Source organism: Sphingopyxis sp. sgz302558 (assembly GCF_057220455.1).
In genome coordinates, this window is record NZ_JBXPUZ010000002.1 from 192,990 (window position 1) to 301,976 (window position 108,987).

A 108,987-nucleotide genomic window follows, 5' to 3' on the forward strand; every position below is an offset into this window, starting at 1 on the left:
CGCCGGGTTCGGCGTGCGTCACGGTGGTGATGATTTCCAGCGTCTGCTTGGCCCCGCCAATCTGCGCGCAGCCCAGCGTGAAATCCGCGCCCTCGTGCAAGGTTACGTCCAGCTCGACCCGCCCATAATCGCCGCCGCTGTTCAGCACATAAAGCGCCGCCGCTGCGCCCTTGCCAATGCTCAGCTGCATCTGCACCACGCCGCCCGTATCCTGCACGATGGCGCGCTCAAACTTGCCGCCAGCCGGCACGATCACCGCTTCGGGCGCAGGCAGCGGCCAGGAGCGCGCCAGCGCCTCCAAATTGCTGTAGCGCCAAGCCTCGTCACGGCGGGTCGGCAGCGCTGTCATTTCGGTCCTCCCGCTGCGCGCCTTTCCGCGAGCGCAGCAATGCCATCATTGCGCGTTTCGAACAGGCACGCACCGATGCTGTTGTTTATCGGCTTCATGAGCGTCTCGCGCGCCGCCTTGTCCTTGTTTTCTTCAAAAATGGCCCTGATTTCGGCAGCGCGGGGTGCTGCGCATTTCAGCAATGCGTCGCACCCGATCTGGTCGATCAATTTGTCGCCGGTCGACCGCTTGGTTGTGCAAACAAACTTGCCCTTGCGCTCCTTGAAATTACCACGCCAGCTTTTCAGCTTCTGCGCGATCACCACAATCTCGGGGTCTTCGTTGGCAATGGTTGGTGGCGCTGCCGCAGGCCCCTGCACCAACCAGAAAAGAGCAGCGAGCATCGTCAAGCCGCCACCCCGGCATAGCCATGCTCTTCCAGCTCCAGCGCCAGTTCGGGCCCGCCGGTCCGCGTGATGCGCCCGGCTTCCAGCACATGGACAAAATCGGGCCGCACATAATCGAGCAGTCGCTGGTAATGGGTGATCAGCAGCACCGCCTTGTCGGGCCGCCGCATGATGCGGTTGATGCCGTCGCCGACCACGCGCAGCGCGTCGATATCGAGGCCGCTGTCGGTTTCATCGAGGATCGCGAGCGCGGGGTCGATAATGCCCATCTGCACCATCTCGTTGCGCTTCTTTTCGCCGCCCGAAAAGCCGACATTCACCGGGCGCTTGAGCATCTCCATGTCCATGCCCATCGCATCGGCCTGCGCGCGCGCGATTTTCAGGAATTCGCCGCCCGACAGCGGCTCCTGCCCACGCGCCTTGCGCTGCGCATTCAGCGCCTCGCGCAGAAATTGGACGTTCGACACGCCGGGGATTTCGACGGGATATTGGAAACCGAGAAACAGCCCGGCGGCGGCGCGTTCGTGGGGGTCGAGCGAGAGCAGGTCCACTTCGGTTCCCCGGCGAAAGCCGGGGCCCAGCGCGGCAACTTCCGCGCTATCCGCCACTGGACCCCGACTTGCGTCGGGGAGCGGGGGCGTGAAGGTCACCGAACCCTCGGTCACTTCATACCCCGGCCGCCCGCCCAGCACATAGGATAGCGTCGATTTCCCCGCCCCATTGGGCCCCATAATCGCATGAATCTCGCCCGCGCCCACGGACAGCGTGAGGCCCTTGAGGATCGGCTTGTCGGCAACGGTGGCGTGGAGGTTATTGATTTCGAGCATTTTTAAGCCAATTCCGGGTCAATTGAGCCGTGCTGTGCTAGCGCGCGGCGATATTCTGGTATCTGCATAAAGGCCTTGTGAATTGCCTTTGGGTCTACGCCGTCAATAGCTGCCATGTGGACAAACTGGCGCATCAGCATGTTCAACTTCTCTTCGAGCGGAGCTTCGTAGAAGTCAGCATTACAAGCGCCCCAGGTGCTTGAATATCGGTCATCATCTTCATGGCCCCATCGTATTACATCGACTGCCGGTAGCTTGTCGGTTTCGTCTGGGTTCCAGTTTATTTGCACTTCCGCGAGCGGAAATTCGTACTCTCGATCCATCACCCCACGCTCCCCTCAAGGCTGATCCCCAGCAACTTCTGCGCCTCCACCGCAAATTCCATCGGCAGTTGCTGGAGCACTTCCTTGGCAAAGCCGTTGACGATCAGCGCCACGGCTTCCTCGGCGTTCAGCCCGCGTTGCATCGTGTAAAACAGCTGGTCGTCGCTGATCTTGCTTGTCGTCGCCTCATGCTCGATCTGCGCCGACGGGTTGCGCACTTCGATATAGGGCACCGTGTGCGCGCCGCAGTCCGACCCCAACAGCAGCGAATCGCACTGGGTGAAATTGCGTACCCCCTCCGCATTGGGCGCCACGCGCACCAGCCCGCGGTACGTATTGTTCGAACGCCCCGCGCTGATGCCCTTCGACACAATGGTTGATCGCGTGCGCTTGCCATTGTGGATCATCTTGGTGCCGGTGTCGGCCTGCTGGTAATTGTTGGTCACCGCTACCGAATAAAATTCGCCGACGCTGTCATCGCCGTTGAGCACGCAGCTGGGATATTTCCATGTCACCGCGCTGCCCGTTTCGACCTGCGTCCAGCTCACCTTGCTGCGCGCGCCCTGGCACAGCGCGCGTTTGGTCACGAAATTATAGATGCCGCCCAGGCCCTCGGCATTGCCGGGGTACCAGTTTTGCACCGTCGAATATTTGATCTCGGCATCGTCCAAGGCGACCAGTTCGACCACGGCGGCGTGGAGCTGGTTTTCATCGCGCATCGGCGCGGTGCAGCCTTCGAGATAGCTGACATAGCTGCCCTTGTCGGCGACGATCAACGTGCGTTCGAACTGCCCCGTATTTTCGGCATTGATGCGGAAATAGGTCGACAGCTCCATCGGGCAGCGCACGCCTTCGGGGATGTAAACAAAGGTCCCGTCCGAAAAGACCGCGCAATTGAGCGTGGCAAAATAATTGTCGTGCATCGGCACGACCTTGCCCAGCCATTTGCGGACCAGATCGGGATATTCCTTGATCGCTTCCGAAATGCTGCGGAAAATCACGCCAGCACGTTCCAGCTCGGCGCGGAAGGTGGTCGCCACGCTGACGCTGTCAAACACCGCATCGACCGCCACCTTGCGCGCGCCCTCGACGCCCGCGAGCACTTTCTGCTCCTCGATGGGAATGCCCAGCTTTTCATAAACGCGCAGGATTTCGGGATCGACCTCGTCCAGCGACCCCAGCTTGGGTTTCGCCTTGGGCGCCGCGTAATAATAGGCGTCCTGATAATCGATCGGCGGCACGTTCAGCTTGGCCCAATCGGGCGGCGTCATCGTCTGCCACATCCGGAACGCTTTCAGCCGCCAGTCGAGCATCCATTCGGGCTCGTCCTTCTTGGCCGAAATGAAGCGGACCGTATCCTCGGTCAGGCCCTTGGGCGCGAAGTCGGTCTCGATATCGCTGGCCCAGCCATGCTCATAATCGGCGACCTTGGCGGCGGCCTCATGCGCGGCGGCGTCCTTGATCGGGGTGTCGGTCATGCGCTGATCCTCCCCTCCCGCTTGCGGGAGGGGTCGGGGGTGGGCCTGTCGGGCATGAGCACTGGCCCACCCCAAACCCCTCCCGCAAGCGGGAGGGGCTTTATCAAACTACTCAAACTAACCCCCCCCAGCGCCCCGCGCACCGCGCCATTGACTGCGCCCCAATGCGGCTGAACGCGGCAATTGCCCTCCAGCGCGCAATCGTGCCGCGCCTCGTCGACACAGGCGGTCATGGCAATCGGTCCTTCGACCGCCTCGATAATGTCAGCCAGCGAAATCGCCGCTGCCGGCCGCGCCAGACGAATGCCGCCGCCGGTGCCGCGGGTCGATGTCATCAGGCCCGCGCGCGTCAGCAGGCTCACCAGTTTTTGCGCCGTCGGCAACGGAACACCGGTTTCTTCGGCCAGCGTCCCCGCATTAACCTTGGTCCCGCCGCAATGGCGGGCGGCGGCGCTCATCAGCACCACGGCATAATCGGCAAGCTGCGACAGGCGCATGTTTTTCCTTGGTTTTGCGACTCACTGGCCAATCAGACCAATTTCATCCGATTAGATAGGCGAAGCGGTGGTTGGGTGCAAGCGATCGAAAAATCCTCCTTGTGACTGCGAAGCAGTCATGGGGAGGTGGCCCCGCAGGCGTCGGAGGGGCAGCACCTCTCGACATTAAAATGGTTTCACGCAGAGGGCGCAGAGGAAGCAGAGACCGCAAAGAGATTGTGCTTTCCGGGAAAGCCGCTTGCGGTTGCGACTTCGTGGTTGCCGCAGCGACCGAAATGAAGGCGGCCTCCCGGCCGCAAACCAAAATCTCTGCGGTCTCTGCTTCCTCTGCGTTCTCGGCGTGAACCCAAAAAACCCTCCCCGTGGCGGCTTCGCCGTCACAGTGAAGATTTCACGTATCCGTAATCAACGGACTCACCTGGCCGCGCAGCCGGTTGCGGCCCTCGGTGGTGGCGGTGGTATAGGCGCTGGGCTTCGCCAGCTGTCCCGGCGTCACCCCGGCAAAGCGCTTAACTTCGCGGATCAGGTGCGACTGGTCGTAAAAGGCCTCGGCCAGCGCCGCGTCGTCCAGTTTCACGCCGCGCGCCAGCGCCGACGCCGCGCGCAGCGCGCGATATTTGCGCGCCAGCATCTTGGGTGACACGCCGTAAAAGCGCTTGGTCATCCGCTCGACCGAGCGCGCCGACATGCCCGTCGCGGCGATCAGGTCCTCGATTTGTGGCGACAGATTGGCCATCAGCCACTGGTCCACCGTGCGGGTGAACCACAATGGCGCGGGATCGCCGCGGCGCATCATTTCGCGCGCCAGTTTCTGCAGCATGCCAAGCCGCACCAAATCGCAATCCGCATCGGCAATCGCCTGCGCCACTTCGTAAATCCAGTCGCCGAACACTTCGTGCGCGGGCAGCGCGCGATCGGTAAACTTGTCGGCTTCCGGCCCCATCAGCGTCGCCCAGCCGCCCGGCATAAATCCCATACCGCACACATACACCGGACCATGACAGACGGCGCGCACCGGCGCAGTCGTCGGGCCGATGATGGTCGCGCCCCACGCCTCGCATACCAGTCCATTGGCGAAATGATATTCGCCCGGGCTGTTGTTCAGCCGCAGGCGGAACTGCGGCCGGTCGGCACGCTCCAGCTCGTCAAAATGCGCAACTGGCAAATCTGCGAAGTAAAGGGTCGAAATCAGCTCGGCCAGATCGGCGTCCGGCAGAAAATAACGGATGGGTTGCCCCAGTTGTTCGCTCATCGTCGTTGCCCGTCGACGCCCCATAGCGTGGCGACAGCCATAAGCATCTGCCGAACAAAGAAAAGGCAAAAAGACACCCGGCAGGGGAATCCCCCGCCGGGCGCTGGAGGGTGGAAGGTTCCACACCGTCCAACGGTCTGGTCCCCCCCGGGTCGCAGGGGGCGAATGTCACGGTCCGGTTGATTCGCCATAGGACAGAAACGACAGAAACGCGTTTCATGATGAAATGCTTCAAATTGAAGCGGACGGGGTGGGGGAGGTTAATGCTGTCGCTTCCGTCGTCATTGCGAGCGCAGCGAAGCAATCCAGAGGGGCTTGTCACAACCCTGGATTGCTTCGCTACGCTCGCAATGACGCTCTATTATTGAGCCACGGCAGCCCTAAATCCCGTCATTCCTGCGCCTTGATCCACGCCTCGACGCGCCGGTCGAGCACCGCCAGCGGCATCGGCCCGCCGGTCAGCACCACATCGTGAAATCCGCGCCAATCGAATTTCTTGCCCAGCCTGTCCATCGCGCGCTGGCGCAATTCCATGATTTTCAGCTTGCCGACGGTATAGGCCGTCGCCTGCCCCGGATAGACGATATAGCGCTCGATCGCCTTCACAATATCGCCCTCGGGGTTGGGCGTGTTGTCCTTCAGATACTGGATCGCCTTCTCGCGGCTCCAGCGCTTGTCGTGGATGCCGGTATCGACCACCAGCCGGCACGCGCGCCACAGTTCCATCCCCAGCCGTCCGAAATCGCTATAGGGGTCGGTGTAAAAGCCCATGTCCTTGCCCAGTTCCTCGGTATAAAGGCCCCAGCCTTCGGTATAGGCGGTGAAGCCGGCAAAGCGGCGGAACGGCGGCACATCTTTCAGTTCGGTCTGCACCGCGCGCTGCAAATGGTGGCCCGGCACGCCTTCATGATAGGCCAGCGCCTCCAGCTCGGTTTTGGGCATGTCGCGCAGATTATACAGGTTGACGTAATACACGCCGGGCCGCGAACCATCGGGCGCGGGCGACTGGTAAAAGGCCTTGCCCGCCGATTTCTCGCGGAACGCCTCGACCGCCTTGATGCTCAGCGGCGATTTGGGCAGCACGCCGAAATATTCGGGCAGCTTTGCCTGCATCGCCGCCATTCGTGCTTCGGCCTCGGCGATATAATCCTCGCGGCTGGTGTGATAGAATTTGGGGTCGGTGCGGACGTAGGTGAAAAATTCCTGCAACGTCCCCTTGAACCCGACCTTGGTCATGATCGCGCGCATCTCGCCGTGGATGCGCTTCACTTCCGACAGCCCCAGATCGTGGATCTGGCCCGCGGTCATGTCGGTGGTGGTATAGCTCGCCAGCAACGCGCGATAATAATTTGCCCCGTCGGGCAGCCGCCACACCCCGTCGTCGGTCGGCGCGGCGGCCATCTGTCGCTCCATCTCGGCGCGCAAGCGGCGATAGGCAGGCGCAGCGCTCTCGCTCCACGCTTTTACTGCGGCCATGTTCAGCGCCTGCCGCCGTTCGGCGGTAACTTCCAGCTTGGCGATCTTGCCGCGGAAATCGTCGAGCAAAGTCTGTCCCGACAATTGCATGTCGCGGCCCGACCGCGACAGATTGTCGATGTCGCTGATAACATAGGGATAGACCCATTTCGGCGGCTGGATACCGGCGGCGAAGCGCTTGGCGCTCTCGGCGGTCAGCGCGTCGATCTGCGGCCCCAGCCCGCCGAGCCTGCTGATATAGGCCTCGGCCTCGGCCTCATTGGCCACGCGGTGGATGTTGATCAGGAACGCGGGCAGACCGCTATGCGCGCCGTTCATCTGGTCAAAAATATAATCGTGATTGCGATAGGCGAACAGCGACGCCGACCGCTTGGCAATGTCGTCGAACAGCTGGACCGACAGCTGCTCATCGGGCGACAGGCCGGCAGGATCAAAGCTGGTCCGCATGGCCGACGCAGTCGCCTGCAGCAATTTTTCGCGCGCCACTTCGGCCTCGTCGCCGATGCTATCCCATCGCCCATAATCATCGTCGCGCACCCCGCGATAGGATTTGGACTGCGGCGACATGGACAGTTGCGCGGCGTCATAGGCGTTGAAAAAGGCAGCGAGTCCAATACCTTGCGCTGGTGCAGCGGGGGCAGGGGCGGCGCTCTCCGGTGCGCGTTGCTGCGCCGCACAGGCGGCGAGCGCCAGGGCCAGGGTGGATACGGTGATCAGGCGCAGGGGCGACATATATCTCTCCATCTTTCGGTCGCCGTCAGGCTTGCCATAGCCCCTTGGCTGGCGCAATGGCCGCCCATGACGCTGCTCGCCACGCTCGCCGATACTATGTTCGCGCTCGCCCGCCCCATGGTCCACGCCAGCGATGCCGAAGCCGCGCACAGCCTGACCATCACAGCGCTCGAACGCTTGCCGCGTGCACGCTGCGCGACAACTTCGCCAACTTTGGCCACGACGCTGGCGGGCATCGCATTTCCGAACCCCATCGGCCTCGCTCCCGGGTTCGATAAGGATGCGCGCGTGCCCCACGTCATGCCCCACTTCGGCTTCGGCTTTGTCGAGGTCGGTACGCTCACCCCGCTGCCGCAAGACGGGAACCCGCGTCCGCGCGTGTTTCGGTTGACCAAAGACCGGGCGGTCATAAACCGATTGGGCTTCAACAACGGCGGACAGGATGCCGCGATCCGGCGTCTCGCCGCCTTCCACCGCACCGCGCCCGCCGTGCCGCTGGGCATCAACATCGGCGCGAACAAGGACAGCGCGGATCGCATCGCTGACTATGCGCGCGGCATGGCGGCGATGGCCCCGCTTGCCGACTATATCACCGTCAATATCTCTTCGCCCAACACACCGGGCCTGCGCGCGCTACAGGATAAAGGCGCGCTCGAAGCCCTGCTTGAAGCGGTCCGCGCGGCTGCAACAGTGCCCAAACCCATTTTCCTGAAAGTCGCACCCGATCTCGTGCCCGCAGACATCGACGATATTGTTGCGGTCGCCATCGACCGCAAACTGGATGCGCTGATCGTCAGCAACACCACAATCACCCGTCCGCCGCTCACCGACGCGCAGGCAGCGGAAACCGGCGGCCTGTCTGGCGCACCCCTACGCGATCTGGCGCAGCAGCGGCTGGTCGATTTCCGCCGGGCCAGCGGCGGGGCGATTCCGCTGATCGGTGTTGGCGGCATCGCCAGCGCCGACGACGCCTGGACACGCATTCGTGCCGGCGCTTCGCTGGTCCAACTCTATTCGGCGCTGGTGTTCGAAGGGCCGGGACTGGCGGGCCGCATCGCGCGCGGGCTGGAAGCATTAGCGAGGCGCGATGGATTCTTGCGCGTGGCCGATGCGGTTGGGGTCGATGGCTGACGGGGTTGCGCTGCCCGCCGCAGCGCGCCAAGGTTGCACGATGACAAAGAAACTCTTCGCGCTCGTCGCGGCGGTCCTGCTCGCCGTCCCACAATTCGCCATCGCCCAAGGCGTCACCAGCAGCGCCGATCCGCGGGCCACGCTGGCGGGCAAGGAAATCCTGACCAAGGGTGGCACCGCAGCCGATGCTGCCATTGCGATGATGCTGGTGTTGACCCTTGTCGAACCGCAGTCCAGCGGCGTCGGCGGCGGTGGTTTTCTAGTCCATCACGACGCGGCCACCAACAAGATCGCCACCATCGACGGTCGCGAAACCGCTCCCGCCGCCGCAACACCCGATCGATTCCTCGGCCCCGACGGTAAGCCGCGCGGCTTCATCGACATCGTGCCCGGTGGGCTTTCGGTGGGCGTCCCCGGCAACCTCCGCCTTGCCGAACTAGCGCACAAACAATGGGGCAAGCTTGCTTGGGCCGATTTGTTTGCGCCCGCTATCCGCCTCGCGGACGAGGGGTTTGAGGTCACGCCCGCGTTGCAGACCTGGCTGATCCGCTTCGAGCCGCTGTGGAAGGATTTTCCCGCCGCGCGCTCGCTATACTATATCGACGGAAAACCCGCTCCCGTCGGCGCGCGCATCCGCAACCCGGCCTATGCTGCGCTATTGCGCGACGTGGCCAAACGGGGACCCGCAGCCTTCTACACCGGGGTCAATGCCCGCGCGATCAGCGACGCGGTGGCGAAAGCCGCGCGCAATCCAGCGGTGCTGACCGCATCGGACCTTACCAGCTATCAGGCCAAGCCGCGTGACGCGGTCTGCACCACTTACCGCGTCTATCGGGTTTGCGGCATGGGTCCGCCCTCGTCCGGCGCGACGACGGTGTTCGGCATCCTTGGCATGCTCGAGGGCTTTGACATGAAGGCGATGGGCAAGGACAGTCCGATGAGCTGGCACTTGCTCGCGGAGGCGATGCAGCTCGCCTATGCCGACCGCGAAACCTACCTCGGCGATGCCGATTTCGTCGACGTGCCGGTGAAGGGCCTGCTCGACAAAGCCTATCTCGCGGGCCGCGCGCAAGCGATTTCTCCCTTCGGCGGGGCAGGGGCCTACACCCCCGGCACGCCCCCCGGTGCGCCCGCGCGCACCCGATCGGGCCCAGTCGCGGAAAGCGGCACCACCCACTTCGTCGCCACCGATAAATATGGCAATGTCGCCAGCTACACCTCGACCATCGAAAGCGTGTTCGGCAGCCATCTGATCGCCAATGGCTATTTCCTCAACAACGAACTCACCGATTTCGATCACAGCCCGGTCAACGCACGCGATGGCGCACCGGCCGCCAACCGCGTGGCACCTGGCAAGCGCCCATTGTCCTCCATGTCGCCGACCATCGTTTACGGCCCCGACGGCAAAGTCATCCTCGCGGTCGGCTCGGCGGGGGGCAAGCGCATCATCATGCACGTCACAAAGACACTGATCGGCGTACTCGATTGGGGACTGTCGGCGGAGGAGGCGATCAAATTGCCCAACCTCTATTTCGGCCGCGGCGGCGTGCTGATCGAAGATAGCGCTACGGGCAAGGCACTCGCGGAAAAGATGAAGCCCTTTGGCTACAGCGTCACTCCTACCGACCTCGGCTCGAAACTTAACGCTGCTGAACGGGTTGGCGACGCATGGCGCGGTGCCGCCGATCCTCGCGGCCCCGGCAGTTCGGCAGTCGACGACGCCCCACCGCAAGGATAGGGTCGATCAGACAATAGTCACCATAGTGCTGAGCTTGTCGAAGCACGTGTCAAAAGCGTAGACACCGGCTTGTTCGAGTGCCACGCCCTTCGACAGGATCAGGGCTACGGTGTAGTAAAATTGCTGCCCGGGAGAGCAGAAAAATATGAAACTCACCAACCCACACCTCGATCAGTTTCCCAGTCTGGTCGCGATGTTTTTCGATCGCGCGGAAAAGGGCGGCGAGTCTCCCTTTCTGTGGCGCAAGTCTGACCGCGTCTGGCAGCCCTTAAGCTGGCGGCAGGTCGCCAATCAGGTCGCCGCGCTCGCCCATAATTTGCGCGAACTGGGGCTGAAGGACGGCGACCGGGTGGTCCTTGTCAGCGAAAACCGCCCAGAATGGTGCATTGCGGATCTTGGCATCATGGCCGCGGGATGCGTTACCGTGCCGACCTATACCACCAACACCGAACGCGATCACCAGCACATTCTGGACAACAGCGGCGCTCGCGCCGTCATCGTGTCGACCGCCAAACTGGCACGCAGCCTGATGCCCGCCGTCACCCGCTCGGACGCAAGCATCGTCATCACGATGGAAAGCCTTCGCGTCGGCCAGCAGGGCGATGTCGCGGTGCACGACTGGGCCCCGCTCGTTACCGGCGGCGCGGCATGGCTCGATACGGCGGTGGCGCGCGGCAAAGCGATGCAACGCAGCGATCTAGCCTGCCTGATCTACACCAGCGGCACTGGCGGCGCGCCGCGCGGTGTAATGCAGCACCACGGTGCCATCCTCCACAATGCAGCAGGCGCAGCTGAAGTGCTGGTCAATGATTTCGGTATCGGTGATGAAGAGGCGTTCCTGTCCTTTCTACCGCTCAGCCACGCCTATGAACATTCGGGTGGCCAGTTCCTGCCCATCATGGTCGGCGCGCAAATTTATTACAGCGAGGGCCTCGAAAAGCTCGTCTCGAACATCGAAGAGACGCGTCCGACCATCATGGTGGTGGTCCCGCGTCTGTTCGAAGTCATCCGCGCGCGCATGATCAAGAGCGTTGAGAAACAGGGCAAGCTCGCCAACTTCATGCTGAAACAGGCGATGCGCGTCGGCGCCAAGGATTACGATCGCCGCATGGGGCTGCTCGACCGCCCGCTCGACAAATTGCTTGACCGCATGTTCCGCCCCAAAATCCAGCAGAAATTCGGCGGGCGGCTGAAGGCGCTGGTCTCTGGCGGCGCGCCGCTAAACCCCGATATCGGCGTCTTTTTCCACTCGATCGGCATGACCCTGCTGCAAGGCTATGGCCAGACCGAGGCAGGTCCGGTGATCAGCTGCAACCGCCCTAGCGTGGGCATCAAGATGGACACCGTCGGCCCGCCGCTGATGAACACCGAGGTGCGCATCGCCGACGACGGCGAGATATTGGTGCGCGGCGAACTCGTCATGCACGGCTATTGGCGCAACGAAGCCGAAAGCGCGCGCGTGCTCATCCCTGATCCTGCCGAACCCGCCAAGGGCCCATGGCTGCATACGGGTGACATCGGCCATATTGACGAAGCCGGGCGCATCGTCATCACCGACCGCAAAAAGGACCTGATCGTCAACGACAAGGGCGACAATGTCTCGCCGCAGCGGGTTGAGGGCATGCTCACGCTCCAACCCGAAATTTTGCAGGCGATGGTTTATGGCGACAAGCGCCCGCACCTGGTCGGTATCATCATGCCCGATCCCGAATGGATGAACGAATGGGCCGAGGCCAATGGGCTTCCGCATGATTATGCGCTGCTGCGTGAACATGACAAGTTCCGCACTGCCGTTCGCGCTGCAGTCGACCGCGTTAACGAACAATTGTCGGTCATTGAAAAGGTGCGCAAATTCGACTTCGCCGACGAAGCCTTCACTATCGAAAATGAACAGATGACCCCGTCAATGAAAATTCGCCGCCACGTGCTGCGCGAGGTTTATGGCGCACGGATTGCAGCGCTTTATGGGGCGGGGTGAAAGATACAGCCAAACTGTCGTCGTCCCGGATTTGATCCAGGACAACAAGCCACGATTCGCGCGTTGTCCCGGATTAAGTCCGGGACGACGAGAGCGTTGCTAACCTACCGCCCCGCCTCGGCTGCCTTCCGGTACGGCACAAATTCGCCAAACACACAGGTCGGCCCGCGGATGCCGCTGGTCCGGTCGACCAGATGGAAGAAATCGCCCTTGCAGGTGCCAGTACCGTAGCTGCGAATGACCATGATGTCATTGTCGCGCGCCAGCCCGGGGCAACTGCCCTTCAGCTGGTTGCGGTACACCAGATTGCCTGACGCGCGGTAGAGCAGGATGTCGTCCGACACGCGGATCGTCTGGTAACTACGGCTGTTGGCGTTCAGGCAGTTGACCGGCGCGCCCGCCACTTTGCCCGCCAGCTGTTTGTCAAGAATTTCCATCTGCTTGGGCGTCAGCGCCTCGGCGCGGGGTTCGGCCGATCCGCCGCTGGGGGCGCACCCGGCCAACAGCGCTGCGGTGGTCGCGCTCCCAATTGCGGTCAAAAATCTTCGCGTCATGACCCATCTCCTGTGCTGTGCGCCCAGTCTGCGTGCGCTATGCTGAACCGGTGCTGAAGCCCGCCTAGGCCGCATCCTTTAGTGCGCGAATTTCGCCCAGCCGTTCGGCGGTCGCCGCGCGCAAAAACGGGTTGGTCGCTCGTTCGGCACCGATGCTGGTCGGCACCGTCGCCTCCCCACGTGACCGCATCGCCTCCACCTCGGCCAGCCGCGCTGCCAGCGCGCCATTGTCTGGCTCGACCGTCACAGCAAAGCGTGCGTTCGACAGCGTATATTCGTGTGCGCAATAGACGCGTGTATCGTCCGGCAGCGCGCCCAGCGCCTGCATATTGGCGAACATCTGCTCCGCCGTGCCTTCGAACAGACGGCCACAGCCCATTGCGAACATGGTGTCGCCGACAAAGATCGCGGCATCATCGGCGAAATGATAAGCGATATGCCCCGCAGTGTGCGCTGGTACGTCCCACACTTGCGCCGCAACACTGCCTAGCATCACCGTGTCGCCGCCCGCGACCAGCCGTTCCAGCGACGGAATTCTCGCGGCTTCGGCGACGGGCCCAGTGATAGTGCAGCTGGTTGCCGCCTTGATCGCCGCGTTGCCGCCGGTGTGGTCGGGGTGCCAATGGGTGTTCCAGATATCGCTGATCGTCCACCCGCGCGCCGCCGCAGCGTCCAGCACCGGTTCGGCTACAGCCGGATCGACCACCGCCGTCGCGCCGCTGACCGGTTCGTGCACCAGCCAGACATAATTGTCGCTCAGCACCGGAATGCGGACGATTTCAAGCGCCATCGCTGTCCTCCGTCGGAGCTGGCCCCGACTGTTCCCACAGCTCGATCTTGATGCCGTCGCAGTCGACGATCCAGGCGAATTTGCCATATTCCTCAGCCTGCTCGCCCAAAATCTCAATCCCTTCGCCGCGCAATTTGGCGACCATCGCATCGCAATCATCGACGCGCAGATTGATCATGAAGGCGGCGGTGCTGGGGGCAAAATAGTCGCTGTCCTGTCCAAAGGGCGACAGGACCGAATAGGGATCCTCCTGCGCCTCGCCCGACCAGGCCAGATTCGCCCCCCATGGCCCGCCAATGCCCAGATAGCGTTGATACCAGGCCTGCGTCGCCTTCGGGTCCGCTACCTTATAGAATATCCCGCCCAGTCCAGTAATCTTCGCCATTGCTACCACGCGCCCGTATTGGGCATGGACACCCAGGGTTCTTGCGGCGGCAATTGGCCGTCCTGCAACAGCTCGACCGAAATACCGTTGGGCGATCGTACGAACGCCATATGCCCATCGCGCGGTGGGCGGTTTATGGTGATTCCTGCGTCCATCAGCCGCTGGCACGTGTCGTAGATGTTCTCGACGCGGTAGGCGAGGTGGCCAAAATTACGCCCACCGGTGTAGGCCTCAGGTGCGCCGCCGTCGGCGGGTGGCCAGTTATAGGTCAGCTCTACCTCCGCCACGCCTTCCTGCCCCGGGCAAGCGAGAAAAATAAGCGTGTAGCGCCCCGCTTGGCTGTCGAACCGCCGCACTTCTTCAAGCCCGATGAGATTGAAAAAGCGCACCGTCGCATCGGGATCGCTGACGCGGATCATGCTGTGCAGATATTTGGCCATGGGCTGGAGTATAGTGCCCTGCGGCGCAAATTAAACCCGTCATTGCGAGCACAGCGAAGCAATCCAAGGTGGTTTACGCTGGCCCTAGATTGGGTCGCTGCGCTCGCAATGACAACTAGATTCTGAGCGCCTGCCCCTCATAATTCTCGAACATCGCCACGACCGCATCCGGCACGGGCGTCGATGGCCCGCGCGCCTCGCTGACATGCACCGATACTTCCATGCCGGTGGCACGCAGGTCATCGCGGCCGGCGCCATGCAGCTCGAACAGAAATGTCATCGAGCTGCGCCCGATACGGCTGCACCGCACGCAAATGTCGATTTCCTCGTCGAGCAGGATCGGGGCTTTGTAATCCACCTCGGCGCGCGCGACATGGAATTCGGCGTGCTTCTGCTCGCCATCATACATGCCGACCGCGCGCCAATATTCGGTGATGCCGATGTCGAAATATTCCAGGTAACGGCTGTTGAACACCACCGCCTGCGCATCAATCTCGGCATAGCGGACGCGCTTTTTCTGGCTGAATTTGAAATCGGCGCGCGGCATATTGGTCCCCTGAAAACTGGTCAGCGACCCATGCCAGCCACGGTTGCCAGCAGCAAGCCTATGTCGGCATCGCGCGACAGCCGGTGATCGCCGTCCTTGATCAACGTCACCGTCACCGTATCGCTGGCCAGCGCCGCCGCCAGCTGCAACGCAATGTCCCACGGCACATCATCGTCGCGCTGGCCATGGAGCAAGTGGACGGGGCAGGCGAGGGGGATGGGCGCACCATCCAGCAACCGGTTTGCCTCCCCCGACTGCCACAGCGCGCGCGTGGTAACATAGGGCTGGTCGCCATAGGGGGTGTCCTGTAACAGCACCCCTTCGGTCTGGATGATCGCCTTTTGGGCATCGGTGAAGCCCCAGTCGGTAAAATCGGGCGCGGCGGCGATGCCGACTAGCCCCGCCAGCCGTTCGGACGACAGCACCAGCGCGGCGAGCAGCATCACCCATCCGCCCATCGAACTGCCGACCAGCACTACCGGCCCCACCACGCGCGCCGCAATCAAATCCAGCACATCGTCGCGCCAGTCGATCAATGTCTGGTCGCCAAAGCGCCCTGCCGACAATCCGCACCCGGCATAATCGAACAGCAAGCACGCCTGACCGCGCGCGGCGCAATCCGCCATCAGCGCCTGTGCCTTGCTGCCTGCCATGTCGGACATATATCCGGGCAGGAACACCACCGTCGGCGTGCTTCCAAGCAAGTGATGATAGGCGAGCGCCGGGCGGTCGGGGCGGGGGTGCAAACTGGGCGGGGGCGCGGTCATGAGCCCCGTTTGTCATTGCTTTGTTGTGCCCGCAATGTCGGCATTGATCAATCGCGCAGGAAAATCTCTTCGATCCGCAAACCAAACACGTCGGCAATGCGAAACGCCAGCGGGAGCGAGGGGTCATATTTGCCCGTTTCTATGGCGTTGACCGATTGCCGCGACACGCCCAGCGCCTCGGCCAATTGTTGCTGGTTCCAGCCGCGTTCGGCGCGCAGGACCTTCAGACGGCTTTTCATGCCCGCCACCGTGCGAGGACACCGCCAAATCCCAGCATCGCCAGCCAGATTGCGCCAACCCATTGCGGGCCGCTCGCCACCACCCCGAACACATTCAAAAACTGCCACACGGTGACGATGGTCAGCGTCAGCGCGGTGGCCCACAAAGTCTGCTTGGCGAACAACAGCCGCTGATACTCATCATCGCATTCGACCAACAGCCGGAAAATGGCCCAGAAAACGGCGATGATGGGCAGCGCTGATACCAGCGCCAATCCAGTGAGCAGCACCGGACCATGCTCCGCTCCATTGCGTGCGAGGCTTAGGCAGCCAATCAACGCCCCGATATAGGCCGACATGGCTCCGGCGATCCGGAACATATAGCGTTGCATATACGGCGGCATCTTCTGCGCTTGGTCCATGTCACTTCTCCTGTGTGCATGGGGCTATGACCATCGGCTACCAATGCTGATGGAAAGGTCCCCAATCCAAATGTCAAACGACCCTTACAAATGGCACGATCATTTGTCAAGCGACCTTTCCAAAAAGGTGATGATCCTTGTCTTGCGTGCCGCTGCGCGCCCGCCCCCTTGCTCCGCTGCGCCTGCACTGGCAAAGGAGCGCTCGCGCAATTCCGTGCCTGAAAGCTGTGTAATTCCCATGTCCGACATGATCCGCGTTACCCTTCCCGATGGCTCAGCCCGTGAAGTCGCGCGCGGGACTACCCCGGCGGACATCGCCGCCGCCATCGGCCCGGGCCTCGCCAAGGCGGCGCTTGCCGCGCGTGTCGATGGCGAGGTGCGCGACATCATGCGTCCGCTGGAAAGCGACACCAACCTCGCGCTGATCACCGCAAAGGACGAGGCCGACGCGCTCGAACTCGCACGCCACGATTTCGCACACATTATGGCCGAGGCGGTGCAACGGCTTTTCCCCGGCACGCAGATCACCTTTGGCCCGGCGACGGCGGATGGTTTTTACTACGACTTCGCGCCCACAGCCGATCACGGCCCCTTCCGCGACGAAGAGCTGCCGCTGATCGAGGAGGAAATGCGCCGCATCATCGCCGCCGACAAGCCGCTGCGCCGCGAGGTCATGGCGCGCGACGATCTAATCGCGCGCTGGCGGGCTGATGGCGAGACGTTCAAAGCCGAATGGGCCGCCGAATTGCCAGAGGGCGAAGAACTTAGCGTTTACTGGTCAGGTGATGACTGGATGGACATGTGCCGCGGCCCGCACCTGGCCTCGACCGGCAAGCTCGACCCGCAAGCGTTCAAGTTGACGCGCGTCTCGGGCGCTTATTGGCGGGGGGATCAGAAAAATGCGCAACTTTCGCGCATTTATGGCACCGCATGGCTGAATAAGAGACAACTCGACGCCCACCTCCTCCGCCTTGAGGAGGCCGCCAAGCGCGACCATCGGCGGCTGGGGCAGGAGTTGGACCTGTTCCACCTGCAGTCCGAAGCACAGGGCAGCGTGTTCTGGCACCCCAAGGGCTATGTCATCTATCGCGCGCTTGAGGATTATATGCGCCGGGCAATCAAGGCGGCGGGCTATGACGAGATCAAGACGCCGCAGCTGATGGACGTGCGCCAGTGGGAGCAATCGGGCCATTGGGGCAAATATGCCGAGAATATGTTCGCGGTGCCCGACATCGTGCCGGATGGCGAAGGCGCGCCGACGGTGGCCGCCGATGCCGACTGGATGGCGATGAAGCCAATGAACTGCCCGGCGCACATCATGGTGTTCCGCCAAGGCATCAAATCCTATCGCGATCTGCCGCTGCGCTTCTACGAAAATGGCTGCTGTCACCGTAACGAGGCGCATGGCGCGCTGCACGGCATCATGCGCGTGCGGCAGTTCACGCAAGACGACGCGCATATCTTCTGCCGCGAAGATCAGATCGTCGACGAGGTGCGCGCCTTCTGCGCGCTGGTCGACCGCATCTACAGGGATTTCGGCTTCAGTTATGCGATCAAGCTGGCACTGCGCCCCGAAAAGCGCTTCGGCAGCGATGCCGACTGGGACAAGGCGGAGAGCGAGCTGCGCGACGCGGTAACGGCCGCCGGTCTCGCCACGCCCGAATTCGGCTGGGAGGAGCTGCCCGGCGAAGGCGCTTTCTATGCGCCCAAGCTCGAATGGCATCTGACCGACGCGATCGGCCGCACCTGGCAGGTCGGCACGCTGCAGTCAGACCGGGTGCTGCCCGAACGACTCGACGCCAGCTATGTCGGGGAGGATGGCGCGCGCCATCGCCCGGTGATGCTGCACCGCGCGATCTTCGGCACCTATGAACGTTTTATCGGCATTCTCATCGAGGAATATGCCGGGCGCTTCCCGATGTGGCTCGCGCCGGTGCAGGCAGTAGTGGCGACGATCACGTCGGATGCTGATGGTTATGCCCAAGACGTGTTTAGGCAGCTGGAAGCTACCGGAATCCGCGCGGAAGCCGATCTGCGCAACGAGAAGATCAATTTCAAAGTGCGCGAACATAGCCTCGCCAAAGTCCCGCAACTGCTGGTGGTCGGCAAGCGCGAGGCCGAAGAGCGGACCGTGGCGCTGCGCACTCTGGGCCAAGAGGGGCAGCGGGTCATGCCGCTGGACGAAGCCATCGCGATGCTGACGGCGGAGGCGACACCTCCCGATCTCAGGGCCTAACGGGTGCGTGCACTCATCGTCGCGTCGCTGGGCATCAACATCGCGGTGCTGGTGCCGGTTTGCTTCAGCTTGCTTGCTAAGTCGGACTGGACGCTGGCGGCCTATGGTGCGGACAGCCCCGCGCGCGGGATCCTGTTGTCCATCTATCTCGCTATATTGGTGGCGTCGGCAGGCCTTCTGTTCAAACCCGTGCCGACGATGGTCGCGGCGCTGTTGATGGTGCAGGTGCTGTACAAGCTGACGACGCCTATCACCGTTGGTACGCTTAGCAATCCGGTCGTTATCAGCAATCTTGCCATCGCCGCCTTTCATTGCCTGACACTGGCCGCAATTTGGAATGGCCGACAGGCTTAACCTACTCAGAGGAGCTGTTCATGAGGTTCAAGACCTTCGTTTTCTCCCTTGCTGCAACGGTAGCCCTGTCGGGCTGCGATGCCGCCAAGGACGTCGGTGCTGGCGTTGAAAAGGAAATGGCCAAGGCCGAAGCCGAGGCCAGCCGCACGCCTGCGCAACGCTGCCAATGACAGGATGCATGGCGGTATGGGCAGCAGCATTGATGCCGACCCTGACGTTGCCTTCATGCAGGGAATGATTCCACACCATCAAGGCGCAGTCGACATGGCGCGCGTGGTGCTGGAGCATGGCAAGGACCCCGAAGTCCGCGCGCTCGCCGAAATGGTGATCAAGGCGCAGGAGGCGGAAATCAAGCAGATGCAGGCTTGGCTCGCCAAACGCGGCGCACAGCCAGCCGCCGCACCGGACATGCCGGTGGCGAGCGACGGGGTCGACCACAGCAAGATGGGGCATTGAGGGTCAGGCAATACCGGCTGACGAGGTTGATGTATTTTGAGGATTACCATTTTGTTCAGAGGACCAGCGCTTGAACGATGGCCATGAGCCTGCCCGGTTTGCCGGGTCGAGCGTAGAGTCTGCGTCCCCGCGCCGTCGTAGGCTGTGGAATCTCGTTCCTCTCATTCTGCTTGTCGGCATAGCATTGTTGGCGCTCGGCTATCACAATGCGACCCGCGACCCAGTCATTCGGACAGCGACCGTCGCGTTCGCCGACTGGCCGACAGGTACGCCGCCGCTCAGGGTGCTGCACATCTCAGACATCCATGTCGCCGGACCCGACATGCCGCCTGAGCGGCTAGAGCGAATAGTTGCCAAGTTTAACCGATTACACCCTGACCTCGTGACCATTGGCGGCGATTTGGTCAGCGAAAAGCGAATGGCCACCCACATCTATGCGCCCGACGAAGTCGTTGCACCATTGGGAGCCCTGCGTGCGCGCTTAGGAGTGGTAGTGGCGCTAGGTAATCACGATCACTGGTATGCGCCCGCCAAATTGCGGGCTGGGCTCGAACGGCGCGGCATAACCGTGCTCGCAAATGAGGCAGTGCGGCGCGGGCCACTGATCATCGGCGGCGTAGATGATGATTATTCGGGCAATGACGATGTGCCCAAGACATTTAACGCGATGGGCGCCTTGGGCCCCGGGCCACGGATATTGGTTACGCACAGCCCAGATATTGTGCCTGAACTGCCACATCCTGTCGGCGCAACACTGGCCGGACATACGCACTGCGGGCAAATCCGACTGCCGCTTATCGGAGCCTTCACATACATTTCCCGCTATGGTGACCGTTATGCTTGTGGCGTGATCAAGGATCCCAATGGCCCGGTGGTGGTCGGTGCGGGTCTTGGCACCAGTATCTTGCCGTTGCGTTATGGGACGCCACCCGATGTCTGGCTAATCACTTTTCGCAAGGCGCAATGAACGAGCTCTTGCGACTGCTGGCTGAGACAACGGGTTTAACGCCCTCTGCACTCGCGCTCGCCACCGCCATGACTTTTGGCGCGGCGGTCATTCGCGGGCTGACAGGATTTGGGTTGGCAATCATTCTGGTGCCGCTGCTGGGCTTGCTGATTGCCCCGGCGCAGGCGGTGGTGCTGTGCATATTACTGCAATTGCTGGTTGGCCCCGTTGGGTTGCCACGTATCCTGCGCGATTCGCACCGCCCCAGCGCGCTAGGCATATCCGCTGCGGCGCTGGTCACAACCCCACTGGGAATTGCGGCGCTCACCGCATTGTCGACGGATGGAGCGCGTTTGCTAATCGCATTGATCGCGCTTGGGGCCTTCGTCCTCATCCTTTTGCCACAGCACCCCGACGGCCACCGCCCGGGCTGGCTGGCCATTGGCGTGACGGGTGCCTTATCAGGTCTGCTCAATGGCTTTGCCGCGATGCCGGGGCCGCCCGTGGTGCCCTTTTATCTGCGACAGGCGCTGATGCCGCAGGCCGCCCGCGCTTCGATGATGCTGGTATTCTTTGCGACGGCGGTTGCGGGCACCGTCGCGGCATGGTGTGCAGGCTTGATCTACGGCCGGTTGTTCTTGCTCGCGCTGCTGCTGTTGGTTCCATTGCTGGCGGGCAATTTGCTGGGCGGATTGGCCTTTGGGAGAGTACCCGAACACTGGTGGCGCAGCATCGTCGGGCTGGTGCTGGCGCTCGCCGGGATTGGCGCAGTGGCGCGGCTGCTCGCCTGAAGCAGGGCTTGCGCGGCGTCCAATCGCTCGGCTAAAGCGCCGCACCGCAGATTTTCGGGGCAAAGGATTGGAGTTGAGCGACGGTTTGGCCAACAACAAGGGCATGGTGCGGGTAGGACGACCGGTGCCCGACGCCGGGGGGCGCAGTCGCTTTGGCCTGTCCGGCGTTTCCCAAAGCTATGACCCGCGCACCGTGGCGATCCGTCCCGACCTTGCCGACATTGCTGTCGCCGGCCAGCATTTTGCCCCGCACTATGCCGCACCGATGATGCGCAGCGTGCGCGTTGCAACGCCGCTGCGCTCGACCAGTGCAGGCGATGGGGAGACGCTGGGCGAGCTGCTGCCGGGCGAGGGTTTCGCATTGCTGGACGTGACCGGCGGGGTGGCGTGGGGCTATCGCTTGAACGACCATCTGGTCGGCTATTGCCCAGCTGCCGCACTCGGCTCGCCGATTGCGCCAACGCACCGTGTCGCTACCGCCGATGCGCCAATCCTTGCCTCAGCGGACGACAATGCCAGCCACGTCACCAGCTTTCCCGCTGGTGCGCTGGTGATGGGCAGCGCGTCTGGGGAATGGCTTGAGACACCGCACGGCTGGATGCGCCTCGCCGATCTGGAAGAACTCGCGGCGACAGGTGGCGCGGGCTGACACCATGCCATTTAGCCTGTTCATCGATGGTGCAGCGGGCACGACGGGCCTCGAAATCGCCGAACGACTTGCGGGGCGCAGCGAGTTTGCGCTGCTGCATCTGGATGATATCGACCGCAAGGATGCGGCAAAACGCCGTGATGCGCTCAATGCCGCTGATTTCGTCATCCTATGCTTGCCGGACGATGCGGCGCGCGAGGCGGCGGCGATGGTATCAAATCCCACGACGCGGATCATTGATGCATCGAGCGCGCACCGTGTCGCAGCAGGCTGGACCTATGGCTTTCCGGAACTGTCGGCGGCGCAGCGCGAAGCGATTGCAAATGCGCCGAGGGTTTCCAACCCCGGCTGCTATCCCACCGGCTTTCTGGCGCTGGTCGCGCCACTCGTTGCAGCGGGACTGCTCGATAGTGCGGCGCCGCTCACTTGCAATGCTGTGTCGGGCTATTCGGGCGGGGGCAAGGCGTTGATCGCGCGGTTTCGGGCGGACCCTGCGCTCGGTTTTCGCAGCTATGCACTTGGGCTCGACCACAAACATTTGCCCGAGATGCAGGCTTATGCACAGCTGAGGCAGCCCCCGGTGTTTGCGCCTGCGGTGGTACCGGTTCTGCGCGGAATGATCGTGGAAATTCCGCTCGTTGCTGGCTTTGCTGATGCTGATGCCGTGCGCGCCTGCCTGATCGGCCATTATGCCGGGAGCGCGGTAATTGTCCAAGGTTCAGCTGAGGACGGCGAGCTATTGCTGCGCGACGATGTGCCCGGCTGGGACGGGCTGGAATGGTTCTTGTTTTGCGGCGCGGGCGGGCAGATGCGCCTTGCTGCACGCCTCGACAATCTGGGCAAGGGCGCCAGCGGGGCATGCGTGCAGAACCTAAACCTGATGGCCGGATTGCCGGAAACAGCTGGCCTTCGGCTTTAGTGCACGGTGTCGAGCGCGGCATCGATCGACAAATAGGTGATCAGCCTCTCAATCTGGCGCCAACGTGCGAAGTGGATGTGGTTGCCCAACAGCCGGAACTGCTCCGCGCGCGCAGCGGCGGCAAAGCTGGCTTCGTCGCCGTGCTGGGCGATTAACAGGGTGGCATCGGTGACCGCACTGCGATCGGTAATCATGGGTGTGTGCAGCATGTCTGGTCCTGTGCTGGCGGCAGAGCAGCCGCAATAGCTGACACGCGTCAAAGGGGTGTTCCCGAACAGGCTGAATAATCTGGTAAGCATGTTGCGCCGCTTCGCTGGTCCGCCCTTTTCATGGCGCGGTTGGCCGTGTAGATGACGGCCATGCGCAAATTCCTCAAATATACCGCCATCCTGCTCGCCGTGCTGATAGTTGCGGGAGGGGCGGGTTTTTATTTCCTGTCGCGGCCCGATGTGGCGCGATTTTCGACCGCCGAGTTATCGGGGCGGGTGCCGGTCATGGCGAGCGTGCGGCCGGAGAGTTTCCCCACGATCCGCGTTCCGGAGGTCGTAGGTTTTGCAGCGGGTGCCGCTCCACGCGCGGCGAAGGGACTGGCGGTGACACGCTTTGCTGAAGGGCTCGACAATCCGCGCACCGTGCTGCCGCTGCCCAATGGCGACGTGCTGGTCGCCGAAAGCCAAAGCCCGCCGCGCAAGGACGGGGGAATTGAGGGCGCGGTAATGAAGCGGTTGATGTCGCAGGCCGGGGCGGGTGGCGCTTCGGCGAACCGCATCACCTTGCTGCGCGATGCTGATGGCGACGGTAAGGCCGAGGTTAAGCGGCCCTATATCACCGGGCTCAATTCGCCCTATGGCATGGCGCTGGTCGGCGACACGCTGTACGTTGCCAACACGGACGCGCTGCTTGCTTTTCCTTATGTCGCGGGTGCTGACAGTATCACCGCGAAGCCGCGCAAGTTGGCCGAGCTGCCTGCGGCGGGGACCAATCGCCATTGGACCAAGAGCCTGATCGCTTCGCCCGACGGCCAGCGGCTGTATGTCGGCGTCGGCGCCGACAGCAATATAGCCGAAAAGGGCATGGCGCGCGAGGTGAAGCGCGCGGCAATTCTGGAGTTCACCATCGCCAATGGCAAGTCGCGCATTTATGGCGCGGGTCTTCGTAATCCGGTCGGCATGGGGTTCCACCCTGTTGAAGCGACGCTGTGGACCGTGGTCAACGAGCGCGACATGCTGGGCAGCGATCTGGTACCCGACTATCTGGCCGAGGTTGAGTTTGGCGATTTCTTTGGCTGGCCCTGGTATTATTGGGGCGGCTTCGTCGATGGCCGTGTCGCCCCCGATGCGGAGGATCGGCGGCAATATGTGAAGCGCCCCGACTATGGTTTGGGAGCGCATGTCGCCCCGTTGGGGATGAGCTTCGCACGCGGGCCGACGCTCGGCGAACGCTTTGCCAATGGTGCGTTCATTGCGCTGCACGGATCGTGGAACCGGGTACCGGTGTCAGGCTATAGCGTTGTGTTCGTGCCCTTTTCGGCCAACGGTAAGCCGGGTGACGCTTTGCCCATCACGGTGCTCGATGGCTTTGTGGGCAAGGGCGAGGAACAGGTGTTCGGCCGCCCCGCCGATGCCCAGGTTGCGGCCGATGGCTCGCTGATCGTTGCCGATGATGGCGCGGATATCATCTGGCGGGTGACGAAGGCGGGCTAACCCGCCGCCCGTCAAACCCGCATCGGCATCAGGACATAGAGCGCCGCGCTTTTTTCGCCTTCGCGGATCAATGTCGGGGCATTGGCATCGGCGAGGTGGAGTTCGACCAGGTCGCCATCGACCTGACCCAAAATATCGCCCAGATATTTCGCGTTGAAGCCGATTTCCATGCCATCGGCGCCATAGTCGCCCGCCAGTTCCTCGGCAGCAGTCCCGTTTTCGGGGCTGGTCACGGACAGGGTGACGCGGTCTTTGTCGAGCGTCATCTTGACCGCGCGGGTCTTTTCCGATGCGATGGTCGACACGCGGTCGACCGCCTGCGCAAAGCCCTTGGGATCGACCTTCAAGAGCTTGTCATTCGCGGTCGGGATCACGCGGCTGTAATCGGGGAAGGTGCCGTCGATCAGCTTTGACGTCAGGATCGCGTTGCCGACGGTGAAGCGGATCTTGGTCGGCGACAGGCTGATTTCGACATTGCCCTCGGCCTCGTCGAGCAGCTTGCGGATCTCGCCGACGCATTTGCGCGGGACGATGACATCGGGCATCGCGCTGGCACCCGCGGGCTGCGCCACGGTGACGCGCGCGAGGCGGTGGCCATCGGTCGCGGCGGCCTTGAGCACCGGGCCTGACGCATCCTCTGCGACGTGCAGGAAAATGCCATTCAGGTAATAGCGCGTTTCCTCGGTCGAAATCGCAAAGCGCGTCTTGTCGATAATCTGGATCAGCGTCGCCACCGGCAGCTCAAAGCTGGTCGGCAGGTCGCCCTCGGCAATTACCGGGAAATCGTCGCGCGGCAGGGTGGGCAGGTTGAAGTTGGAGCGTCCGGCCTTCACCTGCATCTTGCCTTCGGCGGCGTTCAGGCTGACTTCGCTGCCTTCGGGCAACTTGCGCGCAATTTCGAACAGGGTGTGCGCCGACACGGTGGTGGTGCCCGGCGTTTCGACCTTGGCGGCGATGGTTTCGACGACTTGCAGGTCAAGGTCGGTCGCCATCAGCCGCAGGCTGCCGTCGGGTGACGCCTCGATCAGCACGTTCGACAGGATGGGGATGGTGTTGCGGCGTTCGACCACCGACTGGACATGGCCCAGGCTTTTCAACAACACCGCCCGTTCGATGGTCGCTTTCATGTGACGCTTTTACCCTTTTGCTTTGTTCTGGCCCCTGTCCGGCGGCGGACGAAGCGATGCCCGCCGAGTCCGGCCCCGAGAAAGTTGTGACATTCCTTACCGCAGCATCGGCACAGCGCAACCCTTGCAATGCCGCGTGGTTGCGGGAAAGGAGGGGCATGGCCCGATTGCGCGTCCTTACCCTCACTATCGCCGCGCTGGTGGCCGCGCCCGCACTGGGACAAGGCGCGCGCACGGCGCTCGGCATTTTCGAAAGCTGGGGGGCGTTCCGCGATCCCAAGACGGCGCGCTGTTATGCCATCGCCGCGCCCGAGGCGAGCGCGGGGCGCGGACAGGTGCGCGGTTATGCCAGTGTTGGCTTCTGGCCCAAATCGCGGATCCGCCAGCAACTCTATATCCGCCTGACGCGCGAACGCGGCGCGGGCACCGAGCTGCGCCTGACCGTAGGCGAGCGGCGCTTTGTGCTGACCGGTAACGGCGTGCATGGCTGGGCGCAGGATGCGCGCATGGACGCGGCGATTGTCGCGGCAATGCGCGGCGGCACGACCATGGTCGCGGAGAGCCGCGATGCCGCAGGGAACCGCATCGCCGACCGCTACGCGCTGCACGGCGCGGCGACGGCGATTGATGCGGCGGCGCTGGGGTGCGTGGGAATGCGGTGAAGCCCCAAAGGTCACGAAGTTCACGCTACGTCCCCCCTTGGTTGCACCATCGCCGCCCCTCCGTCATCGCTGCGCGATGCCACCTCCCCATCGCAAGTCGATGGGGAGGATAAGGATGCACCATCGGCCTCTTCCTCCCCAATGACTTGCATTGGGGAGGTGGCGCGAAGCGACGGAGGGGCGGCGATGGTGCCGGGCAGAGGAACGGCAGAAAACTGCGCAACTTCACACACTATTGCAGGCGCCGTCGTGCGCCTAAAGCAACAAAAGATACCGTCGGCTTCAGCGAATCTGTATCCTTTGTCGCTTTTGTGAAGCTGCGGCGGGCGGGCAGATTGGGCGTGGAGGGCAGGGTGACGGCGCATCCGCCAATGCTGCGCAGATTCGGGGCGTGTAGGACAGCGAAAAATGGACTCACGCTAAGGCGCTAAGGCGCGAAGGGTTTTGCACGAGGTGATTGACTTTTCTGCGATGTGTATTATACACACAAAATGAAAAGCGCCGATCTGATCCGCGAACTGGAACGAGCGGGGTGGCGACTGGACCGGGTGCGTGGGTCACATCATATCTTTGTCCATCCCGAACGTGGGGGACATGTGACCGTGCCGCATCCGAAGAAGGATTTGGGTAAAGGCCTAATCGGCGCCATCCGCAAACAGGCCGGGCTGACAAAATGAAATTGGCGAGGTGATGATGCGCTATCCCATTGCAATCGAAATTGGCGACGAGGCCACGGCGTTCGGCATTGTCGTGCCTAACCTGCCCGGCTGTTTCTCGGCGGGCGATACGCTCGACGAGGCGATGGCGGGGGCGGAGGAGGCGGCTGCCGCGTGGATCGACGCGACGCTGGATGCGGGCGGCGCGGTGCCGCCGCCGTCGAGCCTAGAGGCGGTGCGTGCCAATCCCGATTTTGCGGGATGGAGCTTTGGGGTGATCACCATCGACCCCGCGCTGATGGATGATACGGTCGAACGGGTAAACATCACCCTGCCGCGCCGCGTGCTGATGCGGCTGGACGCGCTGGCGAAAGCGGCAGGGGAAAGCCGGTCGGGGTTTATCGCGCAATTGACGCTGGAAGAGCCGAAGCGGGCGGCGTGACTCGTCGGGTGATCTTAATTGGTATGCTGATAGCTGTCGGAGCAATCGGGCTCCGTATCGCGACAAAATCAGATCCGCCAGCAGAGCGTCTTCCGAGAGGCGTGGACACCGCATATGAACTGTCCATAACGCGATTTTCCCACGGCGAGGGGCTCACTTGTCCTCCGTTTCGCCTCGATATGAAATTTGACCGTGATCCTGACCTTGTCCGCACCGTATTCACTGCGGAACAAGGCGAAGACATTCAAGTCGTACAAACGCCGACAACCGTATTTGTTTTCTATAAATCATTGGTATTGCATGATTTTGGTGGTTGGGTTGAGGATGGTCGCGACGCTAAACCTCTGCTTTGCAATTCAGATATACCAGTATGCGCTGCCGAAATGCGGCGGTTGGCTGCAGCACGCCTGCAAGGACATCGGATTTGCGAGCCGGAGAAACGATGGTGACGTAAGCTTGAAGGCTAGCGGAGCCAGTCAGTGCCAAGCCCATTTACTTCACTTGCCCCCGCTTCCCATTTCCCCCCAACCCCCCTATATCGCCGCCCATCATGCAAATCCCCGGCCATATTGACCCTGTCCCCACCGGGACCGTGCCCGTCCGCGCTGACGGGCGCATCGATCTGGTGGGCCTTTCGCGCGATGCTATTCGCGCGGCGCTCGAGACGGCCGGGCTGGATGCCAAGGCGGCGAAGCTGCGCGCCAAGCAGATCTGGCACTGGATCTATCATCGCGGCGTCACCGACTTTGCGGCGATGACCGACATTGCCAAGGACATGCGGCCGTGGCTTGCGACACGCTTTGCCATTGGCCGCCCGCGTGTCGTGACCGCGCAATTGTCGGAGGATGGCACGCGCAAGTGGCTGCTCGCGACCGAGGACGACCAGGAATTTGAAATGGTGTTCATCCCCGATGCTGATCGGGGGACGCTGTGCGTGTCGAGCCAAGTGGGGTGCACGCTGAATTGTCGTTTCTGTCACACCGGCACGATGCGGCTGGTGCGCAACCTGACGCCCGGCGAAATTGTCGGGCAGGTGATGCTGGCGCGCGATGCGCTCGGCGAATGGCCCAAAGGGACGATGGCCAGCCACGCCGACGAGGCCGACGAGGATGACGAGGCGGGGCATTATACCGCCGACGGGCGCATGCTGACCAACATTGTGATGATGGGGATGGGCGAGCCGCTGTATAATTTTGACGGGGTCAAAGGTGCGCTGAAAATTGTGATGGACGGCGATGGCCTCGCCCTGTCGAAGCGGCGGATTACGCTGAGCACATCGGGCGTGGTGCCGATGATGGCGCGCGCGGGCGAGGAGATTGGCGTCAATCTGGCGGTGTCGCTGCACGCCGTGACCAAGGAAGTGCGCGACGAGATTGTGCCGATCAACCGCAAATATGGCATCGAGGAGCTGCTGCAGGCGTGCGCCGATTATCCCGGTGCGAACAATGCGCGGCGCATCACGTTCGAATATGTGATGCTGAAGGACAAGAATGACAGCGACGAGGATGCGCGCGAGCTGGTGCGGCTGATCAAGGCCTATAATCTGCCTGCCAAGGTCAATCTGATCCCGTTCAACCCCTGGCCGGGGTCGATTTACGAATGTTCGACGCCCGAACGCATCCGCGCGTTCAGCAATCTGATTTTCAAGGCAGGTATCAGCGCGCCGATCCGCACCCCGCGCGGGCGCGACATTATGGCGGCGTGCGGCCAGCTGAAATCCGCGGCGAAGAAAATGAGCCGGGCGGAGCTGGATAGGTTGGCCGAGGAAAAGCAGGAGGCTTTGGGTTGAGCGTTGAGCTTGCCCACGCACTTTATGTTTCTGCGCGAGCTCACGCTTTGTCTTCGGCGCTGCTGTTCGAAGCGGCCCACAATGCTGCCGTTCGGGACGGCATGGCTGACCCCAATCATTTTGCTTTCAATGGCACTTTCTCGCTCTCGACATTCTACCTGATCGGCTTGGGTTTGGAGTTGTATTTCAAATCGGCAATCTTGCTACTCGATCCGTCCACGGACAGAAAATTTGTGAGCAACGTAATTCGCCATGACCTTTCGGCTGGGTTGCAAGCCGCAAAGGATAGGGGTTTCAATAGCAAATCACCGAATCTGGATGAAATCGTTCGTCTAATTAGCGAACCATATCTCGAACACAACTTTAGGTATGAGCGTCCGGATCGCATGCCTCTCCCTGACATCAATCAAGTTATCGAAATGTTTGCAGTGTTGGACGATGAGTTTCGAGCAATGTTTGGTGATGACTGATTAGAATGTATCCTTTTTAGGCAACCGTTCCGCTACCAACGGCACTATCCCTTTGGCCATCACCGTCACGCCGTCGGCGGTCGGGTGGATGCCGTCGGGCAGCATCAATTTGGGCTGGTCGAGCACGCCTTCCAAAATGAAGGGATAAAGTGCGGCATCATAGCGTTTGGCCAGATCGGTAAAAATGCTGTTGAAAGCCTTGCCATAATCGGCACCCAGATTTGGGGCGGCGAGCATGCCGGTGAGCACGACCGGAATGTCGCGGCGTTTAAGTTCGTCCATCATTGCGGTCAGGTTGGCGCGCGTTTCGGCGGCGCCGATGCCGCGCAGCATGTCGTTGCCGCCAAGGCCAAGCACCACGAGCGCGGGCTTGGTCGGTGCATTATCGAGGACGAAAGCCAGGCGCGCGCGGCCCGCCGCGGTCGTGTCGCCCGAAACACCGGCGTTTTGCACGCGCGCCGGGCTGCCCGCCGCGACGAGCGCGGCCTGCAGTTGCGGGGCGAGCCCTTCGGTCGGGCCGAGCTGGTAACCGGCATAAAGGCTGTCGCCAAACGCAATCACCAGCGGCGCATCGGCGGGCACCGGCGCAACCGCCGCTGTGCTCGCGCGTTCTTTCGTCGATTCGGGCGGGGCCTCTGCCGAACCGCAGGCCGCCAATGCTTGGCAAAGGACGAGCGCCGCCCCATATCGCAGCCACGGGCGCGTTCGCGTCTGTTCCGTCATTTCGAAGGACTCTCCCTTTCGTGCACAAGCCAGTGAAGAACGCCATGGATATGGCGATTGCGGCGCAGAATGTCACCCTTACGCTGGGCAGCGATGATGCGCCGGTGGATATTTTGCGCGGCGTTGATTTGCATGTCACACCGGGGACGTCAGTGGCGCTGCTCGGCCCATCGGGGTCGGGGAAGTCGAGCCTGATGGCGGTGCTCGCCGGACTGGAGCGCGCGAGTGGCGGCGAGGTACGCGTCGCGGGCCTGGATTTCGGGACGATGAGCGAGGACGAGCTGGCGCGTGCGCGGCGCGGGCGGATTGGCATCGTGCTCCAAGCCTTTCACCTGCTGCCGACGATGACCGCGCTGGAAAATGTGGCGGTGCCGCTGGAACTGGCAGGACATCCCGCTGCTTTTGCGATGGCGAAAGAAGAATTGACCGCGGTGGGGCTGGGTCACCGGCTGCACCATTATCCCACGCAATTATCGGGCGGCGAGCAGCAGCGCGTGGCGATTGCGCGCGCGACCGCGCCCGGACCGCAGATTTTGTTTGCTGACGAGCCGACCGGCAACCTCGACGGGGCGACCGGGCATGCGATTATCGAGCTGTTGTTCCAGCGCCGCGCGGCGACAGGGGCGACATTGTTGATCATCACCCATGACCCAGAGTTGGCCGGGCTGTGCGACCGTATCGTCACCATGCGCGACGGGCTGGTGGTGGAGGGCGCGGCTTGAGCGCCGCCACGCCGCGCTGGTCAATGCTGTGGCGGATTGCGCGCCGCGACCTGGCGCCGCGCATCCGCGGGCTGCGGCTCCTGCTCGTCTGCCTGTTTCTGGGCGTGGCGACGCTGGCGGCGATTGGCAGTTTGACGGCGGGGATCACCGGCGAGCTGGAGCGGCGCGGACAGGTGATCCTGGGCGGCGACATTGAATTCGGGCTGGCGCAGCGCATGGCGAGCGATGTCGAGAAAGCGGCGATGGCGCGCGAAGGGCGCTTGTCGGAAACGGTGCGGATGCGCGCGATGGCGATTGCGCCGTCGGGCGACAGCTTGCTGGGTGAACTGAAAGCCGTTGATGGCGCCTATCCACTCTATGGCAAGGTGATGCTGGCGAGCGGTGCAGCGGCGGCAACGCCCGCGCCGGGGACAATCTGGATCGGTAGCGATCTGGCCAACCGGCTTGATCTTAAGCGCGGCGGGACGGTGCGCTTTGGCGAGCGCAGCTTTACTATTGCCGATGTGCTGGTCGAGGAACCCGACCGGCTGGGCGAAGGCTTTACGCTGGGGCCGGTGGCAATCATTGCCATGGGCGACTTGGCGTCGACCCAGCTGATCCAGCCGGGCAGCATGTTCGAGGCGAAGTACCGGTTGCGCACTGCGCCGACGGCCTCGCTTAATGCGGTGCGCGACAGGATTGAAACCGCGCAGCCCGATGCGGGGTGGGAAATTACCGACCGCTCAAACGGCGCGCCGGGGACGCGGCGCTTTATCGAGCGCATGGGCCAGTTTCTGGCGCTGGTCGGGCTTGCCGCGCTGGTGATCGCCGGGATTGGCGTGGGCAATGGCGTCGCCTCCTATCTGGCGGGCAAGCGGCAGGGGCTGGCAACGCTGAAGGTGCTGGGTGCCGACAGCGGCACAGTGATGCGCATTTATGGCATCCAGATTTTGGTGGTGGCGGCGCTGGGCATCGGCGCGGGGTTGATCGTTGGGTCACTGTTACCCCCAGTGATCGGCTGGATTGCGGGGCCGGTGCTGCCGGTGCAGCCGGGGTTCCGCCTCTATCCACTGCCGCTCGCCGTGGCGGCGGCCTATGGCTTGCTGATCGCGGCGGCGTTTGCGTTGCCGCCGCTCGCCGCGAGCCGGCGGGTGCCGGCAGCGGGCATGTATCGCAGCGGCGTGGAAGCCGCGCGGCGGCCCGAATGGCGGGTGCTGGTTGCGGTCGGCGCCGCGCTGGCGGCGGTGATTGCCTTGGCGGTTGGAACAGCACGCGAGCCGTTGTTTGCAGCGGGCTTTGTCGGCGCAACGGCAGGGTTGCTGCTGATCCTGACGCTGCTCGCACAGGGGATTGCGCGCGGGGCAGCAAAATTGCCGCGTCCCAAGGCACCGCTGCTGCGCCTGGCGCTTGCCAATCTGCACCGCCCGGGCAGCGCGACGGCGGCGCTGGTGGTGGCGCTGGGGCTGGGGCTGACCCTGTTCGTGACGCTCGCCGCGATTCAGACAAGCATCACGGCCGAAATTGCCAAAACGGTGCCCAAGCGGGCGCCGAGCTTTTTCGCGCTCGACATTCCGCGCGACCGCGAGGCGGAGTTTCGCGGCATCGTTGCCCGCGCTGCGCCGCAGGGCGAGATCAACGCCATCCCGTCGCTGCGCGGAACCGTCACCGAATTTCGCGGCCAGCGCGTCGCCGAGCTCGAGACTTTGCCTGAGGGCGCGTGGGTGCTGCGCGGCGACCGCGGGATTACTTACAGCGCGGCCAAGCCCGAAGGCAGCGTCGTGACCAAGGGCGCATGGTGGGCGGCGGACTATGCCGGGCCGCCGCTGGTGAGCGTCGAGGAAGAGGTGGCGGGGACGCTGGGCCTGGATATCGGCGACACGCTGTCGGTCAATGTGCTGGGGGTCGAGGTGCAGGCCAAGGTCGCCTCGCTACGCCGCGTTGAATGGGACAATTTCGGGCTGAACTATGTGCTCGTTTTCTCGCCGGGCAGCTTTGCCGCCGCGCCGCACAATATGGTCGCAACGCTCACCGTACCGCCCGCCGCTGAGGATGTGCTGGCACGCGAGCTTCCGCGCGCTTTCCCGTCGGCTTCGCTGATCGCGGTGCGCGATGTGATCGGGCAGGTAACGACGCTGTTGGGGCAAATGGGGCGCGCGATTGGCGCCGCGGCGAGCATCGCCATCTTGGCGGGGATCGCCGTGCTGATCGGCGCGATTGCCGCAAGCCGCGAACGCCGCATGTACGACAGCGTGATCCTGAAACTGCTCGGCGCCACGCGGCGCCAGATTTTGGCGGCGCAGGCGCTGGAATATGCGCTGCTGGCGATGGTGCTGGCGGCGCTGTCGCTGGGCGTGGGGCTGCTTGCCGCGCGCTATGTGGTGGTCGAGATCTTCGATTTTGCCTTTGCGCCCGATCCCCTGACGGTTGGCATAGCGCTGCTCGGCGGGGCGGGGCTGGCGTTTGTGATCGGCATGGTGGGGAGTTTGCCGTTATTGGCGGCAAGACCGGCAGCGGCGCTGCGGGGTCTCTAAAACGCCATCCCTTGAAGGGGAGGGCGTTAGAGGGCCTTGCGCCCATAGCGCTCCCGCAGCACCGCCCATGCCGCCCTCAGCCCCAGCGCGTCGCCGCCCTTGGCGCGCCCCGGTTTCGCCGTGGGCCGCCAAGCGAAGGTGTCGAAATGCGCCCATTGCCCTTTGGCGGGTGCGAACATTTTGAGGAACAGCGCCGCCGTCACTGACCCGGCAAAGGGCGAATTGCCGCTGTTGTTGATGTCGGCAATATCCGATTTCAGCATGTCGCCATAGGCATCCCACAGCGGCATACGCCACAACGGGTCGTCGATCGCCTTACCCGCCCCGAGCAGCGCGTCGGCCAGCGCATCGTCATTGGCGAACAGCGCAGGCAGATCGGGGCCGAGCGCGACGCGCGCCGCGCCGGTCAGCGTCGCGAAGTCGATGGTGAGTTCGGGCGATTCCTCCTCGGCCTTGGTCAGCGCGTCGGCAAGGACGAGGCGGCCTTCGGCGTCGGTATTGCCAATTTCGACGGTCAGCCCCTTGCGGCTTTTGATAATGTCGCCGGGGCGGAAGGCGTTGCCACTGATGGCGTTTTCGACCGCCGGAACAAGGCAATGGAGCCGGACCGGTAGCCCCGCCGCCATGATCAGTTCGGCGAGCGCCAGCGCATGCGCCGCGCCGCCCATATCCTTTTTCATCAACAGCATGCCCGCCGCCGGTTTGATGTCGAGCCCGCCGCTGTCGAAACATACGCCCTTGCCGACGATTGCGAGGCGCGGGTGGTCGTCTTTGCCCCAATGCAGTTCGATCAGGCGCGGCGCGTGGATTTTGTCAGCGGCGCGGCCGACGGCGTGGATGAGGGGGAAGCCCTCGGCAAGCGCGTCGCTCTTGGTCACGGTCAGTTTGGCGTGATGGGCTTTGGCGATGCGGGCGGCCTCGGACTCGAGCGCGGCCGGCCCCATGTCGGCGGCGGGCGTGTTGACCATGTCGCGCACCAGCATCACTGCGCGTGCTTCGGCCAGTACCGGCGCGATGGCGGCGACATCGCTGGTCAGCAGCACACGGTCCCCGCGGGGTTCCTTTTCAGCCTTGTAGCGGGTGAAGCGATATTGGCCGGTGACCCAGCCGAACAGCGCCTTCCCAGGATCGCCCTCGGCAAGGCGGTAGGTGCCTTCGGGGAGGCGTTCGGCAAGCGTGGCAAGACCCCAGCTGGTCAATGTGGTGCCATTGCCGAGGCCGCTGACGACCGCCCAATCATCGGGATTGTCGGCGGGCAGGATCGCATAGGCAAAGGCCGTGGGTTTATAGTTTGCGGCAGCAAGCGCCGCGCGCTCGCGCGGGGTGCGTGCTTTCAGCCAGTCGTCATATCCCGCCTCGCCGACGAGGTGGATGGTGCGCGCACTCTGGCCCTTGTCGGGCTGGATCAGGGTGGAATAATCGGTCATGGCGATGGTGTTAGGGCGGGGAGCGGCAGGGGTGAAGCGTTAAATCCTCTCTTCGTCATCCCGGACTTGCTCCGGGATAACAGACCGCCGTCGCGCGTCATCCCGGAGCAAGTCCGGGATGGCGAAGCGAGGGAGCGGTGCGTTATTCCGCCGCCTCGAGCTGCGCCTCGGCTTTGACCCCCGTCGCCTTGTTGAATTTCAGCACGCCATCGTCCACCGGCCCTTCGCGCATGATGACGCGGTCTTTCAGATAATCCTGATTGAGCCGCCACGGCGCCACGGTGCCGTTGCGCGGCTGGCTGGCAAGCGCGCGTTGGATATAGCCTGAGGAGAAATCGAAGGTGGGCTCTTCATCGATGCTGCCCGGCGCCAGCACCGGGTTGGCGATGTCGGCACCGACGCTGTCCATATGGTTGAGCAGGCGGCATATATAGGCCGAGACCACATCGGCCTTCAGCGTCCAGCTGGCATTCAAATAGCCGAACACCGCTGCGAGGTTGGGGATGTTCGAATACATGCAGCCTTTATAGAAGAAATGCTGGTTCCAAACGACGGGCTGACCATCGACGGTGAAAGCGACCTTGCCACCGGTGACGAGCTGCAGGCCGGTCGCAGTGATGATGACGTCGGCATCGAGATGCTTGCCTGATTTCAGTTGGATGCCGGTCGCGTCAAAGCGTTCGATATGGTCGGTGACGACGCTGGCCTTGCCGCTGGTAATGGCGATGCACAGGTCGTTGTCGGGGACGAGGCACAGCCGCTGTTCCCACGGATTATAGGGCGGGGTGAAGGCGACTGGATCATATTTGTCGCCCAGTTCGCGCTTCAATGTGTTGGTGAGTTTCTCGGCCACCTTGGCGGGCTTTTTGCGCGCCATTTTGAAGCCGAAGTTCTGCAGCCGCACATTTTTGAAGCGCGTGATGCGATAGGCCCATTCGTCGGGCATGATACGGCGCAGAAAATTGGCCATTTTGTCTTCGGCCGGGCGCAGGAACATCCAAGTCGGCGTGCGCTGGAGCATGGTAACATGCGCCGCCGCCTTGCCATCGGGGGCGAGCGCCATTGACGGGACGATGGTGACCGCGGTCGCGCCCGAGCCGATGACGACGACGCGTTTGCCGCTGTAATTATAATCCTTGGGCCAGAATTGCGGGTGGATGATGTCGCCCTTGAATTCTTCCCGCCCGGGAAAGCCCGGGTCATAACCCGCGTCATAATCATAATAGCCTGACCCCATATAGAGGAAGCGAGCGGTGGTGGTGGACTGCGTCCCGGCGCTGTCGGCCAGCGTGACCGTCCAGCGCGCGGTGCCGCTGTCCCAGTCGGCGGCGATGACCTTGCGGTTGAAGCTAATACGGTCGCGCAGACCGCGTTCGTCGACGATCTTGTTCAGATATTTGAGGATCGAGGGGCCATCGGCGATGGCCTTTTGCTCGCGCCAGGGTTCGAAGATGTAGCCAAGCGTATGCATGTCGCTGTCCGAGCGGATGCCGGGATAGCGGAACAGGTCCCAGGTGCCGCCCAGATTGGCGCGCTGTTCGACCAGCGCAAAGCTTTTCTGCGGGCAGTCGCGCTGCATATGCACCGCCATGCCTATCCCTGAAATGCCCGCGCCGACAATCAGCACGTCGACGTCCACTGCGGCGGCGGCGCTGCCGCGCGGCAGGCTGCCGGTTGCCATGTCCATCATCCGACTCCTCGTTTCCCTTGCGGCCGAAGATTACTGACAACGTTGCAAATAGCAACCGGTGTTGGGCCTAGGGCATAGGGACCGACGAGCGACGCCGTGATCGGCCAAAAGGGGCCCGCCCCTGCGGGGTTGCCGCTGGAGGTTCCCCGGACTGCGTCAGGCTGCTTGGACGGACATCCGGTCCGCCCAGCACAGCCTTTCTTGCCGAGGAACCTCCGGCGGCAATCATGACACCTCAATCCCATCAGGACAGACTCTAGCGCTGCGGCCGATAGACCACGTTGGCCGCACCAACCATCCGCACCGGCATGTAAAGGCCGTTGCCATAGGCAGTGATCTGGCCGGTTGCGATGCGGTCGATGCGGGTGCGGATATAGAAGGCTCCTTCCTGCCGCTCTTCGGTGGCGCGGCGGATCTTGCCTTCCAATTCCGTAAGGTCCTTGGTCAGATTCTGGGTCAACGCCTCGGCAATTATCGGTGCAAAGCTGTCGCGCTGCGCGATGGATAGCAGCAGGTCGCCGGTAATCGCATCGGTATCGCCGCTGACCTGCACGTCGCCGAAGCGCACCACCGCCGATCCCGCTTCGGTGAGCGGTTTGGCGGTCAGCCAAACCCTGCCGCGCGTTGGCTCGCCGCTGCGGGCGCGAGCGCAGGCGGAAAGATCGATGCCCACCGCAACCCGATTACCGGGCGTGCCATAAGCGGTGACCTTGTCGAACGTCACATCAACTGCACCAATGGCGGGCAGGTCGAACGGACGCGCCGAGCGCTTGACCAGCGCGCGCAAGATGATGGGCTCAAGCTGGGCGTAGTCGGCGATCACCGGCACGCGCACGTCGAACTGCGGTACCGGCTGTTCACGCACCAGATCGGGCAACGGGGTGGGCGCGGTTGGTTCGGGCCGGCCCGATACGAAGGTTTCGCTGACCGCCTCAACCCCTAGGTTGAGGGTGATCCGCTGGTTGCGGATGGAATAGCCGCCATAAAGGATGCGCTGCGGCGTCAAACGCAACCACACCGGGGGATTTTCGCGGTTGAGCGACAGGACGGTGAAGGCCTGCCGCCATATGTCACCCGCCTGCGCGCGGATGTTGAGGCCGCTGATTTCGGCGCTGACCTGGCGTTCGATGTTGCGCACCACCGGCGCAAGCGCGCGGTCGGCTTCGTCGGTGAAAGTCACGCGGCGGCCCAGAAAATCGATGCCCGGCGCCTTGGTCCAGCCATAGCTGATGCGCGCAGTGCCGCTGGTGCGCCAGTCGGGGGTCAGGTCGATGCGCACGCGCGCGCGCACCATAGCAGCGGCGGTTGCGGTTTCGCCCTCGAACACCCGGTCAGCATCGCGCGCCTTGACGGTGGCGGTTAGCGGCATGTCGATCACGATGTCGCGTCCCTCGCCGCGCAGCCGCAGCGGGCCGCGCGTCACCTGGCCGACGATGGTGCAGGCAATCGGCGGGGTGACGTTCACCCGTTCACCAAAAACCTTGACCGCTTGTGGCTTCACGCAGGCGCGCTCGCGCCGGTTGATGGTCCATAAGGTGCGCGGCACCGATCGTTCCAGTGCGCGTTTTAGCGGCGCGATATCGGCAGCGATGGGAACGGCGATCAGCGATGTTTGCGATGGATTGGGCGCCTTGTCGGTGGCGCGCGGCGGGGCCGGCGTGTCGGCTTGCTGCCGGGTACATGCGGCGACCAGCAGGACGCCCGCCAGTGCCGCCTTCAGGATCGCTGCCTTACGCAAAAGCCTTTTCCCCCTGGTGGGCTGGGTAGCAGCAAGGCGCGTTGGCGGAAAGCGGTCAAGGCGCGATTTTCGGGCAATTTTTCAGCGCCGTCTGGACCAGTTGCAGTTCGGATCGGTCGGGGCCGCCGATTTGCAGCTGGCCGCCGACGATGGGCCTGCTGACGAGCAGTTCGGAAATGACGCGCCCTGCGCCGCGAAGGGCCAGGGCATGGCCCACTTGCCCGCTGGTCAGCTGCGCCAGTTCTGCGGCCTTGGCTGGGTCAAGTGTGATGATCAGAAACTCATCAGCGGTGTATAAATCGACCATCAGGTCGGACCGCACGGGGCCAACCCCGCACAGCGGCATGGTGCCAAACCACACCCCTCCGCGCATCGGGGCAAGGGTGCCGCCGAGCTTGGCCGTCAGCGCGGCGAGGTGCAATTCAGCGGCGGAAGCGAGCACTGCCGCGCCGCCGCTGCGGTCACAGTCTCCGCTTGGCGCTGCCACCGGCAACATCGAGAGCGCCTCTGGTCCCCATACGCCATTGGCCTCGCGGCGCAGGGCGATCATCCGGCGGTCCAGCCCTGCAAGGCGCTGCAGCGTCATGACGCCGCCATTGCCAACGCAGCCCGAGACCGAGGCGAGCGCGGCCTCTGCATCGGCGAAGGCGGCAAGCAGATCGGCCGGCATTGATGCGGGGATCGACGGCACTGGGGGTGCGGCCGGGGGCACTGCTGGCTGTGCCGTTTGCACTGCCAATATCGCGAGAAAATGACCAAACATGCGCCGCCAACTAGCGCAAAGGGTTTAAGCACCCCTCAACGCGGGCACGCCGAACAGATCATGTTCATCTGCATCCTCGATACAGACATCGATGATATCGCCAGGCTGTAGCGCTGCCGCGACATCGCGCAGATAGACATGGCCGTCGATTTCGGGCGCATCGGCCTGTGAGCGGCCCGTCGCGCCGATGCTGCCGTCGTCATCGGCTTCACCCACTTCGTCGACGATGACGGGCAAAGTGCGGCCGATCTTGGCGGCGAGCTTGGCGGCGCTGATCGCGGCGGTTTTGGCCATGATGCGCTGGTAGCGTTCTTCCTTCACTTCCTCGGGCACCGGATCGGGCAGGGCATTGGCCTGCGCGCCCGCAACGGGCTCGAAGCGGAAGGCACCGACGCGGTCGAGCTGCGCTTCGTCGAGCCAATCGAGCAGATATTGAAAATCATCCTCGGTCTCGCCGGGAAAACCGACCACGAAGCTGGAGCGCACCGCAATGTCCGGCGCGATGGCACGCCAGTTTTTGAGCCGCTCGAGCACCTTGGCCTCGTTCGCCGGGCGCTTCATGGCTTTGAGCACTTTGGGGCTGGCGTGCTGGAACGGGATGTCGAGATAGGGGGTGAGCAGCCCTTCGGCCATCAGCGGGATGACCGCGTCGACATGCGGATAGGGATAGACATAGTGGAGCCGCACCCAGGGCGCGCGGCCCTCGCTGGTGCGCAGCTGGCCAAGCTCGCGCGCAAGGTCGGTCATATGCGCGCGGACTGTGCGGTCCTTCCATTGGCGTTCGTCGTGCCGTGTATCGACGCCATACGCGGATGTATCCTGGCTGATGACCAGCAATTCCTTCGTCCCTGCCGCGACCAGCTTCTCGGCCTCGCGAAGCACGGCGTCGATGCGGCGGCTGACCAGTTTGCCGCGCAAATCAGGGATAATGCAAAAGGCGCAGCTGTGGTTGCAGCCTTCGGAAATCTTCAAATAGCTGTAATGACGCGGGGTGAGTTTGAGGCCGCCCTCATCAAGGCCGGGGACAAGATCGACGAACGGCCCCTGCGTCGGCGGTGCCGCGTCGTGCACCGCGCTCACCACATCTTCATATTGGTGCGCGCCGGTTATGGCGAGAACGCCGGGGAAGCGCGCGCGGATGACGTCGGCTTCCTTGCCCATGCAGCCGGTGACGATCACGCGGCCATTCTCCGCCATCGCCTCGCCGATGGCTTCGAGACTTTCTTCCTTGGCGCTGTCGAGGAAGCCGCAGGTGTTGACCAGCACGACATCGGCGCCGGCATAGTCTGCGCTCATGGCATAGCCATCGGCGCGGAGTTTGGTGAGGATACGCTCGCTGTCGACCAGCGCCTTGGGACAGCCGAGCGAGACCATGCCGACTTTCGGCTGGGCGGGAAGGGTGGTGACGGACATGATGCGCGGGCGCATAGGCGAAAAGCAGTGGATTGTCACGCGGCGCGCGCGGGCGCATGCTGCACAAGCCGATTTCGGCCAGGGAGAGCTGAAGCATGTTCTGGGATAACTGGCTGACGATCATCGCCGCTGCGGCGGTGGGCTTTTTCGTGGGCGGGCTGTGGTATGGGCCGATCATGGGCAAGGCGTGGATGGCCGAGCATGGCTTTACCGAGGAGGAACTGGCCAAGGGCAATATGGTCCGGATTTACGGCACCACCTTTGTGCTCAGCCTGATCTCGGCCTTTTTCCTTGGGCACCTGCTAGCCCATTTTGATCCAAAGCCGGTGCAGACGATGATGATTTCAACCGGCATCGCGCTGGGCTTCATCATCCCCGCCCTTGGTACCAATTACCTGTTCAGCCGGGCGAGCTTGAAGCTGTTCCTGATCGATGCGGGCTATTGGCTGCTGTTCTACGCGGCGATGGGCGGGGTTTTTGTGGTGCTGGGCTAATCCGCCTCGCAGCCTTCGCAGCGGATGACTTCGACGACCGTGTCGCCCGCCTGCAGGCACTGTGCCTCGGGTTCCCAGAAGCCAAAGGGTTTCCCGCCGCGATAGATGCGCATGCCGCGGCCGCCGCTGGTCAGTTGGTCGAGGCTTTTGCCGATCTCGTCAGCGCGGACGGGCCTTTCGTTCAATTGCACCTTGCCGGTGACCGAAGCGAGGTCGGCCATATAATCGGCGATATGTGCGCCTTCGGCCGAGCCCGCCAGCAGCAGGCCCGTGAAGCTGACCGGGTTGATGACATTGTTGGCGCCGGCCTGGCGCGCGAGCAGTTCATTGTCCTGCTGGCGGATGACGACGCTGATCGGCACCTGCGGGGCGAGGTGGCGGACGGTGAGGACAATGAGGATGCTGGCATCATCGCGGCCCGCCGACACCAGCACCGCGCGGGCCGAGGCAATGCGCACATCCACCAATGTTTCGTCAATCGTCGCGTCGCCCTGCAGCACGCTGCAACCCATTTCTTCCGCCACCGCGATGCGCGCGGCGCTGGGTTCGATCACGACGATACAACCGGGGTCGGTGCCGCGCGCGATCAATTCCTTGACGGCCTCGGCGCCGCTGACGCCAAAGCCAAGGACGACGATGTGGTCGGTAAGCTGTTCCTGAATGCGGGCCATGCGCCATTTTTCCCATGAGCGTTTGATGACGAAGCTGTAAGCCGTGCCGACGAAAATGAAGATGACGGCGACGCGGATCGGCGTGACAATAACCGCTTCGATCAGCCGCGACCGGTCTGTTACTGGTACAATATCGCCAAAGCCGGTGGTCGTCACCGAAATCATCGTGAAATAGACGACATCGAGGAAGCTGACATGGCCGTCGAGCTGATCCTTGAGCCCGGCGCGGTCGAGCCAGTGGATCAGAATGACAAACCCAATCAGCGCCAGCGCGAGACCGAGCCGCCCCGACACGTCCGCCCATACCGGCACTTTGTTGGCGCGGCGCAGTGGCTGGAACGGGCGGGGATGGCGGACGGGCATTGCCCTGCTGTTAGAACAAGGTGCGCAGCGATGCCAGCGAGGTGTCGTGGGTTAAGTCGAGTTGTAGCGGCGTGACCGAGATGTAACCGTCGGCAATGGCTTCAAGGTCGGTATCGTGACCCGGCGTTTGTTCGATGCCGTGCAATCCAAACCAGAAGTAGCGGTAGCCGCGCGGGTCAGTGCCCTCGACAATGCTGCCGCGCGAATAATCGTGAAAACCCTGGCGGCAGACGCGGATGCCCTGCACCGCTTCGGGCGCCAACGCGGGGAAATTGATGTTGATGACGGTGCGCGGCGCTTGCTCCATCGCGACCAGCGGGGCGAGCACGCGCGGCCCCCAGTCTTCGGCGGCGGCGAAGGGGACGGTGTCTCCCATGCCCTCGCGCGCGTAAACCTGGCTCAGCGCAATCGACTTGATGCCCGCGAGCGCGCCTTCGATGGCCGCCGAAACGGTGCCTGAATAGGTCACATCATCGCCGAGGTTCGCGCCGCGATTGACACCCGAGAGGATGAGGTCGGGCTTGGCGGGCATCAGCTTGCCGATGGCCATCATGACGGCATCGGTGGGCGTGCCCGATACCGACCAGCGGCGCTCGCTGTGCTGGCGCACACGCACCGGGCGCGACAGGGTCAGGCTGTGCCCAGCACCCGATTGCTCCTCGGCCGGGGCGCAGACCCAGATGTCGTCGGACAGGGTGCGCGCGATGCGTTCGAGGATTTCGAGGCCGGGGGCGTGGTAACCGTCGTCGTTGGTGAGGAGGATGCGCATTATTTCGGGGGCTCCAATCGGGACACCCCGCCCATATAGGGCAGCAAGGCATCGGGCACCGTGACACTGCCATCGGCCTGCTGATAGTTTTCGATGATGGCAACCAGCGTGCGGCCTACCGCAAGCCCCGAGCCGTTCAGCGTGTGCACAAAGCGCGTGCCCTTTTCGCCTTCGGGCCGGTAGCGCGCATCCATCCGACGCGCCTGGTAATCGCCGCAGTTGGAACAGCTCGAAATTTCGCGGTAGGCATTTTGGCCGGGCAGCCAGACTTCAAGGTCATAGGTTTTGCGTGCGGTCGCGCCCATGTCGCCCGTGCACAGCAGCATCTTGCGATAAGGCAAGTTCAGCCCTTGGAGGATGGCTTCGGCGCAGGCGACCATGCGTTCATGTTCGGCGGCGCTGGCGTCGGGCGTGGTGATGGAGACCAGCTCAACTTTCTCAAACTGGTGCTGGCGAATGAGGCCGCGCGTGTCGCGCCCCGCCGCGCCGGCCTCAGACCGGAAACAGGGGGTGAGCGCGGTCAGGCGCAAGGGCAGCGCGGCGGCGTCCAGAATCTGATCGCGCGCGCTGTTGGTCAGCGACACTTCGGACGTGGGGATGAGCCAGCGGCCATCGGTGGTTTGGAAGCTGTCCTCGCCGAATTTGGGCAGCTGGCCGGTACCGAACATCGCCTCTTCGCGCACCATGAAGGGCGTGGCGCATTCCGTATAGCCGTGCGCGCCCGTTTGCACGTCGAGCATATATTGGCCAAGCGCGCGGTTGAGGCGGGCCATCGCGCCGCGCAAGAAAGTGAAACGCGCACCCGACAGCTTGGCCCCGGTTTCAAAGTCCATGCCCAGCGCGGGGCCGATGTCGGCGTGCTCGCGCGGCGTGAAATCGAAATCGCGTGGCGTGCCCCAGCGGGTCAGCTCGATATTGTCTTTTTCGTCCGCACCCTCAGGCACATCGTCGGCAGGCAGGTTTGGCAGCGCTGCCATGCTGTCGATCAGCGCCGCACGCGCGTCGCGTTCGGCGGCCTCGAGCGCGACCATGCGGTCTTTGATGTCGGCGACCTCGGCCTTCATGGCTTCGGCTGCGGCCTTGTCGCCCTTGGCCATCGCCGCGCCGATGCCCTTTGACACTTCGTTACGCCGCGCCTGCGCGCCTTGGAGATCGGTGGTAAGTTCGCGCAGCAGGCTGTCCATCGCGACGATGGTGTCGGCCACGGCGGCATGGCCGCGGCGGGCGAGGGCGGCGTCGAAAGCGGCTGGATTGTCGCGGATCAGGCGGATGTCGTGCATGGCAGCGGCCTATGACGTGCGCGCCCGTATGGCGCAAGCGGTGCCCACAAAAAATGGGCCGGGGAAGGTCGCGCCCCCGGCCCATTTCCTTGGCCAGCGGGAGTTGCCCTCCCGTCCGTCCAGTGGATTGCTTTATTCGGCGTCGCGGGTGATCGCGGCTCCGTCTTTCATTGCGAGGCGGCGGCGCGCCACAAGCGCGACAGCGGCAGCCCCGAACAGCAGCATCATTGGCGGCGCAGGGACCTCCGTTGGCGGCGGCGGCGGCGGCGGCGGTGGCGGCGGCGGTGGCGGCGGCGGTGGCGGCGGCGGAGGAGGTGGAGGCAGTTCTCCGCCAGATGAAGACGATGACGAAGACGACGATGAGCTGGATGACGATGACGACGACGATGACGAGGAGGACGAACTCGACGAACTGGATGACGTGGAGCTGCTGACATTGCCCGACGAGGTGCTTACGCCGCCGGTTGATGTCGATACACCGCCCGTTGAGGTGGACACGCCGCCCGTTGACGTCGAAACGCCCCCGGTGGAAGTGGAAACGCCTCCGGTCGACGTGGTCGACGTCGAGCTTATCCCGCCTGTCGAGGTTGATACGCCGCCCGAGGTTGAGCTGCTGGTCGAGCTGACACCGCCCGTCGTCGAGCTGATGCCACCCGATGAGGTCGAGGTCGATCCACCCGACGTTGACGTTGAGCCGCCGGAGGTGGAGGTCGATACGCCGCCGGTGGTGGTGGACGTCGAGGTGACGACCACGCTGCCGCCGCTGCTGCCCGAGCTGCCGCCGAAGAAACCGCCGAAAAAGCCGCCGCCGAAGCCGCCACCGAAGCCGCCGCCAATAACCGTCACGCCGCTGCCGCCGGAGCTGCCGCCGTCCCAGCGGCCCTGTGGGAAGGGGGCATATGGGATAGGGGGCAGCGGGATCGTCTGGGTGGTGACGGTGGTGCCGCCTTGCGTCACGACGCGGCGCGTAGTGACGACGCGTTTGACGCGCTTCACCCGCTTCGGCGTGTAGGCCGCGTGGCGCGTGCGATATTTCTTACCCGGCTTGGCCTTTTGCACATGGGCAGCGGCGGGCACGTCGCTGACATGCATTGCACCGCCACCGACCAGCGCACCACCGCAAGTGCAGGCGCACAGTTTCGCAAGGGCCATTCGAACGGACATCGATTCTCTCTTCCTGTTGCGCGCCGCCGCAGGTGATGCCGACGGGCCGCTGCCAACAGGACGGAGAGATGCGGAAGGGGCAATCGCGTTAACCTTGATTGCCTGTCCCGAAACCGGCCCGCCCGCGCCAAATCAACCCACGCGCCGATTTCTGTGTCGTTATGGAACGGATTTGCCGGAGTTTTGCGCCAAATGGTTAATTTGTCGCCATCGCGCAGCCCGCCTTGTGCGGCCCGATTGCCCTCGCTATAGGCGCGGCACCCCAGCGGTCCGGCGCGGCTTTGCGCCGGAAGAATGCGGAAAGGATGCCGGACTCGTCATGCCGTCCAATCTAGGCGATTTAGGTGCCGATGCGCTGACCGAAGCGCGCAATGCCATCCAGTCCGATTACCTGCCGAGCGATGACGAGCCGTTCATGAACGAGCGGCAGCAGGAATATTTCCGCGGTCTGCTCAACGCCTGGAAAAAGTCGATTCTGTCGGAGAGCGAGTCGACGCTGGCCCATTTGCAGGACGGTCCGCTGCGCGAGCCGGACCTCGCCGACCGCGCCTCGAGCGAAACCGACTGGGCGATCGAATTGCGCACCCGCGACCGGCAGCGCAAGCTGATCGCCAAAATCGATGCCGCGCTGCGCCGCATCGACGAGGGCGAATATGGCTATTGCGTCGTGACCGGCGAGCCGATCAGCCTGGCCCGGCTGCAGGCGCGGCCGATCGCGACGATGACGCTGGAGGCGCAGGAGCGTCACGAGCGCAACGAGCGCATCTCGCGCGACGATTGACCCTGCGTCTTGCACCGGCGGGTGCCCGAATTAACGATTGCAAATCCGCGCGTCCCGAAGTGGGAAGCCCATTTTGCAGGGCTTGACCGGCAGCTGAGCCAGCGCGATGGGCTGGCGATTATGGAACAGTACCACAAGCCCGATACGACCAAGAACCGCCTTGCCGAAGATATTCTCGGCTTTGGGGAAATGAGCGCGCGCGGTGCCGACCGCGATAGCCTGTTTATGTTGAGCGACATCAGCGTGGCGGGCTGGCCAGCGCCGGTTTCGGCGCGGGTTCGCAACCTATCTGCTGGCGGCATGCTGGTCGAATTGCCGCAACAGATTGCCCAAGGATTGGTGGTTCGGGCGACATTGCCCAACATTGGTGAAGTGGCCGGCCGCTGCGTCTGGTCAGGTGAAGGACGCTATGGTCTGGCGTTCGATCATGCGATTGATCCGAAAGCAGTGCGGCGGCGCAGCACCGCCAATCACGAATTGCCGCCAACATTGTTGGGCCAGCCGCGCCGCACCCCGAAGATTCGCCCGACATTGCGCCCGATCTAGGCCGGGCGCACGCCCAGGCGCGTCAATGCGCCTGCGTGAGTTCCTCTTTTACGCGCAGTTTCCGCTTTTTGAGTGTCGCGAGCAGGCTGCCGTCAGGTGCCGGACGCCGTTCTTCGGCGTGGATGCGGGCATCCAGTTCGGCATGGCGCGATTTCAGGGTTTCCACATGGGCTGAAGCCATTGGCGTATCTCCTTCGCTACGACTCGAGACAAGAGGGGGAATAAATCATGCCTGCGAAGAATTGTCGTGCGATGAATCACGATTTCGGACGAAGCGCCCTAGGGGCGGGACGCATGTAATGGGTGCTGACCTTGGGTTGCGGACGGGCCGTGCCCATGCCAAGGATGCGCGGTGACCAAGGACGAGATTCAACAGCGGCTAGAGCTGGTGCGCATCGAGCACCGCGACCTGGACCACGCCATTGCCGCGCTGGCGGAATCGCCGATCCCCGATCAATTGCAACTTGCCCGGTTCAAGAAACGCAAGCTGCGCCTGCGCGATGAAATTGCCTGGCTGGAAGACAAATTGATTCCCGACATTATCGCTTGACCTGCTGGCAAGCCGCTGGTTCTGACCCGAACAGGCACAGGTTTTGCGGCATATGGTTAGCGCGGTTGCGGGCGGTGGATGGGCATGGCACCCGCAGCATCATGGCCGATCTGGATCATCCGCGCAGCGCATCCACCTCGCTTTACCGGGCACAGGTCGAAAGCCTGTATGTCGATGCCATGGTGCTGGCAGACGAGGCCTATGCCGCGCTGGCCGGTGGTCGCGGTGACAGCGACCAAGCGGTCGGCGCAGCTGACCGGATCGCATTAGCCTGCGAATCACTCAAGACGACCACGCGGTTGATGCATGTGATTGCCTGGCTGTTGCACCAGCGCGCGCTGATCGCGGGCGAGCCGGGGGCGAGCGACAAAGACAGTGCAGCGCAGCTGGGCGAGGCCCTGGAAGCCGATGCCGCGCTTTGTCGTCGCTTTGATCCGCTGGTGCAGCGGATTGTAAGCGATAGCGAGCGGCTGTTTGCGCGCGTCAAACGGCTGGATGGCGAATGGCGCGCCACGCGCAATGTGGCCCCGGTGCAGGCGCTGCTCGGCGAATTGCAGGCGCGGCTCTAGCCGAGCCATTCTACCCAAGCACCATGCGCATGGGCATGGCCCAAGACGCGCGGGGCGCCGTCACCCGGCCAATGCCTGACCGTTAATTCGTGCAAAAAGGTCGCGCGGTTGGTTTCCAGCATCTGCCAAGCCAGCGGGCGGTCGGTGCTCGCACGGGCCCCTGCCGCCTCGATCATGGCGGTGATGGCGGCGCGGCGCGCGTCGCCCAGATATTGCCAAACAATACTGTGCTGGATCACGCGGGTGACCCCGGCCTGCTGCGGTCGCGCCAGCCGTGCCGCGACCCAATCTGCGGCGTCGGCGGCGACAACGTCTGGCCTGCGTTCGCCTGCCAGCGCGATGGCGGCATCCATCCGCGCCAGCCGTTCCGGCGCGTCGGGCCAGACATAGGCCTTGATGCGCAGCGCCTGGGCTGGGTCGCCGAGGTCAGCAGGATTTATGTCGCATCCGGCGATTTCGGTAATGTCCACTCTGGCCGATGGCGGCGGCGGGCCGCGCCATTCCGGGCGAATTTGCATCGGCGATGCAGGTGGTCCGGCGATCGTGCCGCCAAGGTCAAAATGGTAGCGTTCCATCATGGTATTGATGCCCGCGCTCGCGCCGACCTCGCTTATCTCGACGCGCGTGCCCCCGCGCGAAGCCAGCCACAACAGGCCGGCCATCAGGCTGGCCGAGCGCCCCGCTTCGTTTGTCTGCGGCGGGCCGTCGAACCAGGGCAGCAGCGCAGCGTCATGATCGGCAACGACGGCAGCGACGAGTGCGTCAACCGCTGGTTGGTCGTGGACCGACCCCGCATAGAGGGGCGCAAGCCGCCCTTCAGCCCCCGATAAGCACAGGTAATGCAGCCCGCCGGCAAAGCGCAGCGGCATTGCATCTTCGAGCGGCAGGCCGGGCCATTCGCGGATGCGCCGCCCTACCGCACTGTTTCCCTGCATCAAGGGGAGCATCGCGCGGACGACGCTGGCGGTAATCGGCGCGCCATGATGGGTGCAGTGTTGCGCCTGAAATTCGATCCCGGCCGCGACGCGCCCGTCTTCCATCGCGTGGTTGGCATTGCCGTCCATGTCCTTGCCCTTTCGCGCGCGCATCCCTAAGTCGCAGCGCTTATGGCCGAACCGTTGATCTTTGCCATCCCCAAGGGGCGGATATTGGACGAGGCGCTGCCGTTGCTGGCGGCGGCGGGGATCACGCCTGCGCCCGATTTTTTCGACAAGGCCAGCCGGGCGCTGGTGTTTCCCACGAGCCAGCCGCATGTCAGCCTGATCCGTGTCCGCGCTTTTGACGTCGCCACGTTCGTCGCCCATGGCGCGGCGCACCTGGGCATCGTCGGTTCCGACGCAATCGACGAATTTGGCTATACCGAGCTTTATGCGCCTGTGGACCTGAACATTGGCCATTGCCGCCTGTCGGTTGCCGCGCCCTCGGGAACCAATCTGCCGGGCGCTGGTGCCAGCCATGTCCGCGTTGCCACCAAATATCCTGCCAGCACGCGCCGCTGGTTCGCTGCGCGCGGGGTTCAGGCCGAATGCATCAAATTGAATGGCGCGATGGAAATTGCACCGTCGCTGGGGCTGGCCAGCCATATTGTTGATCTGGTGTCATCAGGTGCAACGCTGCGCGAGAATGGTTTGCAGGAATTGGCGGTCATGAGCCAGGTTTCGGCGCGGTTGGTGGTGAACCGCGCTGCATTCAAGCTGCGTCCGGATGACGTGCCGCCGTTGGTGGCCGCTTTTCGCGATGCTGTAGGACAGACCCATGCCGCAATGGCTTGACGCGTCCGACCCCGATTTCGGCACGGCTTTCGACGCGCTCGTTGGCGCGCGTCGCGAGAGCGATGCCGATGTGTCGCGCGACGTTGCGGCCATCATTGCCGACGTGCGCGCACGCGGCGATGCGGCGGTGGCCGAACTGACGCTGCGGTTCGATCGCGTCGATCTGGACGGCTTGGGCTGGCGCATCGGCACTGCCGAATGTGTTGCGGCTTATGCCGCGCTCGATCGCGATTTGCGCGCTGCGCTCGATTTGGCTGCCAATCGTATTGCCGATTTCCACGCCAAGCAGCGCCCGACCGACAGCGAAGCGACCGACGCCAGCGGCGCGCGGCTGGGCAGTCGCTGGCGCGCGGTCGATGCGGCGGGGATCTACGTGCCCGGCGGGCGCGCCGCCTATCCCTCGTCGGTCCTGATGAACGCCATTCCCGCCAAGGTGGCGGGGGTCGAGCGGCTGGTGATGGTCACCCCGACACCCAATGGTGAGGTTAACCCGCTGGTATTGGCCGCAGCGCATCTGGCGCGGGTTGATGAGGTATGGCGGATCGGCGGGGCGCAAGCGGTGGCCGCGCTGGCGCTCGGGACCCGCAGTATCGCTCCGGTTGATGTCATCACCGGCCCCGGCAATGCCTGGGTTGCCGAAGCCAAGCGCCAGCTGTTCGGCGTGGTTGGCATCGATATGGTCGCCGGGCCAAGCGAGATTGTGGTGGTCGCCGATGCCGACAATGATCCGCAATTCATCGCTGCCGACTTGCTGAGCCAGGCCGAGCATGACCCGACCAGCCAATCGATCCTGTTCACCGACAACGCCGATTTTGCCCGCGCGGTATGGGCGGCGGTGGACGCCACGATTCCGACGCTTGGTACCGCCGCGGTCGCCGAAGCGAGTTGGCGCGATCATGGGGCAATTGTGATTGTGCCAACCTTGGCCGAAGCAATCCCGTTGTGCGACCGGCTGGCACCCGAACATCTGCAGCTGGCGGTCGATGCCGATGTGGCCGAGGCGCTGTTCGCCAGGGTGCGGCATGCCGGGTCTGTGTTTCTGGGGCGCCATACGCCCGAGGCGATTGGCGATTATGTCGCTGGGCCGAACCATGTGCTGCCAACCGGGCGGCGCGCGCGCTTTTCATCCGGCCTTTCGGTGCTGGATTTCATGAAGCGCACCAGTTTTCTGGCGCTCGACGAAGCCGCTTTGGCAGCGATTGGCCCGGCGGCGGTGGCGCTTGCCGGTGCCGAAGGGCTGCCCGCGCACGCCCTGTCTGTATCCCAAAGGTTGAAGTAATGTCCAAGACCCAGGCCCGCTCTGCTGCCCGGCTCGCCGCCGTGCAGGCGCTCTACCAGCACGAGATGGAAGGGACGCCGCTGCCCAAGCTGCTGACAGAATTCCATCACCATCGGCTGGGCGCGGAAATTGAGGATGCGCAATATGCCAAAGCGGATGGCACCTTTTTTGACGATGTGGTGAAGGGCACGCTGGCGCGCGCGGATGAAATTGATGCTGCCATCACAGCGCGGCTGGCCGACGGCTGGACGCTCGACCGGCTCGACAAAGCGATGAAGGCGATTTTGCGTGCGGGAACCTATGAATTGATCGCGCGCGCCGACGTGCCGCGCGGTGCGGTGGTCAATGAATATGTCGATGTCGCCAAAGCCTTTTTCGACGCGCGCGAGGCGGGGTTTGTGAACGGCCTGCTTGACGCGATCGGTGGCGCGGTGCGCGCGGGTTAAGCGCGCGTTCATCGGCAAATGTCACTCTTTCGGAACCAATGGTCCGGGGAGATATGACCATGAAATCAGCGCGCTTAGCCTTTGCGATTGCCACGACGATGCTGGCCGTGCCGGCTGCTGGACAATCCTCCCCCAGTTTCCTTGACGGCGATTATTGGTCGCGCCAGTCGCTGTCGCTCGATCAGGAAAAAGTGCGCGGCCTGCTGGAAAATGGCAAGGTCGAGGCGGCTCTGGCGCGCCTTGCACCCATGGCCGAGCGCGGCGATGCGTGGGCACAGGCCGTGTTGGGGGCGGAACTGTACAAACGCGGGGATGCGCGTGCGCTCTATTGGATTGAGGCGGCGGCAACGCAGGGCCATGCGCCGTCTGCCCTGTTCATGGGCGTAGCCTATGCGACCGGTCAGGGCTTTGACCGCGATCCGGCAATTGCCAAAGGTTGGCTGTTGCTGGCGGCGCGGCGCGGGGACCGGGTGGTGATCCGCGATGCCCATCGCATCATGCGTCAGCTGGACAAAATCAGCTGATCAGCGCGCTGACGGGCGCCGATCCAAAAATAGCAGCGGAATATCGACACGCTCGGCCCAAGCGGTTTCATTGTGCGCGGTGCCGGTAAAGGCACGCGCTTCGTAATTGGGCCAGCGCCACCCGCGCGCCGCCATCATGGCATCAAATGCCTCGGCATAGGGTGGGTAAAATTCGTCGAGCGTCGCCGTCCCATGGTCGCGGTAGAGGCGGTGGACCTTGGGATCGAGCTTGGCGGTGGCGAGCCATTTGGCAAAGGCGTCGGCGACAGCCTGCGCAGCAGCAGCGCGCTCGCCCTCTGGAATGTCGGGATTGGCCAGCGGCAGGTGCATCGACACCGCCGCTGCTTGCCCGAACACATCGGGATATTCGCCCATGGCATAGAGCGACATCAGTCCGCCCATCGAGCTGCCCATGACCGAGGTGTTGGCGCGGTCGCTCAGCGTACGAAAACGGCCATCGACCCATTGTTTGAGTTCGCCGGTCAGGAATTTGAGGTATTTGTCGCCCAGCAATGTTTGGGCGCCCTTTTCAGGGCCGAGATCGATACCGCGCACGCGCTGCTGAAACGCGGGCGGCAGATGCACGAGCAGCTTTTCGGGAAATAAAGTGGCATAGCGCGCCTTAGGGCTGGCGATGCCGACGATAATGTGGCTGCGCAATTGTCCGGCGGCGGCCATGCGGCTGACCGCCTCGTCCATCTGCCATTCCTGCCCGTAACCGGCAAGCGCCTTGTCGAACAGATTTTGGCCGTCGTGCATATAGATAACGGGAAAGCTCTTTGTGGCGTCGCGATCATATTCGGCGGGCAGCCAGACCCAGATGGTGAGCGGGTCGATATGCTTTGATGGGAAATCGGGGACGGTGGTGACGCGCCCGGCAGCGACGCTGACTGGCTGTGCGGTTTGGGCGATCGCGGGTGGGGTGAGGAAGAGCAACGCACTCAGCACCGCCAAAATTCTGGACATAAATTCCCCCGCAAAAAACACCGAAGTGCTGAGCTTGTCGAAGCACGCGGCGCATCATCAAACCGTTGTGAAGGGCTGCGCCGCGCCCTTCGACAAGCTCAGGGCTACGGTTTTTCTTCGCCAGCGGCAAGCGAGGCGATAAAGGGAGATCATGAACGAGGACGCCTTTATCGCGCGATTGCGTGCCTTCGCCAGCCATCCCGCTGCGCGCGGCCTGATGGACGACGCGGCAGTGCTGGAGGTCGGTGGGCAGGGGCTGGTGCTGACACACGACATCCTGGTCGAGGGGGTTCATTTTCTGGGTGATGATGCGCCCGAGAGCGTGGCTTGGAAGCTGGTCGCGGTGAATATGTCGGATCTTGCCGCCAAGGGCGCGACGCCGATTGGTGTGTTGATGGGCGCGGGGCTGGCGCGCGGGGGCGCTTGGGATACGGCTTTTGCCGAAGGGCTGGACGAAGCGCTTCGCCATTTTGGCTCGCCCTTGCTGGGCGGCGACACGGTGGCGATGCCGCCGGGCGGGCCGGTGACGCTGGGGCTGACCGCGATCGGCCTGGCTCCAGCGGGCGGCGCACCGTCGCGCAGCGGCGCGCGGCCGGGCGATGAGCTGTGGGTCAGTGGCAGCATTGGCGATGCCGGGCTGGGGCTGTTGATGCGGCAGGGTAAGCTGAGCGGCGGGCTGGGCAGCCTGGCCTATGCCTACACCCACCCGCAGCCCAATCTGGCGTTGGGGCAGGCACTGGCTCCGTTGGTGAGTGCGATGGCCGATGTGTCCGACGGGCTGTTGATCGATGCCCAGCGCATTGCTGCGGCGAGCGGAGTGATGGTGGAACTAGCGCTGGATACCGTGCCGCTGTCGGATGGGTGGCGCATGGTGCGCGGCGAGGGGGTAAATGACCGAATCGCGGCGGCGACGATGGGCGATGACTATCAGCTGCTGTTTTCTGCGCCTCCAGGGCAGGCAGAGGCGGTGCTGGCTGCGGGTTTGCTGTGCGGAGGGGAGTTGGTGCGCATCGGGCGCTGTGTGGCGGGGGCCGGGCTGCGGTTGGCGTTTGATGGGACGGCTGTGCCGTTGCCCGAGCGATTGGGGTACCGTCATTAAAACCGTCATTGCGAGGAGCGAAGCGACGAAGCAATCCAGAGCGGCCCGAAACCAACTTTGGCACTGTGTTGCTCTGGATTGCTTCGCTGCACTCGCAATGACGGAATCTGTCTTCAAAACCCGCGCGAAAAGCGGGGTTGCCCTTGTCACACTTTGCCACCATAAGCGCGGCCGCACTGGGTCTCTCGCAACATCGCGGCCTGTTTCGTCGGCGTCACTCGCCGGGTTGGGGACAGGATTGCGCGAAAGGGCGCGGGCGGACCCGTCCAAGGGGAAGGAAGTTTTTTCATGAATCTGGTTTTGATCGCTTTGGCGTGCGGCCTGATCGCCGTGCTCTATGGGATCGTTACCAGCCGTCAGGTGCTGAGCGCCTCGGCTGGTAACGCAAAAATGCAGGAAATCGCCGCCGCCATTCAGGAAGGCGCGTCGGCCTATCTCGGCCGCCAATACCGCACCATCGCCATCGTCGGCGTTGTCGTTGCGGTGCTGGTTGGCCTGTTCCTCGACATCATTCCGGCAATCGGCTTTGTGATTGGCGCGGTGCTGTCAGGCGTGGCGGGCTATATCGGCATGAATATTTCGGTTCGCGCGAACGTCCGCACGGCCGAAGCCGCGCGCGGCACGCTGCAGGGCGGCCTGACCATGGCATTTCGCGCCGGGGCTATCACCGGCATGCTGGTGGCGGGCCTGGCGCTGATCGCGATTGCCGGCTTCTTTTGGTATCTGGTTGGCCCCGCTGGCCTTGCGGCCAATGACCGCGTGGTCATCGACGGTCTTGTCGGTCTGGCCTTTGGCGCGTCGCTGATTTCGATCTTCGCGCGTCTGGGTGGCGGTATCTTTACCAAGGCCGCCGACGTCGGCGCCGACTTGGTGGGCAAGGTCGAAGCGGGCATCCCCGAGGATGATCCACGCAACCCCGCCGTGATTGCCGACAACGTCGGCGATAATGTGGGCGACTGCGCGGGCATGGCCGCCGACTTGTTCGAAACCTATGTCGTCACCGTTGGCGCGACGATGGTGCTGATTGCGCTGCTCGTCACCACCGCGGGCGACATGCTGCTCCCGCTGATGGCGCTGCCGCTGCTGATTGGCGGCGTGTGCATCGTGACGTCGATTCTGGGCACATACTTCGTGCGCCTGGGCGGCGGCACCAACATCATGGGCGCGATGTACAAGGGCTTCCTGGTCACCGCGATCAGCTCGATCCCGGCGATCTGGTTCGCCATCGACTATGCGCTGGGCGGCATGGAGGTGGACGTGGGCGGCTACACCGGCCGCACGCTCTTCTATTGCTCGTTGCTCGGTCTGATCATCACTGGCGTGTTGGTGTGGATCACCGAATATTATACCGGTACCAACTACCGCCCGGTGCGGAGCATCGCCAAGGCATCCGAAACGGGCCACGGCACCAACGTCATCCAGGGGCTGGCGATTTCGCTGGAATCGACCGCGCTGCCGACGCTGGTGATCTGTGCTGGCATCATCATCGCATACCAGCTGGCGGGCCTGATTGGCATTGCCTTTGCCGCGACCGCAATGCTGGCGCTGGCGGGCATGGTCGTTGCACTGGACGCCTATGGTCCGGTGACCGACAATGCTGGCGGCATCGCCGAAATGGCGGGGCTGGAAGACAGCGTGCGCGAGAAAACCGATGCGCTGGACGCCGTGGGCAACACCACCAAGGCCGTGACCAAGGGCTATGCCATTGGGTCGGCGGGTCTGGCGGCGCTGGTGCTGTTCGGCACCTACACCGCAGACATCACCGCTTACTCGGACAAGCTGGGGCTCAGCGCGCCGCTGACCTTCTCGCTGTCATCGCCGTACGTGATTGTGGGCCTGCTGCTCGGCGCGCTGCTGCCCTACCTCTTCGGGGCGATGGGCATGACCGCCGTGGGCCGCGCAGCGGGTGACGTGGTGAAGGATGTGCGCGAACAGTTCGCGACCAACAAGGGCATTATGGACGGCACCAGCCGCCCTGATTATGCCCGCACGGTAGACCTGGTGACCAAGGCAGCGATCAAAGAAATGATCATCCCGTCGCTGCTGCCGGTGCTGGCGCCGATCGTGGTGTTCTTCGTCATTCGCGCCGTTGCTGGCCCGGTCGCAGCTTTTGAAGCGCTCGGTGCATTGCTGCTTGGCGTGATCGTCGGCGGGCTGTTCGTCGCCATCTCGATGACGTCGGGTGGCGGCGCATGGGACAACGCCAAGAAGTACATCGAAGATGGCAACCACGGCGGCAAGGGCAGCGAAGCCCATAAGGCCGCGGTGACCGGCGACACGGTGGGCGATCCGTATAAGGACACTGCAGGGCCAGCGGTCAACCCGATGATCAAGATCACCAACATCGTGGCGATCCTGCTGCTCGCGGCACTCGCGCACGGCTGATCTGGACATTTTTTGTAAATGCATAACCCCGGCGGAGCGATCCGCCGGGGTTTTTCTTGTCTTTTGCCCGCAACATACTTGCCATGCGCCGCGAACTTCATAGGATGTCCGTCAGAACGCTATCGTGCGTTTGACCGGGGAATCGGGTTCGCGGGTCGCAACAGTCCGCCGGACCGACAAGTTTGTGGAGCAGACAAATGCTGAAAAAGCTGATGGTCGCGGCGCTGCTGGCGACGACGGCGGCTGCGCCGGGCATGGCGCAGACGGAAGATAATCGCGATATTGTTGTGACAGCCAAGAAGGGCCGGGTGGCGACGGCGGTATTCGCCAAGGAACGCTTCATGCAGTCGCCGCGCCTGTCGCCCGATGGCAAAAAAATCGCACTGATGATGACTGCGAACGGCGTCGACAATCTGGGTTGGTACGATGTTGATTCCGCTAGCCCCAAGCCGGAATTCTTTGCGAAGGCGCAGGAGTTTCGCGAAGCCGGCGACCGCACCGTGGGCGGCTGGCAATGGGTTGGCAATCGCACCATCGTGTTCACGCTGGCATCGCGCGAAATTATTGGTGGGCAGCGCGGCGATGTGACGCGGCTGGTCGCCTATAACATCGAAACCAAGAAGCTGACGCCGATCGCATGGGAAGACACGGGTTCTTACGCCAATATCGAATATGTCGACCATGATGAGGAATTTGCCCTGATCCAGCGCAACACGCTGAAAGACCAAGTGTTCGGTCGCGCCGAGGTGATCCGTTTCGACTTCAAAACCGGCAAGATGAGCATGGTCCAGCGTCCCAATCTGGAAGTCAGCAACTGGTATATCGATGGCAAGGGCGTTGTGCGCGCCGGGTCCGGTTATGACAGCAAGACCGGCAAAGAGCGGCTGATGTACCGGTCGAACGAGAAAGAGGTATTGAAGACGGTCCAAAATGCGGCTGACCAGACCTTTACCGAGGCGGCCATTTATCCGTCCGTCTTCCTTGACGAGCCCGACATGGCCATCGCCACGAGCAACAAGGATGGGTTCCGCAAGGTTTACAAGGTCAACATGAAGACCATGGAAATCGTCGGCCCGCCGATGTTCCAGCTAAAAGGCTATGACGTCGATGGCGTAATCCCCAACGAAGACCAGAATAATGTCGCGGGATACTCCTTTACCACCACGCGCAGTGGCGCCCGCTTTACCGACCCCAAGTTGGCAGAGATCCAGGCGGCGCTCAATGAAACCTTTGGCGCGGGCAAGGTAACCATCAGTTCGACCGATCGCGGCGACAACCGGGTCATCGCCTTCGTCGGCGCCCCTAATCAGGCCGGGGCCTATTATCTTTTCGACACAGTGACGGGGAAAATCCGGCTGCTGGGGTATCTCAATGCCATCTTGGGCGAGGCCGAGCTTAATCCGACCGAGACCATCGTATATAAGGCGTCGGACGGCATGGACATTCCGGCGGTGGTCACCTGGCCCCGTCACCGGCCGCACCGCAAGAATTTGCCGGTGGTCGTTTTGCCGCACGGCGGCCCGTTCGGTGTGCGCGACACCGAGAATTTCTATACCGAAGCATCGTGGCATCAGGCGCTGGCCGAGCTTGGCTATGTCGTGATCAAGCCCAATTATCGTGGATCGGGCGGCTATGGCCGCGAGTTCGTGAAGGAAGGGCGCAAGCCGACGGGCTACGGCAAACGCATGCAGGACGACAAGAATGATGCCGTAACCTGGTTCGCGGCGCAGGGCTTTATCGATCCCAAGCGTGCCTGCATCATGGGCTGGTCCTATGGCGGCTATGCTGCCGCGCGCGGCGCACAGCGCGACCCCGATGTGTGGCGCTGCGCTATCGCCGGTGCTGGCGTGTACGACATGGCGATGATGAACCGCTGGGATGCCAACAACCTGGGCGAGTTCAGCTCGAAGTTTCAGGACACATCGGATGACCCCAATGGCATTTCGTCGGCACAAAACACCGATGGCCGCTGGGCGCCGATCTTGATCGTCGCTGGCCTGCGTGACCAGCGCATCCCGATTGAGCAGTCGCGCACGTTGGTGTCGCGCCTCAAAGGGTCGGGCAAGAAGGAAGACATCGATTTCCGCTACATCGAGCAGCCCAAGGGGACGCACAACCTGCCTTATGAGGATGTGCATATCGAATGGCTGACGGAGACCGAGGCTTGGCTGCGCCGGTTCAATCCTGCCTATATCGAGACCGACCCCGATAAGGAGCCGCCGGTCGTCGTGACCGCAGAGCTGAAGTAAAAGCTCTATTGGCAACCATGTTCCCCGGCGAAAGCCGGGGGCCAGCGGCGCTAACTACTATTGGTTCGTGTTGCCCTGGACTCCGGCTTGCGCCGGAGAACAGGCGTTGCTTTAGCTTTTCGCGGCCATTTGCGCGGCATAGCCTGCTTGCACCATCGCGCTCATGCGGGCGAACAGCGCGTCGGGGTCGGCGCGGCGCAGCGCAGCAATTTGCGCCTCCATGCCTTCGGCGATGATCAGCTCGCGCGTACCCGCCTTGATCGCTTCGACCATTTGCCGCGCCGCTTCCTCCGGGCGGATGCCGTTGTCGATGGCGGCGTCGCTGACCCCGCGCACGCTGCCGTCGGCGTTGAGTGCGTTGCGGCTGACATTGGTGGCGACCGATCCGGGGCACACGACCAGCACCTTGAGGCCGAGATGCTCATTTTCGGCGCGCAGCGCGTCATGATAGCCCACCACGCCGTGCTTGGCGGCGCAGTAAGCGGTGCGCAGCGGGACGCCGGCCAGTCCTGCGACACTGGAGATCGCCACCACATGCCCGCCGCCCGCGCTAAGCATGCGCGCCAGATTGGCCTGTGCAAAAGCGATGGGGGCAAGAAGGTCGACTGCGATGATGCGTTCATAGACGGCATAGTCAGTATCGACGGCCAAGCTGCGCTGCGAAATGCCGGCATTGTTGACGATGCCATTGACGCGGCCTGCCCAGTCCCAGGCCTGTTCGACCAGTGAGGGAAGTGCGCCCGTATCGGTGGCCTCAAACGGCAGGAGGAGTGTGTCGCCACAGCCTGCCGCTACCTCCTCCAGCGCGGCGACGTTGCGCCCCGACAGGATCAGTCGCGCCCCTTCGCCCGCCAGCGCGCGGGCGAGCGCCGCGCCGATGCCCGATGAGGATCCGGTGATCCACCAGACCTGTCCCTGCATTCCCAATTCCTCTCTGCCCCTTGTTCGTGCGAAGGGTGCGGCGCGGTGACGTGCGGGTCAAGCAGGCTTATGAAAAGGCCGTAAAACTGGCACTTTCGCGCGGGGGTGGCATTTTTGTTGCGAATCTGTTATAATCATTCGCAACGCTGAGACCGACGTGAACGGTCCAGACGCTTTGGAGCCTCTTCACTTGCTATCCTGAACCATGGACGTGTTGCAATGCGCACACCGGTGCTGATCCAGCATCCGGCGCTCACAGGGCACGACATGGCGAAAAGGCTGGCCTGTCAGATGAAAGGAATGCGGATGTCCGCCAGTTTTCTGTTCGATGTCGGTGACTATGTTGTTTACCCCAAGCATGGCGTGGGTCGCGTAATCGAACTGCAAAAATCCGAAATCGCTGGAATGCAGCTGGAACTTTATGTTCTGCGTTTCGAAAAGGAAAAAATGACGCTGCGCGTGCCGACCAACAAGGCCGAAAGCGTTGGCATGCGCAAACTGTCGTCAGACAAGACGCTGAAGGAAGCGCTGCAGGTGCTGACCACCAAGCCGCGCGTGAAGCGCACCATGTGGTCGCGCCGTGCGCAGGAATATGAAGCGAAGATCAATTCGGGCGATCTGGTGTCGATCGCCGAAGTGACGCGCGACCTTTTCCGCGCGGACGACCAGCCCGAGCAAAGCTATTCGGAGCGCCAGATTTTCGAAGCGGCATCGAGCCGCCTGGCGCGCGAACTCGCCGCGATGGAAGAGACCGACGAAAAGACCGCGCAGGCGAAGTTGCTCGAGATTCTGAACAAGCATGCGCCGCTTTATTATGCGGAGAAAGCGGTCTGACGACTTGAATCCAGCCTGCTCCCCGGCGGAAGCCGGGGCCCAGAGCGAGATTGAACCGTCGGTGGATGCCGACCTGGACCCCGGCTTTGGCCGGGGGACGGTGTGCTTTAAAATCGTCAGTACCGTGCGCCAACAAAATACAGCCCATCGGGCGGCGCGTTGAGCCCCAGCGCTTGCCGGTCCGCTGCCTCCAACGCGGCTTGCAAATCTTCGCCCGTCCAGCGGCCGTTGCCCACTTGCACCAGGCTGCCCACCATTGACCGCACCTGATGGTGAAGGAAGCTGCGTGCGGCTGCGCTGATCAATATTTCGTCGCCGTCGCGTTCCACGTCGAGCCGGTCGAGCGTTTTGATCGGGCTGTCGGCCTGGCACTGCACCGAACGGAAGGTGGTGAAGTCATGGTTGCCGACCAGCAACTGCGCGGCAGCGTGCATTGCGTCGGCTTCGAGTGGCTGCCCGACCTGCCAGCAAAGTCCCTTGTCAAAGGTCAGCGGCGCGCGGCGGTTGACGATGCGGTAGAGATATTCGCGCCCGATGCACGAAAAGCGCGCGTGCCAATCGTCGGCGACGGTTTCGCACGCCAGCACGGCGACGGGGGCGGGGCGGAGCTGCGCGTTTAATGCTTCCATCAGGCGAAAGGGGCCGCGCGGAAAATCAAGGTCGACGTGCGCGCGCATGGCGATGGCGTGGACGCCGGCATCCGTGCGCCCCGCGCTGTATATCAGCGACTCTGCGCCGGTGATGCGCGCGAGGGCTTCCTCGAGCGTTTGCTGCACGCTGGGGCCATGTGCCTGGCGCTGCCAGCCCATATAGGGGCGGCCATCATATTCGAGGGTCAGCGCGAAGCGGGTCATGCCAAACGTGTCCCAGCGGAGATGGGCCAACCGCGCAGCAATTCTTCCGCGCTCATCGCGGGCCTGCCGGCGCGCTGCACGCGCAGCGCGCGGACGGCACCGGGGTTGCAGGCGATGGTGAGGCGGTCGTCAAGCGTCACGCCCGGCGGCATCCCCTGCGGCACGTCGGCGGGGGAAACCACGTCAGCTGTGAGAAGTTTGACGCGCTCGCCCGCTAGTTCGAACCACGCCCCCGGCGCGGGGTTGAAGGCGCGGACGGCGCGTTCGACCTGCACGGCGCTGACCATGAAATCGAGGCTAGCCTCGCTCTTGTCGATCTTGGGGGCATAGAGCGCGCCGGTTTCGGGCTGCGGTTCGGGCGGATGGGCGGCGAGGTTTGCCAGCACCTCCACCATCAATTCCGCGCCCATGTCCGCCAGCTCCGCGGTCAGCTCACCAGCGGTCTTGCCCGCGACCGGCGTGCGGCCGATGAGCCGCATGGCGCCGGTGTCGAGGCCCGCGTCCATCTGCATGATCGTGACGCCGGTTTCGGCATCGCCCGCCAATATCGCCCGCTGCACCGGCGCCGCACCGCGCCAGCGGGGGAGGATGCTGCCATGGACGTTAAGGCAGCCGTGGGTAGGCGCATCGAGCACCGCCTGTGGCAGGATCAGGCCGTATGCTGCGACCACCGCGATATCGGCGTTTAGTGCAGTCAAGTCAGCCTGCGCCTCGGCGCTTTTCAGGCTGGCGGGGGTGCGCACCGGCAGCCCATGCGCTTCGGCCCAGTCATGCACCGCGCTCTGCTGCACCTTTTTCCCGCGCTGCGCCGGGCGGGGGGGCTGGGTATAGACGGCGACAACATCATGCCCCGCCGCGACCAATGCGGCGAGCGTCGGCACCGCAAAGGGCGGCGTGCCCATGAAGATGATGCGCATTGTCATTTTGTGCCTGCCGCTTAAGACCATGTGCCATGGCATCGCAAGACATAGAGACGCTGGTCCAGCAACTCGCCCGGCTCCCCGGGCTGGGGCCTCGGTCGGCGCGGCGTGCGGTGCTGCATCTGATGAAGAAGCGCGAGAGTGTGTTCGCGCCCCTGCTCGCCGCGATGCAGGGGGTGGCCGAGCGGCTGGTGACGTGCGGGGTGTGCGGCAATATCGACACGCGCGATCCGTGCAGCATTTGCACCGATGCGCGGCGCGATGCGCGCAGCCTTTGCGTGGTCGAGGAAGTGTCCGACCTGTGGGCGCTTGATCGCTCGCGGCTGTTTCCCGGCAAATATCATGTGCTCGGCGGGCGGCTGTCGGCGCTGGAGGGGGTTAGGCCGCAGGACCTGACCATCGACGCGCTGGTCGCACGCGTCAGCGCAGGCGGGATCGACGAGGTCGTGCTGGCGATGAACGCGACGCTGGAGGGGCAGACGACGGCGCATTACCTCGCCGAGCGGCTGGAGGGGCTGCCGGTAAGGTTGACGCAGCTGGCGCATGGTTTGCCCGTGGGGGGTGAGCTGGATTATCTCGATGAGGGGACGCTGGCGCAGGCGCTCAGGGCAAGGCGGCCGATTGGGTGACGCAAGCTTTGGCTTGCCGCGCGTTGAAAACATTCATTGAGAATAGTTCGGCCTCGGCCGGTTGCTGATGGGGTCTGGCTGGAGCCATGGTGGCATTGGCCGGATAGCGCACACCGTCAAATGGCAACAAGGCTCGGTGGGGTGTCGTACCACCTCCTGATATCCGCACGCTAAGGTCATGCCAACGATTGCTCTTGCTCGGCAGAACCTCAATCGGCGGCCATCCAAGCGAAATATCGCCAACGAGCCTAAACTTATTGCCAACGGGTGTCAGTATCATGGTCCCGCAACCTCCGGTGCCGCATTGGCACGGGTCCGTGATGTAGATGATGTGTTCCATCCGCCCATCTTTGTTGAGGTCATATTGCGCTTCAACATAGTTTGGTGCGTTGGGAGATATTGTGATTAGTAGGTCGGTGCTGTTCGCAAACAATCGGCCACCATTTTGCTCAGGCGTACAAGCCGTTAACGCCAAGGAAAATGGCATCAGGCCGTAAACGATGGGTGTGCGCATAGCTGCACCTTATGCTGCAAGATACGCGTCACCAACTTGTGATTTTCCACCCTCTCCCTTGAGACAGCGGGGGGCCACCCCCTTGACCTCACCCCCCGCCATCCATAACTGACCCTTCATGGCCATCCTTCCCATCATCGAAACGCCCGATCCGCGTTTGCGGCAGATTTCCAAGCCCGTCGAAACCTTCGACGACGACCTCCGCACGCTGATCGCCGACATGTTTGAAACCATGTACGACGCGCCCGGCATTGGCCTCGCCGCGATTCAGGTCGGCGTGCCCAAGCGGCTGCTCGTCATCGATCTGCAGGAGCCGGATCCCGAGGATGAGGAGGGGAAGAAGGTCATCCGCAACCCCCGCATCTTTGTGAACCCGGTGTTTTCCGATCCGACCGAGGAGCATAGCGTCTATCAGGAGGGCTGCCTGTCGGTCCCCGAACAATATGCCGACGTCACCCGCCCGGCCGAAATTACCGTCGACTGGCAGGACGAATATGGCAAGCCGCACCGCGAACGCATGACCGGCCTGATGGCGACGTGCATCCAGCACGAGCATGACCATCTGGAGGGCATCCTCTTCATCGACCATCTGTCGCGGCTGAAGCGTGAAATGGTGCTGAAGAAATTGGCGAAGGTGCGGAAAGCGGCGTGAACTGCTCCCCGGCGAAAGCCGGGGCCCAGCGCGTCACACCAAGAACGTCGTCTAAGCAAGCTCTGGAGCCCGGCTTTCGCCGGGGAACGGATCAAGTTACTCCGCCGCCTTCGCCACGCCCACCATCGCCGCGCGCAACAGACGGTCCTTGAGCATATATCCCGGCGCCATTTCCATCACGATCGTGCCGGGTTCGGCATCGGCCGAGGGGATTTCCACCATCGCCTGATGCTGGTTGGGGTCGAGCGGCAGGCCGACCGACGCGATGCGTTTGATCCCGTGGCGTTCGAACACGCTCATCAGCTCGCGCTCGGTGGCCTCGAGGCCTGCGACCAGGCCCTTCATCGCCTCATCTTCGCGCGCAGCCTCAGGGATCGCGGCGAGAGCGCGGGTCAGATTGTCGCCGACCGACAAAATGTCGCGTGCGAATTTGGTGACGGCGTAAGTGTGCGCGTCGGCAACTTCCTTTTCGGCGCGGCGGCGCACATTCTGCGTTTCGGCCTGCGCATAGAGCAGGTCCTGTTGCAGTGCGGCGACCTGTTCGTTCAGCGTTGCCAGCGCTTCGGCTTCAGCCACTTCGGCCCCGGTTTCGGGCGTTTCCGGGGTTTCGGGACGTTCGATTTTCTCTTCGGTGCTCATTCGTTTATCGCATCAATCGTGACAGGGTTTGGGCGGTGAAATCCACCATGGGAACGATGCGCGCATAGTTCAAGCGGGTGGGGCCGATAACCCCCACCACGCCGACCATGCGCCCGTCGCTGCCGTGATAGGGCGCGGCTATGACCGAAGAGCCCGACAGCGAAAAGAGTTTATTCTCCGAACCGATGAAAATCCGCGTGGCATCCCCGCTGCGCGCGCTGTCGAGCAGGGCGGCAATTTCCTGTTTGCTTTCCAGCTCGTCGAGCAATTGCCGCACGCGGTCGAGATCGCCGACCGCGCCATCGTCGAGCAGATGCGCCTGCCCGCGCACAATCAGCACCGGGCGGTCAGCGCCGTCGGATGACCAGATGGCCAGCCCGCGCGCGACAAGGTCCTGCGCAGCGCGGTCGATGGCGATGCGCTCAGCCTCCAGCTCGCGGCGGACCCGGGCGAGGGCGTCGGCAAGTGTGTGGCCCGCCAGTGTGGCGGTGATATAGTTGCCCGCCTCGACCAGCGCCGAAGGGCCTACACCGTGCGGTAGATCAATAACGCGGTTTTCGACCGACCCATCGCCGGCGACCAGCACGACGAGCGCTTGATCGGCGGACAGCGGCACGAAACTTATCTGGCGCAGCACGCGCTCGGCCTTGGGGACCAAGACCAGTCCCGCGCAGGCGGAAAGGCCAGACAGCGCGGCGGTCGCCTGCGCCAAAGCGGCCTCGATGGGGCCGCTTTCGGCGATGCTGGCCTCGATTTGCGCACGGTCCTCTGCACTGGGTTCCGCAACCTGCATCATGCCGTCAACGAACAGGCGCAGACCCGATTCGGTGGGCATTCGCCCAGCGCTGGTGTGCGGGCTCGCGAGCAACCCTGCTTCCTCCAGATCCTGCATGACATTGCGGATTGATGCTGGGGAGAGATTCAAGGCGCTGAATTTCGACAGCGTGCGCGAGCCGACGGGCTGGCCATTTTCGAGGTAAGCCTCGACCACCAGCCGGAACACATCGCGCGCACGCGTGGTGAGTTCGGTGATGGGGGACGGGGTCATGCGAAAGATTTAGGGGGGGAGGGGGGCAAGGGCAAGGGAGCAAGCGCTCTCCGGCGAAGCCGGGGTCCAGCGCGACGCCAAGCAAACCGTGGACCATGCTGCCCTGGATTCCGGCTTTCGCCGGAAAGTAGCATGGGGCAATGGTTGCCCAGCCCCTCCATCCCCGCTAAGCGCGCCGCTTCATTTACAGGAGATTCCCCCATGCGCCCATCCGGCCGCGCGCCTGACCAGATGCGTCCCGTTGCCCTTGAAACCGGTTATACCATCCATGCCGAGGGCAGTGTGCTGGTGAGCTTTGGCAATACCAAGGTGCTGGTGACCGCCAGTGTCGAAGAGCGCGTCCCGCCCTTCCTTCGCGGCAAGGGGCAGGGGTGGGTGACCGCCGAATATGGCATGCTGCCCCGCGCCACCCACACGCGCGGCAATCGCGAAGCGGCCAAAGGCAAACAGTCGGGGCGGACGCAAGAAATCCAGCGGCTGATCGGGCGGTCTTTGCGTGCCGTAGTCGACATGAAGAAGCTGGGTGAGCGCCAGATTACATTGGACTGCGACGTTATCCAGGCCGACGGCGGCACGCGCACGGCGTCGATCTCCGGCGCCTGGGCGGCGTTAAGGCTGGCGGTCGACAAGTTGATCGCTAGCGGTGCGATTGCCGAAGACCCGATTACCGACAAAGTGGCGGCGATTTCGTGCGGGATCTTTCAGGGCACGCCGGTGCTCGACCTAGATTATGACGAGGACAGCAATGCCGAGGCCGACGCCAACTTCGTGTTGACCGGGTCGGGCCAGATCGTCGAAGTGCAGGCGACCGCCGAGGGCGCGACCTATGACGAGGAAGCGCTGCTGCGCCTGTTGCGATTGGCGCGCATCGGCTGCGCGGAAATTTTCGCGGCGCAGGACCGGGCGACGGGGCGGTAAATGCCGCGCAAGCTCGCCCCCGGAAAGCTGGTGATCGCCAGCCACAATGCGGGCAAGGTGCGCGAGATCCGCGCGCTGCTTGAACCCTATGGCATCGATCCGGTGTCGGCAGGCGAGCTGGGTTTGCCCGAGCCGGAGGAAACCGGCACGACATTCGCCGAAAATGCTCGGTTGAAGGCGCACGCTGCGGCGCAAGGCTCGGGGCTGCCCGCGCTCGCCGACGACAGCGGGCTGTGCGTGGCCGCACTAGCTGGCCGCCCCGGCGTTTACACCGCCGACTGGGCCGAGCGGCAGGCGTTCGAAGGACCGCCCGGGCGCGACTGGTATCTGGCAATGGGCAAAGTCGAAGGCTTGCTGGCGGAGCAGGGACCGGACGTCGACCGGAGCGCATACTTCATCTGCACCCTCGCGATCGCCTGGCCCGATGGCCATGATGAGGTTTTTGAAGGACGCGTGCACGGCGCGCTGACCTGGCCGCCGCGCGGGACGCTGGGCTTTGGTTATGATCCGGTGTTTGTTCCGGTTGGTAACACGCTGACTTTCGCGGAGATTGATCCGGACGAAAAGCATGCGATCAGCCACCGGGCCGATGCCTTTGCGAAATTGGTGGCGGGGGTTTTCTAGGGCCAGACGATGTTTATCGAGAAAGCCTATGAGCAGCGCGAGACGCTATCTGATCGGGACCTTGAACGACTAGCTGCGGCATTGCGAGACAAAGTCGAACGTTATGAAGTTGCCACACAAAACTATCCACCTGATCGAATGGAGAAGCACGGATTTCCTTTTCTTCATCGATTGCAATTTCAACTGGTCGAAGTGAACCGGACACTCACAGAACGCAAAAAACGCAGCGAGTAATGACACTGCCTCTGCTCGCCCTCTACATCCATTGGCCGTTTTGCGTGGCCAAATGCCCCTATTGTGATTTCAACAGCCATGTCCGCGATCAGATAGATTACACGGAGTGGCAGGTGGCACTGCTCGCCGATTTGCGGCATGAGGCGGCGTTGTTGCCGGGTCGCAAAGTCTCCTCGATCTTCTTTGGCGGCGGCACGCCCAGCCTGATGTCGCCCGCGACGGTCGCCGCCCTGATTGCCGAGGCTGACCGGCTTTGGGGGTTGACCGGCGATTGCGAGATCACGCTGGAAGCAAATCCCAACTCGGTCGAGGTCGCCAATTTCGCCGCGCTTGCCTCCGCCGGGGTCAACCGCGTATCGATTGGCGTTCAGAGCTTCGAGCCGCAGGCGCTTGATTTCCTAGGCCGTGCGCATGATGCCGACGAAGCCCGGCGCGCCATCGCTACCGCGCAGGCACATTTCGCGCGGGTCAGCTTCGACCTCATCTACGCCCGTCCCGGCCAAACCCACGCCGCATGGGAGCGAGAATTGGCCGAGGCGCTGGCATTCGGGACCGACCATCTGTCGCTCTATCAGCTGACCATCGAACCCGGCACGCGCTTTGCTATCCTGGCGGCGAAGGGCGAACTTATCATCCCCGATGGCGATGCCGCCGCCGATTTGTTCGAGGCGACCGATGCGATGACCCGCGCCGCCGGGCTGCCGCGCTACGAGGTGTCGAACCACGCGCGGGTAGGTAGCGAAAGCCGTCATAATCTGACCTATTGGCGCTACGGCGACTATGCAGGCGTCGGGCCAGGCGCGCATGGTCGGCGGCTGGGGCAGGCCACCGAGCGGCACAAGAAGCCGGAGAATTACCTCGGCGCGGTTGAGCGCAACGGCCATGGTTTGAAGGTCGAAAGCCCGCTGTCGCCTGTGCAACGCGCCAATGAGGCGCTGGTCATGGGCCTGCGGCTTGCCGAGGGGGTTGATCTGGCGCGGATTGAGGCAGCGAGCGGACTGTCGCGCAGTGCGTTTCTGGATGCAGCGGCGGTGGGACGGCTCGAAGGCCAGGGGTTGATGATTACGGAAGGCGACCGGCTTGCTGTCAGCGACGTGGGGATTTTATTGTTGGACAGCGTGCTGGCTGAGGTGGTGTGCACCGACTAATTCAACCCGGTCCGTCCTGCGCTTGTTGAAGGACAGTCCTTTTCTTTTGCGGCGGAAAAGGGGAAGAACGGCCCTTCGACAAGCTCAGGGCAGTCGGGGTAAGAAAACTGACAGAGTTGCTCACCAACTGGCAATCGCACCTGACGCACGAGCGCCGCCGCTCGGTGCACACGGTGCGCGCTTATGTTGCCACCGCTGAGCGCTTTTGCGCCTTCCTCGAAACGCACAATGGCGCTGCGGTAAGCTCCGCCACTCTCGCCAAACTCGATGCCAGCGACATGCGCGCGTTCCTCGCCCAGCGGCGCGGCGAGGGCCTGACCAATGCATCGGCGGCGCGCGAGTTGTCGGCGCTCCGCGCCTTTCTTCGCTTTGTTGGCGGGCCGGATGCGACGCTTCCTGCATTGCGCGGGCCGCGCGTCAAGAAGGGGCTACCGCGTCCTGTCGCGCCGGCGGAGGCAATTCAACTGGCGCAGGACGTTGCTGCCAATGCGCGCGATGGCTGGATCGGCGCGCGCGATTTTGCTTTGTTGTTGCTGCTCTATGGTGCCGGGCTGCGAATTGGTGAGGCGCTGGCGCTGACCGGGGCGTCGTTGCCGCTGGAAGGCGTGCTGCGCGTCACCGGCAAGCGCGGCAAGACAAGGCAAGTGCCGATATTGCCTGCGGTCCGCGACGCGGTGACGGCCTATACCAACCTCTGCCCCTTTGGCCTCGATCCGCAAGGCCCGCTGTTCCGCGGCGCGCGCGGGGGCGCGCTTGATCCGGGTGTGGTGCGAGCAAATGTGCGCAGCGCACGGCGCGCGCTGGGGCTGTCCGAACGCACCACGCCGCATGCGCTGCGTCACAGTTTTGCCACGCATCTGCTGGCAGGCGGGGCCGATCTGCGCAGCTTGCAGGAGTTGCTTGGCCACGCCAGCCTGGCCTCGACGCAGATTTATACGGCGGTCGATGCGGCGCAGTTGCTCGATATTTATCGCACCGCGCATCCGCGGGCTGATTAGCTGCGCGGCTTTGGTTTCCACGTGATCACGCGATAGAAGTACACCAGCACCAAGGTACCAATCGCTACCACTGCGAGCGGGCCGATAAAGCGATCTACCTCGGCAAATTGCTTGCCGAACCAGCTGCCCGCGCCGGCGAGCGCGGTAATCCAGATCGTCGAACCGGCGGCGGTCCAAATCAGGAACTTGAGCTGGTTCATGCGCACCATTCCGGCGGGCAGCGAGATCATCGTGCGCGCGATGGGCAGGAAGCGGCAGACGAAGACGATGCCCGAGCCATATTTCAGGAAGAAGGCGTGCAGCCGCTCGACCTCGTCCCAATCGAGCGTCAACCAGCGGCCGTAGCGGTCAATCAACGGCTTGAGCCGCTCATAGCCAACCCAGCGGCCGATGCCGTACCATACCCAATTGCCCAGCGTGGTGCCCGCTACCGCGACCGCGACGAGCGGCCAAAATTCGAATCGTCCCTGCGCAACTGCAACGCCGCCCAGCGCCATGATTACTTCAGACGGGATGGGCGGGAAAATATTCTCAAGGAACATCAGGATGAAAATCCCGACATAACCCCAGCCTTCAATCAGATCGAGAATGAACTCGGTCATGCCGCCAACCGTGCTTCGATGGCGTCCCAGATCATGCCCGCAACATCGCTGTTGTTGAACGCGTCGATTGCGACGATGCCGGTGGGCGAAGTGACGTTGATCTCGGTCAGCCATTCGCCACCGATGACATCGATGCCGACAAAAATGAGACCGCGTTCTTTGAGCTGCGGTCCAAGCACCGCGCAAATTTCGGCCTCGCGTGGGGTAAGTTGGGTCGCTTCGGCATAGCCGCCAACCGCAAGGTTGCTGCGAAACTCGCCCACGCCGGGCTTGCGGTTGATGGCGCCGGCGATTTCGCCATCCACCAGCACGATGCGCTTGTCACCATCGGCCACGCTGGGCAGGAATTGCTGGACCATGAAGGGTTCGGGCCAGATTTGCGCGAAAATCTCTACCAGCGCGCCCAGGTTGCTGCCGTCGGCGTCGATCTTGAAAACCGCCTTTCCACCATTGCCATGCAGCGGCTTAATCACCACCGCGCCATATTCGGCCTGAAAGCGCTTCACTTCGTTCAGGTCGCGGGTGACCAGCGTTGGCGGCATAAATTGCGGGAAGTCGAGCACAAAAACCTTTTCGGGTGCGTTGCGCACCGCCGCCGGATCGTTGACCACCAGCGTTTGGTCCTTGATGCGCTCGAGCAGCCAGGTGCCGGTGAGATAGCCCAAGTCAAATGGCGGGTCTTGGCGCATTAGCACCACGTCAATCTCGGCACCCAGGTCAATTCGCTCAGGCTCACCAAAGCGGAAATGCTCGCCCGCCACGCGTTGCAGATCATGCACTGGGTGGGCCAGCGCGGTCAGCTTGCCCGCCTCCCAGCTCAGCGAGCGGACGTCATAATGCCAGATTGCATGGCCACGCGCCTGCGCGCTGAGCATCAGGGCAAAACTCGAATCGCCCTTGATATTGATACCCTCCATGGGGTCCATCTGCACCGCGACGCGCAATTTCATGCTCAAAATCCTTGCTTCACGGCTGCCAGACGTTGGTCAGATGGCGCGGGCATCGCCATGGTGCAAGCAGCATCACATCGATGCGGATATTTTCGTGCGTGCGGGCAAGGCGCGGGGCAAGCATTTGTACCGCCGCGGCCACGCGCCTTAGCCGCCAAGCGTCGACAGCGGTGTCGAGGTCGGCAGCCTTGGCGCGCCATTTGACTTCGATAAATGCCAGAGTTCCGCTGCGCCGCGCAATCAGGTCAACTTCGCCTACCGCGATACGCTGGCGCCGCGCGATGATACGCCACCCGTGCAGGCGCAGCCACCATGCCGCGAGCGTCTCGCCGCGCCGCCCGCGAGCCTCGGCGCGCTGGCGCTTCAAGCGCTGCCTTTGAGCGCGAGCGCGCGTGCATAAATGTCGCTACGTTCACGTCCAAAGCGCGCGGCAACGGCTTTGGCGGCTTTGGCAACAGGAAGTGTTTCGAGCGACTCGGCCAGTGCCGCATCAATATCGGCTTCGTTCCCGTCCTCAGCCGTATCGCTTGGCGGCGGCGCAACCACCACCACAATCTCTCCTTTCGGTGGTGAATTGGCATAGAGCGCGGCGAGATCGGCCAACGGTCCCGTCACACATTCTTCATACAGCTTGGTCAGCTCGCGTGCGACTGCTGCGTCGCGGTTGCCCAGCCCGGCGGCCAGTGCCGCCAGTGTGGCCGACAGGCGTGGTCCGCTTTCGTAGAAGACCAGCGTCGCGCGGATGCTGGCTAGTTCGGCGATGCTATCGCCGCGCGCCTTGGCTTTTGATGGCAGAAAGCCCGCAAACAGAAAGCGGTCGGTTGGCAGCCCAGCCAGCGTCAACGCAGCGATGGCCGCGCAAGGGCCGGGCAGGGTGACGACATGACGCCCGGCCGCGCGCGCTTCGCGTACCAATCTATACCCCGGATCGGAAATCAGCGGCGTGCCCGCGTCGCTCACCAATGCCACCACTTCGCTGGCCGCGCGCGCGACCAGCGCATCGCGCACGGCGGCGTCGCTATGGTCGTGATAGGCGATAAGCGGTACTTTGGCCCCGAGATGCCGCAGCAGCTTGGCCGTTACGCGCGTGTCTTCGGCGGCAATCACATCTGCGCTTTTCAAGACCGCTGCAGCGCGCACCGTCAGGTCACCAAGGTTGCCGATAGGGGTCGCAACGATGTAGAGGCCCGGCGAGGGAGTGATGGAGATGGACGAATCCGGCATGGCGACACTGATGGCAGAAAGCGCGCGCGAGCGCCAAGGCGAAGCGCAGGGACGTCGTAGCTGGTTGCAAGGTTTAACGGCTGCCGCCGCGCTGCTGTTGCTCGCGGGTTGTCAAGTTGTGCCCAACAGTACGGGGCCACAGACCACCGCGCCGGTCGAGCGTCCGCCCGTGACGACGGTTGATCCTGGGCTACCCATCGATACCGACCGGCACCGCATCGCACTGCTGGTGCCGCAGACCGGTCCCAACGCGGATGTTGGCAGCGCGATTGCCAATGCGACCACGCTGGCGCTTTTGGACACCAGGGCTGATCGGGTGCGCATCACCACTTACGACACCGCCCTTGGTGCGGCGGAGGCGGCGCGGCAGGCGGTGGCCGATGGCAACAAACTGATTTTGGGACCGCTATTGTCCGAAGATGTTACCGCGGTGGCCCCCATCGCGCGTGCCGCCGATGTGCCGGTACTCAGCTTCTCCAACGACAGCAGCGTGGCCGGGAACGGCGTGTTCATCATGGGCTTTGTCCCCGGCCAGTCGGTCGAGCGGGTCATCGGCCATGCCAGAGCAAAGGGGATGCGCCGCTTTGGCGCGCTGGTCCCCAAAAATGTCTATGGCGACCGTGCGGCGGCGGCCTTTCGTGAGGCGGTAACGGGTAGCGGAGGCACCTTGGTTGCCATCGAGGGTTATGATCGCAGCGCGACCGCCATGTCGGGCGCGGCGCGGCGGCTAACTGCTGCCGGGGAGATGGATGCGGTTTTAATCGCAGACAGCGGCGGCAACGCGGTGCGGGCCGTGCCGCTGGTCAATGCGGAGGGCGCACGACAGGTTTTGGGCACCGAGCTGTGGAACACCGACGCAGCGCTGGCGTCCAACCCCGTCATGCGCGGTGCCTGGTTCGCCAGTGTGTCTGATGGTCTTTATGGCCAGCTCGCCACCAAATATCGCACACGTTTTGGCAAGGCGCCGTATCGCTTGGCTAGCCTGGGTTATGACGCCGTGCTGCTGACCGTGCGGGTATCGCGCGAGTGGCAACCGGGCACTGATTTCCCCACGGCGCGCTTGTTGGCCAGCGACGGTTTCGGCGGGATCGACGGCATTTTCCGTTTCAATCAGCGCGGCGTGGCGGTGCGTGCGCTGGAGGTGAGCGAGATTGGCGCAGGTGGATTTCGGGTGATTGAGGCGGCGCCGACCAAGTGGTAACGCGTGGCGCGTGCGTCACAGTGGACCCGAAAAGAGCGACGGTTGACGCCGTTCGCCCTTTACGTTTCTGGAAAAATCACGATATGAGCGCGACCGTTCATTCACCACAGGAGCAAATGCTATACCGCCGCCAATGACCCGCCGACCACTGGCCCCGCCGCCCCCCAAAAGTGGGCCGCGTTTTAACGAGTATATCACCGTGCCCAAAGTGCGCGTGATCGACGAAGATGGCGAAAATCTGGGCGTCATGTTGACCGCCGAAGCCATCGAACAGGCTGCCGAGGCTGGCCTTGATCTGGTCGAAGTGTCTCCGGGCGCAGACCCGCCGGTGTGCAAATTCCTCGACGTGGGCAAATATAAATATGAGGCCCAGAAAAAGGCCAATGCCGCGCGCAAGAACCAAAAGACGCAGGAGATCAAAGAGATCAAGATGCGTCCCAACATCGACGACCATGATTTCGATGTGAAGATGCGCAAGGTGTTCGATTTTCTGGAAGAAGGCGATAAGGTCAAGCTGACCATGCGCTTTCGCGGGCGCGAGATGAGCCACACCCAGCTGGGTCTGGCCGTGTTGCAACGCGTTGCCGAACAGACCGCCGAAGTGGCGAAGATCGAGGCGCACCCGCGCACCGAGGGCCGCCAGATGCTGATGGTCATCGCCCCCAAATGATGCGCTGCATGGCGCTGGCACTCGCACTGCTGGCTTGGCCGGCGGCGATGTCAGCCTATGCGCAAGCCCCTGAAACCCGCACCGCGCTGGTTGCGCGCGCGCAGGCGGCAGTGGTGGAAATCCGGGTTGAGCCTGCACCCCCGCCTGCGCCACCCAAGCGGGTGCTCCGGCTAAGCGAGGGGCAATGTGCCGACAGCGGCGGAACGTGGCTGGGCGACCGTCGCTGCGAGGTGGCCAATACGCTATTCCCGCTTCCGCCGACCCCACGCCGCGATACCGGGCAAATGGGCAGCGGCTTTGTCGTCGATGCGGCGCGCGGGCTGATCCTGACCGCGAACCATATTGTCCCGAGTGAGCGCGCGCCGACAGTCAGACTTGCTGACGGGCGCGAGCTTGCCGCCACCATCGCAGGGCGTGACGAGGCGACGGGTATTGCAGTTCTGCGCGTCGAGGCGGGCGGCATGACAGCCCTGCCGCTGGCAACACGCCCGCCCGTGGTCGGCGAGGCGAGCCTGCTGGTCGGGCGTCTGCTGCCCTATGACAGCACGGTTGCGACCAGCGGTATGGTAGGCGGAATGCTTTCGCTCGATGATCAAGGCAACAATCTGCCCTGGCTTTCCGACATCTGGCTGATCGACAATCTGCTCCCGGGAGGTGGCTTGGGCGGTGGCCCGGTGCTGGGCAGCGGCGGCGAAGTGATTGGGATCGCCACCGCGATTTTTGGGCGCGAAGGCTATGGCCAGAGCGCGGCGACGATCATGGTGGCGCTGAACGGTATGCAGCCGGTGATCGAGGCGCTGGTTGCGACCGGAAGCGTTTCGCGCAGTCATATCGGTATCTCGCTCGACTGCGACAAAGGCGCGTGCCAAGTTGCCGTCATAATTCCGGATGGCAGTGCCGAGGCCGCTGGACTGCGCGTGGGCGACCGGATTGTTAGTATCGACGGCCGCTCCTTTACCAAAGCAGGCCAAATCACCCGCTATATCGCCGGACGGCCAGTGGGCAGCGCCATCGCACTGTCGATTGAACGCGGTGGCGTGGCACAGCTGGTTAATGTTGTGACGGGATCGATCAGCGCTTTAACCGCCCCAGTCGAAGACTAGCCGCGTCTCGCCCGCCGGATTGCCGCCCGGGCCGAAACGGCGTTCAACCATCATGCCCTGTCCGTTGTTTGCCACCGCAACCAGCGTCGAGCAGCGCGTGCCATAGACCGGGTTGTTGAGGAACAGGGCCGGGGCGTCATCATTTTCCAGCGCGCCGAGCAACGCCGCCGGATCCTGTCCGCTTGTCAGCCACGCGCGCATTTCAGCCCCAAGCCGTGCTGACCGGTCGCAAGCGCGGCCGACCACTTCATTGGCCAGCGCGTGCACATCGGGAACTAGCGCGCGAATAGCGGCATCGGGCCGGTTGGTGAACAGTCGCGCGCTGCTGCCGTCGAGCACGAACAGATTGAAGCCGTTGAACAATTCCAGCTGATTTGGGCGTGGCGCAGGGAAATCGCCGCTCGCCGTCAGCAGGTCGCGCACCAGCACGCCGCGCGAGACTTTGTCGGGGTCGGGCCCGCGTTCGCCGCGCGCGTTCGTGACGACGACCATGCGCTGCTGCGCGGGCACCACCCCTAGCCAGGTCCCGCCGCTGACCAAATCGCGGCCGGCGACGATGCCGCTGCCGTCGTCCCAGAGGTGGAGCGGCGCGCTGGCCCGCGCATGATACTCATCACGGTTGCCGACCAGTACGATGGGCCAGTCGGGGTGCTGGTGAAGGGCAAGGGCAACGACGCACATGGCGGCGGATTATGGCAAGCGGTGCTGGAGAAGGCGAGAGGGGCTTTTTCGTGGCGTTGCCGCAACGTTGGCGCTACACTGGGACAGCCTTGGGGGAGGACAAACATGACTGCAGCAACCAAAACACCAATCCATCTGTGGATCGTCGGCGTCGTCGCGACGCTGTGGAACAGTTTTGGCGTGACCGATTATTTCATGACGCGGACGCGCGGCGCGGCGTGGATCGACCAGATGATGCCTGGCGTCGATAGCGCCAAATTCATGGCCTATATCGACTCTTTTCCAGTTTGGGCCAGCGCGGGCTGGGCCTTAGGCGTATGGGGTGCGCTGGCGGGATCGCTGCTGTTGCTCGGGCGCAGCCGCCATGCGGTGGCGGCGTTCGCCGTATCGCTGTTGGGGGCGATTTCGGGGCTGGGCTATCAGCTCGCGAACCCCATCGACATCCCGGAAATGACGCAGGGCGCCAATGCGGTGATGCCTTATGTGATCATCGCGATTGCGGCGCTATTGCTGTGGTATGCGATGCGGCAGAAGGCTGCGGGGGTGTTGCGGTAGGGGGTTACCGCCCCAACTTCCGCTGCGTTTTCCCGAACCGGTCTTTCCTAGTCCCAGGCTTGCCCTCGTTGCTCCGCCCCACCCTCGGCGCCGCACTCTCGCCCGAACCAATCCCCAATTCATCCGCCTCGAGTTTGCGGATTTCATCGCGCAATCGCGCGGCCGTTTCAAACTCCAGATTCGCCGCCGCATCGCGCATCTGCTTTTCGAGATCGGCGATGTAGGCGCGCAGATTGTGGCCGACCATATGGTCGGGCATGCCTTCGCCGATGTCGACGACAACGCCATCCTTGCTGGCAACGTGGGCGATAATGTCGCCGATATTCTTCTTGATGCTGGCGGGCGTGATGCCGTGGGCTTCGTTATAGGCGACCTGTTTGGCGCGGCGGCGGTCGGTTTCGCGGATCGCGCGTTCCATGCTGCCGGTCATGCGGTCGGCGTACAGGATGACGCGGCCGTCGACGTTGCGCGCGGCGCGCCCGATGGTTTGCACCAGCGACGTTTCGCTGCGCAGAAAACCCTCCTTGTCGGCGTCGAGGATCGCCACCAGCCCGCATTCGGGGATATCGAGCCCTTCGCGCAGCAGGTTAATACCTACCAGCACGTCGAACACGCCCAGCCGTAGGTCGCGGATAATCTCGATGCGCTCAAGCGTCTCGACGTCGCTGTGCATATAGCGGACCTTGAGCCCAGCTTCGTGGAGAAATTCGGTTAGATCCTCGGCCATCCGCTTGGTCAGCGTGGTCACAAGCGTGCGGTAACCGGCGAGCGCAGTTTTCTTGGCCTCGGCGATCAAATCATCGACCTGCTCCTCGACCGGCTTGATCTCGACCGGTGGATCGATCAGGCCGGTGGGGCGTATGACCTGTTCGGCGAATACGCCCTGCGTACGCTCCATTTCCCACGGCCCCGGCGTCGCCGACACACTGACCGTTTGCGGGCGCATCGCGTCCCATTCGGCGAAGCGCAATGGCCGGTTGTCGATGCACGAGGGCAGACGAAAGCCATATTCGGCCAGCGTGATTTTGCGGCGATGGTCGCCCTTAGACATGGCGCCAATCTGCGGTACCGTCTGATGGCTTTCATCAACAAAAAGCAGGGCATTGTCGGGCAGATATTCGAACAGCGTGGGCGGCGGCTCGCCAGGCAGGCGGCCGGTCAGGAAGCGCGAATAGTTTTCGATGCCTGCACAGCTGCCCGTCGCGGCAATCATTTCGAGGTCGAAGTTGGTGCGCTGCTCCAGTCGCTGATGCTCGAGCAATTTGCCTTCGGCCTCCAATTCCTTCAGTCGCTCGGCCAGCTCGAACTTTATCGCCTCGGTCGCCTGCTTCAGCGTCGGACCTGGCGTCACATAGTGCGAATTGGCGTAAATGCGCACGCTGTTGAGGTTCGCGATTTTTTTGCCGGTAAGCGGGTCGAATTCAGTAATCTCCTCAATCTCGTCACCAAAAAAAGCCACGCGCCACGCCATGTCTTCATAGTGCGACGGGAAGATTTCGAGGGAGTCGCCGCGCACGCGGAAATTGCCGCGCGCGAACGCCTGATCGTTGCGCTTATACTGCAGCGCGACCAGCTTGCGAATGATCTCGCGGCTGTCGACGACCTGGCCTTTTTTGAGATCAAAGATCATCGCCGAATAGGTTTCGACCGAGCCGATGCCATAGAGGCAGCTGACCGAGGCGACGATAATCACATCATCGCGCTCAAGCAGCGCGCGCGTGGCCGAATGGCGCATCCGGTCGATCGCCTCGTTTACTGAGCTTTCCTTCTCAATATAGGTGTCGGACCGCGGGACATAGGCCTCGGGCTGATAATAGTCATAATAGCTGACGAAATATTCGACCGCATTGTGCGGGAAAAAGCTTTTGAACTCGCCATAAAGCTGCGCGGCCAAAATCTTGTTGGGCGCGAGGATCAGCGCGGGGCGCTGTGTCGCCTGAATGACCTGCGCCATGGTGAAGGTCTTGCCCGACCCGGTGACGCCCAACAGCACCTGATCGCGCTCGTGCGCCTGCACGCCTGCGACCAGCTCAGCAATGGCGGTGGGCTGGTCTCCTGCAGGCTGATAGTCGCTGACTAGCTCGAACCGCTTTCCACCGTCGGCCTTCTCCGGCCGCGCCGGGCGATGGGGAACGAACGCGCCGCTGGTGTCGATTTCGTCGAGCGAGGTGCGGATGATGATGTCGGCCATGTTCTGGTTATGTCCCAATCGCGAAAGGTGCACAAGGGCATCGCTGCGCGAATCCCGGTGGACTTGATGGCAAATATGGGCAGGATGCGCTCGCGCGGCAATGCGCGCGGGTTAGAGAGGATTTGGGCGATGCGGGCTGTGGTGGTTTTGACGAGTGCGGCGGCGCTCGCTTTGGGGGCCTGCGGTGGTGGTGCTGACAAAGGCGGTGAGGGCGGCGGGCTGTTTGGTGCGAGTGATGCGCCTGTCAAACGTCAGCCGGGCAGCTAGACGACCAAGGCGGAAATCGTCAAGTTGGAAGGCCCGGATATCAAGGGCGGCGAGAAGGAGCAGCTGCAGGCGATGATGAACATGATGGGTAATATGTCCATCTGTCTGACGCCCGAAGCGATTGCTGCTGAAGATATCAGCAAGAGTCTGGAACAAATGGGCTCGCAAGGCGGTGAATGCACGTTTGACAAGAAGGATGTCACGGGCAGCAGCATCAATTTTTCGGCGACCTGCAAGTCGGGCAATGGCGGGACCGCCAAGATGACGGCAACCGGCACCAACAGCGCGACGTCGCAGGATTTCACCGTTTCGACGGTCGCCACCAAGGCCGATGGCAAGCCCGAGGGCGAGATGGTGATGCGCATTACCTCCACGCGCACCGGCGAATGCAAGCCCGGCGACATCACGCCGCCGACACCGCCGAAGGCAGCAGGAGCGACAAAATCATGATCGGCTATATCACGGTGGGCACCAACGACATGGCGCGGGCGCGCGCCTTTTATGATGGGTTGCTGGGCGCGCTGGGCGCCAAGCGGATGATGGAATTTGGCGATGATCTGGGCGGCTTCACCCTGTGGGGCACTGGCATGGACAAGCCCGGTATCGCGGTGACCCGGCCCTATGACGGCCAGCCCGCGCATCAGGGCAACGGGCATATGGCGGCGCTGCCGGTGCTGGAGCGGGCGCAGGTTGATGCTCTGCATGCCAAGGCGCTGGAATTGGGCGGCAGCTGCGATGGTCCCCCGGGCCTCCGCGGTGAGGAAGGACCGCAGGCTTTTTACGCCGCCTATTTCCGCGATCCGGATGGTAACAAGCTTGCGGTTTTCCGGGTGGGGCCCGCTTGATCAACCGATGCGATGGTTTTTTTAGCGGCGGCGCTGTTGGCCTGCTCGCCGGCGGGAGCGCAAACTGTTGCGGTCCCCCACCGTGCGCAGGTCGCGGTTGCCTTTGATACATCGGGCAAAATTGAAACGCGCGTTGTCGAAGGGCCGCTGAGCAAGAATAACCCGCGCGACGTCACCATTGACGATCCAGCGCGTGTTGCGTCGGTGTCGAAGCTGGTCGTTGGCCTTGGCGTCATGCGGCTGGTTGAGGCGGGGAAGCTGAATCTCGACGCCGATGTGTCGCGTTATCTTGGCTGGCGGCTGCGCCATCCCGAATATCCAACACGTAAGATTACGCTGGCGATGCTGCTCGGCCATCGCAGCGGGGTCAGCGGCGAATTTGACTATCTGTTGACGCTGGATGCCGAATTGCCCGCCAAGTTGGAGGAGAAGGGCGCGTTCGATGCGGATCGGGCCCCGGGCGGGGCCTTTGCCTATTCGAACCTCAACTATCCGATCATTGCCGCAGCAATGGAGGGGGCGACGGGCGAGCGGTTCGACCGGCTGATCCACCGCTTGGTGTTCGCGCCGCTGAACATCGACGCTTGCTTCAACTGGACGATGTGCTCGCCTGACAAGGTTGCGCGCGCAGTGGCGCTTTATCGCTTTAATGGCGAGCTAGCGCTCGATGAGCTAGGAGGCAGGCCGCCTGAATGCCCGGTGGTGCGAGCCAGTGACGACAGCTGCGATCTGGCCAGCTACCCGCTTGCCCGCCATGGCGCGGCGTTCAGCCCGCAAGGCGGGATGCGGATCAGTGCCGCCGATCTGGCGCGCATTGGAGTAATGTTGCTGCAGAACGGGCGCGGCTTTTTGAAAGCCTCTAGCATTGCCCGACTGGAGCGGTTGACGCCGGTCTACCCGGATCGGGGTGAGGGCAGCAACGGCACCTTTTGCTCCTTCGGCCTCGCGGTGCACGCGACCGGGGGCGCGGACTTGAAGCGGCCGGGGTGCAAGAGCGGCCTGTTCGGCGACGGCCGTCTGCGTTTGGGGCATGCGGGCGATGCCTATGGGCTGCGGGCAGGCCTGTGGATCGACCGCGCGGCGGGGACCGGTCTGGCTTATTTTGTCACGGCAGTGGATGTGACGGCCACTGGCGCGCGATCGGCTTATGGGCCGGAGGAGGAGCACTTGGTCGACCGAGCGATGGCGGCAGCCAGTCGGCGTTAGTGACAAGTCGCTGCCCGGGAGCACAAAGCTAAGCTGTAATGCGCCCAAGCTTCCCCCTCTTGCCAGCCGCAGCGCGCGCCTCTAGTGCGAACGCCAACATTCATTGCTCAGTCAGAAAAGGATTGGTTCATGAGCGATTCGGCCGAAAAGGTGAAAAAGATCGTCGTCGAGCATCTGGGCGTGGAAGCCGAAAAGGTGACGGAAGCGGCGAGCTTCATCGACGATCTCGGCGCCGACAGCCTGGACATCGTCGAACTGGTCATGGCGTTTGAAGAAGAATTTGGCGTCGAAATCCCCGATGATGCGGCGGAAAAGATTGCGACCGTTAAGGACGCCATTGATTTCATCGACGCCAATAAGGGTTGATTGATCGGGACCAGCGGGTCCGCATGATGCAGGGGGCTTTCCGGTTCCGGCCTAGGTCGGACTATCGGGAGGCCCTTTTGCATATATCATGGCAAGAATCATAAAGGATGAGGGCCTATGCGCCGGGTTGTCGTAACGGGTTTGGGATTGGTGACGCCGCTGGGCGCGGACGTCGAAACCACTTGGGCCAATTTGCTGGCCAGCAAATCGGGCGCTGGGCAGATCACCCATTTCGACACCAGCGACCAGAAATGCACCATCGCCTGCGAGGTAAAGGGCCCCGACCACCCCTATGGTTTCGATCCCGCCAAGCGCGTCGATCACAAGGTGCAGCGCCAGGTCGATCCCTTCATCATCTATGGCATCGATGCCGCGGGTCAGGCGATCGAGGATGCCGGGTTGACCGACATGCCCGACGCGATGAAATTGCGCGCAGGGTGCAGCATCGGGTCCGGCATCGGCGGCCTGCCGGGGATTGAAAGCGAAAGCCTGCTGCTCGCCGAAAAAGGGCCGGGGCGGGTTTCGCCGCACTTCGTCCACGGCCGCTTGATCAACCTCATCTCGGGGCAGGTCAGCATCAAATATGGGCTGCAGGGGCCGAACCACGCCGTCGTCACCGCCTGCTCGACCGGTGCGCACAGCATTGGCGATGCCGCGCGGATGATCCGCGACGACGATGCCGACATCATGTTGGCAGGCGGAGCAGAAGCGACGATTTGCCCGATCGGCATCGCGGGCTTTGCGCAGGCGCGCGCACTCAACATGAGCTATAACGACCGGCCCGAGGCTGCGAGCCGCCCCTATGACAAGGACCGCGACGGTTTTGTCATGGGCGAGGGCGCGGGCGTGGTGGTGCTCGAGGAATATGAGCATGCCAAGGCGCGCGGCGCCAAGATTTACGCCGAAGTTGTGGGTTACGGCTTGTCGGGCGATGCCTATCACGTCACCGCCCCGCATCCCGACGGGTCGGGCGCTTACCGTTCGATGGAAATGGCGCTCAAGAAGGCCGGCATGACGCCCGGCGACATCGACTATATCAACGCGCACGGCACCTCTACCATGGCCGACACCATCGAGCTGGGCGCGGTCAAGCGATTGTTCGCCAACGAAATCGCCAATGTGTCGATGAGCAGTACCAAATCGGCCATCGGGCACCTGCTCGGCGGCGCTGGTGCAGTCGAAACCATTTTCTGCATCCTCGCCATCCGCGACCAGATTGTGCCGCCGACGCTCAATCTCGACAATCCCGACGAGGGCACCGACGGGGTTGACCTGGTGCCGCACGTCGCGAAAAAGCGTGTGGTGAAGGCCGCACTTAACAACAGCTTCGGCTTTGGCGGAACGAATGCCAGCGTGATTGTGAAGGCGGTGGAGTAACCGCTGTGCGGCTGCTGCTCGCGGCTATTCTGACCCTGCTCCTCGCCGCCTGTTCGGGCGGCGCGCCGCGCGATGTGACCGTGGTGATTCCCGAAGGATCGAGCATCCGCAAGGCCGGCGAAATCCTGGAAAAGGCGGGCGCGGTCGATAGCGCGTCCAGCTTCGTCAACCACGCGCGCTTTTTTGGCGGCGACGCGCCGATCAAGCCTGGCGAATATCAGGTCAAGGCCGGGATGGATGCGGGCGATGTGCTGGAACTGCTCCAGTCGGGCAAAACGCTGCAACGCTTTGTCACAGTGCCCGAAGGCATGCCGTCGATCATGGCGTGGGAACGGCTGATGGCCGAGGAGCGACTGACCGGCGAGATCCCGGTGCCGGCCGAAGGGAGTTTGCTGCCCGACACTTACAGCTTCGTCACCGGAGAATCGCGCGCGGCCTTGGTGAAGCGCATGCAAGACGCGATGGACAAGGCGTTTGCTGAGTTATGGGCCAAACGCTCTCCCCGCAGCGGGGTCAAAAACCGCAACGAAGCGATAACGCTGGCGTCGATTGTCGAAAAAGAAACCTCGGTTCCCGCCGAACGCCGCACCGTTGCGGGTGTCTATACCAACCGGCTGGCCATCGGCATGCGGTTGCAGGCTGATCCGACAATCATATATCCGATCACCCAGGGCAAACCGCTCGGCCGCCGTATCCGCCGGTCGGAAATCGACGCGGTCAATGAGTACAACACCTACAGCATGGCGGGCCTGCCGCGCGGGCCCATCGCCAATCCGGGGAAGGCGAGCATTGCGGCTGTGCTCGACCCGGAACCGACGCGTTATATTTATTTCGTGGCTGATGGTAGCGGCGGTCATATCTTCGCCGAAACGCTCACTGATCATAACCGCAATGTGACCAATTGGAAAGCCATCCGGCGGGCGCGTGGGGAGATTGAATGACCGCCAAATTCTTCCTCCACGGCGTGCCCGACAGTCCGGCCATCTGGGCGCCGTTGCTGGCTGAACTTGCGCTGGGGGACACGCCGGTCGCCGTCCCTGCCATGCCGGGCTTCGCCGGCCCGCTTCCCGCAGGGTTTGCCGCAACGAAAGAGGCCTATGCTGACTGGGCCATTGGCGAGGTCGAGCGGCTCGCTGCCGCGCACGGCCTGGTCGATCTGGTCGGGCATGACTGGGGCGCGATTATTGTCCAGCGGGTAGCAATGCTGCGGCCCGATCTGGTGCGCAGCTGGGTGTTGTCGAACGCGGTCATCGATCCCGATTATCGCGGCCACCGCGTCGCGCGCATCTGGAACACGCCGGTGCTGGGTGAGCTGTTCATGGCGGTCAGCGGGCCAAAGAAGCTGCAACAGAGCCTGGTGGAACAGGGCGTCCCTGCCGCGGTGGCTGCGCAAGAAGCGACGCAATGGGTGAGCAAGGACAAGCGGCGCGCGATACTGAAGCTCTATCGTTCGGCGAACGGCCTCAACTTCGGGGTCGACTGGGCCAAGGATTTGGAGACGCTCAAGGGGCCGGGCGCACTGGTTTGGGGTGAGGGGGATCCTTATGTCGACATCGCTGTCGCCGAGCGCGCGGCGCAACGGCACGGCGTGGCGCTGCACAAGATTGCTGGTGCCGGGCATTGGGCGATTGCCGAGCGTCCCGCCGAGGTCGCGGCGGCACTCAAGGCCTTTTGGGCGATGCTGGATTAGTGGACCCGGCGCCGCTGATTGTTACCGCCACGTTCGGGACCGCCGACCAGCGGCGTTTCGATGCACTGCGCCATGCGCATTTTCCGCCTGAGCGCAATTATCTGAAGGCTCACCTCACGCTGTTCCACCATTTGCCGCCCTCGCGCGCCGATGAACTGGTGCGGCTGCTGAAGGATATTGCTGTCGATGCCGCCCCGGTGGCGCACGTCACCGAAGTCTATTCGCTAGGGCGCGGCGTGGCTTACCGGGTTGAGTCGCGCGACCTGCTCGCCATGCGCGCGCGCATCGCCGACTGGTTCGCCCCTGACTTGACCGCGCAGGATCAGGCAACGCCGCGGCTGCACATCACCGTGCAAAACAAGGTCGAGCCTGCTCAGGCCAAGGCGTTGCTGGCGGAACTCCGCGCCGAATTTCAACCTGCTCCGCTCGCCATTACCGGCTTCAGCGTATACTATTATCGCGGCGGGCCTTGGGAATTGCTGAAAGGCATTCCGTTTCGCGGGAGCACGCGCAGCCGATATTGACCGCCGCGCACGCGCTCCCTATAGCGCCGCTTCCCGGGAGCGCCGACGCGCCGCCCGCGCCTTGGTAGGGCGGAGTAGCTCAGCTGGTTAGAGCGGCGGAATCATAATCCGTAGGTCGGGGGTTCAAGTCCCTCCTCCGCTACCAATAAAATCAATTACTTAATGCTGTCAGGCGCGTCATCAGCCATGAAATTTTACACGCGTTTTACAGCTTACAGTGTAAAATGCCCACACTGCTCGTATCCTAAGCAACACGTATACAATCATTTTTGTGCTTTGACGTTTGGAACATTTGTCCGGCGCTCTGGGCTCTCTGCATGACCGGCATTTTTTGCGCCCGATCTCAATATTTTCGCCGTTGCTGCCATGATGGTCAGGCCGCCTGAGAATTGGTCAAAGCGCGGTGATTTGTCACGCCAGATTTTCGGCATCATGCGGGCAGCGAACAAGGCAATTTGCGTCCAAAGAGATTGATTGTCCAGCGCGGGCTGGCAGCAACGCCAAAGCTGCTAGGGCTTATGTCGCGGCGCATTGCTGGTTGTTTGCGAGACAAGCGCGAACAGGGGCTGGTGCGAAACGTGGAAACGCGCGGCGGGCAGAATCTGGAGTGGGAGATCGCGCGCTATACTGCCCCGCTCTGCTTTTCGATTGCATCGCGGACCGATTGTAATGACAAAAACATTCCTGCGCCGTCACTATATTGGCTGAAGCCAAGACCCGCATAAAATTCCGTGAGGCGTTCTTTGTCTTGGTCAGCCGGAATGAGAATAAGGTGGGGAATGCCGATTTGCGTTCCGATATCTGCAAATCTTCGGATTGCGTGACCTACCATCAACTTTCCTAAGCCACGGCCCGTGAATCCCCTATCAGTTGCGAGCCACACAAGTTGTAATGCGGAGAAATATTGGCCCGACCTAAAGCGATGATAAAAATAGCCAGGTAGGTTTTCGACGGCCTCGGCGACTGTTGCCAAGGCATAAACTCCCACTGGTCGATTTTGCCCTTCAAAAAATGCACACGTAACGCGCACCCCGCCCTTGGCGTGATCCCGATGCGCAGAATTCTGGACCCAATTGGTAATTTCGGGGTTCGTGCAAGAAAAGCCGCCGCAATTGTGACCTTCATTTAAAGGTTCAAAGCGAACGGGCGGCAGCGGCTCCCCCAAACAACTAACTCTAGTGGTTCAGACGGGCATCATTCTGCATAGATAGGCGCACGACCTCTTGCAGCGCATCGGTAGAGCCATTTTTGGATTGCTTGGCACCAACCTTGAACGCTAAACGATTAGCGCGCGCGTCCGGCTTCGTTGGCTTGCGACCGAGCCAGCGACTGAAAAAGTTAGAATTGCGGGCGCGCAGGGCAGCCATCGAATCAGTCCTTTTACCCTTCCTTGGGTCTCTTATGGTGAGATGTATGAATGAGGGGTGTTAAGGCAATAAAAAACTTACAGGGGTGTCAAAAGTTATGCCCGTGAGGGCATAACTTGAGACTAGGCACGTGTCAAGGGTTTTGTGAAGAGATTCAATGGGTGAGGTGGAATCAAAAAAGTGAAAATTGAGCCATATACGATCCAATAGGAAACGTCCTATCAGGCCGCTCGGTACCGGGACCCCTTCCAATAGCTCCTAATCCGCGAAGCCATTGCAGCACCGCCAACCAGCGCAGCCTGATCGCCATTCGACACCTGGCGGTTATCTTCGCGCCATGATGCTTCCCGCGCGTAGCTGGCGGCAATAGGGGTGGTGGACTCTGAGCCGAATATCAGGAACAAGCTGAGCCGGGGCAAATTCACAGCGGTGTTTCTTCTGCAATGTCTGGAAGCGATAGGGGTATCATCCTTGCGATTGTCGGATGGCTAGCATTCGTTAGCTTCATTTCATGGGGTGCCGCCCAGCAACAGCAATCCAAAGCCGAACAAGGCACTGAAGCCAGACAGCCAGCCCAAGGCCCGATAGCGCCGCCATCCGCGTGGAGGCCTTACCCCGACATGAATGCCGATGCCTGCTATCATGCCGACAATAAAGACAAGGCCGATTTGTGCGCTCAATGGCGCGCCGCCTTGGCCGCTGAAGAATCTGCCAGGCAAGCTGGTTGGGCTACGTTTTGGTCTGTAGTCGCTTCTGTTCTGAGCCTTGCTACGGTCGTCGGCCTGACCATCACCATTTGGCAAACCCAAGGGGCTTTGAAGGAGGCGCGCCGGGGAAACAGGATCAATGTCAACTTTGAGCGCCGTGCTCGCCGCGAAAGTAGGGCGAGCGCTGCTGCTCAGGCTGAGGCAATAGCCATAGCTGCGCGAAACGCCGATGCTGCCGCAAAATTGGCGGACGTTTCCGAGAAAAGCACAAGGCTTCAAATTCGAGCCTATCTTTTTGTCAAAGATATAAAGATCATCGCGTTCGCCGCAGGAACCATTTACGGAGACGTTATTATTTCCAATGCTGGAACGACGCCTGCCACTATAAAAAGGGCTAGACGGAGGCTGGTTTGTGACAAATTCGGCCAAATTAATCCAGCTGCTGTTTATGCTGCGCCGAGTGACTATTATCAGTTTCCGAGCAGCCTTCCCCCTTCCGGTGAATTTACGATTCCCTTCGAGATTGATGACGTCGATCTCGAAGCTGACTTTAAATCGGTAAATGGCTCGACTTTGTATGTATATGGGGTGGTAGAATTTGTAGATGTATTCGGGGACACGCAAGACTTGCGATTTTCTTACCGTGTCAAAGGCTCGTTCGACGGAGTTGACACAGAATTTGTCCCTAGCATTTTCGGCAACACCGCCACCTAACGCCAACGCTCCCCCGAGCACGATACCAAGCGCGCTCACTTAGCTGCACCCCTTGGTGCGGTTGTTACATCACGCCAAATAGTTTTACAGTGCGGGGCTTAAGTTATTGATTTCTCTAGCCAGATTTTAACAATGTTTTACACCTAAGTATCTGTTTTCATTGGTAAACTGATTGAATCATAATCCGTAGGTCGGGGGTTCAAGTCCCTCCTCCGCTACCAAAATCTGCTTTTGTTCGTGATCGATGGCATGCGTAGGTCGCTCAGGCCAGTGGAGCGAGGCCATTGAGGATCAATCGGGCCAGATCAGACTGGCCCTTTGTTCCGGTCTTCGAATAGATGCGCTTGGAGTAATTTCTCGCGGTTTCCTTGGTCAGGCGTAGCTTTTGACCGCTGTCGATGATCGGTTGGCCAAGGCTGATGGCATGGGCCAGTGAAGCCTCGCGGTCGGACAATTGATAAAGCTCCTTGATGGCAAGAGCTGTTTCGCGTGTTTGCTGCGGCCGATAGTTACGGACCGCGCCGATTACGGCAGGGCCGTGGGCCAGCTCATCCATTTGTACTGGGGCTCGGCGCAGGAGCAGGCATAGGTCGCGCGGTTCGCCGAGGGACAGGATGCGAACGTCGGATCCCGTACCGGCGGCCAGTTGTTCGAACAGCGCTTTGAAGTCTTGCCCCGCCTTTGCCGACAGCCTCATTCGCCTGTGCGTTCCAGGGCCTTGGTGAGGCGCAAGGTCCAGCAGCGCCTGTGCGGTGTGGTCGGCAAACAAAATCGCGCCTTCGGCATCGAAAGCAAGCTGGCCGATACCAAGGCGAGCCAGCGCAAACTCTGCGAGTTCCCGCGCCAGAAGTTGCTTCGCGATGACCTCTAGACTGTGCAAAGCTGCGATCAGGTGCGGGGCTAGATTGGACAGCGTCGCCACGGACGCTGATTGAATTTCTTCACGTTGGTTCGCAAGGATCACCATCACGTCGGTATCGTCATGCGCCGCAACCCGTAGCAAGCGGACGCTGGCGACGCCGTTGCGCGCTAGCCAATTCCGCTGCGCGGCCAGCACATCTGGCTGATCGAATGCAAACAATTCATCCGCTGCGTAGACGCGACCCGCACGCAGCGGTGCGCCTCGGGTGATGAACGTCGCTAGGAAGGAGGGCCAATGGGCAGGTCCGATCTCACCCTTCGGCAGGATGCTAGCATCCCATGTGAAGGTCGCCTGCCGGACGGTTTTGCCCTGTCTAGTGGCAATCAAAACATGGTCGGCGCGGGTCCGGGTAGCCAGGTTTCGCGCGAGGCTCGTCCATGGCGGATCTTCGTGTATCCCGCCTGCAACGGACAATATCAGGTCACGCTGGTCTGAAGTGGATGAGAGCGCCATCATAGCTTTGCTCCCATATGGGAGATTAGTTACAATTGCCAGTCCGCGATGGGCCACGCGAGATTGGCGGAGAAGCAGATGCCGGATACCCAAGCCAGATTGCCCCTGACCCACATCCAACGACTGGAGGCAGAGGCGATCCATATCATGCGTGAAGTGGTGGCCGAGGCGACCAAGCCTGTGATGCTCTATTCGGTCGGCAAGGACAGCGCCGTCATGCTGCACCTCGCGCGCAAGGCCTTTTATCCATCGCCGCCGCCCTTTCCGCTGCTCCATGTCGATACGACTTGGAAATTCAAGGCGATGTACGAGATGCGCCAAAAGGCTGCCGAGAGTGCCGGCATGGAGTTGCTCATCCATCAGAATCCGGAGGCAGCCGAGCGCGGGATAAATCCATTTGATCATGGCCCGCTACACACCGACATGTGGAAGACCGAAGGGCTGAAACAGGCGCTCGACAAATATGGATTCGACGCCGCTTTCGGTGGCGCCAGGCGCGACGAGGAAAAGAGCCGCGCCAAGGAACGCATTTTTTCGTTCCGCACCGCCAGCCATGGCTGGGACCCAAAAAACCAGCGACCCGAGCTTTGGAACCTCTATAATGCCCGCAAGGCGAAGCATGAGAGCATTCGCGTCTTTCCGCTATCGAACTGGACCGAGCTCGACATCTGGCAATATATCCACCTCGAGAATATCGAGATTGTGCCGCTCTACTTCGCGGCCCTGCGCCCGACTTATGAGTGGGAAGGCGGGCTGTTCATGGCCGATGATCCGGCGCGAATCGGAGAGATATTGGGCCGAATGCCAGCCATCACTGAGCGCAGGATCCGCTTTCGCACGCTTGGTTGTTTCCCGCTGACCGGCGCAGTGGAGAGCGAAGCAACGACGCTGCCACAGATCATCCAGGAAATGTTGCTGACGACCACGTCCGAACGTCAGGGCCGGGTCATTGACAAGGATGGCGGCGATGCGTCGATGGAAAAGAAGAAGCAGGAGGGGTATTTCTGATGGCCGATGTATCGCCCCCCGATGCCGTTTATAGGGCCGACGCGCTCATTGCCGAAGATATCGATGCCTATCTGGACCGGCATCAGCACAAGTCGATGTTGCGCTTCATTACTTGTGGCAGTGTTGATGATGGCAAATCGACGCTGATCGGGCGTCTGCTCTACGACAGTAAAATGATTTTCGAGGATCAACTGGCGGCGCTTGAAGCCGACAGCAAGCGCGTGGGTACCCAAGGCGCGAACATTGATTTCGCGCTGCTGGTCGACGGTCTGGCGGCGGAGCGCGAACAGGGAATCACTATCGACGTCGCTTATCGCTTTTTTGCGACCGAGAAGCGAAAGTTCATCGTCGCTGACTGTCCGGGACACGAACAATATACGCGTAACATGGTAACCGGCGCATCGACCGCCGACCTTGCTGTCATCCTGATTGACGCGCGCAAAGGGATGCTCGCCCAGACCCGGCGGCACAGCTATCTGTGCCATTTGCTGGGCATCCGCAATATCGTCTTGGCGGTCAACAAGATGGACCTGGTTGGCTATGATCAGGCCCGGTTCGAGGCAATCGTGGCCGACTATGCGGCGTTTGCCAAGTCGATCGGCATCAGAGATTTCGTTGCATTCCCGATTTCGGGCTTCAAGGGCGATAATATCACCGCCCGGTCGGCGAATACCCCGTGGTTCATAGGCACGCCGCTAGTCGAATATCTTGAAACCGTCGCAGTTGACAACGTGCGCGACCTTGCCCGGCCATTCCGCATGCCCGTGCAATGGGTGAACCGGCCCAACCTGGATTTTCGCGGCTTCTCTGGCCTCATCGCCGCCGGCTCGGTGAAGCCGGGCGATGCAGTCCGGGTGCTGCCATCGGGCAAGACCAGCTCGGTCAGCCGCATTGTCACGCTGGACGGTGATCGCGACGAAGCGGTTGCGGGCCAGTCGGTCACCATCTGTCTGGCTGACGAGATTGATTGTTCGCGCGGCAATGTGCTGTCTGCGGCAAGTGCGCCGCCTGAGGTGGCCGACCAGTTTGAAGCGACCATTGTGTGGATGGATCATGAACCGATGCTGGTCGGGCGCGGCTATTGGCTGAAACTTGCCTCCCAGACTGTTTCGGTCACGGTGAAGCAACCCAAGTATGAGATCGACGTCAACAGCCTTGATCGGCTGGCGGCAAAAACGCTGGAACTGAACCAGATCGGCGTGGCCGAGATTATCGCCGACAAACCGCTGATTTTCGAACCCTATGCCGACAGCCGTACGCTGGGCGGCTTTGTGCTCATCGACAAGACAACGAACGCTACGGTGGCGGCGGGGATGCTCAACTTCTCGCTGCGGCGTTCGCAGAATGTGCATTGGCAGCCGACCGATGTGAGCCGCGAAAGCCATGCGGCGATGAAAAACCAGACGCCGCGCATCTTGTGGTTCACCGGCCTTTCAGGTTCAGGCAAATCAACCATCGCCAACGAAGTGGAGAAACGATTGGCGCTGATGAACCGCCATACCTTTTTGCTCGACGGCGACAATATTCGCCATGGGCTGAACAAGGATTTGGGCTTCACCGAAGCCGACCGGATCGAAAATATTCGCCGTATTGGCGAAGTCGCCAAACTGATGCTCGATGCCGGGTTGATCGTGCTGACCGCGTTTATCAGCCCGTTCCGCGCCGAGCGGCAATTGGTGCGCGAAATGGTTCCGGAAGGCGAGTTCATCGAGATATTCGTCGACACGCCACTTGAAGTTGCGGAAGAACGCGATGTGAAGGGGCTGTACCGCAAAGCGCGCGAGGGCAAACTGAAGAACTTTACCGGCATCGACAGCCCCTATGAGGCGCCGCTCGAGCCGGACATCGTGGTCAACACCGTAGCGATGACGGCCGAGGAAGCCGCCGAACATATCATCAAAAAGATCATGCCGCTGAAATAGGCGGGCAGAATTGGACATGGCAATTGGGCAGGGATCGAAAGTGAATATAGGGGGCCAATGTTGACCGACGCCGAGCTTGCCGCCCACCTTGCCAAAAGTGCCGGGAAAATCCTGTTGCAGCTGCGCGCCGCCAACATGGCTGACGGCAAGGCGTTGGGGAATATTGGCGATCAGACCGCAAACCAGTTTCTTGTTGATGCCCTTGGGCAGCATCGACCCGATGACGGGCTGTTATCGGAGGAAAGCAAAGACACAAAGGAACGGCTGGCGATGGAACGGGTGTGGATCATCGATCCGATCGATGGCACCCGTGAATATGGCGAACAGCGGACTGACTGGGCCGTCCATGTTGGCCTCGCCATAGGCGGCAAGCCAGTCGCCGGTGCGGTCGCCTTGCCAGCGCTCGATGCCGTGCTGCGCAGCGATCGGCCGTGCGTTGTTCCGCCTGCGCCCGGCAGGCTGCGGCTGGTCGTCAGCCGGACACGTCCGCCCGAAGTGGCGCTAGCGCTGTCTGGAGCACTTGATGCGGAAATCCTGCCAATGGGAAGTGCTGGCGCCAAAGCCATGGCCATCGTGCGAGGTGAGGCCGATATTTACCTCCATGCGGGCGGTCAGTTTGAATGGGATAGCTGTGCGCCGGTTGCTGTGGCCTTGGCTCACAGGCTTCATTGTTCGCGGATTGATGGCAGCGAAATCGCCTATAACCAGCCGGACACTTATCTTCCGGACTTGTTGATTTGCCGCCAGGAACATGCCGAAGCAACGTTGCGGTTCGTTGCGCAATTCCAAGCCGGGAGAATTACGCCGACAAGCTAATGTCCCTAGCGCCCGCCGGAGGAGATTAGTGAAAATCGCGCGATTTCGGCAAAATCCTGACATTGCGGGGGTGACGGGGGCTTTGCGGTCGTGCCACCTCGTCGCCGCGCGCCAGCGGCGGCGTCATCGGGGTGTCGGCAGTCAGCTGGCCCAGCATTGCGGTCCGGTCGATGATGCGTTTGGCCATCAGGTGGACGACGCCCTCTTTGCTCTTCTGAATCTCGCCTTCGACCAGCATCAGCCGCGCCGCCATGACGGCACGGCGCTGTTTTTCCATGTCGCGCGCCCACAACAGCACATTGGCAACGCCGCTTTCATCCTCGATGGTGATAAACACCGCATGGCCCTTGCCCGGGCGCTGGCGCGTCAGCACGACGCCTGCGACGCGCACCTTGCGGCCGTCGGGCATGGCATTGGCCGCCGCGCAGCTCAGCACACCCTCGGCCGCCAGCACGCGGCGCAAGAATTGCACCGGATGGCCTTTGAGCGACAGGCGGATGGTCTGGTAGTCAGCGACCACTTCCTCGGCCAGCGGCATGGCGGGCAGCGCGGCGTCGGGCTCGTCGCCCAGCTCGGCTGCATTGGCAAAGGCGAACAGCGGCAGTTGATCCGCCGGGGTACGCCGCACCTCCCACAGCGCGGTGCGGCGGCTGTGCGCCAGCGATCCGAACGCATCGGCGTCGGCCAACTTGCGCAGCGCGGGCGGGGGTAGGGCGGCGCGGCGGGCCAAATCTTCGACCGAGGCAAAGGGGCAGGCGGCGCGTGCAGCGGTGATGGCATCGGCCCAAGCCGCGCGGAAGCCGTCGATCTGGCGGAAACCGAGGCGTAAACTTATCCTCCCCATCGACTTGCGATGGGGAGGGGGACCATCCGGGGGATGGTGGAGGGCTGGCGAGCGCAGCTCGCCGACTGCGTCGGCGGCCCCTCCGTCAGTCCTGCGGACTGCCACCTCCCCATCGCAAGTCGATGGGGAGGATTCGATGCTGTTATCCCATCCACTCGCGTTCACATCGACCCCACGCACTTCGACGCCATGTTCCTCGGCATCGCGAACGAGCTGGGCGGGGGCATAAAAGCCCATCGGCTGGCTGTTGAGCAGCGCGCAGGTGAAGATCGCGGGATGGTGGCACTTGAGCCAGCTCGACACATAGGCGAGCCAGCCAAACGCCTGTGCATGGCTTTCGGGAAAGCCATATTCACCAAACCCCTTGATCTGGCCAAAACAACGCTCGGCAAAATCGCGCTCATAACCGCGTCGCACCATCCCTTCGATCAGCATTGCCTGATAGCGGTGGATGGTGCCGTGGTTGCGAAAGGTCGCCATCGCGCGGCGCAGCCCATCAGCCTGCGCGGGGGTGAACTCCGCCGCGACGATGGCAAGCTTCATCGCCTGTTCCTGAAACAGCGGCACACCTAGCGTCTTTTCCAGCACGTCGCGCAGCTCATTCGGGTCGTGCGGCGGCGCGGGCGAGGGATAGTCCACTGCTTCCTCGCGGTTGCGGCGACGCAGATAGGGGTGGACCATGCCGCCTTGGATGGGGCCGGGGCGCACGATCGCCACCTGGATAACCAGGTCATAAAGGCAGGCGGGCTTCATGCGCGGCAGCATCGCCATTTGCGCGCGGCTTTCGACCTGAAAAGTGCCGACGCTGTCGCCGTGCTGGAGCATGGCATAAGTGGCTGCATCTTCATGCGGGACATTCGCCAGCGTCAGATCGCCCAGTCCCTGTGCGCGCAGCAAGTCGAAACTTTTGCGGATGCACGTCAGCATCCCCAGCGCCAGCACGTCGACCTTCATCAGCCCCAGCGCGTCAATATCGTCCTTGTCCCACTCGATAAAAGTGCGGTCGGGCATGGCGGCATTGTGGATCGGCACTAGCTCGTCGAGCCGCCCCTCGGTCAGCACAAAGCCGCCGACATGCTGCGACAAATGGCGCGGAAAGGTCAGTAGCCGGTCGATCAGCGTCTTCAGCCGCGCGATTTCCGGATTGGCGAGGTCAAAACCGACCTCGGCCAGATTGCGTTCGGGCACTTCCTTGCCCCACTGCCCCCAGATGGTGGACGACAGCCGCGCGGTGACATCCTCGGTCAGCCCCAGCGCCTTGCCGACCTCGCGGATGGTGCTGCGCGGGCGGTAGTGGATGACGGTAGCGGCGATCCCCGCACGCTCGCGGCCATAGCGGGCATAGATGTATTGCATCACCTCCTCGCGCCGCTCATGCTCGAAATCGACGTCGATGTCAGGCGGCTCGTTGCGTTCTTCGGACAGAAAGCGGCTGAACAACAATTTGTTGGCGACGGGATCGACCGGGGTGATGCCGAGTAGGTAACAGACCACCGAATTGGCCGCACTGCCGCGTCCCTGACACAGGATTGGCGGGTTCAGGCTGCGCGCATGCTGGACGATGTCGTGCACGGTCAGGAAATAAGGGGCATATTGTTTGGCGCGGATCAGGCGGAATTCTTCATTGATGGTCCGCTGCCAGACATCGGGTAGGCCGTCCGGAAATTGGGCATGCGCTGCCTCCAGTACCATATGTTCCAGCCAGTCCTGCGGCTCCCACCCCTCCGGCACTGGTTCGTGCGGATATTCGTAGCGCAATTCGTCGAGGGTGAAGGCGATGCGTGCGAGCAAATTCTGCGTCGCCGCAATCGCCTGCGGACAGGCACGGAACAGGCGCGCCATTTCGGCGGGAGATTTCAAGTGGCGCTCGGCATTGGCGGCCAGCCGCTTGCCCGCTGCGTCGATGCTTACGCCTTCGCGGATGCAGGTAACGATATCGTGCAACGGGCGGTCGTCCGGATCGGGATAAAGCGCGTCATTGGTGGCGATCAACGGAATGCCGACTGCATCAGCCAGCGCCCTTGCTTCCACCAATCGCCGTGCATCGGCCCCGCCGCGCGGCATGGTGGCGCCCAGCCAGACTGCGTTGGGGCGAGCGTCATTGAGCTGCTGTAATAATGGCGCATCGCCGCCCAGCGCGATCAACAGCAGATCCTCGGCATGATCGAGCAGATCGCCCAGATGCAGGATGCAATCGCCCTTCACCGCGCGGCGGTTGCCCAGTGTCAGCAGCCGCGTCAGCCGACCCCAGCCGCGCCGGGTGGCGGGGTAAGCGACGATGTCGGGCGTATCATCAGCGAACACCAGCCGCGCCCCGACGATCAGCCGGAACGGTCCCGCCGGCCCGCCAATTTCGCGCCACGCCATATGCGCGCGCACGACGCCTGCGACGGTGTTGCGGTCGGCGATGCCGATGCCGGTCATCCCCAGCGCAAAGGCACGGTGCACCATCGCGTCCGGATGCGATGCCCCGCGCAAAAAGCTGAAATTGGTGGCGGCGACGGGTTCGGCGAACATCAGCTCACGCAAACAACCCATGCAGATACCATTTGGGCTGCGGCTTTTCGTCGTACAGCCCATGCCGGAAAATCCAGAAGCGGCGTCCGCGTGCATCCTCGATGCGGAAATAATCGCGCGTCAGCCCGCCTTGCCCCGGATGCTCACCCCCTTCGCGGCGCCACCATTCGGCGGCGATGCGCTCGGGCCCTTCATAAAGGTGCACCTCGTGCAGCTTGCGCCGCCAGCGGAAGCGGTGCGGCGGGCCGTCGGGAACCTCGGCAATCACCTCGACCGGCTGCGGTGGGTCGAACAGGAACAAGGGGCGCAGCGGCGGTTCACCCGCCGGCGGTGCGGGCCAGCGCCGCGGGGTGCGCAACGTGACCGCGGGCAGGGCGAGCTGCGCCTGTTCGGGAATATGGCTGTCGTGCGGGACCAGACGGCGCAGGCTGGCGGGGCCTAGCCGCGTGCTCAGCCGGTCGACCAGCTCGGCCAGCACCGCCTCGTTGGCGGCGTTACCATCAAGCACGCCTTGGCTGACGCCCAGTGGCTCGGCGGCGGCAACGGTCAGGGTGAGCTGGTCATAGCCGAAACCGGGATCGAGCGGGTCAGCCAGCGACGCGATGCGTTCGTCGAACAACCGCAGCACCAGCGCCGGATCGCGCGTCGGCTGACCCGTTTCGATGTCGAGCCGGTGCTTCGCCCCGTCGCTGCGCCACAGCGTCAGTGCAAAGCACCGCCCGCCCATCCCGCGTTCGCCCAGCGCGCGTACCGCTTCGGCCATCAGGTTCAGGAAATGATGTGCAATCGCCGTCTGGTCGCCCAGTGGTTCGGCAAAGCGGCGCGTGAAGCGCAGTGGGTCGGGCGCCGGCAGGGGGTCGATGGGTGCGCGCGCCTCACCCGTCAGGCGGCGCAGCGCGGTCACTGCACCGCTGCCGAAACGCGCGGCGATGCTTGCTGCCGGGCGCACCATGACGTCGCGCACCGTTTGCAGCCCCGCGCGTCGCAGCGCTACCGTTGCCTCGGCCTCCAGCCCCAGCGCGGCGACGGGTAGCGCGCCGATCGCTGCCTGTTCGTCCTTACCCGGCGATGCGGCGTGGCGCGCCAGCGCCTGCGCACCCTCGGATGTAGCCGCGGCGGCGAGGCGCAGCGCCATGCCAGCAGCGGAGAAATCCGCCTCTACCTCAGCGATCAGTCCCGCCTCACCGCCGAACAGATGCTCCACCCCGGCGATGTCGAGCGTGATGCCGTCGGGCGGCGCGGTGGTCACCAGCGGTGTCCACCGCTGGCAATGGCGCGCCATCAGCGCCAACCAGTGGCGGTCGGCGGCTTCGTCCATGTCGGCGACGGTGAGCGCGGGTTCGCGCGCGCGCGCATCGGCCAGCGCCATGCCGGGGACCAGCCCCAGCGCCAACGCACGCGCATCAACTGCGCGCAACCGCAGCGCGCCCTTCACCTTGGCGACCAGCGCCAGCGGGGCTTCAGGCGGCGCGGCGCGGTGCGGCGTCTCGATCCGCCACCGGTCGGTGGACAGATGGACAAACCACAGCGCCAGATAACGCCGCGTCGCGGAATTGGCGTTGATCACGGTCCCACTCCAGCCGCCAGGATAGACCGGACGGTCCGGCCTTCTGGCGCAACAGCTCAAGGTCAAAGGCAGGCAGGCCCGGCGCTTGCCCGGGCAACGCGCGCGACGGCGCGGCCGCCACCTGCCAGCGGGTTTGCGCGGCGCTGGGCATTGGCGCGGCATCGATGCGCAGCAGGATCAACGGTACGCCCGATTTTTCCGCAGCCAGCACCAGACGGCGGCTGGCGGTCAGATCAAGCTCGCGCATCCGCCCCCAGCCTTCGACCACCACGGCCCCCGGCGCGGCCGAGCGCAGGGCATCGGCGGCGGCGCGCAGCAGTGCGATGGTATCGTGCACGATGGCGACCAAGGTATTTTCGGGCAGCGCTCCCAGCTCGCGCCAGCCCTGCGCCTGCACGATCCCTGCCGCAGCGATGTCGCGGCGCGCGCGTAGCCACAGCAGCGCGTGGTCCTCCCCCGCCATCCCCGCCGCGACGGCCAGCGCAAATCCTGCCGCACTTGCCGCATCGCCCCTCTCGGCAGCGTAAATTTCGTGCACATGGCCGTGTGCCAGCCCGCCCCCCAGTGCGGCGTCGAGCGTTGTCACGCCGCTCGCCCAGCGGCCGTCGGCGGCGGGTGGCGCAGGACTGCGCAAGGAGGCATGGTCGATTCGCATATGTTCTTATTATGTTCTCATTAAGCTGCAATCAAGTTGCTTGATTTCTTTTCTATGCTGCGAAACGGAATGACTGTGGCGGCAAGGAGTTGGCCCCAATGAGCAAGCGCGACGATCAGGCCCCTTACTGGCGCAGCGCCATTGCCAGCCGCGCGCACGTCGTCATCGATGCTGCCGACTATTATGCAGCGATGCGCGCTGCGATGCTGAAGGCCGAACAGCGCATCATGCTCGTCGGCTGGGATTTCGACACGCGCATCCCGCTGACCTTCAAACGGCGCACGGCAGGCGATCCGCCCAAGCGGCTGGGCGAGTTCATCCTGTGGCTGGCCGAGCGGCGGCCCGAGCTGGAAATCCGCATCCTCAAATGGAATTTCGGCGCGATGAAGCTGCTCGGGCGCGGGCGCGCGATCCTTGATGTCGCGCGCTGGGCCGGGCGCAAAAATATCGATTTCAAGCTCGACAGCGCGCACCCCTTCGGGTGCAGCCATCACCAGAAAATTGTGGTGATCGATGATCAATTCGCGGTCTGCGGCGGCATCGACATGACGCAGGACCGCTGGGACACGCGCGCACATCTGGATGATGACCGCCACCGCCGCCGACCCAACGGCACGCCCTATGGCCCATGGCACGATGCCACCATGCTGGTTGAAGGTGAAGCCGCCGCCGCGCTCGCTGAGTTGGCACGCGACCGCTGGGTGGTGGCGGGCGGCGAAGCGATGAAACCCTGCGTGCCGTCGCAAACCACAGCCTGGCCCGACCATGTCGACGCCGAGTTTCGCAATGTCCTCATCGGCATCGCCCGCACCCGTGCCGCGCATCAGGAGCATGGCGCGGTCCGCGAGATTGAGCGGCTGTTTCTCGACCAGATCGCCGCGGCGAAGCATTTCATCTATGCCGAGAACCAGTATTTCGCCTCGCGCAAGATAGCCGAGGCGATTGCGCTGCGAATGGCCGAACCCGACCCGCCCGAAATCTTCATTGTCGCGCCTCAGACTGCCGATGGCTGGCTGGAGCAGAAGGCGATGGACAGCGCGCGCGTGCAATTGCTGCGTGCCATCGGCGAAAAGGACCACCGCGACCGTTTCTCCATCTATTGTCCGGTGACCAGCGGCGGCGCGCCGATATATGTTCACTCAAAGCTGATGATCGTCGATGACTGCATCCTGCGCGTGGGATCGGCCAATATGAACAATCGCTCGCTAGGGCTCGACAGCGAATGCGACCTCAGCATTAAGGCGGCCAACGATGCCGATGCCGCGACCATCGCTGCGCTGCGAATATCGCTGCTTGCCGAACATATCGGGCTGGACGCAGAAACCACGGCGAAGCGGCTGTGCCGGCTAGGTTCGATGCGCGCATTAGCAGATAGCGTGACCGCAGGACGACGATTGGTGCGTCTTGATCTCAAGGATTTGTCATCTGACGAACAGGCCCTGGCTGACAATGCCGTGCTTGACCCGGAAAAGCCCGAAGACCTGTTCGAACCCATGACCAGTTCTGGCCTGTTCAGTGCGAGCCGAGTTCTGCGCGCCCCGCGCCGAAAAAGGAAAGGCGCCAGAGCGGAGGCGCCCTAATTGCTGGACGCCCTCCGCAAAACAAGCGAGATAAACGGGCCACATTCAGGCATTGCAGGGGAGGCCGCCTTGGCGGGACGTTTTTTTGACGAATGGCAGGTCGGGGACCGGATGGAGCATGATATTCGCCGCACCGTGACGGAAACCGACAATCTGCTCTTTTCGACGATGACGCATAATCCGCAGCCGCTCCACATCGATGCCGAGGCGGCGCGCGCGAGCGAATTTGGTCAAATCCTTGTCAACGGTACTTTCACATTCTCGCTGATGGTCGGGCTGTCGGTGGGCGACACAACGCTGGGGACGCTGGTCGCGAACCTCGGCTATGACAAGCTAGTCATGCCCAAGCCCGTTTTTCTGGGCGACACGCTGCGCGCCGAGACAGAAGTGACCGAGCTGCGCGAATCCAAGTCGCGCGCCGATGCGGGTATCGTCACCTTTACCCACCGTATGTTCAATCAACGTGGCGAACTCGTGTGCCAGTGCCTGCGCAGCGCGCTGATCAAACGGCGGCCAGCGTGAGGCTGCGATCGCTGTTGTTCGTGCCGGGCGACCGGCCCGACCGGATGGACAAGGCGCGTGGCAGCGGGGCTGATGCGCTGATCCTTGATCTGGAAGATGCGGTAGCGCTGTCGGCCAAGCCGGAAGCACGCCTGGCTGTGGCTGACTTCGTTGCGCGCGAGGCTGGTGGTCCCGCGATCTTCGTCCGGCTGAACCCGCTTGATAGCGGCTTGATTGATGAAGACCTGGCGGTGCTGGCTGGCGTCACGCCGCACGGCTATGTCCTGCCCAAATCGGTCGATGGCGCATCGGTCGCTGAACTTGCCCAGCGGCTGACGGCGCTTGGCAATCGCACCAGCCGCATCCTTGCCATTGCCACCGAAGTCCCGCAGGCGATTTTTGGCCTTGGCAGTTATGGCAGCGTGTCTGACCGGCTGCTCGGTCTCAGCTGGGGCGCCGAAGATTTGCCTGCCGCCATCGGCGCTACAACATCGCGGGAGGAAGATGGCCGTTATACCCCGGTCTATGAAGTGGTGCGCACACTAGCGCTGATGGGCGCGCATGCCGCCGGGGTGCTTGCCATCGACACTGTCTATCCGGCGTTCAAGGATCTGGATGGGCTTGGTGCCTACGCTGCCCGCGCGCGGCGCGACGGGTTCAATGGGATGCTCGCGATTCACCCGGCGCAGGTCCCTGTGATCAACGCGGCCTTCACGCCCACTGCCGACGAGGTGGCACAAGCGCGCGCGGTCGTCGATCTGTTCGCGGCCGATCCTGGTGCCGGGGCATTGGCACTCGACGGCAAAATGCTTGATGCACCGCACCTTAAAGCGGCGCAGCGCATTCTCGCTCAGGGGGCATAGGCGCGCAGAAAGCGGTCGACCGCGTCGGCGATGCGCGCTTCGTCTAGCCGTGTGTTCTCCAGATTGCCAAAGCGCCATTCGACCTCGGTGAAGCCACGGATGATGCCAAACAAATGGCTGGCCGCGACATAGGGGTCGGCGCGTGCGATATGGCCGCGCTCCATCGCCTCGGCCATGGCGGCGGTCAGCATCGCACGCAGCCGGTGCGGCCCGGCTTCCAGAAACAATTCACCCATTTCGGGATAGCGTTCAATCTCGCCCGCTAGTCGCCGGTCAAAGCGCAAAATCTCCTCGCTGCTCAGAAAGCCCAGCATCGATTGGCCGAAGGCAATGAGCTCGGCGCGGAAATCATCGGACCCGCCCAGCGCGCGATCGACGGCAAAGCGCATCATTTCGCACTGGCTCGCTACCACCGCGGAGAAGAGATTCTCCTTGCCCTGATAATGGTTGTAGATGGTCACCTTGGATACTTCGGCGACCTGCGCAATGCGTTCGATCGACGCCGCCGCATAGCCGACATCGAAAAATTCCTCGCGCGCGGCCTCCAATATTGCCTGTTGCTTAGCCATATCGACGGGTCGGTGGGCTTTTTTGCTTTGCATGCAACCTGTTGCCACTCACAGCGTTATTGAACGGACGCGTTCAAATGAACGCTTGTGTTCACTAACATAGGCGCTAAATGTCGCTGCGTCGAGTCGCTCACGCCAAAAGGGTTCGCCGGGGTCATGAATTGGGTCGCCATCCGCATGCTTACCGGGGATCGGGTGAAATTCCTGGGGCTGGTGTTTGGCATTGCATTCTCGACCCTGCTCATCACCCAGCAGCTGACCCTGTTTGTCAACTTGATCTTCCGTGGCGGCGTCGCGGTACAGGAAGTGTCGACTGCGGACATTTGGGTGATGGATCCAGCATCGCGCACCGCCGATGTGATATTCCCCATGCCGATTACCGCGCTCGACCGTGTGCGTGCGGTGCCCGGTGTGGCCTTTGCCTCGCCCATGTTGCGCAGCAACGCCACCATCCGCACCCCCGACGGTGATCTGGAAGGCGTGACGGTGATTGGCGTGGACGACAGCGCGCTCATCGGCCTGCCGCGCCGCATGACCGAGGGCTCGCGCGAGCGGCTTATGGACCCCAATGCCGTGTTCATCGACGATACCGGTGCACGCAAATTATTTGGCGACAGCCCCGATGTCGTGGGCACCGAGCTGGAGCTGAATGACCAGCGCGCGATTGTGAAGGGGATTGTCGATAGCGTACCGACCTTCACTGCGCAGGTGACGCTCTACACGCGCTATTCGAATGCGCTCAATTACGTTCCAGGGACGCGAAACCGCTTGTCGTTCGTGCTGGTGCGCAGTGATGGCTCGATCAGCGCAGAACAACTGACCGCGCGGATCACGGAGCAAACCGGCCTGAAAGCGCGAACCAGCGAAGATTTTACCCGTGACGGTGTCAATTTCATCGTCGAAAACACTGGCATTCCGATCAATTTCGGCATCACCGTTATCTTGGGCGTGGTCGTCGGCGTCGCTATTGTGGGCCTGACGCTCAGCCTGTTCCTGCGCGACAATATCAAGCAGTTCGGGATGCTGAAGGCCATCGGCGTCACCAACCGTAAGATCATGGACATGGTTGCGGCGCAAAGCTTCCTTGTCATCCTCATCGGCTACGGGCTCGGTCTTGCCATGGCGACGGCCTTCATCGGGCTTGGCGCGGCCAACAACGACGCGTTCAAGGGCTTCTACATGCTCTGGGAAATTCCGCTGATTACGCTGGGGCTGGTCTTGGCCATCGTTGGCGTGACCAGCCACATCGCCATGCGCGGCGTCCTGAACACCGACCCTGCATCGGTGTTCCGATGAGCAGGGTCGCAATCTCTGTTCACAACGTCGCCAAAGACTTCCCCGTTGGCGATGGTAGCATCCGCGTGCTTCATGATGTCAGCGTCGATGTGCAGGCGGGCGAGCTCACCTATCTTGTCGGCGAATCCGGTTCGGGCAAAACGACGCTAATCTCGATCATCGCAGGCATCTTATACCCCACCGTGGGCACAGTGTCGGTGTTCGACACGCCCATCTATGATCTCAGCGACAATGAACTGGTGCGCTTTCGCCTGTCGAACATCGGCTTTATCTTCCAGCAATATAATCTGCTCCCTACGCTCACCGCCGCGCAGAACGCCGCCATCCCGCTCATTGCTGCTGGCATGCGCCGCAGCGAGGCAGAGGATGAGGCGCGCGCGCTGCTCGAACGGCTCAACATGACGGCGCAGGCAGACAAATTCCCGCGCCAACTGTCGGGTGGTCAGCAACAACGGGTCGCCATTGCGCGGGCGCTGGTGCACCAGCCGCGCTTGATCGTATGCGACGAGCCGACTGCTGCGCTCGACGCCAAATCGGGACGCCGCGTGATGGACCTGCTGCGCGAAGTCGCACTCGCTGCTGACCGCGCGGTCATTATCGTCACCCATGACAACCGTATTTTCGACCTCGCCGACCGCATCCTCGCGATGGAGGACGGCCGCATCACCCACGATGGCCGCGACGCCAGCGTGCTGCACAAACAGGAATCATAATGAAACGCCCCAGCTTCTCCCGCATGATTCTGCCTGCTCTGGCCGTTGTCGGCATCGTCGGCTCCGTCATCTACATCGCGTCGTCGCAGCCCGATCGGTCGTTGGCGACGCCCCCCGAGACTCCCGCCAGAACGCCCGAAGCGCAGCGCCAGAGCGGCAGCGTCGTCGGTACCGGTGTAGTCGAGCCATCTAGCGAAACGGTCGATATCGCCGCCCATGTATCGGGCGTGGTTGCCCGCGTGTTTGTCCGACCGGGCGATCAAGTTGCAGCGGGCCAACCGCTGCTCGAGATCGACAGCCGTACTGCGCGCGCGGCCGTAAGTGAGGCGGCGGCGCAGGCCGCCACCGCGCGCCAGAGCATCGCCGCTGCCGAGACCGCGCTAAGGGTCGCGCAAAACCAATATGCGCTCTATCAGGCGGTGGATGACGCGCGCGCCGTGTCGCAGCAAGAGGTAATCACCCGCCGCGATGCTGTGGCCAATGCCCGCGCTGAACTCGCCGTTGCGACTGCGCAAGCGCGGCAGGCCGAAGCGCAGCTAGCGCAGGCGCGCGTCGAGCTCGACCGCCATACCGTCCGCGCGCCTGCCGCGATGGAAGTGCTGCAAGTCGATACGCGCGCCGGCGAATTTGCAGGCACGCAGGGCACCGCTGCCGTGCTGATGAAGCTGGGTGCGACCAAGCCGCTACATATCCGCCTGGATATTGATGAAAACCAGATCGAGCGACTCGACATCGGCAAGGCGGCAGTGATCAGCCCGCGCGGCGACGCGCGGCGGCAGGTCACCGCGACTTTCGTGCGTGCGGAGCCGCTGATCGTTCCCAAAGTCTCGCTTACCAACAGCGCGACCGAGCGGGTCGATGTGCGCGTGCTGCAGCTGATCTTCGCACTGCCCGATGGCGAACGCGGTTTCTTTGTTGGGCAGCAGGTCGATGGCTTTGTGCCCGCAAAGGCAAAGCCATGAAGCGGGTCGCCGCTTTTGCCGCGCTGGCATTGCTTAGCGGCTGTGCGGCGGTAGGGGAGGGGCCGCAAGCCTCGTCCGTCGTGCTCCCGTCTGGCTTTGCATACGCTCCGGATCCGGCGGCGCGTGCGCCCCTCACTGCGTTGCTGCCCAACGAAGACCCCGCATTTCGCGCGCTGCTCGCGGCGATCGACGCCGACGCGCCCGACTTGCAAGTCGCGCTGGCCCGCGTGCAAGCGGCACGGGCCGCCCTGCGCGCCGCAGGCGCCGAGCGTGCGCCCAATATCAACGCGTCGGGCAGCGCCAGTCGTGACCGTTCGACGCGCAACAATGTCATCGACTTCCCTGGCTTCGATACGACAACCAGCAACTTTAGCCTGGCCATCGATGCCAGCTGGGATCTCGACCTGTTCGGGCGGCTTCGCGCGACGCAGCGGGCAGCGGCATTGCGGCTCAATGCCGCCGAAGCGGATGCCCGCGCAGTGCGGCTGGCACTGGTAAGCGACATTGCGCGCGCCGCAGTGGACTATCGCACGGCTCAGGCGCGGCTGGATATCGTGACTCAGGACCTCGCCGACGCTGACGCGCTGGTGGCGCTGACTGAAGCACGTGCGCGCGCCGGGTTGGTCCCCGCCCTTGACCTCGTCCGCGCTGAAGGGCTCGAGGCTGCCGCACTTGCACAGCGTGGCCCCGCTGAAGCGGATCTGGCCAATGCGCTCGGCCGTTTGGTGACGCTGACCGCGCGCAGCGGGACAGAGGTGGCCGCCGCTTTCGCTGCTTCCCCTGAGCCCGCCGGCTTGCATCCGCTACCTCAGACCGGACTGCCGTCCGACCTGCTGCGCCAACGGCCCGATATTGTCGCCGCCGAAGCGCGCCTAGCCGCCGCCAATCAGGAAATCGCTGCCGCTGCCGCCGCGCGCTTTCCCCAAATCAGCATCAACGCTGCGCTGGGCCTCGCCGCGCTGGCGTTCGGCGATTTGTTCAGCAGCGACAGCCTGACCGCTTCGCTAGGAGGCAACATTGCAGCACCGCTGCTCGATTTCGGGCGCATCGGCGCGCAGATTGACGCGCGTGAAGCCGACGCTGCGGAAGCCTTTGCATTGTATCGCCAGACCGTCTTTGCGGCCATCGGCGAAGGCGAAACCGCGCTCGGCAGCCTGGCGGCGCAGCGCGGCCGCGTGGCTGCACTCGAGGCGCAGCAGCGCATCGAGGCCGACGCGTTGGCGCTGTCAATGCAGCGCTATCGCATGGGCCTCAGTGACTTCCTCGGCGTCATCGATGCGCAGCGCCAACTCAACACCACCCGCCAGTCGCTCGCCAGCGCCCGCGGCGCGGCGAAGCAGGCGGAGATCGCCGTTTATCGCGGCTTTGGGGGGTAAGCACCCGATCATCCCATATTCGTCGTCCTGAACTTGTTTCAGGACAACGGACTGCTGGTTGTTGTCCTGAAACAAGTTCAGGACGACGACCGATATTTCAAACGCGCTCGATGATTATCGCCGGGGCCATTCCGCCCGCAGCGCACATCGTCACCAAGCCGCGCTTTAGGTCGCGGCGCTCGAGCTCGTCCAGGATCGTCCCGATCAGGATTGACCCCGTCGCGCCGATGGGGTGACCCAGCGCGCAGGCACCGCCATTGACATTCACCTTGTCGCGGTCGAGCCGCAGGTCGCGGATGAATTTTTCCGCCACTACAGCAAACGCCTCGTTGATTTCCCACAGGTCGATATCGTCGGGGGTGAGGCCCGCGCGCGCCAGCACCTTTTTCGCTGCGGGCACCGGGGCGTTCAACATCAGCGTCGGGCAATCGCCTTCATTTGCAAAAGCGACGACCCGTGCGCGCGGCTTCAGGCCGTTCTTTTCGGCATAATCCTTCGACGCCAGCAACACCGCCGCTGCGCCATCGACCACCCCCGAGCTATTGCCTGCGTGATGCACGCCGGTCCAGTTGAGGTCGGGATATTTCATCTGGATGAGCTTGCGGAAGGTCATGCCACCGAGATCATAATCGGCGATGGCGTCAAAGCTGGCCTTGAGCCCGGCCAGCCCTTCGAGGGTGGTTTCGGGACGCGGAAATTCCTCATGGTCGAGCGCAACACTGCCGTCATCGTTCAGCACCGGCACCAGCGATTTGGCAAAGCGCCCTTCGGCAATCGCGCGCGCAGCCTTTTGCTGGCTGTCGTAACCTAGCGCGTCGACATCGGCGCGGCTGATCCCTTCCTTGGCCGCAATCGCATCGCCGCACACGCCCTGGTGCGATTGCGGGTGCTTCATCATCAGGCGCATGTTGCCCGACCCGATGCCCATCGGCTTGATGCCCTTTTCGGCCTCTTCGGCGGCCATGATCTGGGTATAGCTCATCATCTCGGTGCCGCCGGCGACAACCAGATCCTCCATCCCCGACATGATGGTTGCGGCGGCGAGGTTGACCGAAGTGATGCCGCCGCCACAGAAACGGTCGAGCGTCATGCCCGAGGCGCGAATGTCATAGCCCGCGTCCAGCGCCGCCATGCGGCCGAGGTCGCCGCCTTGCTTGCCCTTTTGCGTGCTGGTCGACCAGATGACGTCGTTCACGTCAGCGGTGTTGAGGTCGTTGCGCTCCCTGATCGCCTTCAACACCGTGGCGGCGAGGTGCTGCGGGTGGAAATGCGACAGCGCGCCCTTGCCCGGCTTGCCAATCCCCCGCGGGGTGCGGGCGGCGTCGATGATATAGGCTTCGGGCATGGGTTCTCTCCGTTTCAGTTGTTGATTGCAACTTGGCGGGGAGCGTGGCGTATTTCAAGCCGCCAGCGTCAAATCACCCATTCGATATTCTGAAGCGTCGGATCGGCGCGCAGCCGGTCGGCGCGCTTGGTCACCATTTGCGCGTTCAGCCGCCGGATCGCATCGCTGCCCGTGGTGGTGAAGGCAAAGGGAAACAGGCCGTGGAGGAAACAGGCGATGCCGCCCACAATCATCGTCACGCCAAAGCTGCCCGCGGTGTGGAGATGCTCGAAATAGCTCTCGCCGACATGGCTCGGGTGGTCGGTGAAGGGGTTGGGCATCTTCTTTATCCTCGCGCATATCGATGGTTTGAGGTTTAGGGCGGGAAAGGGCGAAAGTCATTGCTTTTTTCGTCCCCATAAAGGCAATATAATAGAATTATCTTCTCTCTAGTCCGGCGTATGAAGAATGAATATCCTCGATAACGTCGACCGCCGTATCCTCGCTCTGCTGCAAAGCGATGCCACATTGTCCATCGCCGACGTCGCCGAGCGCGTCGGATTGTCGCAAACGCCGTGCTGGAAGCGCATCAAGCGGTTGGAGGCTGACGGCATCATCACCAACCGCGTCGCGCTGCTCGACCGAGCCAAGCTGGGCGTCGGCACCACCGTGTTCGTGTCAGTGCGCACCAGCCAGCATGACGAGGACTGGCTGGTGCAATTTGCGCAGGCCATCCGCGCCATTCCCGAAGTCACCGAATTCTACCGCATGAGCGGTGACGTCGATTACCTTCTGAAAATCGTCTGCCGCGACATCGCCGATTATGACCGCATCTACAAAGAGATGATCCGCGCGGCGCGGCTTTCCGATGTGAGCAGCTCGTTCGCAATGGAGCAGATCAAGTACACGACCGAGGTGCCGTTGTGAGCGCGTTTAGCGCGCTTTGCGCATGGCGTGGCAATAAGCTTTGCGTTTTTTCCAAGTGCACTGGATCCGGCTGCGGCCCGCATCACGTTCGGGTCAACTAACGCCGGGGTGGTGCTGAAACAATCGCAAGAATAAGCGTTTCTACGTAGGACGGAACGCCATTTCGGCTAACCTAGACCGCTTACCATATTCCGATGGTTGCTGTCTCATCTGCCGGGACTTCTCAAAATGACGCTTGCCAGCGTGACTATGGCCGGGCGCCGATTGCCATGCCCGCCAGTTTGGAAATGCCGATGGGCTCCATTTCCTGCACCATATGCGATGTCTCGCTTGGAGGTGCCAAGATCAAAATTGATCACGCGGTTCCGGTCGGCGAATCCTTGTGGCTGGCGCTAGGCAAGGTGCGGGTCTTTGCGACTGTCCAATGGGCCCGGGGCAAGCAGATTGGCGTCAAGTTCGAGGAGAAGCTACCCAAGGCGTTGGTGTTGAGCCTGCGCGGCGAGACAGTCGATCCCAAAGCGCTGGAGGACGCCGAAGCTGCATTAGCGGCGCAAGAATGGGAGGGGGGTGGCGTTGGCACCCGGTCCAAAGACGTACGGATTGCCGATGTTCTTGG

119 protein-coding genes, 1 tRNA gene and 1 pseudogene (1 of these 121 cut by a window edge) are annotated in these 108,987 nt (G+C 62.9%); 69 read left to right on the forward strand and 52 right to left on the reverse strand.

The features are described from left to right. The 8 genes and pseudogenes from AC2TC0_RS06195 to AC2TC0_RS06230 form a co-directional block, all read right to left on the reverse strand. Positions 1 to 349, reverse strand: a pseudogene (locus AC2TC0_RS06195) (SufD family Fe-S cluster assembly protein); the annotation flags it as partial. Further along, positions 346 to 732 (reverse strand): hypothetical protein, encoded by a 387-nt coding sequence (locus AC2TC0_RS06200; protein WP_484716647.1) that lies wholly within the window; start codon positions 730 to 732, stop codon positions 346 to 348. The pseudogene AC2TC0_RS06195 and the gene AC2TC0_RS06200, both read right to left, overlap by 4 nt. A 2-nt stretch (positions 733 to 734) precedes the next feature. Further along, positions 735 to 1,562, reverse strand: coding sequence for a Fe-S cluster assembly ATPase SufC (gene sufC / locus AC2TC0_RS06205; protein ID WP_484716648.1), 828 nt, complete (start codon positions 1,560 to 1,562; stop codon positions 735 to 737). A 2-nt stretch (positions 1,563 to 1,564) separates the two neighbouring features. Further along, positions 1,565 to 1,885 (reverse strand): hypothetical protein, encoded by a 321-nt coding sequence (locus tag AC2TC0_RS06210; protein WP_484716649.1) that lies wholly within the window; start codon positions 1,883 to 1,885, stop codon positions 1,565 to 1,567. Continuing rightward, entirely contained in the window at positions 1,885 to 3,363 is a 1,479-nt protein-coding gene (gene sufB, locus AC2TC0_RS06215) for a Fe-S cluster assembly protein SufB (RefSeq protein ID WP_484716650.1), read from the reverse strand. The genes AC2TC0_RS06210 and sufB overlap by 1 nt, the downstream gene beginning before the upstream one ends. After that, positions 3,360 to 3,860, reverse strand: coding sequence for an RrF2 family transcriptional regulator (locus AC2TC0_RS06220; RefSeq protein WP_484716651.1), 501 nt, complete (start codon positions 3,858 to 3,860; stop codon positions 3,360 to 3,362). Before AC2TC0_RS06220 ends, sufB begins: the two co-directional genes overlap by 4 nt. A 391-nt stretch (positions 3,861 to 4,251) precedes the next feature. Then, positions 4,252 to 5,112 (reverse strand): AraC family transcriptional regulator, encoded by an 861-nt coding sequence (locus AC2TC0_RS06225; protein ID WP_484716652.1) that lies wholly within the window; start codon positions 5,110 to 5,112, stop codon positions 4,252 to 4,254. A 390-nt stretch (positions 5,113 to 5,502) separates the two neighbouring features. Beyond that, on the reverse strand, positions 5,503 to 7,320 hold the full coding sequence (locus AC2TC0_RS06230; RefSeq protein ID WP_484716653.1) for a DUF885 domain-containing protein: 1,818 nt from the start codon (positions 7,318 to 7,320) through the stop codon (positions 5,503 to 5,505). A 66-nt stretch (positions 7,321 to 7,386) separates the two neighbouring features. On the opposite strand from AC2TC0_RS06230, the gene AC2TC0_RS06235 reads away from it, so the two are divergent. From AC2TC0_RS06235 to AC2TC0_RS06245, 3 genes are all read left to right on the forward strand, one after another. Next, positions 7,387 to 8,451 (forward strand): quinone-dependent dihydroorotate dehydrogenase, encoded by a 1,065-nt coding sequence (locus AC2TC0_RS06235; RefSeq protein ID WP_484716654.1) that lies wholly within the window; start codon positions 7,387 to 7,389, stop codon positions 8,449 to 8,451. Positions 8,452 to 8,491: 40 nt separating this feature from the next. Continuing rightward, complete coding sequence (gene ggt, locus AC2TC0_RS06240; RefSeq protein ID WP_484716655.1) at positions 8,492 to 10,189, forward strand: gamma-glutamyltransferase; 1,698 nt, start codon at positions 8,492 to 8,494, stop codon at positions 10,187 to 10,189. A gap of 145 nt (positions 10,190 to 10,334) precedes the next feature. Continuing rightward, on the forward strand, positions 10,335 to 12,167 hold the full coding sequence (locus tag AC2TC0_RS06245) for an AMP-dependent synthetase/ligase (protein WP_484716656.1): 1,833 nt from the start codon (positions 10,335 to 10,337) through the stop codon (positions 12,165 to 12,167). Positions 12,168 to 12,271: 104 nt separating this feature from the next. Here the strand turns inward: AC2TC0_RS06245 and AC2TC0_RS06250 are convergent, their stop codons facing one another. The 8 genes from AC2TC0_RS06250 to AC2TC0_RS06285 form a co-directional block, all read right to left on the reverse strand. Continuing rightward, the gene (locus AC2TC0_RS06250; protein ID WP_484716657.1) at positions 12,272 to 12,721 is read right to left on the reverse strand and encodes a hypothetical protein; all 450 of its coding nucleotides are present in this window, start codon (positions 12,719 to 12,721) and stop codon (positions 12,272 to 12,274) included. Between the two features lie 64 nt (positions 12,722 to 12,785). Continuing rightward, entirely contained in the window at positions 12,786 to 13,511 is a 726-nt protein-coding gene (gene gloB, locus AC2TC0_RS06255) for a hydroxyacylglutathione hydrolase (RefSeq protein WP_484716658.1), read from the reverse strand. Next, positions 13,501 to 13,896: a VOC family protein gene (locus AC2TC0_RS06260; protein ID WP_484716659.1), complete on the reverse strand. Its 396-nt coding sequence runs from the start codon at positions 13,894 to 13,896 to the stop codon at positions 13,501 to 13,503. The genes gloB and AC2TC0_RS06260 overlap by 11 nt, the downstream gene beginning before the upstream one ends. A gap of 2 nt (positions 13,897 to 13,898) precedes the next feature. Next, a complete protein-coding gene (locus tag AC2TC0_RS06265) occupies positions 13,899 to 14,336 on the reverse strand; it encodes a VOC family protein (protein WP_484716660.1) in 438 nt (145 codons plus the stop codon). 115 nt (positions 14,337 to 14,451) lie between these two features. Further along, on the reverse strand, positions 14,452 to 14,883 hold the full coding sequence (locus tag AC2TC0_RS06270) for an acyl-CoA thioesterase (RefSeq protein WP_484716661.1): 432 nt from the start codon (positions 14,881 to 14,883) through the stop codon (positions 14,452 to 14,454). Positions 14,884 to 14,903: 20 nt separating this feature from the next. After that, the gene (locus AC2TC0_RS06275; protein WP_484716662.1) at positions 14,904 to 15,650 is read right to left on the reverse strand and encodes an alpha/beta hydrolase; all 747 of its coding nucleotides are present in this window, start codon (positions 15,648 to 15,650) and stop codon (positions 14,904 to 14,906) included. A 47-nt stretch (positions 15,651 to 15,697) separates the two neighbouring features. Then, positions 15,698 to 15,889: a helix-turn-helix transcriptional regulator gene (locus tag AC2TC0_RS06280; RefSeq protein WP_484716663.1), complete on the reverse strand. Its 192-nt coding sequence runs from the start codon at positions 15,887 to 15,889 to the stop codon at positions 15,698 to 15,700. After that, positions 15,886 to 16,290, reverse strand: a complete 405-nt coding sequence (locus AC2TC0_RS06285; protein WP_484716664.1) for a hypothetical protein — start codon at positions 16,288 to 16,290, stop codon at positions 15,886 to 15,888. The genes AC2TC0_RS06280 and AC2TC0_RS06285 overlap by 4 nt, the downstream gene beginning before the upstream one ends. A gap of 238 nt (positions 16,291 to 16,528) precedes the next feature. On the opposite strand from AC2TC0_RS06285, the gene thrS reads away from it, so the two are divergent. From thrS to argC, 8 genes are all read left to right on the forward strand, one after another. Further along, positions 16,529 to 18,526, forward strand: coding sequence for a threonine--tRNA ligase (gene thrS / locus AC2TC0_RS06290; protein WP_484716665.1), 1,998 nt, complete (start codon positions 16,529 to 16,531; stop codon positions 18,524 to 18,526). Positions 18,527 to 18,529: 3 nt separating this feature from the next. After that, on the forward strand, positions 18,530 to 18,880 hold the full coding sequence (locus AC2TC0_RS06295) for a hypothetical protein (protein ID WP_484716666.1): 351 nt from the start codon (positions 18,530 to 18,532) through the stop codon (positions 18,878 to 18,880). A 20-nt stretch (positions 18,881 to 18,900) separates the two neighbouring features. Next, positions 18,901 to 19,050: a hypothetical protein gene (locus tag AC2TC0_RS06300; RefSeq protein WP_484716667.1), complete on the forward strand. Its 150-nt coding sequence runs from the start codon at positions 18,901 to 18,903 to the stop codon at positions 19,048 to 19,050. Positions 19,051 to 19,066: 16 nt separating this feature from the next. Beyond that, positions 19,067 to 19,336, forward strand: a complete 270-nt coding sequence (gene copM / locus AC2TC0_RS06305; protein WP_484716668.1) for a CopM family metallochaperone — start codon at positions 19,067 to 19,069, stop codon at positions 19,334 to 19,336. A 187-nt stretch (positions 19,337 to 19,523) separates the two neighbouring features. Then, the gene (locus tag AC2TC0_RS06310) at positions 19,524 to 20,303 is read left to right on the forward strand and encodes a metallophosphoesterase (protein ID WP_484716669.1); all 780 of its coding nucleotides are present in this window, start codon (positions 19,524 to 19,526) and stop codon (positions 20,301 to 20,303) included. Further along, a complete protein-coding gene (locus AC2TC0_RS06315) occupies positions 20,300 to 21,073 on the forward strand; it encodes a TSUP family transporter (protein ID WP_484716670.1) in 774 nt (257 codons plus the stop codon). The genes AC2TC0_RS06310 and AC2TC0_RS06315 overlap by 4 nt, the downstream gene beginning before the upstream one ends. Positions 21,074 to 21,146: 73 nt before the next feature. Continuing rightward, the gene (locus AC2TC0_RS06320) at positions 21,147 to 21,722 is read left to right on the forward strand and encodes a hypothetical protein (protein ID WP_484716671.1); all 576 of its coding nucleotides are present in this window, start codon (positions 21,147 to 21,149) and stop codon (positions 21,720 to 21,722) included. 4 nt (positions 21,723 to 21,726) lie between these two features. Then, positions 21,727 to 22,641: an N-acetyl-gamma-glutamyl-phosphate reductase gene (gene argC, locus AC2TC0_RS06325; RefSeq protein ID WP_484716672.1), complete on the forward strand. Its 915-nt coding sequence runs from the start codon at positions 21,727 to 21,729 to the stop codon at positions 22,639 to 22,641. Here argC and AC2TC0_RS06330 read toward each other — a convergent pair. After that, the gene (locus tag AC2TC0_RS06330) at positions 22,638 to 22,850 is read right to left on the reverse strand and encodes a hypothetical protein (protein WP_484716673.1); all 213 of its coding nucleotides are present in this window, start codon (positions 22,848 to 22,850) and stop codon (positions 22,638 to 22,640) included. The two genes, argC and AC2TC0_RS06330, sit on opposite strands and share 4 nt — an antisense overlap. 150 nt (positions 22,851 to 23,000) lie before the next feature. On the opposite strand from AC2TC0_RS06330, the gene AC2TC0_RS06335 reads away from it, so the two are divergent. Beyond that, positions 23,001 to 24,344, forward strand: coding sequence for a PQQ-dependent sugar dehydrogenase (locus tag AC2TC0_RS06335; protein WP_484716674.1), 1,344 nt, complete (start codon positions 23,001 to 23,003; stop codon positions 24,342 to 24,344). Between the two features lie 11 nt (positions 24,345 to 24,355). On the opposite strand, the gene dnaN is transcribed toward AC2TC0_RS06335, so the two are convergent. Then, the gene (gene dnaN, locus AC2TC0_RS06340; RefSeq protein WP_484716675.1) at positions 24,356 to 25,471 is read right to left on the reverse strand and encodes a DNA polymerase III subunit beta; all 1,116 of its coding nucleotides are present in this window, start codon (positions 25,469 to 25,471) and stop codon (positions 24,356 to 24,358) included. 158 nt (positions 25,472 to 25,629) lie between these two features. Between dnaN and AC2TC0_RS06345 the strand changes: the two genes are divergently transcribed. The 6 genes from AC2TC0_RS06345 (at position 25,630) to AC2TC0_RS06370 (ending at position 29,490) form a co-directional block, all read left to right on the forward strand. After that, a complete protein-coding gene (locus AC2TC0_RS06345; protein ID WP_484716676.1) occupies positions 25,630 to 26,133 on the forward strand; it encodes an invasion associated locus B family protein in 504 nt (167 codons plus the stop codon). 491 nt (positions 26,134 to 26,624) lie between these two features. Further along, the gene (locus AC2TC0_RS06350) at positions 26,625 to 26,810 is read left to right on the forward strand and encodes a type II toxin-antitoxin system HicA family toxin (protein WP_484716677.1); all 186 of its coding nucleotides are present in this window, start codon (positions 26,625 to 26,627) and stop codon (positions 26,808 to 26,810) included. 13 nt (positions 26,811 to 26,823) lie between these two features. Then, positions 26,824 to 27,231: a type II toxin-antitoxin system HicB family antitoxin gene (locus AC2TC0_RS06355; RefSeq protein WP_484716678.1), complete on the forward strand. Its 408-nt coding sequence runs from the start codon at positions 26,824 to 26,826 to the stop codon at positions 27,229 to 27,231. A gap of 179 nt (positions 27,232 to 27,410) precedes the next feature. Then, positions 27,411 to 27,680, forward strand: a complete 270-nt coding sequence (locus AC2TC0_RS06360; RefSeq protein ID WP_484716679.1) for a hypothetical protein — start codon at positions 27,411 to 27,413, stop codon at positions 27,678 to 27,680. A gap of 101 nt (positions 27,681 to 27,781) precedes the next feature. Next, positions 27,782 to 29,020, forward strand: coding sequence for a dual-specificity RNA methyltransferase RlmN (gene rlmN, locus AC2TC0_RS06365; RefSeq protein WP_484716680.1), 1,239 nt, complete (start codon positions 27,782 to 27,784; stop codon positions 29,018 to 29,020). Then, entirely contained in the window at positions 29,017 to 29,490 is a 474-nt protein-coding gene (locus AC2TC0_RS06370) for a hypothetical protein (protein WP_484716681.1), read from the forward strand. The genes rlmN and AC2TC0_RS06370 overlap by 4 nt, the downstream gene beginning before the upstream one ends. Here AC2TC0_RS06370 and AC2TC0_RS06375 read toward each other — a convergent pair whose 3' ends face one another. Beyond that, a complete protein-coding gene (locus AC2TC0_RS06375; protein ID WP_484716682.1) occupies positions 29,491 to 30,213 on the reverse strand; it encodes an arylesterase in 723 nt (240 codons plus the stop codon). It abuts the gene before it with no gap. Positions 30,214 to 30,263: 50 nt separating this feature from the next. Between AC2TC0_RS06375 and AC2TC0_RS06380 the strand changes: the two genes are divergently transcribed. Further along, a complete protein-coding gene (locus tag AC2TC0_RS06380) occupies positions 30,264 to 30,935 on the forward strand; it encodes an ABC transporter ATP-binding protein (RefSeq protein ID WP_484717464.1) in 672 nt (223 codons plus the stop codon). A gap of 23 nt (positions 30,936 to 30,958) precedes the next feature. Next, positions 30,959 to 33,445 (forward strand): ABC transporter permease, encoded by a 2,487-nt coding sequence (locus AC2TC0_RS06385; protein ID WP_484717465.1) that lies wholly within the window; start codon positions 30,959 to 30,961, stop codon positions 33,443 to 33,445. 26 nt (positions 33,446 to 33,471) lie between these two features. Here the strand turns inward: AC2TC0_RS06385 and AC2TC0_RS06390 are convergent, their stop codons facing one another. The 5 genes from AC2TC0_RS06390 to rimO all read right to left on the reverse strand — a co-directional run bounded on the left by AC2TC0_RS06390 (position 33,472) and on the right by rimO (position 40,476). Next, positions 33,472 to 34,872 carry a leucyl aminopeptidase family protein gene (locus AC2TC0_RS06390; protein WP_484716683.1) on the reverse strand — a complete coding sequence of 467 codons (1,401 nt, stop codon included), beginning with the start codon at positions 34,870 to 34,872 and terminating at the stop codon, positions 33,472 to 33,474. A 142-nt stretch (positions 34,873 to 35,014) separates the two neighbouring features. Further along, entirely contained in the window at positions 35,015 to 36,553 is a 1,539-nt protein-coding gene (locus AC2TC0_RS06395) for a flavin-containing monooxygenase (RefSeq protein WP_484717466.1), read from the reverse strand. A gap of 265 nt (positions 36,554 to 36,818) precedes the next feature. Further along, entirely contained in the window at positions 36,819 to 38,300 is a 1,482-nt protein-coding gene (locus AC2TC0_RS06400) for a DUF4403 family protein (protein ID WP_484716684.1), read from the reverse strand. 55 nt (positions 38,301 to 38,355) lie between these two features. After that, positions 38,356 to 39,063, reverse strand: coding sequence for a hypothetical protein (locus AC2TC0_RS06405; RefSeq protein WP_484716685.1), 708 nt, complete (start codon positions 39,061 to 39,063; stop codon positions 38,356 to 38,358). A 24-nt stretch (positions 39,064 to 39,087) separates the two neighbouring features. Then, entirely contained in the window at positions 39,088 to 40,476 is a 1,389-nt protein-coding gene (gene rimO / locus AC2TC0_RS06410) for a 30S ribosomal protein S12 methylthiotransferase RimO (RefSeq protein WP_484716686.1), read from the reverse strand. Between the two features lie 95 nt (positions 40,477 to 40,571). Here rimO and AC2TC0_RS06415 point away from each other — a divergent pair, with 95 nt between their 5' ends. Further along, positions 40,572 to 40,970, forward strand: coding sequence for a DUF1761 domain-containing protein (locus AC2TC0_RS06415; RefSeq protein ID WP_484716687.1), 399 nt, complete (start codon positions 40,572 to 40,574; stop codon positions 40,968 to 40,970). Here AC2TC0_RS06415 and AC2TC0_RS06420 read toward each other — a convergent pair. From AC2TC0_RS06420 to serS, 3 genes are read right to left on the reverse strand one after another with little or no spacing between them, the layout of a single operon-like run. Then, complete coding sequence (locus AC2TC0_RS06420; RefSeq protein WP_484716688.1) at positions 40,967 to 42,004, reverse strand: potassium channel family protein; 1,038 nt, start codon at positions 42,002 to 42,004, stop codon at positions 40,967 to 40,969. The two genes, AC2TC0_RS06415 and AC2TC0_RS06420, sit on opposite strands and share 4 nt — an antisense overlap. A gap of 10 nt (positions 42,005 to 42,014) precedes the next feature. Then, the gene (gene surE / locus AC2TC0_RS06425; RefSeq protein WP_484716689.1) at positions 42,015 to 42,773 is read right to left on the reverse strand and encodes a 5'/3'-nucleotidase SurE; all 759 of its coding nucleotides are present in this window, start codon (positions 42,771 to 42,773) and stop codon (positions 42,015 to 42,017) included. After that, positions 42,773 to 44,053, reverse strand: coding sequence for a serine--tRNA ligase (serS, locus tag AC2TC0_RS06430; RefSeq protein WP_484716690.1), 1,281 nt, complete (start codon positions 44,051 to 44,053; stop codon positions 42,773 to 42,775). Before serS ends, surE begins: the two co-directional genes overlap by 1 nt. On the opposite strand from serS, the gene AC2TC0_RS06435 reads away from it, so the two are divergent. The 3 genes from AC2TC0_RS06435 (at position 44,052) to AC2TC0_RS06445 (ending at position 46,544) form a co-directional block, all read left to right on the forward strand. Further along, on the forward strand, positions 44,052 to 45,065 hold the full coding sequence (locus AC2TC0_RS06435) for a hypothetical protein (protein WP_484716691.1): 1,014 nt from the start codon (positions 44,052 to 44,054) through the stop codon (positions 45,063 to 45,065). The genes serS and AC2TC0_RS06435 overlap by 2 nt on opposite strands. A gap of 471 nt (positions 45,066 to 45,536) precedes the next feature. Beyond that, complete coding sequence (gene dksA, locus AC2TC0_RS06440; RefSeq protein ID WP_484716692.1) at positions 45,537 to 45,998, forward strand: RNA polymerase-binding protein DksA; 462 nt, start codon at positions 45,537 to 45,539, stop codon at positions 45,996 to 45,998. A 21-nt stretch (positions 45,999 to 46,019) separates the two neighbouring features. Beyond that, entirely contained in the window at positions 46,020 to 46,544 is a 525-nt protein-coding gene (locus AC2TC0_RS06445) for a PilZ domain-containing protein (protein WP_484716693.1), read from the forward strand. Positions 46,545 to 46,566: 22 nt separating this feature from the next. Here the strand turns inward: AC2TC0_RS06445 and AC2TC0_RS06450 are convergent, their stop codons facing one another. Continuing rightward, positions 46,567 to 46,725: a YdcH family protein gene (locus AC2TC0_RS06450; protein ID WP_484716694.1), complete on the reverse strand. Its 159-nt coding sequence runs from the start codon at positions 46,723 to 46,725 to the stop codon at positions 46,567 to 46,569. A gap of 171 nt (positions 46,726 to 46,896) precedes the next feature. Here AC2TC0_RS06450 and AC2TC0_RS06455 point away from each other — a divergent pair, with 171 nt between their 5' ends. Continuing rightward, on the forward strand, positions 46,897 to 47,094 hold the full coding sequence (locus tag AC2TC0_RS06455; RefSeq protein WP_484716695.1) for a YdcH family protein: 198 nt from the start codon (positions 46,897 to 46,899) through the stop codon (positions 47,092 to 47,094). A 101-nt stretch (positions 47,095 to 47,195) separates the two neighbouring features. Further along, the gene (locus AC2TC0_RS06460) at positions 47,196 to 47,663 is read left to right on the forward strand and encodes a DUF1465 family protein (RefSeq protein WP_484716696.1); all 468 of its coding nucleotides are present in this window, start codon (positions 47,196 to 47,198) and stop codon (positions 47,661 to 47,663) included. Here AC2TC0_RS06460 and AC2TC0_RS06465 read toward each other — a convergent pair. Next, on the reverse strand, positions 47,660 to 48,727 hold the full coding sequence (locus AC2TC0_RS06465) for a DUF2332 domain-containing protein (RefSeq protein WP_484716697.1): 1,068 nt from the start codon (positions 48,725 to 48,727) through the stop codon (positions 47,660 to 47,662). The genes AC2TC0_RS06460 and AC2TC0_RS06465 overlap by 4 nt on opposite strands. Before the next feature lie 42 nt (positions 48,728 to 48,769). Between AC2TC0_RS06465 and hisG the strand changes: the two genes are divergently transcribed. From hisG to AC2TC0_RS06485, 4 genes are read left to right on the forward strand one after another with little or no spacing between them, the layout of a single operon-like run. After that, positions 48,770 to 49,435 carry an ATP phosphoribosyltransferase gene (gene hisG / locus AC2TC0_RS06470; RefSeq protein WP_484716698.1) on the forward strand — a complete coding sequence of 222 codons (666 nt, stop codon included), beginning with the start codon at positions 48,770 to 48,772 and terminating at the stop codon, positions 49,433 to 49,435. Further along, on the forward strand, positions 49,419 to 50,714 hold the full coding sequence (gene hisD / locus AC2TC0_RS06475; RefSeq protein WP_484716699.1) for a histidinol dehydrogenase: 1,296 nt from the start codon (positions 49,419 to 49,421) through the stop codon (positions 50,712 to 50,714). Before hisG ends, hisD begins: the two co-directional genes overlap by 17 nt. Beyond that, positions 50,714 to 51,160 (forward strand): transcription antitermination factor NusB, encoded by a 447-nt coding sequence (gene nusB, locus AC2TC0_RS06480; RefSeq protein WP_484716700.1) that lies wholly within the window; start codon positions 50,714 to 50,716, stop codon positions 51,158 to 51,160. Before hisD ends, nusB begins: the two co-directional genes overlap by 1 nt. 53 nt (positions 51,161 to 51,213) lie before the next feature. Next, positions 51,214 to 51,684 (forward strand): tetratricopeptide repeat protein, encoded by a 471-nt coding sequence (locus AC2TC0_RS06485; RefSeq protein WP_484716701.1) that lies wholly within the window; start codon positions 51,214 to 51,216, stop codon positions 51,682 to 51,684. On the opposite strand, the gene AC2TC0_RS06490 is transcribed toward AC2TC0_RS06485, so the two are convergent. Next, complete coding sequence (locus AC2TC0_RS06490) at positions 51,685 to 52,650, reverse strand: alpha/beta hydrolase (protein WP_484716702.1); 966 nt, start codon at positions 52,648 to 52,650, stop codon at positions 51,685 to 51,687. A gap of 148 nt (positions 52,651 to 52,798) precedes the next feature. On the opposite strand from AC2TC0_RS06490, the gene thiL reads away from it, so the two are divergent. From thiL to AC2TC0_RS06505, 3 genes are all read left to right on the forward strand, one after another. Continuing rightward, positions 52,799 to 53,749, forward strand: a complete 951-nt coding sequence (thiL, locus tag AC2TC0_RS06495) for a thiamine-phosphate kinase (protein ID WP_484717467.1) — start codon at positions 52,799 to 52,801, stop codon at positions 53,747 to 53,749. Between the two features lie 288 nt (positions 53,750 to 54,037). Then, entirely contained in the window at positions 54,038 to 56,134 is a 2,097-nt protein-coding gene (locus AC2TC0_RS06500; protein WP_484716703.1) for a sodium-translocating pyrophosphatase, read from the forward strand. Between the two features lie 197 nt (positions 56,135 to 56,331). Next, positions 56,332 to 58,383, forward strand: coding sequence for an alpha/beta hydrolase family protein (locus AC2TC0_RS06505; protein ID WP_484716704.1), 2,052 nt, complete (start codon positions 56,332 to 56,334; stop codon positions 58,381 to 58,383). A gap of 111 nt (positions 58,384 to 58,494) precedes the next feature. On the opposite strand, the gene AC2TC0_RS06510 is transcribed toward AC2TC0_RS06505, so the two are convergent. Then, positions 58,495 to 59,304, reverse strand: coding sequence for an SDR family NAD(P)-dependent oxidoreductase (locus tag AC2TC0_RS06510; protein ID WP_484716705.1), 810 nt, complete (start codon positions 59,302 to 59,304; stop codon positions 58,495 to 58,497). Between the two features lie 306 nt (positions 59,305 to 59,610). On the opposite strand from AC2TC0_RS06510, the gene AC2TC0_RS06515 reads away from it, so the two are divergent. Further along, a complete protein-coding gene (locus AC2TC0_RS06515) occupies positions 59,611 to 60,138 on the forward strand; it encodes a CarD family transcriptional regulator (protein WP_484717468.1) in 528 nt (175 codons plus the stop codon). 116 nt (positions 60,139 to 60,254) lie between these two features. Here the strand turns inward: AC2TC0_RS06515 and truA are convergent, their stop codons facing one another. Both truA and fmt read right to left on the reverse strand, forming a co-directional pair. Then, positions 60,255 to 60,992 carry a tRNA pseudouridine(38-40) synthase TruA gene (truA, locus tag AC2TC0_RS06520; RefSeq protein ID WP_484716706.1) on the reverse strand — a complete coding sequence of 246 codons (738 nt, stop codon included), beginning with the start codon at positions 60,990 to 60,992 and terminating at the stop codon, positions 60,255 to 60,257. Further along, a complete protein-coding gene (gene fmt / locus AC2TC0_RS06525; RefSeq protein ID WP_484717469.1) occupies positions 60,989 to 61,909 on the reverse strand; it encodes a methionyl-tRNA formyltransferase in 921 nt (306 codons plus the stop codon). The genes truA and fmt overlap by 4 nt, the downstream gene beginning before the upstream one ends. A gap of 35 nt (positions 61,910 to 61,944) precedes the next feature. Between fmt and recR the strand changes: the two genes are divergently transcribed. Then, positions 61,945 to 62,541 (forward strand): recombination mediator RecR, encoded by a 597-nt coding sequence (gene recR, locus AC2TC0_RS06530; RefSeq protein ID WP_484716707.1) that lies wholly within the window; start codon positions 61,945 to 61,947, stop codon positions 62,539 to 62,541. Here recR and AC2TC0_RS06535 read toward each other — a convergent pair. Further along, positions 62,516 to 63,055: a hypothetical protein gene (locus tag AC2TC0_RS06535; RefSeq protein ID WP_484716708.1), complete on the reverse strand. Its 540-nt coding sequence runs from the start codon at positions 63,053 to 63,055 to the stop codon at positions 62,516 to 62,518. The genes recR and AC2TC0_RS06535 overlap by 26 nt on opposite strands. A gap of 118 nt (positions 63,056 to 63,173) precedes the next feature. On the opposite strand from AC2TC0_RS06535, the gene def reads away from it, so the two are divergent. Further along, positions 63,174 to 63,707, forward strand: coding sequence for a peptide deformylase (gene def / locus AC2TC0_RS06540; protein WP_484716709.1), 534 nt, complete (start codon positions 63,174 to 63,176; stop codon positions 63,705 to 63,707). A gap of 96 nt (positions 63,708 to 63,803) precedes the next feature. Here the strand turns inward: def and grpE are convergent, their stop codons facing one another. Beyond that, entirely contained in the window at positions 63,804 to 64,346 is a 543-nt protein-coding gene (gene grpE / locus AC2TC0_RS06545) for a nucleotide exchange factor GrpE (protein WP_484716710.1), read from the reverse strand. Between the two features lie 4 nt (positions 64,347 to 64,350). Continuing rightward, entirely contained in the window at positions 64,351 to 65,394 is a 1,044-nt protein-coding gene (gene hrcA / locus AC2TC0_RS06550; protein WP_484716711.1) for a heat-inducible transcriptional repressor HrcA, read from the reverse strand. A gap of 201 nt (positions 65,395 to 65,595) precedes the next feature. On the opposite strand from hrcA, the gene rph reads away from it, so the two are divergent. The 5 genes from rph to AC2TC0_RS06575 all read left to right on the forward strand — a co-directional run bounded on the left by rph (position 65,596) and on the right by AC2TC0_RS06575 (position 69,316). Then, entirely contained in the window at positions 65,596 to 66,312 is a 717-nt protein-coding gene (gene rph, locus AC2TC0_RS06555; RefSeq protein WP_484716712.1) for a ribonuclease PH, read from the forward strand. Then, positions 66,313 to 66,936 carry an RdgB/HAM1 family non-canonical purine NTP pyrophosphatase gene (gene rdgB / locus AC2TC0_RS06560; RefSeq protein ID WP_484716713.1) on the forward strand — a complete coding sequence of 208 codons (624 nt, stop codon included), beginning with the start codon at positions 66,313 to 66,315 and terminating at the stop codon, positions 66,934 to 66,936. Positions 66,937 to 66,945: 9 nt separating this feature from the next. Further along, positions 66,946 to 67,170, forward strand: coding sequence for a hypothetical protein (locus tag AC2TC0_RS06565; protein WP_484716714.1), 225 nt, complete (start codon positions 66,946 to 66,948; stop codon positions 67,168 to 67,170). Then, positions 67,170 to 68,318: a radical SAM family heme chaperone HemW gene (gene hemW, locus AC2TC0_RS06570; RefSeq protein WP_484716715.1), complete on the forward strand. Its 1,149-nt coding sequence runs from the start codon at positions 67,170 to 67,172 to the stop codon at positions 68,316 to 68,318. The genes AC2TC0_RS06565 and hemW overlap by 1 nt, the downstream gene beginning before the upstream one ends. Positions 68,319 to 68,425: 107 nt before the next feature. Then, positions 68,426 to 69,316, forward strand: coding sequence for a tyrosine recombinase XerC (locus AC2TC0_RS06575; RefSeq protein ID WP_484717470.1), 891 nt, complete (start codon positions 68,426 to 68,428; stop codon positions 69,314 to 69,316). Here AC2TC0_RS06575 and AC2TC0_RS06580 read toward each other — a convergent pair. Genes AC2TC0_RS06580 through rsmI form a run of 4 tightly spaced genes read right to left on the reverse strand, consistent with a single transcriptional unit; the run spans position 69,313 to position 72,092 of the window. Continuing rightward, a complete protein-coding gene (locus AC2TC0_RS06580; RefSeq protein WP_484716716.1) occupies positions 69,313 to 69,918 on the reverse strand; it encodes a DedA family protein in 606 nt (201 codons plus the stop codon). The two genes, AC2TC0_RS06575 and AC2TC0_RS06580, sit on opposite strands and share 4 nt — an antisense overlap. Continuing rightward, complete coding sequence (gene gshB / locus AC2TC0_RS06585; RefSeq protein WP_484716717.1) at positions 69,915 to 70,868, reverse strand: glutathione synthase; 954 nt, start codon at positions 70,866 to 70,868, stop codon at positions 69,915 to 69,917. Before gshB ends, AC2TC0_RS06580 begins: the two co-directional genes overlap by 4 nt. 16 nt (positions 70,869 to 70,884) lie before the next feature. Beyond that, positions 70,885 to 71,235: a YraN family protein gene (locus AC2TC0_RS06590; RefSeq protein ID WP_484716718.1), complete on the reverse strand. Its 351-nt coding sequence runs from the start codon at positions 71,233 to 71,235 to the stop codon at positions 70,885 to 70,887. After that, a complete protein-coding gene (gene rsmI, locus AC2TC0_RS06595) occupies positions 71,232 to 72,092 on the reverse strand; it encodes a 16S rRNA (cytidine(1402)-2'-O)-methyltransferase (protein ID WP_484716719.1) in 861 nt (286 codons plus the stop codon). The genes AC2TC0_RS06590 and rsmI overlap by 4 nt, the downstream gene beginning before the upstream one ends. Before the next feature lie 10 nt (positions 72,093 to 72,102). On the opposite strand from rsmI, the gene AC2TC0_RS06600 reads away from it, so the two are divergent. From AC2TC0_RS06600 to AC2TC0_RS06610, 3 genes are all read left to right on the forward strand, one after another. After that, complete coding sequence (locus AC2TC0_RS06600; RefSeq protein WP_484717471.1) at positions 72,103 to 73,293, forward strand: penicillin-binding protein activator; 1,191 nt, start codon at positions 72,103 to 72,105, stop codon at positions 73,291 to 73,293. 133 nt (positions 73,294 to 73,426) lie between these two features. Next, positions 73,427 to 73,963, forward strand: coding sequence for a translation initiation factor IF-3 (gene infC, locus AC2TC0_RS06605; RefSeq protein WP_484716720.1), 537 nt, complete (start codon positions 73,427 to 73,429; stop codon positions 73,961 to 73,963). 8 nt (positions 73,964 to 73,971) lie between these two features. Further along, on the forward strand, positions 73,972 to 75,066 hold the full coding sequence (locus AC2TC0_RS06610; RefSeq protein WP_484716721.1) for a S1C family serine protease: 1,095 nt from the start codon (positions 73,972 to 73,974) through the stop codon (positions 75,064 to 75,066). Here the strand turns inward: AC2TC0_RS06610 and AC2TC0_RS06615 are convergent. Then, a complete protein-coding gene (locus AC2TC0_RS06615; RefSeq protein ID WP_484716722.1) occupies positions 75,043 to 75,747 on the reverse strand; it encodes an NRDE family protein in 705 nt (234 codons plus the stop codon). The genes AC2TC0_RS06610 and AC2TC0_RS06615 overlap by 24 nt on opposite strands. Positions 75,748 to 75,852: 105 nt before the next feature. Between AC2TC0_RS06615 and AC2TC0_RS06620 the strand changes: the two genes are divergently transcribed. Further along, the gene (locus AC2TC0_RS06620) at positions 75,853 to 76,302 is read left to right on the forward strand and encodes a hypothetical protein (protein ID WP_484716723.1); all 450 of its coding nucleotides are present in this window, start codon (positions 75,853 to 75,855) and stop codon (positions 76,300 to 76,302) included. A gap of 4 nt (positions 76,303 to 76,306) precedes the next feature. Here the strand turns inward: AC2TC0_RS06620 and uvrB are convergent, their stop codons facing one another. Beyond that, the gene (gene uvrB, locus AC2TC0_RS06625) at positions 76,307 to 78,493 is read right to left on the reverse strand and encodes an excinuclease ABC subunit UvrB (RefSeq protein WP_484716724.1); all 2,187 of its coding nucleotides are present in this window, start codon (positions 78,491 to 78,493) and stop codon (positions 76,307 to 76,309) included. 129 nt (positions 78,494 to 78,622) lie between these two features. Here uvrB and AC2TC0_RS06630 point away from each other — a divergent pair, with 129 nt between their 5' ends. From AC2TC0_RS06630 to AC2TC0_RS06675, 10 genes are all read left to right on the forward strand, one after another. Next, positions 78,623 to 78,760 carry a hypothetical protein gene (locus tag AC2TC0_RS06630; RefSeq protein WP_484716725.1) on the forward strand — a complete coding sequence of 46 codons (138 nt, stop codon included), beginning with the start codon at positions 78,623 to 78,625 and terminating at the stop codon, positions 78,758 to 78,760. A gap of 24 nt (positions 78,761 to 78,784) precedes the next feature. Next, positions 78,785 to 79,210, forward strand: coding sequence for a DUF3617 domain-containing protein (locus AC2TC0_RS06635; RefSeq protein WP_484716726.1), 426 nt, complete (start codon positions 78,785 to 78,787; stop codon positions 79,208 to 79,210). Then, positions 79,207 to 79,605 (forward strand): VOC family protein, encoded by a 399-nt coding sequence (locus tag AC2TC0_RS06640; RefSeq protein WP_484716727.1) that lies wholly within the window; start codon positions 79,207 to 79,209, stop codon positions 79,603 to 79,605. The genes AC2TC0_RS06635 and AC2TC0_RS06640 overlap by 4 nt, the downstream gene beginning before the upstream one ends. Before the next feature lie 12 nt (positions 79,606 to 79,617). After that, on the forward strand, positions 79,618 to 80,811 hold the full coding sequence (locus tag AC2TC0_RS06645) for a serine hydrolase domain-containing protein (protein ID WP_484716728.1): 1,194 nt from the start codon (positions 79,618 to 79,620) through the stop codon (positions 80,809 to 80,811). A gap of 129 nt (positions 80,812 to 80,940) precedes the next feature. After that, positions 80,941 to 81,177 carry an acyl carrier protein gene (locus AC2TC0_RS06650; RefSeq protein WP_484716729.1) on the forward strand — a complete coding sequence of 79 codons (237 nt, stop codon included), beginning with the start codon at positions 80,941 to 80,943 and terminating at the stop codon, positions 81,175 to 81,177. A gap of 117 nt (positions 81,178 to 81,294) precedes the next feature. Next, a complete protein-coding gene (fabF, locus tag AC2TC0_RS06655) occupies positions 81,295 to 82,554 on the forward strand; it encodes a beta-ketoacyl-ACP synthase II (protein WP_484716730.1) in 1,260 nt (419 codons plus the stop codon). Between the two features lie 5 nt (positions 82,555 to 82,559). Then, a complete protein-coding gene (mltG, locus tag AC2TC0_RS06660) occupies positions 82,560 to 83,495 on the forward strand; it encodes an endolytic transglycosylase MltG (RefSeq protein WP_484716731.1) in 936 nt (311 codons plus the stop codon). Further along, positions 83,492 to 84,244 carry an alpha/beta fold hydrolase gene (locus tag AC2TC0_RS06665; RefSeq protein ID WP_484716732.1) on the forward strand — a complete coding sequence of 251 codons (753 nt, stop codon included), beginning with the start codon at positions 83,492 to 83,494 and terminating at the stop codon, positions 84,242 to 84,244. Before mltG ends, AC2TC0_RS06665 begins: the two co-directional genes overlap by 4 nt. Further along, positions 84,244 to 84,768, forward strand: coding sequence for a 2'-5' RNA ligase family protein (locus tag AC2TC0_RS06670; protein WP_484716733.1), 525 nt, complete (start codon positions 84,244 to 84,246; stop codon positions 84,766 to 84,768). The genes AC2TC0_RS06665 and AC2TC0_RS06670 overlap by 1 nt, the downstream gene beginning before the upstream one ends. Positions 84,769 to 84,836: 68 nt before the next feature. After that, positions 84,837 to 84,913, forward strand: a tRNA-Met gene (locus AC2TC0_RS06675). A 118-nt stretch (positions 84,914 to 85,031) separates the two neighbouring features. Here the strand turns inward: AC2TC0_RS06675 and AC2TC0_RS06680 are convergent. The 3 genes from AC2TC0_RS06680 to AC2TC0_RS06690 all read right to left on the reverse strand — a co-directional run bounded on the left by AC2TC0_RS06680 (position 85,032) and on the right by AC2TC0_RS06690 (position 86,135). Next, positions 85,032 to 85,202 (reverse strand): hypothetical protein, encoded by a 171-nt coding sequence (locus tag AC2TC0_RS06680; protein ID WP_484716734.1) that lies wholly within the window; start codon positions 85,200 to 85,202, stop codon positions 85,032 to 85,034. A 188-nt stretch (positions 85,203 to 85,390) separates the two neighbouring features. After that, positions 85,391 to 85,741 (reverse strand): GNAT family N-acetyltransferase, encoded by a 351-nt coding sequence (locus AC2TC0_RS06685; RefSeq protein WP_484716735.1) that lies wholly within the window; start codon positions 85,739 to 85,741, stop codon positions 85,391 to 85,393. A gap of 202 nt (positions 85,742 to 85,943) precedes the next feature. After that, positions 85,944 to 86,135, reverse strand: coding sequence for a hypothetical protein (locus tag AC2TC0_RS06690; RefSeq protein WP_484716736.1), 192 nt, complete (start codon positions 86,133 to 86,135; stop codon positions 85,944 to 85,946). A gap of 375 nt (positions 86,136 to 86,510) precedes the next feature. On the opposite strand from AC2TC0_RS06690, the gene AC2TC0_RS06695 reads away from it, so the two are divergent. Together AC2TC0_RS06695 and AC2TC0_RS06700 are read left to right on the forward strand one after the other, a co-directional pair. Further along, complete coding sequence (locus tag AC2TC0_RS06695; protein ID WP_484716737.1) at positions 86,511 to 86,627, forward strand: DUF6471 domain-containing protein; 117 nt, start codon at positions 86,511 to 86,513, stop codon at positions 86,625 to 86,627. A 128-nt stretch (positions 86,628 to 86,755) separates the two neighbouring features. Continuing rightward, positions 86,756 to 87,556, forward strand: a complete 801-nt coding sequence (locus AC2TC0_RS06700) for a hypothetical protein (RefSeq protein WP_484716738.1) — start codon at positions 86,756 to 86,758, stop codon at positions 87,554 to 87,556. 262 nt (positions 87,557 to 87,818) lie between these two features. Here the strand turns inward: AC2TC0_RS06700 and AC2TC0_RS06705 are convergent, their stop codons facing one another. Then, positions 87,819 to 88,613 carry a helix-turn-helix transcriptional regulator gene (locus AC2TC0_RS06705; RefSeq protein ID WP_484716739.1) on the reverse strand — a complete coding sequence of 265 codons (795 nt, stop codon included), beginning with the start codon at positions 88,611 to 88,613 and terminating at the stop codon, positions 87,819 to 87,821. A 396-nt stretch (positions 88,614 to 89,009) separates the two neighbouring features. Here AC2TC0_RS06705 and cysD point away from each other — a divergent pair, with 396 nt between their 5' ends. The 3 genes from cysD to AC2TC0_RS06720 are packed head-to-tail and all read left to right on the forward strand — an operon-like array spanning position 89,010 to position 92,677. Continuing rightward, positions 89,010 to 89,939: a sulfate adenylyltransferase subunit CysD gene (cysD, locus tag AC2TC0_RS06710; protein ID WP_484716740.1), complete on the forward strand. Its 930-nt coding sequence runs from the start codon at positions 89,010 to 89,012 to the stop codon at positions 89,937 to 89,939. After that, on the forward strand, positions 89,939 to 91,861 hold the full coding sequence (cysN, locus tag AC2TC0_RS06715) for a sulfate adenylyltransferase subunit CysN (RefSeq protein WP_484716741.1): 1,923 nt from the start codon (positions 89,939 to 89,941) through the stop codon (positions 91,859 to 91,861). The genes cysD and cysN overlap by 1 nt, the downstream gene beginning before the upstream one ends. Before the next feature lie 57 nt (positions 91,862 to 91,918). Beyond that, positions 91,919 to 92,677, forward strand: coding sequence for a 3'(2'),5'-bisphosphate nucleotidase CysQ (locus AC2TC0_RS06720; protein WP_484716742.1), 759 nt, complete (start codon positions 91,919 to 91,921; stop codon positions 92,675 to 92,677). A gap of 25 nt (positions 92,678 to 92,702) precedes the next feature. Here AC2TC0_RS06720 and AC2TC0_RS06725 read toward each other — a convergent pair whose 3' ends face one another. From AC2TC0_RS06725 to AC2TC0_RS06735, 3 genes are read right to left on the reverse strand one after another with little or no spacing between them, the layout of a single operon-like run. After that, positions 92,703 to 96,038: an error-prone DNA polymerase gene (locus AC2TC0_RS06725; RefSeq protein ID WP_484716743.1), complete on the reverse strand. Its 3,336-nt coding sequence runs from the start codon at positions 96,036 to 96,038 to the stop codon at positions 92,703 to 92,705. A 4-nt stretch (positions 96,039 to 96,042) separates the two neighbouring features. Then, positions 96,043 to 97,605 (reverse strand): Y-family DNA polymerase, encoded by a 1,563-nt coding sequence (locus AC2TC0_RS06730; protein WP_484716744.1) that lies wholly within the window; start codon positions 97,603 to 97,605, stop codon positions 96,043 to 96,045. After that, a complete protein-coding gene (locus AC2TC0_RS06735) occupies positions 97,499 to 98,260 on the reverse strand; it encodes a hypothetical protein (protein ID WP_484716745.1) in 762 nt (253 codons plus the stop codon). Before AC2TC0_RS06735 ends, AC2TC0_RS06730 begins: the two co-directional genes overlap by 107 nt. Positions 98,261 to 98,358: 98 nt before the next feature. On the opposite strand from AC2TC0_RS06735, the gene AC2TC0_RS06740 reads away from it, so the two are divergent. The 3 genes from AC2TC0_RS06740 (at position 98,359) to AC2TC0_RS06750 (ending at position 101,204) form a co-directional block, all read left to right on the forward strand. Continuing rightward, the gene (locus AC2TC0_RS06740; RefSeq protein ID WP_484716746.1) at positions 98,359 to 99,840 is read left to right on the forward strand and encodes a phospholipase D-like domain-containing protein; all 1,482 of its coding nucleotides are present in this window, start codon (positions 98,359 to 98,361) and stop codon (positions 99,838 to 99,840) included. Positions 99,841 to 99,909: 69 nt separating this feature from the next. After that, positions 99,910 to 100,362, forward strand: a complete 453-nt coding sequence (locus tag AC2TC0_RS06745; protein WP_484716747.1) for a MaoC family dehydratase — start codon at positions 99,910 to 99,912, stop codon at positions 100,360 to 100,362. After that, positions 100,359 to 101,204, forward strand: coding sequence for an HpcH/HpaI aldolase/citrate lyase family protein (locus AC2TC0_RS06750; RefSeq protein WP_484716748.1), 846 nt, complete (start codon positions 100,359 to 100,361; stop codon positions 101,202 to 101,204). The genes AC2TC0_RS06745 and AC2TC0_RS06750 overlap by 4 nt, the downstream gene beginning before the upstream one ends. On the opposite strand, the gene AC2TC0_RS06755 is transcribed toward AC2TC0_RS06750, so the two are convergent. Beyond that, positions 101,192 to 101,773, reverse strand: a complete 582-nt coding sequence (locus AC2TC0_RS06755) for a TetR/AcrR family transcriptional regulator (protein WP_484716749.1) — start codon at positions 101,771 to 101,773, stop codon at positions 101,192 to 101,194. The two genes, AC2TC0_RS06750 and AC2TC0_RS06755, sit on opposite strands and share 13 nt — an antisense overlap. Positions 101,774 to 101,929: 156 nt before the next feature. On the opposite strand from AC2TC0_RS06755, the gene AC2TC0_RS06760 reads away from it, so the two are divergent. The 4 genes from AC2TC0_RS06760 to AC2TC0_RS06775 are packed head-to-tail and all read left to right on the forward strand — an operon-like array spanning position 101,930 to position 106,120. Then, positions 101,930 to 103,069, forward strand: a complete 1,140-nt coding sequence (locus AC2TC0_RS06760; RefSeq protein WP_484716750.1) for an ABC transporter permease — start codon at positions 101,930 to 101,932, stop codon at positions 103,067 to 103,069. After that, positions 103,066 to 103,782, forward strand: coding sequence for an ABC transporter ATP-binding protein (locus AC2TC0_RS06765; RefSeq protein WP_484716751.1), 717 nt, complete (start codon positions 103,066 to 103,068; stop codon positions 103,780 to 103,782). The genes AC2TC0_RS06760 and AC2TC0_RS06765 overlap by 4 nt, the downstream gene beginning before the upstream one ends. After that, a complete protein-coding gene (locus AC2TC0_RS06770) occupies positions 103,782 to 104,744 on the forward strand; it encodes an efflux RND transporter periplasmic adaptor subunit (RefSeq protein ID WP_484716752.1) in 963 nt (320 codons plus the stop codon). The genes AC2TC0_RS06765 and AC2TC0_RS06770 overlap by 1 nt, the downstream gene beginning before the upstream one ends. After that, entirely contained in the window at positions 104,741 to 106,120 is a 1,380-nt protein-coding gene (locus tag AC2TC0_RS06775; RefSeq protein ID WP_484716753.1) for an efflux transporter outer membrane subunit, read from the forward strand. The genes AC2TC0_RS06770 and AC2TC0_RS06775 overlap by 4 nt, the downstream gene beginning before the upstream one ends. Before the next feature lie 97 nt (positions 106,121 to 106,217). Here AC2TC0_RS06775 and AC2TC0_RS06780 read toward each other — a convergent pair whose 3' ends face one another. After that, a complete protein-coding gene (locus AC2TC0_RS06780; protein ID WP_484716754.1) occupies positions 106,218 to 107,465 on the reverse strand; it encodes an acetyl-CoA C-acetyltransferase in 1,248 nt (415 codons plus the stop codon). Between the two features lie 68 nt (positions 107,466 to 107,533). After that, positions 107,534 to 107,785, reverse strand: coding sequence for a DUF6356 family protein (locus tag AC2TC0_RS06785; RefSeq protein WP_484716755.1), 252 nt, complete (start codon positions 107,783 to 107,785; stop codon positions 107,534 to 107,536). 127 nt (positions 107,786 to 107,912) lie between these two features. Between AC2TC0_RS06785 and AC2TC0_RS06790 the strand changes: the two genes are divergently transcribed. Together AC2TC0_RS06790 and AC2TC0_RS06795 are read left to right on the forward strand one after the other, a co-directional pair. Continuing rightward, positions 107,913 to 108,371: an Lrp/AsnC family transcriptional regulator gene (locus AC2TC0_RS06790; protein WP_484716756.1), complete on the forward strand. Its 459-nt coding sequence runs from the start codon at positions 107,913 to 107,915 to the stop codon at positions 108,369 to 108,371. Positions 108,372 to 108,565: 194 nt separating this feature from the next. Further along, positions 108,566 to 108,987: the 5' portion of a PilZ domain-containing protein gene (locus tag AC2TC0_RS06795; RefSeq protein ID WP_484716757.1), read on the forward strand. 154 nt of this gene lie beyond the right edge of the window; only the first 422 of its 576 coding nucleotides appear in the window; the start codon lies at positions 108,566 to 108,568; its stop codon lies off the right edge, out of view.

What these genes read in the sequence shown, in the direction of transcription:
- gloB (WP_484716658.1), bottom strand. Translation starts at nt 13,511, where the DNA reads ATGGCGCTTGAAATCGTCCGCATTCCGGTGCTGAGCGACAATTATGTC.
- AC2TC0_RS06790 (WP_484716756.1), top strand. Translation starts at nt 107,913, where the DNA reads ATGAATATCCTCGATAACGTCGACCGCCGTATCCTCGCTCTGCTGCAA.
- AC2TC0_RS06515 (WP_484717468.1), top strand. Translation starts at nt 59,611, where the DNA reads ATGTCCGCCAGTTTTCTGTTCGATGTCGGTGACTATGTTGTTTACCCC.
- AC2TC0_RS06780 (WP_484716754.1), bottom strand. Translation starts at nt 107,465, where the DNA reads ATGCCCGAAGCCTATATCATCGACGCCGCCCGCACCCCGCGGGGGATT.
- AC2TC0_RS06435 (WP_484716691.1), top strand. Translation starts at nt 44,052, where the DNA reads ATGGCAGCGGCCTATGACGTGCGCGCCCGTATGGCGCAAGCGGTGCCC.
- nusB (WP_484716700.1), top strand. Translation starts at nt 50,714, where the DNA reads ATGTCCAAGACCCAGGCCCGCTCTGCTGCCCGGCTCGCCGCCGTGCAG.
- AC2TC0_RS06610 (WP_484716721.1), top strand. Translation starts at nt 73,972, where the DNA reads ATGGCGCTGGCACTCGCACTGCTGGCTTGGCCGGCGGCGATGTCAGCC.
- ggt (WP_484716655.1), top strand. Translation starts at nt 8,492, where the DNA reads ATGACAAAGAAACTCTTCGCGCTCGTCGCGGCGGTCCTGCTCGCCGTC.
- fabF (WP_484716730.1), top strand. Translation starts at nt 81,295, where the DNA reads ATGCGCCGGGTTGTCGTAACGGGTTTGGGATTGGTGACGCCGCTGGGC.
- AC2TC0_RS06375 (WP_484716682.1), bottom strand. Translation starts at nt 30,213, where the DNA reads ATGACGGAACAGACGCGAACGCGCCCGTGGCTGCGATATGGGGCGGCG.
- AC2TC0_RS06735 (WP_484716745.1), bottom strand. Translation starts at nt 98,260, where the DNA reads ATGCGAATCGACCATGCCTCCTTGCGCAGTCCTGCGCCACCCGCCGCC.
- AC2TC0_RS06565 (WP_484716714.1), top strand. Translation starts at nt 66,946, where the DNA reads ATGTTTATCGAGAAAGCCTATGAGCAGCGCGAGACGCTATCTGATCGG.
- rph (WP_484716712.1), top strand. Translation starts at nt 65,596, where the DNA reads ATGCGCCCATCCGGCCGCGCGCCTGACCAGATGCGTCCCGTTGCCCTT.
- AC2TC0_RS06260 (WP_484716659.1), bottom strand. Translation starts at nt 13,896, where the DNA reads ATGGCGAAGATTACTGGACTGGGCGGGATATTCTATAAGGTAGCGGAC.
- AC2TC0_RS06275 (WP_484716662.1), bottom strand. Translation starts at nt 15,650, where the DNA reads ATGACCGCGCCCCCGCCCAGTTTGCACCCCCGCCCCGACCGCCCGGCG.
- AC2TC0_RS06600 (WP_484717471.1), top strand. Translation starts at nt 72,103, where the DNA reads ATGGCAGAAAGCGCGCGCGAGCGCCAAGGCGAAGCGCAGGGACGTCGT.
- dnaN (WP_484716675.1), bottom strand. Translation starts at nt 25,471, where the DNA reads ATGAAAGCGACCATCGAACGGGCGGTGTTGTTGAAAAGCCTGGGCCAT.
- AC2TC0_RS06640 (WP_484716727.1), top strand. Translation starts at nt 79,207, where the DNA reads ATGATCGGCTATATCACGGTGGGCACCAACGACATGGCGCGGGCGCGC.
- uvrB (WP_484716724.1), bottom strand. Translation starts at nt 78,493, where the DNA reads ATGGCCGACATCATCATCCGCACCTCGCTCGACGAAATCGACACCAGC.
- AC2TC0_RS06785 (WP_484716755.1), bottom strand. Translation starts at nt 107,785, where the DNA reads ATGCCCAACCCCTTCACCGACCACCCGAGCCATGTCGGCGAGAGCTAT.
- AC2TC0_RS06385 (WP_484717465.1), top strand. Translation starts at nt 30,959, where the DNA reads ATGCTGTGGCGGATTGCGCGCCGCGACCTGGCGCCGCGCATCCGCGGG.
- AC2TC0_RS06415 (WP_484716687.1), top strand. Translation starts at nt 40,572, where the DNA reads ATGTTCTGGGATAACTGGCTGACGATCATCGCCGCTGCGGCGGTGGGC.
- hemW (WP_484716715.1), top strand. Translation starts at nt 67,170, where the DNA reads ATGACACTGCCTCTGCTCGCCCTCTACATCCATTGGCCGTTTTGCGTG.
- AC2TC0_RS06420 (WP_484716688.1), bottom strand. Translation starts at nt 42,004, where the DNA reads ATGCCCGTCCGCCATCCCCGCCCGTTCCAGCCACTGCGCCGCGCCAAC.
- rimO (WP_484716686.1), bottom strand. Translation starts at nt 40,476, where the DNA reads ATGTCCGTCACCACCCTTCCCGCCCAGCCGAAAGTCGGCATGGTCTCG.
- AC2TC0_RS06390 (WP_484716683.1), bottom strand. Translation starts at nt 34,872, where the DNA reads ATGACCGATTATTCCACCCTGATCCAGCCCGACAAGGGCCAGAGTGCG.
- AC2TC0_RS06680 (WP_484716734.1), bottom strand. Translation starts at nt 85,202, where the DNA reads ATGATGCCGAAAATCTGGCGTGACAAATCACCGCGCTTTGACCAATTC.
- AC2TC0_RS06315 (WP_484716670.1), top strand. Translation starts at nt 20,300, where the DNA reads ATGAACGAGCTCTTGCGACTGCTGGCTGAGACAACGGGTTTAACGCCC.
- hisD (WP_484716699.1), top strand. Translation starts at nt 49,419, where the DNA reads ATGCCGCAATGGCTTGACGCGTCCGACCCCGATTTCGGCACGGCTTTC.
- AC2TC0_RS06355 (WP_484716678.1), top strand. Translation starts at nt 26,824, where the DNA reads ATGATGCGCTATCCCATTGCAATCGAAATTGGCGACGAGGCCACGGCG.
- AC2TC0_RS06760 (WP_484716750.1), top strand. Translation starts at nt 101,930, where the DNA reads ATGAATTGGGTCGCCATCCGCATGCTTACCGGGGATCGGGTGAAATTC.
- AC2TC0_RS06220 (WP_484716651.1), bottom strand. Translation starts at nt 3,860, where the DNA reads ATGCGCCTGTCGCAGCTTGCCGATTATGCCGTGGTGCTGATGAGCGCC.
- AC2TC0_RS06395 (WP_484717466.1), bottom strand. Translation starts at nt 36,553, where the DNA reads ATGGCAACCGGCAGCCTGCCGCGCGGCAGCGCCGCCGCCGCAGTGGAC.
- infC (WP_484716720.1), top strand. Translation starts at nt 73,427, where the DNA reads ATGACCCGCCGACCACTGGCCCCGCCGCCCCCCAAAAGTGGGCCGCGT.
- argC (WP_484716672.1), top strand. Translation starts at nt 21,727, where the DNA reads ATGCCATTTAGCCTGTTCATCGATGGTGCAGCGGGCACGACGGGCCTC.
- cysN (WP_484716741.1), top strand. Translation starts at nt 89,939, where the DNA reads ATGGCCGATGTATCGCCCCCCGATGCCGTTTATAGGGCCGACGCGCTC.
- AC2TC0_RS06720 (WP_484716742.1), top strand. Translation starts at nt 91,919, where the DNA reads ATGTTGACCGACGCCGAGCTTGCCGCCCACCTTGCCAAAAGTGCCGGG.
- AC2TC0_RS06270 (WP_484716661.1), bottom strand. Translation starts at nt 14,883, where the DNA reads ATGCCGCGCGCCGATTTCAAATTCAGCCAGAAAAAGCGCGTCCGCTAT.
- AC2TC0_RS06485 (WP_484716701.1), top strand. Translation starts at nt 51,214, where the DNA reads ATGACCATGAAATCAGCGCGCTTAGCCTTTGCGATTGCCACGACGATG.
- AC2TC0_RS06380 (WP_484717464.1), top strand. Translation starts at nt 30,264, where the DNA reads ATGGCGATTGCGGCGCAGAATGTCACCCTTACGCTGGGCAGCGATGAT.
- AC2TC0_RS06535 (WP_484716708.1), bottom strand. Translation starts at nt 63,055, where the DNA reads ATGCGCACACCCATCGTTTACGGCCTGATGCCATTTTCCTTGGCGTTA.
- AC2TC0_RS06405 (WP_484716685.1), bottom strand. Translation starts at nt 39,063, where the DNA reads ATGTTTGGTCATTTTCTCGCGATATTGGCAGTGCAAACGGCACAGCCA.
- AC2TC0_RS06505 (WP_484716704.1), top strand. Translation starts at nt 56,332, where the DNA reads ATGCTGAAAAAGCTGATGGTCGCGGCGCTGCTGGCGACGACGGCGGCT.
- AC2TC0_RS06265 (WP_484716660.1), bottom strand. Translation starts at nt 14,336, where the DNA reads ATGGCCAAATATCTGCACAGCATGATCCGCGTCAGCGATCCCGATGCG.
- dksA (WP_484716692.1), top strand. Translation starts at nt 45,537, where the DNA reads ATGCCGTCCAATCTAGGCGATTTAGGTGCCGATGCGCTGACCGAAGCG.
- AC2TC0_RS06200 (WP_484716647.1), bottom strand. Translation starts at nt 732, where the DNA reads ATGCTCGCTGCTCTTTTCTGGTTGGTGCAGGGGCCTGCGGCAGCGCCA.
- AC2TC0_RS06230 (WP_484716653.1), bottom strand. Translation starts at nt 7,320, where the DNA reads ATGTCGCCCCTGCGCCTGATCACCGTATCCACCCTGGCCCTGGCGCTC.
- rlmN (WP_484716680.1), top strand. Translation starts at nt 27,782, where the DNA reads ATGCAAATCCCCGGCCATATTGACCCTGTCCCCACCGGGACCGTGCCC.
- AC2TC0_RS06335 (WP_484716674.1), top strand. Translation starts at nt 23,001, where the DNA reads ATGCGCAAATTCCTCAAATATACCGCCATCCTGCTCGCCGTGCTGATA.
- hisG (WP_484716698.1), top strand. Translation starts at nt 48,770, where the DNA reads ATGGCCGAACCGTTGATCTTTGCCATCCCCAAGGGGCGGATATTGGAC.
- AC2TC0_RS06500 (WP_484716703.1), top strand. Translation starts at nt 54,038, where the DNA reads ATGAATCTGGTTTTGATCGCTTTGGCGTGCGGCCTGATCGCCGTGCTC.
- AC2TC0_RS06645 (WP_484716728.1), top strand. Translation starts at nt 79,618, where the DNA reads ATGGTTTTTTTAGCGGCGGCGCTGTTGGCCTGCTCGCCGGCGGGAGCG.
- surE (WP_484716689.1), bottom strand. Translation starts at nt 42,773, where the DNA reads ATGCGCATCCTCCTCACCAACGACGACGGTTACCACGCCCCCGGCCTC.
- AC2TC0_RS06210 (WP_484716649.1), bottom strand. Translation starts at nt 1,885, where the DNA reads ATGGATCGAGAGTACGAATTTCCGCTCGCGGAAGTGCAAATAAACTGG.
- AC2TC0_RS06225 (WP_484716652.1), bottom strand. Translation starts at nt 5,112, where the DNA reads ATGAGCGAACAACTGGGGCAACCCATCCGTTATTTTCTGCCGGACGCC.
- gshB (WP_484716717.1), bottom strand. Translation starts at nt 70,868, where the DNA reads ATGAAATTGCGCGTCGCGGTGCAGATGGACCCCATGGAGGGTATCAAT.
- AC2TC0_RS06490 (WP_484716702.1), bottom strand. Translation starts at nt 52,650, where the DNA reads ATGTCCAGAATTTTGGCGGTGCTGAGTGCGTTGCTCTTCCTCACCCCA.
- AC2TC0_RS06250 (WP_484716657.1), bottom strand. Translation starts at nt 12,721, where the DNA reads ATGACGCGAAGATTTTTGACCGCAATTGGGAGCGCGACCACCGCAGCG.
- AC2TC0_RS06465 (WP_484716697.1), bottom strand. Translation starts at nt 48,727, where the DNA reads ATGGACGGCAATGCCAACCACGCGATGGAAGACGGGCGCGTCGCGGCC.
- AC2TC0_RS06450 (WP_484716694.1), bottom strand. Translation starts at nt 46,725, where the DNA reads ATGGCTTCAGCCCATGTGGAAACCCTGAAATCGCGCCATGCCGAACTG.
- fmt (WP_484717469.1), bottom strand. Translation starts at nt 61,909, where the DNA reads ATGCGCATCATCTTCATGGGCACGCCGCCCTTTGCGGTGCCGACGCTC.
- AC2TC0_RS06330 (WP_484716673.1), bottom strand. Translation starts at nt 22,850, where the DNA reads ATGCTGCACACACCCATGATTACCGATCGCAGTGCGGTCACCGATGCC.
- sufB (WP_484716650.1), bottom strand. Translation starts at nt 3,363, where the DNA reads ATGACCGACACCCCGATCAAGGACGCCGCCGCGCATGAGGCCGCCGCC.
- AC2TC0_RS06280 (WP_484716663.1), bottom strand. Translation starts at nt 15,889, where the DNA reads ATGAAAAGCCGTCTGAAGGTCCTGCGCGCCGAACGCGGCTGGAACCAG.
- AC2TC0_RS06285 (WP_484716664.1), bottom strand. Translation starts at nt 16,290, where the DNA reads ATGGACCAAGCGCAGAAGATGCCGCCGTATATGCAACGCTATATGTTC.
- AC2TC0_RS06740 (WP_484716746.1), top strand. Translation starts at nt 98,359, where the DNA reads ATGAGCAAGCGCGACGATCAGGCCCCTTACTGGCGCAGCGCCATTGCC.
- AC2TC0_RS06615 (WP_484716722.1), bottom strand. Translation starts at nt 75,747, where the DNA reads ATGTGCGTCGTTGCCCTTGCCCTTCACCAGCACCCCGACTGGCCCATC.
- AC2TC0_RS06700 (WP_484716738.1), top strand. Translation starts at nt 86,756, where the DNA reads ATGAATGCCGATGCCTGCTATCATGCCGACAATAAAGACAAGGCCGAT.
- cysD (WP_484716740.1), top strand. Translation starts at nt 89,010, where the DNA reads ATGCCGGATACCCAAGCCAGATTGCCCCTGACCCACATCCAACGACTG.
- AC2TC0_RS06360 (WP_484716679.1), top strand. Translation starts at nt 27,411, where the DNA reads ATGAAATTTGACCGTGATCCTGACCTTGTCCGCACCGTATTCACTGCG.
- truA (WP_484716706.1), bottom strand. Translation starts at nt 60,992, where the DNA reads ATGACCCGCTTCGCGCTGACCCTCGAATATGATGGCCGCCCCTATATG.
- AC2TC0_RS06235 (WP_484716654.1), top strand. Translation starts at nt 7,387, where the DNA reads ATGACGCTGCTCGCCACGCTCGCCGATACTATGTTCGCGCTCGCCCGC.
- copM (WP_484716668.1), top strand. Translation starts at nt 19,067, where the DNA reads ATGGGCAGCAGCATTGATGCCGACCCTGACGTTGCCTTCATGCAGGGA.
- AC2TC0_RS06650 (WP_484716729.1), top strand. Translation starts at nt 80,941, where the DNA reads ATGAGCGATTCGGCCGAAAAGGTGAAAAAGATCGTCGTCGAGCATCTG.
- def (WP_484716709.1), top strand. Translation starts at nt 63,174, where the DNA reads ATGGCCATCCTTCCCATCATCGAAACGCCCGATCCGCGTTTGCGGCAG.
- AC2TC0_RS06755 (WP_484716749.1), bottom strand. Translation starts at nt 101,773, where the DNA reads ATGGCTAAGCAACAGGCAATATTGGAGGCCGCGCGCGAGGAATTTTTC.
- AC2TC0_RS06765 (WP_484716751.1), top strand. Translation starts at nt 103,066, where the DNA reads ATGAGCAGGGTCGCAATCTCTGTTCACAACGTCGCCAAAGACTTCCCC.
- thrS (WP_484716665.1), top strand. Translation starts at nt 16,529, where the DNA reads ATGTCCGACATGATCCGCGTTACCCTTCCCGATGGCTCAGCCCGTGAA.
- hrcA (WP_484716711.1), bottom strand. Translation starts at nt 65,394, where the DNA reads ATGACCCCGTCCCCCATCACCGAACTCACCACGCGTGCGCGCGATGTG.
- AC2TC0_RS06725 (WP_484716743.1), bottom strand. Translation starts at nt 96,038, where the DNA reads ATGTTCGCCGAACCCGTCGCCGCCACCAATTTCAGCTTTTTGCGCGGG.
- AC2TC0_RS06620 (WP_484716723.1), top strand. Translation starts at nt 75,853, where the DNA reads ATGACTGCAGCAACCAAAACACCAATCCATCTGTGGATCGTCGGCGTC.
- AC2TC0_RS06510 (WP_484716705.1), bottom strand. Translation starts at nt 59,304, where the DNA reads ATGCAGGGACAGGTCTGGTGGATCACCGGATCCTCATCGGGCATCGGC.
- rdgB (WP_484716713.1), top strand. Translation starts at nt 66,313, where the DNA reads ATGCCGCGCAAGCTCGCCCCCGGAAAGCTGGTGATCGCCAGCCACAAT.
- grpE (WP_484716710.1), bottom strand. Translation starts at nt 64,346, where the DNA reads ATGAGCACCGAAGAGAAAATCGAACGTCCCGAAACCCCGGAAACGCCC.
- AC2TC0_RS06775 (WP_484716753.1), top strand. Translation starts at nt 104,741, where the DNA reads ATGAAGCGGGTCGCCGCTTTTGCCGCGCTGGCATTGCTTAGCGGCTGT.
- AC2TC0_RS06245 (WP_484716656.1), top strand. Translation starts at nt 10,335, where the DNA reads ATGAAACTCACCAACCCACACCTCGATCAGTTTCCCAGTCTGGTCGCG.
- AC2TC0_RS06630 (WP_484716725.1), top strand. Translation starts at nt 78,623, where the DNA reads ATGCGGGCTGTGGTGGTTTTGACGAGTGCGGCGGCGCTCGCTTTGGGG.
- AC2TC0_RS06345 (WP_484716676.1), top strand. Translation starts at nt 25,630, where the DNA reads ATGGCCCGATTGCGCGTCCTTACCCTCACTATCGCCGCGCTGGTGGCC.
- AC2TC0_RS06665 (WP_484716732.1), top strand. Translation starts at nt 83,492, where the DNA reads ATGACCGCCAAATTCTTCCTCCACGGCGTGCCCGACAGTCCGGCCATC.
- AC2TC0_RS06770 (WP_484716752.1), top strand. Translation starts at nt 103,782, where the DNA reads ATGAAACGCCCCAGCTTCTCCCGCATGATTCTGCCTGCTCTGGCCGTT.
- AC2TC0_RS06580 (WP_484716716.1), bottom strand. Translation starts at nt 69,918, where the DNA reads ATGACCGAGTTCATTCTCGATCTGATTGAAGGCTGGGGTTATGTCGGG.
- AC2TC0_RS06350 (WP_484716677.1), top strand. Translation starts at nt 26,625, where the DNA reads ATGAAAAGCGCCGATCTGATCCGCGAACTGGAACGAGCGGGGTGGCGA.
- AC2TC0_RS06690 (WP_484716736.1), bottom strand. Translation starts at nt 86,135, where the DNA reads ATGGCTGCCCTGCGCGCCCGCAATTCTAACTTTTTCAGTCGCTGGCTC.
- sufC (WP_484716648.1), bottom strand. Translation starts at nt 1,562, where the DNA reads ATGCTCGAAATCAATAACCTCCACGCCACCGTTGCCGACAAGCCGATC.
- serS (WP_484716690.1), bottom strand. Translation starts at nt 44,053, where the DNA reads ATGCACGACATCCGCCTGATCCGCGACAATCCAGCCGCTTTCGACGCC.
- AC2TC0_RS06300 (WP_484716667.1), top strand. Translation starts at nt 18,901, where the DNA reads ATGAGGTTCAAGACCTTCGTTTTCTCCCTTGCTGCAACGGTAGCCCTG.
- recR (WP_484716707.1), top strand. Translation starts at nt 61,945, where the DNA reads ATGGCATCGCAAGACATAGAGACGCTGGTCCAGCAACTCGCCCGGCTC.
- rsmI (WP_484716719.1), bottom strand. Translation starts at nt 72,092, where the DNA reads ATGCCGGATTCGTCCATCTCCATCACTCCCTCGCCGGGCCTCTACATC.
- AC2TC0_RS06460 (WP_484716696.1), top strand. Translation starts at nt 47,196, where the DNA reads ATGGCCGATCTGGATCATCCGCGCAGCGCATCCACCTCGCTTTACCGG.